107 protein-coding genes and 2 tRNA genes (2 of these 109 running past the window's edge) are annotated in these 108,579 nt (G+C 69.0%); 64 read left to right on the forward strand and 45 right to left on the reverse strand.

The window, feature by feature from the left end; genetic code table 11:
* Together AC1Q9M_RS13745 and AC1Q9M_RS13750 are read right to left on the reverse strand one after the other, a co-directional pair.
* Positions 1-106 carry the start of an MFS transporter gene (locus AC1Q9M_RS13745; protein WP_382321635.1) on the reverse strand. It extends 1,073 nt beyond the left edge of the window, so 106 of the gene's 1,179 nt are visible here — the first part of the coding sequence; its start codon is at positions 104-106; its stop codon lies off the left edge, out of view.
* Positions 103-585 carry a YqaA family protein gene (locus AC1Q9M_RS13750; RefSeq protein ID WP_492434288.1) on the reverse strand — a complete coding sequence of 161 codons (483 nt, stop codon included), beginning with the start codon at positions 583-585 and terminating at the stop codon, positions 103-105. Before AC1Q9M_RS13750 ends, AC1Q9M_RS13745 begins: the two co-directional genes overlap by 4 nt.
* Positions 586-763: 178 nt before the next feature.
* On the opposite strand from AC1Q9M_RS13750, the gene dusB reads away from it, so the two are divergent.
* The 4 genes from dusB to AC1Q9M_RS13770 all read left to right on the forward strand — a co-directional run bounded on the left by dusB (position 764) and on the right by AC1Q9M_RS13770 (position 4,284).
* Positions 764-1,801 carry a tRNA dihydrouridine synthase DusB gene (gene dusB / locus AC1Q9M_RS13755; protein WP_444687297.1) on the forward strand — a complete coding sequence of 346 codons (1,038 nt, stop codon included), beginning with the start codon at positions 764-766 and terminating at the stop codon, positions 1,799-1,801.
* Positions 1,798-2,034, forward strand: a complete 237-nt coding sequence (locus AC1Q9M_RS13760; RefSeq protein WP_291120759.1) for a helix-turn-helix domain-containing protein — start codon at positions 1,798-1,800, stop codon at positions 2,032-2,034. Before dusB ends, AC1Q9M_RS13760 begins: the two co-directional genes overlap by 4 nt.
* A gap of 37 nt (positions 2,035-2,071) precedes the next feature.
* The gene (gene purH / locus AC1Q9M_RS13765; protein WP_492434290.1) at positions 2,072-3,658 is read left to right on the forward strand and encodes a bifunctional phosphoribosylaminoimidazolecarboxamide formyltransferase/IMP cyclohydrolase; all 1,587 of its coding nucleotides are present in this window, start codon (positions 2,072-2,074) and stop codon (positions 3,656-3,658) included.
* Between the two features lie 206 nt (positions 3,659-3,864).
* Positions 3,865-4,284, forward strand: coding sequence for a hypothetical protein (locus AC1Q9M_RS13770; RefSeq protein ID WP_492434292.1), 420 nt, complete (start codon positions 3,865-3,867; stop codon positions 4,282-4,284).
* Between the two features lie 13 nt (positions 4,285-4,297).
* On the opposite strand, the gene hemL is transcribed toward AC1Q9M_RS13770, so the two are convergent.
* Complete coding sequence (gene hemL / locus AC1Q9M_RS13775) at positions 4,298-5,602, reverse strand: glutamate-1-semialdehyde 2,1-aminomutase (RefSeq protein WP_444687294.1); 1,305 nt, start codon at positions 5,600-5,602, stop codon at positions 4,298-4,300.
* A gap of 10 nt (positions 5,603-5,612) precedes the next feature.
* A complete protein-coding gene (gene thiD, locus AC1Q9M_RS13780) occupies positions 5,613-6,554 on the reverse strand; it encodes a bifunctional hydroxymethylpyrimidine kinase/phosphomethylpyrimidine kinase (RefSeq protein ID WP_382321626.1) in 942 nt (313 codons plus the stop codon).
* 155 nt (positions 6,555-6,709) lie between these two features.
* Between thiD and AC1Q9M_RS13785 the strand changes: the two genes are divergently transcribed.
* The 6 genes from AC1Q9M_RS13785 (at position 6,710) to AC1Q9M_RS13810 (ending at position 16,670) form a co-directional block, all read left to right on the forward strand.
* Entirely contained in the window at positions 6,710-6,883 is a 174-nt protein-coding gene (locus tag AC1Q9M_RS13785) for a rubredoxin (RefSeq protein ID WP_291120767.1), read from the forward strand.
* 101 nt (positions 6,884-6,984) lie between these two features.
* Entirely contained in the window at positions 6,985-7,380 is a 396-nt protein-coding gene (locus tag AC1Q9M_RS13790) for a response regulator (protein WP_291125525.1), read from the forward strand.
* Positions 7,380-7,745 (forward strand): response regulator, encoded by a 366-nt coding sequence (locus tag AC1Q9M_RS13795; RefSeq protein WP_291120771.1) that lies wholly within the window; start codon positions 7,380-7,382, stop codon positions 7,743-7,745. Before AC1Q9M_RS13790 ends, AC1Q9M_RS13795 begins: the two co-directional genes overlap by 1 nt.
* Positions 7,746-7,774: 29 nt before the next feature.
* Positions 7,775-8,314, forward strand: a complete 540-nt coding sequence (locus AC1Q9M_RS13800) for a chemotaxis protein CheW (protein ID WP_382154797.1) — start codon at positions 7,775-7,777, stop codon at positions 8,312-8,314.
* A gap of 64 nt (positions 8,315-8,378) precedes the next feature.
* Positions 8,379-10,625, forward strand: a complete 2,247-nt coding sequence (locus AC1Q9M_RS13805; RefSeq protein ID WP_382321624.1) for a methyl-accepting chemotaxis protein — start codon at positions 8,379-8,381, stop codon at positions 10,623-10,625.
* A 39-nt stretch (positions 10,626-10,664) separates the two neighbouring features.
* The gene (locus tag AC1Q9M_RS13810; RefSeq protein ID WP_492434297.1) at positions 10,665-16,670 is read left to right on the forward strand and encodes a hybrid sensor histidine kinase/response regulator; all 6,006 of its coding nucleotides are present in this window, start codon (positions 10,665-10,667) and stop codon (positions 16,668-16,670) included.
* A gap of 3 nt (positions 16,671-16,673) precedes the next feature.
* On the opposite strand, the gene AC1Q9M_RS13815 is transcribed toward AC1Q9M_RS13810, so the two are convergent.
* Positions 16,674-18,173, reverse strand: a complete 1,500-nt coding sequence (locus tag AC1Q9M_RS13815) for a cryptochrome/photolyase family protein (RefSeq protein ID WP_492434299.1) — start codon at positions 18,171-18,173, stop codon at positions 16,674-16,676.
* A 65-nt stretch (positions 18,174-18,238) separates the two neighbouring features.
* Between AC1Q9M_RS13815 and AC1Q9M_RS13820 the strand changes: the two genes are divergently transcribed.
* The 7 genes from AC1Q9M_RS13820 to AC1Q9M_RS13850 are packed head-to-tail and all read left to right on the forward strand — an operon-like array spanning position 18,239 to position 23,175.
* Positions 18,239-18,826 carry a YqgE/AlgH family protein gene (locus tag AC1Q9M_RS13820; RefSeq protein ID WP_291121624.1) on the forward strand — a complete coding sequence of 196 codons (588 nt, stop codon included), beginning with the start codon at positions 18,239-18,241 and terminating at the stop codon, positions 18,824-18,826.
* Entirely contained in the window at positions 18,823-19,251 is a 429-nt protein-coding gene (ruvX, locus tag AC1Q9M_RS13825) for a Holliday junction resolvase RuvX (protein WP_382154810.1), read from the forward strand. The genes AC1Q9M_RS13820 and ruvX overlap by 4 nt, the downstream gene beginning before the upstream one ends.
* The gene (gene pyrR / locus AC1Q9M_RS13830; RefSeq protein WP_382154813.1) at positions 19,248-19,775 is read left to right on the forward strand and encodes a bifunctional pyr operon transcriptional regulator/uracil phosphoribosyltransferase PyrR; all 528 of its coding nucleotides are present in this window, start codon (positions 19,248-19,250) and stop codon (positions 19,773-19,775) included. Before ruvX ends, pyrR begins: the two co-directional genes overlap by 4 nt.
* A gap of 2 nt (positions 19,776-19,777) precedes the next feature.
* Positions 19,778-20,737, forward strand: a complete 960-nt coding sequence (locus AC1Q9M_RS13835; protein ID WP_382154815.1) for an aspartate carbamoyltransferase catalytic subunit — start codon at positions 19,778-19,780, stop codon at positions 20,735-20,737.
* Between the two features lie 4 nt (positions 20,738-20,741).
* A complete protein-coding gene (locus AC1Q9M_RS13840) occupies positions 20,742-22,073 on the forward strand; it encodes a dihydroorotase (protein ID WP_492434302.1) in 1,332 nt (443 codons plus the stop codon).
* The gene (locus AC1Q9M_RS13845; RefSeq protein WP_444687292.1) at positions 22,070-22,807 is read left to right on the forward strand and encodes a lysophospholipid acyltransferase family protein; all 738 of its coding nucleotides are present in this window, start codon (positions 22,070-22,072) and stop codon (positions 22,805-22,807) included. Before AC1Q9M_RS13840 ends, AC1Q9M_RS13845 begins: the two co-directional genes overlap by 4 nt.
* Before the next feature lie 14 nt (positions 22,808-22,821).
* Positions 22,822-23,175 carry a VOC family protein gene (locus tag AC1Q9M_RS13850; protein WP_382321616.1) on the forward strand — a complete coding sequence of 118 codons (354 nt, stop codon included), beginning with the start codon at positions 22,822-22,824 and terminating at the stop codon, positions 23,173-23,175.
* On the opposite strand, the gene AC1Q9M_RS13855 is transcribed toward AC1Q9M_RS13850, so the two are convergent.
* Positions 23,172-24,404, reverse strand: a complete 1,233-nt coding sequence (locus AC1Q9M_RS13855) for a helix-turn-helix domain-containing protein (protein ID WP_444687290.1) — start codon at positions 24,402-24,404, stop codon at positions 23,172-23,174. The two genes, AC1Q9M_RS13850 and AC1Q9M_RS13855, sit on opposite strands and share 4 nt — an antisense overlap.
* 241 nt (positions 24,405-24,645) lie before the next feature.
* Between AC1Q9M_RS13855 and AC1Q9M_RS13860 the strand changes: the two genes are divergently transcribed.
* Positions 24,646-26,787, forward strand: coding sequence for a PQQ-dependent dehydrogenase, methanol/ethanol family (locus tag AC1Q9M_RS13860; protein ID WP_382321610.1), 2,142 nt, complete (start codon positions 24,646-24,648; stop codon positions 26,785-26,787).
* Positions 26,765-28,933 carry a TonB-dependent receptor family protein gene (locus AC1Q9M_RS13865; RefSeq protein ID WP_492434305.1) on the forward strand — a complete coding sequence of 723 codons (2,169 nt, stop codon included), beginning with the start codon at positions 26,765-26,767 and terminating at the stop codon, positions 28,931-28,933. Before AC1Q9M_RS13860 ends, AC1Q9M_RS13865 begins: the two co-directional genes overlap by 23 nt.
* 414 nt (positions 28,934-29,347) lie before the next feature.
* Here AC1Q9M_RS13865 and AC1Q9M_RS13870 read toward each other — a convergent pair whose 3' ends face one another.
* Positions 29,348-29,992, reverse strand: a complete 645-nt coding sequence (locus AC1Q9M_RS13870; RefSeq protein ID WP_382321605.1) for a glutathione S-transferase — start codon at positions 29,990-29,992, stop codon at positions 29,348-29,350.
* A gap of 97 nt (positions 29,993-30,089) precedes the next feature.
* Between AC1Q9M_RS13870 and AC1Q9M_RS13875 the strand changes: the two genes are divergently transcribed.
* The 3 genes from AC1Q9M_RS13875 (at position 30,090) to AC1Q9M_RS13885 (ending at position 32,534) form a co-directional block, all read left to right on the forward strand.
* The gene (locus AC1Q9M_RS13875) at positions 30,090-30,488 is read left to right on the forward strand and encodes a DUF2946 domain-containing protein (RefSeq protein WP_382321603.1); all 399 of its coding nucleotides are present in this window, start codon (positions 30,090-30,092) and stop codon (positions 30,486-30,488) included.
* 119 nt (positions 30,489-30,607) lie between these two features.
* A complete protein-coding gene (locus tag AC1Q9M_RS13880; protein WP_382321601.1) occupies positions 30,608-31,102 on the forward strand; it encodes a copper chaperone PCu(A)C in 495 nt (164 codons plus the stop codon).
* A 7-nt stretch (positions 31,103-31,109) separates the two neighbouring features.
* On the forward strand, positions 31,110-32,534 hold the full coding sequence (locus AC1Q9M_RS13885; RefSeq protein ID WP_382328321.1) for a PepSY-associated TM helix domain-containing protein: 1,425 nt from the start codon (positions 31,110-31,112) through the stop codon (positions 32,532-32,534).
* A 12-nt stretch (positions 32,535-32,546) separates the two neighbouring features.
* Here AC1Q9M_RS13885 and AC1Q9M_RS13890 read toward each other — a convergent pair whose 3' ends face one another.
* From AC1Q9M_RS13890 to AC1Q9M_RS13900, 3 genes are all read right to left on the reverse strand, one after another.
* The gene (locus AC1Q9M_RS13890) at positions 32,547-34,205 is read right to left on the reverse strand and encodes an ABC transporter permease (RefSeq protein WP_492434309.1); all 1,659 of its coding nucleotides are present in this window, start codon (positions 34,203-34,205) and stop codon (positions 32,547-32,549) included.
* Positions 34,202-35,221 (reverse strand): extracellular solute-binding protein, encoded by a 1,020-nt coding sequence (locus tag AC1Q9M_RS13895; RefSeq protein WP_382321595.1) that lies wholly within the window; start codon positions 35,219-35,221, stop codon positions 34,202-34,204. Before AC1Q9M_RS13895 ends, AC1Q9M_RS13890 begins: the two co-directional genes overlap by 4 nt.
* Before the next feature lie 134 nt (positions 35,222-35,355).
* Positions 35,356-36,468, reverse strand: coding sequence for an ABC transporter ATP-binding protein (locus tag AC1Q9M_RS13900; protein WP_382321593.1), 1,113 nt, complete (start codon positions 36,466-36,468; stop codon positions 35,356-35,358).
* A 77-nt stretch (positions 36,469-36,545) separates the two neighbouring features.
* On the opposite strand from AC1Q9M_RS13900, the gene AC1Q9M_RS13905 reads away from it, so the two are divergent.
* Entirely contained in the window at positions 36,546-38,153 is a 1,608-nt protein-coding gene (locus tag AC1Q9M_RS13905) for an ABC transporter permease (RefSeq protein ID WP_492434311.1), read from the forward strand.
* A 12-nt stretch (positions 38,154-38,165) separates the two neighbouring features.
* Here the strand turns inward: AC1Q9M_RS13905 and AC1Q9M_RS13910 are convergent, their stop codons facing one another.
* Both AC1Q9M_RS13910 and AC1Q9M_RS13915 read right to left on the reverse strand, forming a co-directional pair.
* A complete protein-coding gene (locus tag AC1Q9M_RS13910; protein WP_444687283.1) occupies positions 38,166-39,152 on the reverse strand; it encodes a Bug family tripartite tricarboxylate transporter substrate binding protein in 987 nt (328 codons plus the stop codon).
* A gap of 42 nt (positions 39,153-39,194) precedes the next feature.
* Positions 39,195-41,228, reverse strand: coding sequence for an acetoacetate--CoA ligase (locus AC1Q9M_RS13915; RefSeq protein WP_492434314.1), 2,034 nt, complete (start codon positions 41,226-41,228; stop codon positions 39,195-39,197).
* Between the two features lie 90 nt (positions 41,229-41,318).
* Here AC1Q9M_RS13915 and AC1Q9M_RS13920 point away from each other — a divergent pair, with 90 nt between their 5' ends.
* Positions 41,319-42,266: a LysR family transcriptional regulator gene (locus AC1Q9M_RS13920; protein WP_492434316.1), complete on the forward strand. Its 948-nt coding sequence runs from the start codon at positions 41,319-41,321 to the stop codon at positions 42,264-42,266.
* A 54-nt stretch (positions 42,267-42,320) separates the two neighbouring features.
* Positions 42,321-42,791 carry a hypothetical protein gene (locus AC1Q9M_RS13925; protein WP_444687280.1) on the forward strand — a complete coding sequence of 157 codons (471 nt, stop codon included), beginning with the start codon at positions 42,321-42,323 and terminating at the stop codon, positions 42,789-42,791.
* Positions 42,792-42,861: 70 nt separating this feature from the next.
* On the opposite strand, the gene AC1Q9M_RS13930 is transcribed toward AC1Q9M_RS13925, so the two are convergent.
* Positions 42,862-43,293, reverse strand: coding sequence for a VOC family protein (locus AC1Q9M_RS13930; protein WP_382154867.1), 432 nt, complete (start codon positions 43,291-43,293; stop codon positions 42,862-42,864).
* A gap of 106 nt (positions 43,294-43,399) precedes the next feature.
* Entirely contained in the window at positions 43,400-43,930 is a 531-nt protein-coding gene (locus tag AC1Q9M_RS13935) for a DsrE family protein (RefSeq protein ID WP_382154870.1), read from the reverse strand.
* A 34-nt stretch (positions 43,931-43,964) separates the two neighbouring features.
* Between AC1Q9M_RS13935 and AC1Q9M_RS13940 the strand changes: the two genes are divergently transcribed.
* On the forward strand, positions 43,965-45,218 hold the full coding sequence (locus AC1Q9M_RS13940) for a nucleoside recognition domain-containing protein (protein WP_382321576.1): 1,254 nt from the start codon (positions 43,965-43,967) through the stop codon (positions 45,216-45,218).
* Here AC1Q9M_RS13940 and aac(3) read toward each other — a convergent pair.
* The 3 genes from aac(3) to AC1Q9M_RS13955 form a co-directional block, all read right to left on the reverse strand.
* Positions 45,200-46,036 (reverse strand): aminoglycoside 3-N-acetyltransferase, encoded by an 837-nt coding sequence (gene aac(3) / locus AC1Q9M_RS13945; protein WP_382321574.1) that lies wholly within the window; start codon positions 46,034-46,036, stop codon positions 45,200-45,202. The two genes, AC1Q9M_RS13940 and aac(3), sit on opposite strands and share 19 nt — an antisense overlap.
* 12 nt (positions 46,037-46,048) lie before the next feature.
* Positions 46,049-46,123, reverse strand: a tRNA-Arg gene (locus tag AC1Q9M_RS13950).
* The gene (locus tag AC1Q9M_RS13955; protein WP_492434318.1) at positions 46,114-47,085 is read right to left on the reverse strand and encodes a LysR family transcriptional regulator; all 972 of its coding nucleotides are present in this window, start codon (positions 47,083-47,085) and stop codon (positions 46,114-46,116) included. The genes AC1Q9M_RS13950 and AC1Q9M_RS13955 overlap by 10 nt, the downstream gene beginning before the upstream one ends.
* A 132-nt stretch (positions 47,086-47,217) precedes the next feature.
* Between AC1Q9M_RS13955 and AC1Q9M_RS13960 the strand changes: the two genes are divergently transcribed.
* Positions 47,218-47,862, forward strand: a complete 645-nt coding sequence (locus AC1Q9M_RS13960) for an FMN-dependent NADH-azoreductase (RefSeq protein WP_382321571.1) — start codon at positions 47,218-47,220, stop codon at positions 47,860-47,862.
* Between the two features lie 110 nt (positions 47,863-47,972).
* Here AC1Q9M_RS13960 and AC1Q9M_RS13965 read toward each other — a convergent pair whose 3' ends face one another.
* The 6 genes from AC1Q9M_RS13965 to AC1Q9M_RS13990 are packed head-to-tail and all read right to left on the reverse strand — an operon-like array spanning position 47,973 to position 56,991.
* Positions 47,973-52,100, reverse strand: coding sequence for a translocation/assembly module TamB domain-containing protein (locus AC1Q9M_RS13965; RefSeq protein ID WP_444687275.1), 4,128 nt, complete (start codon positions 52,098-52,100; stop codon positions 47,973-47,975).
* Between the two features lie 7 nt (positions 52,101-52,107).
* The gene (locus tag AC1Q9M_RS13970) at positions 52,108-54,087 is read right to left on the reverse strand and encodes an autotransporter assembly complex protein TamA (RefSeq protein WP_492434321.1); all 1,980 of its coding nucleotides are present in this window, start codon (positions 54,085-54,087) and stop codon (positions 52,108-52,110) included.
* 7 nt (positions 54,088-54,094) lie between these two features.
* A complete protein-coding gene (locus AC1Q9M_RS13975; protein WP_492434322.1) occupies positions 54,095-55,282 on the reverse strand; it encodes a vWA domain-containing protein in 1,188 nt (395 codons plus the stop codon).
* A gap of 18 nt (positions 55,283-55,300) precedes the next feature.
* Positions 55,301-55,894, reverse strand: a complete 594-nt coding sequence (locus tag AC1Q9M_RS13980; protein WP_382154891.1) for a GNAT family N-acetyltransferase — start codon at positions 55,892-55,894, stop codon at positions 55,301-55,303.
* Positions 55,895-55,904: 10 nt separating this feature from the next.
* Entirely contained in the window at positions 55,905-56,141 is a 237-nt protein-coding gene (locus AC1Q9M_RS13985) for a hypothetical protein (protein WP_382154894.1), read from the reverse strand.
* Positions 56,142-56,148: 7 nt separating this feature from the next.
* A complete protein-coding gene (locus AC1Q9M_RS13990) occupies positions 56,149-56,991 on the reverse strand; it encodes an AAA family ATPase (RefSeq protein ID WP_382154897.1) in 843 nt (280 codons plus the stop codon).
* 118 nt (positions 56,992-57,109) lie between these two features.
* On the opposite strand from AC1Q9M_RS13990, the gene AC1Q9M_RS13995 reads away from it, so the two are divergent.
* The gene (locus AC1Q9M_RS13995; RefSeq protein WP_492434325.1) at positions 57,110-57,766 is read left to right on the forward strand and encodes a c-type cytochrome; all 657 of its coding nucleotides are present in this window, start codon (positions 57,110-57,112) and stop codon (positions 57,764-57,766) included.
* A 49-nt stretch (positions 57,767-57,815) separates the two neighbouring features.
* Here the strand turns inward: AC1Q9M_RS13995 and AC1Q9M_RS14000 are convergent, their stop codons facing one another.
* Positions 57,816-58,250: a DUF1841 family protein gene (locus AC1Q9M_RS14000; RefSeq protein ID WP_382154903.1), complete on the reverse strand. Its 435-nt coding sequence runs from the start codon at positions 58,248-58,250 to the stop codon at positions 57,816-57,818.
* A gap of 80 nt (positions 58,251-58,330) precedes the next feature.
* Here AC1Q9M_RS14000 and pcaF point away from each other — a divergent pair, with 80 nt between their 5' ends.
* On the forward strand, positions 58,331-59,533 hold the full coding sequence (gene pcaF, locus AC1Q9M_RS14005; protein ID WP_492434328.1) for a 3-oxoadipyl-CoA thiolase: 1,203 nt from the start codon (positions 58,331-58,333) through the stop codon (positions 59,531-59,533).
* An 85-nt stretch (positions 59,534-59,618) separates the two neighbouring features.
* Here pcaF and AC1Q9M_RS14010 read toward each other — a convergent pair whose 3' ends face one another.
* Positions 59,619-60,257 carry a trimeric intracellular cation channel family protein gene (locus AC1Q9M_RS14010; protein WP_382321561.1) on the reverse strand — a complete coding sequence of 213 codons (639 nt, stop codon included), beginning with the start codon at positions 60,255-60,257 and terminating at the stop codon, positions 59,619-59,621.
* Positions 60,258-60,315: 58 nt separating this feature from the next.
* Between AC1Q9M_RS14010 and AC1Q9M_RS14015 the strand changes: the two genes are divergently transcribed.
* From AC1Q9M_RS14015 to AC1Q9M_RS14025, 3 genes are all read left to right on the forward strand, one after another.
* A complete protein-coding gene (locus tag AC1Q9M_RS14015; protein ID WP_291121583.1) occupies positions 60,316-61,077 on the forward strand; it encodes a sulfite exporter TauE/SafE family protein in 762 nt (253 codons plus the stop codon).
* Positions 61,078-61,142: 65 nt separating this feature from the next.
* Positions 61,143-61,760: a nucleotide-binding protein gene (locus tag AC1Q9M_RS14020; protein ID WP_291121582.1), complete on the forward strand. Its 618-nt coding sequence runs from the start codon at positions 61,143-61,145 to the stop codon at positions 61,758-61,760.
* A 65-nt stretch (positions 61,761-61,825) separates the two neighbouring features.
* A complete protein-coding gene (locus AC1Q9M_RS14025) occupies positions 61,826-62,281 on the forward strand; it encodes a MaoC family dehydratase (protein WP_382321559.1) in 456 nt (151 codons plus the stop codon).
* Positions 62,282-62,299: 18 nt separating this feature from the next.
* Here AC1Q9M_RS14025 and AC1Q9M_RS14030 read toward each other — a convergent pair whose 3' ends face one another.
* The 3 genes from AC1Q9M_RS14030 to AC1Q9M_RS14040 form a co-directional block, all read right to left on the reverse strand.
* Complete coding sequence (locus tag AC1Q9M_RS14030) at positions 62,300-62,635, reverse strand: hypothetical protein (protein ID WP_382321557.1); 336 nt, start codon at positions 62,633-62,635, stop codon at positions 62,300-62,302.
* A gap of 145 nt (positions 62,636-62,780) precedes the next feature.
* The gene (trmL, locus tag AC1Q9M_RS14035) at positions 62,781-63,254 is read right to left on the reverse strand and encodes a tRNA (uridine(34)/cytosine(34)/5-carboxymethylaminomethyluridine(34)-2'-O)-methyltransferase TrmL (protein WP_382321555.1); all 474 of its coding nucleotides are present in this window, start codon (positions 63,252-63,254) and stop codon (positions 62,781-62,783) included.
* A 14-nt stretch (positions 63,255-63,268) separates the two neighbouring features.
* On the reverse strand, positions 63,269-63,994 hold the full coding sequence (locus AC1Q9M_RS14040) for a ComF family protein (RefSeq protein WP_382321553.1): 726 nt from the start codon (positions 63,992-63,994) through the stop codon (positions 63,269-63,271).
* A gap of 89 nt (positions 63,995-64,083) precedes the next feature.
* Here AC1Q9M_RS14040 and AC1Q9M_RS14045 point away from each other — a divergent pair, with 89 nt between their 5' ends.
* The 8 genes from AC1Q9M_RS14045 (at position 64,084) to AC1Q9M_RS14080 (ending at position 70,493) form a co-directional block, all read left to right on the forward strand.
* Positions 64,084-64,953, forward strand: coding sequence for a methyltransferase domain-containing protein (locus AC1Q9M_RS14045; protein WP_382325713.1), 870 nt, complete (start codon positions 64,084-64,086; stop codon positions 64,951-64,953).
* 238 nt (positions 64,954-65,191) lie between these two features.
* Positions 65,192-65,623, forward strand: coding sequence for a DUF2244 domain-containing protein (locus AC1Q9M_RS14050; RefSeq protein ID WP_382321551.1), 432 nt, complete (start codon positions 65,192-65,194; stop codon positions 65,621-65,623).
* A gap of 136 nt (positions 65,624-65,759) precedes the next feature.
* A complete protein-coding gene (gene coxB, locus AC1Q9M_RS14055; RefSeq protein ID WP_382325711.1) occupies positions 65,760-66,914 on the forward strand; it encodes a cytochrome c oxidase subunit II in 1,155 nt (384 codons plus the stop codon).
* Positions 66,915-66,954: 40 nt separating this feature from the next.
* A complete protein-coding gene (ctaD, locus tag AC1Q9M_RS14060) occupies positions 66,955-68,580 on the forward strand; it encodes a cytochrome c oxidase subunit I (RefSeq protein ID WP_291121576.1) in 1,626 nt (541 codons plus the stop codon).
* Between the two features lie 28 nt (positions 68,581-68,608).
* Positions 68,609-68,719: a cytochrome oxidase small assembly protein gene (locus AC1Q9M_RS14065; RefSeq protein WP_366834041.1), complete on the forward strand. Its 111-nt coding sequence runs from the start codon at positions 68,609-68,611 to the stop codon at positions 68,717-68,719.
* A gap of 2 nt (positions 68,720-68,721) precedes the next feature.
* Complete coding sequence (locus AC1Q9M_RS14070; protein ID WP_366834034.1) at positions 68,722-69,333, forward strand: cytochrome c oxidase assembly protein; 612 nt, start codon at positions 68,722-68,724, stop codon at positions 69,331-69,333.
* The gene (locus AC1Q9M_RS14075; protein WP_291121574.1) at positions 69,330-69,542 is read left to right on the forward strand and encodes a DUF2970 domain-containing protein; all 213 of its coding nucleotides are present in this window, start codon (positions 69,330-69,332) and stop codon (positions 69,540-69,542) included. The genes AC1Q9M_RS14070 and AC1Q9M_RS14075 overlap by 4 nt, the downstream gene beginning before the upstream one ends.
* Positions 69,543-69,611: 69 nt before the next feature.
* Entirely contained in the window at positions 69,612-70,493 is an 882-nt protein-coding gene (locus tag AC1Q9M_RS14080; RefSeq protein WP_444687273.1) for a cytochrome c oxidase subunit 3, read from the forward strand.
* A gap of 88 nt (positions 70,494-70,581) precedes the next feature.
* Here the strand turns inward: AC1Q9M_RS14080 and AC1Q9M_RS14085 are convergent, their stop codons facing one another.
* Positions 70,582-70,815 carry a twin transmembrane helix small protein gene (locus AC1Q9M_RS14085; protein WP_137922029.1) on the reverse strand — a complete coding sequence of 78 codons (234 nt, stop codon included), beginning with the start codon at positions 70,813-70,815 and terminating at the stop codon, positions 70,582-70,584.
* 39 nt (positions 70,816-70,854) lie between these two features.
* On the opposite strand from AC1Q9M_RS14085, the gene AC1Q9M_RS14090 reads away from it, so the two are divergent.
* The 11 genes from AC1Q9M_RS14090 to AC1Q9M_RS14140 all read left to right on the forward strand — a co-directional run bounded on the left by AC1Q9M_RS14090 (position 70,855) and on the right by AC1Q9M_RS14140 (position 81,618).
* Positions 70,855-71,595, forward strand: coding sequence for an SURF1 family protein (locus tag AC1Q9M_RS14090; protein WP_382321549.1), 741 nt, complete (start codon positions 70,855-70,857; stop codon positions 71,593-71,595).
* Positions 71,576-72,256, forward strand: a complete 681-nt coding sequence (locus AC1Q9M_RS14095) for an SCO family protein (RefSeq protein ID WP_382321547.1) — start codon at positions 71,576-71,578, stop codon at positions 72,254-72,256. The genes AC1Q9M_RS14090 and AC1Q9M_RS14095 overlap by 20 nt, the downstream gene beginning before the upstream one ends.
* A gap of 1 nt (position 72,257) precedes the next feature.
* Entirely contained in the window at positions 72,258-73,421 is a 1,164-nt protein-coding gene (locus AC1Q9M_RS14100; protein WP_382321544.1) for a COX15/CtaA family protein, read from the forward strand.
* Positions 73,418-74,323: a heme o synthase gene (cyoE, locus tag AC1Q9M_RS14105; RefSeq protein WP_382321542.1), complete on the forward strand. Its 906-nt coding sequence runs from the start codon at positions 73,418-73,420 to the stop codon at positions 74,321-74,323. Before AC1Q9M_RS14100 ends, cyoE begins: the two co-directional genes overlap by 4 nt.
* Positions 74,324-74,333: 10 nt before the next feature.
* Complete coding sequence (locus tag AC1Q9M_RS14110) at positions 74,334-74,930, forward strand: SCO family protein (protein WP_492434335.1); 597 nt, start codon at positions 74,334-74,336, stop codon at positions 74,928-74,930.
* 87 nt (positions 74,931-75,017) lie between these two features.
* The gene (locus AC1Q9M_RS14115) at positions 75,018-75,677 is read left to right on the forward strand and encodes a response regulator transcription factor (protein WP_291121563.1); all 660 of its coding nucleotides are present in this window, start codon (positions 75,018-75,020) and stop codon (positions 75,675-75,677) included.
* Positions 75,674-77,023, forward strand: a complete 1,350-nt coding sequence (locus tag AC1Q9M_RS14120) for an ATP-binding protein (RefSeq protein ID WP_492434337.1) — start codon at positions 75,674-75,676, stop codon at positions 77,021-77,023. Before AC1Q9M_RS14115 ends, AC1Q9M_RS14120 begins: the two co-directional genes overlap by 4 nt.
* A 56-nt stretch (positions 77,024-77,079) precedes the next feature.
* Entirely contained in the window at positions 77,080-78,555 is a 1,476-nt protein-coding gene (locus tag AC1Q9M_RS14125) for a DegQ family serine endoprotease (RefSeq protein ID WP_382321540.1), read from the forward strand.
* 152 nt (positions 78,556-78,707) lie between these two features.
* Positions 78,708-79,259, forward strand: a complete 552-nt coding sequence (locus AC1Q9M_RS14130; RefSeq protein WP_382321537.1) for a TRAP transporter small permease — start codon at positions 78,708-78,710, stop codon at positions 79,257-79,259.
* Positions 79,256-80,554 (forward strand): TRAP transporter large permease, encoded by a 1,299-nt coding sequence (locus tag AC1Q9M_RS14135; protein WP_444687268.1) that lies wholly within the window; start codon positions 79,256-79,258, stop codon positions 80,552-80,554. The genes AC1Q9M_RS14130 and AC1Q9M_RS14135 overlap by 4 nt, the downstream gene beginning before the upstream one ends.
* 29 nt (positions 80,555-80,583) lie before the next feature.
* The gene (locus AC1Q9M_RS14140) at positions 80,584-81,618 is read left to right on the forward strand and encodes a DctP family TRAP transporter solute-binding subunit (protein ID WP_444687267.1); all 1,035 of its coding nucleotides are present in this window, start codon (positions 80,584-80,586) and stop codon (positions 81,616-81,618) included.
* A gap of 67 nt (positions 81,619-81,685) precedes the next feature.
* On the opposite strand, the gene AC1Q9M_RS14145 is transcribed toward AC1Q9M_RS14140, so the two are convergent.
* A complete protein-coding gene (locus AC1Q9M_RS14145; RefSeq protein WP_382321533.1) occupies positions 81,686-82,666 on the reverse strand; it encodes a tripartite tricarboxylate transporter substrate binding protein in 981 nt (326 codons plus the stop codon).
* A 127-nt stretch (positions 82,667-82,793) separates the two neighbouring features.
* Positions 82,794-83,825: a CDP-6-deoxy-delta-3,4-glucoseen reductase gene (locus tag AC1Q9M_RS14150; RefSeq protein WP_492434340.1), complete on the reverse strand. Its 1,032-nt coding sequence runs from the start codon at positions 83,823-83,825 to the stop codon at positions 82,794-82,796.
* An 83-nt stretch (positions 83,826-83,908) separates the two neighbouring features.
* On the opposite strand from AC1Q9M_RS14150, the gene AC1Q9M_RS14155 reads away from it, so the two are divergent.
* Positions 83,909-84,826 carry an SDR family oxidoreductase gene (locus tag AC1Q9M_RS14155; RefSeq protein ID WP_492434342.1) on the forward strand — a complete coding sequence of 306 codons (918 nt, stop codon included), beginning with the start codon at positions 83,909-83,911 and terminating at the stop codon, positions 84,824-84,826.
* Between the two features lie 55 nt (positions 84,827-84,881).
* Here the strand turns inward: AC1Q9M_RS14155 and AC1Q9M_RS14160 are convergent.
* Positions 84,882-84,966, reverse strand: a tRNA-Leu gene (locus AC1Q9M_RS14160).
* Between the two features lie 39 nt (positions 84,967-85,005).
* Here AC1Q9M_RS14160 and cysM point away from each other — a divergent pair.
* From cysM to AC1Q9M_RS14180, 4 genes are all read left to right on the forward strand, one after another.
* The gene (gene cysM / locus AC1Q9M_RS14165) at positions 85,006-85,908 is read left to right on the forward strand and encodes a cysteine synthase CysM (protein ID WP_382154980.1); all 903 of its coding nucleotides are present in this window, start codon (positions 85,006-85,008) and stop codon (positions 85,906-85,908) included.
* Positions 85,909-85,926: 18 nt separating this feature from the next.
* Positions 85,927-86,487 carry an NUDIX domain-containing protein gene (locus AC1Q9M_RS14170; RefSeq protein WP_382321529.1) on the forward strand — a complete coding sequence of 187 codons (561 nt, stop codon included), beginning with the start codon at positions 85,927-85,929 and terminating at the stop codon, positions 86,485-86,487.
* 81 nt (positions 86,488-86,568) lie between these two features.
* Positions 86,569-86,796, forward strand: a complete 228-nt coding sequence (locus AC1Q9M_RS14175; RefSeq protein WP_382154986.1) for a sulfurtransferase TusA family protein — start codon at positions 86,569-86,571, stop codon at positions 86,794-86,796.
* 54 nt (positions 86,797-86,850) lie between these two features.
* Positions 86,851-87,897, forward strand: a complete 1,047-nt coding sequence (locus AC1Q9M_RS14180) for an NAD(P)-dependent oxidoreductase (protein ID WP_291121549.1) — start codon at positions 86,851-86,853, stop codon at positions 87,895-87,897.
* A 112-nt stretch (positions 87,898-88,009) separates the two neighbouring features.
* Here the strand turns inward: AC1Q9M_RS14180 and AC1Q9M_RS14185 are convergent, their stop codons facing one another.
* The 4 genes from AC1Q9M_RS14185 to AC1Q9M_RS14200 form a co-directional block, all read right to left on the reverse strand.
* On the reverse strand, positions 88,010-90,910 hold the full coding sequence (locus AC1Q9M_RS14185) for a valine--tRNA ligase (RefSeq protein WP_492434345.1): 2,901 nt from the start codon (positions 90,908-90,910) through the stop codon (positions 88,010-88,012).
* 69 nt (positions 90,911-90,979) lie between these two features.
* On the reverse strand, positions 90,980-91,168 hold the full coding sequence (locus tag AC1Q9M_RS14190; RefSeq protein WP_382321525.1) for a DUF2783 domain-containing protein: 189 nt from the start codon (positions 91,166-91,168) through the stop codon (positions 90,980-90,982).
* Entirely contained in the window at positions 91,165-92,901 is a 1,737-nt protein-coding gene (locus AC1Q9M_RS14195) for an FAD-dependent oxidoreductase (protein ID WP_492434348.1), read from the reverse strand. The genes AC1Q9M_RS14190 and AC1Q9M_RS14195 overlap by 4 nt, the downstream gene beginning before the upstream one ends.
* 333 nt (positions 92,902-93,234) lie before the next feature.
* Positions 93,235-93,849: a VOC family protein gene (locus AC1Q9M_RS14200; RefSeq protein ID WP_382154998.1), complete on the reverse strand. Its 615-nt coding sequence runs from the start codon at positions 93,847-93,849 to the stop codon at positions 93,235-93,237.
* Positions 93,850-94,155: 306 nt separating this feature from the next.
* On the opposite strand from AC1Q9M_RS14200, the gene AC1Q9M_RS14205 reads away from it, so the two are divergent.
* The 6 genes from AC1Q9M_RS14205 (at position 94,156) to queF (ending at position 99,280) form a co-directional block, all read left to right on the forward strand.
* Positions 94,156-94,578, forward strand: coding sequence for a rubrerythrin family protein (locus tag AC1Q9M_RS14205; RefSeq protein ID WP_086125420.1), 423 nt, complete (start codon positions 94,156-94,158; stop codon positions 94,576-94,578).
* Positions 94,579-94,688: 110 nt separating this feature from the next.
* Positions 94,689-96,038, forward strand: coding sequence for a (Fe-S)-binding protein (locus AC1Q9M_RS14210; protein ID WP_492434351.1), 1,350 nt, complete (start codon positions 94,689-94,691; stop codon positions 96,036-96,038).
* Positions 96,039-96,058: 20 nt separating this feature from the next.
* On the forward strand, positions 96,059-96,649 hold the full coding sequence (locus AC1Q9M_RS14215; protein WP_382155004.1) for a DUF3501 family protein: 591 nt from the start codon (positions 96,059-96,061) through the stop codon (positions 96,647-96,649).
* Positions 96,650-96,743: 94 nt separating this feature from the next.
* Positions 96,744-97,520 (forward strand): peroxide stress protein YaaA, encoded by a 777-nt coding sequence (gene yaaA / locus AC1Q9M_RS14220; protein ID WP_382325707.1) that lies wholly within the window; start codon positions 96,744-96,746, stop codon positions 97,518-97,520.
* A gap of 16 nt (positions 97,521-97,536) precedes the next feature.
* Positions 97,537-98,421: a 2OG-Fe(II) oxygenase gene (locus tag AC1Q9M_RS14225; protein ID WP_382155010.1), complete on the forward strand. Its 885-nt coding sequence runs from the start codon at positions 97,537-97,539 to the stop codon at positions 98,419-98,421.
* Between the two features lie 7 nt (positions 98,422-98,428).
* Positions 98,429-99,280: an NADPH-dependent 7-cyano-7-deazaguanine reductase QueF gene (gene queF, locus AC1Q9M_RS14230; RefSeq protein ID WP_382321517.1), complete on the forward strand. Its 852-nt coding sequence runs from the start codon at positions 98,429-98,431 to the stop codon at positions 99,278-99,280.
* Between the two features lie 10 nt (positions 99,281-99,290).
* On the opposite strand, the gene AC1Q9M_RS14235 is transcribed toward queF, so the two are convergent.
* From AC1Q9M_RS14235 to ocd, 4 genes are all read right to left on the reverse strand, one after another.
* Positions 99,291-100,067: an anti-sigma factor gene (locus AC1Q9M_RS14235; protein WP_382321515.1), complete on the reverse strand. Its 777-nt coding sequence runs from the start codon at positions 100,065-100,067 to the stop codon at positions 99,291-99,293.
* Between the two features lie 10 nt (positions 100,068-100,077).
* Positions 100,078-100,650, reverse strand: a complete 573-nt coding sequence (locus tag AC1Q9M_RS14240) for an RNA polymerase sigma factor (protein ID WP_382155019.1) — start codon at positions 100,648-100,650, stop codon at positions 100,078-100,080.
* A 176-nt stretch (positions 100,651-100,826) separates the two neighbouring features.
* Complete coding sequence (locus AC1Q9M_RS14245) at positions 100,827-101,888, reverse strand: histone deacetylase family protein (RefSeq protein WP_492434354.1); 1,062 nt, start codon at positions 101,886-101,888, stop codon at positions 100,827-100,829.
* A 47-nt stretch (positions 101,889-101,935) separates the two neighbouring features.
* Positions 101,936-103,015: an ornithine cyclodeaminase gene (gene ocd / locus AC1Q9M_RS14250; protein ID WP_444687260.1), complete on the reverse strand. Its 1,080-nt coding sequence runs from the start codon at positions 103,013-103,015 to the stop codon at positions 101,936-101,938.
* Between the two features lie 121 nt (positions 103,016-103,136).
* On the opposite strand from ocd, the gene AC1Q9M_RS14255 reads away from it, so the two are divergent.
* The gene (locus AC1Q9M_RS14255) at positions 103,137-103,562 is read left to right on the forward strand and encodes an Lrp/AsnC family transcriptional regulator (protein ID WP_382321513.1); all 426 of its coding nucleotides are present in this window, start codon (positions 103,137-103,139) and stop codon (positions 103,560-103,562) included.
* On the opposite strand, the gene AC1Q9M_RS14260 is transcribed toward AC1Q9M_RS14255, so the two are convergent.
* The 4 genes from AC1Q9M_RS14260 to AC1Q9M_RS14275 form a co-directional block, all read right to left on the reverse strand.
* Positions 103,559-104,401, reverse strand: a complete 843-nt coding sequence (locus tag AC1Q9M_RS14260) for an enoyl-CoA hydratase-related protein (RefSeq protein ID WP_492434357.1) — start codon at positions 104,399-104,401, stop codon at positions 103,559-103,561. The genes AC1Q9M_RS14255 and AC1Q9M_RS14260 overlap by 4 nt on opposite strands.
* 87 nt (positions 104,402-104,488) lie before the next feature.
* The gene (locus tag AC1Q9M_RS14265) at positions 104,489-104,767 is read right to left on the reverse strand and encodes a hypothetical protein (RefSeq protein WP_382155032.1); all 279 of its coding nucleotides are present in this window, start codon (positions 104,765-104,767) and stop codon (positions 104,489-104,491) included.
* Positions 104,768-104,853: 86 nt separating this feature from the next.
* Complete coding sequence (locus AC1Q9M_RS14270; RefSeq protein ID WP_444687259.1) at positions 104,854-106,095, reverse strand: Y-family DNA polymerase; 1,242 nt, start codon at positions 106,093-106,095, stop codon at positions 104,854-104,856.
* A gap of 25 nt (positions 106,096-106,120) precedes the next feature.
* A complete protein-coding gene (locus AC1Q9M_RS14275) occupies positions 106,121-107,272 on the reverse strand; it encodes an alpha-hydroxy acid oxidase (protein ID WP_492434359.1) in 1,152 nt (383 codons plus the stop codon).
* A gap of 162 nt (positions 107,273-107,434) precedes the next feature.
* Between AC1Q9M_RS14275 and AC1Q9M_RS14280 the strand changes: the two genes are divergently transcribed.
* A complete protein-coding gene (locus AC1Q9M_RS14280) occupies positions 107,435-107,746 on the forward strand; it encodes a DUF4124 domain-containing protein (protein ID WP_382321505.1) in 312 nt (103 codons plus the stop codon).
* Positions 107,747-107,772: 26 nt separating this feature from the next.
* Here AC1Q9M_RS14280 and AC1Q9M_RS14285 read toward each other — a convergent pair whose 3' ends face one another.
* A protein-coding gene (locus tag AC1Q9M_RS14285) for a Bug family tripartite tricarboxylate transporter substrate binding protein (RefSeq protein WP_382321503.1) crosses the window boundary here: on the reverse strand, positions 107,773-108,579 show its 3' portion. 180 nt of this gene lie beyond the right edge of the window; 807 of the gene's 987 nt are visible here — the last part of the coding sequence; its start codon lies beyond the right edge, outside the window; its stop codon occupies positions 107,773-107,775.

Raw genomic sequence — 108,579 nt, forward strand, 5'->3', positions numbered from 1 at the left:
TGTCGTTGAGCGTGCCGGGCACCACCATCACACCGGTGCCGATCACGAAGTTGCCCACCATCAGGGCCCAGAGGGCGCGTGGCAGGCGGTTGCTGGCAACGGTCATGGATGCAGGGTTCCAGGGAAGAACCACAACAGCGCGGCCGTCATGGTGAGGTAGCGGGCGAACTTGCCGATGGCCATGTAGGCCAGGCAGGGCCAGAACGGAAATTTGAGCCAGCCTGCCACGGCGCATAGCGGGTCGCCCACCACCGGCAGCCAGGACATGAGGCAGGCCTTGGGGCCGAAGCGCTCCAGCCATTGCAGCGCGCGCAGATCGACGTGGTTGCCGCGCGCCCGGTCCACCACCTTGTGCGTGCCCAGGCCCATGAGCCAGCTCACGGCGCCGCCGGCCGTGTTGCCGGCGGTGGCCACCAGGATGGCGGGCCAGAAGAGATGCGGGTTGATCTTGATCAGGCCGAACACCGCCGGCTCCGATCCCAGGGGCAGCAAGGTGGCCGATATGAAGGACACCACGAAGACCGTGCTCAGGCCGAATTCGGGCAGGGCCAGCTGCTCTATCAGGTAGGTGATCCAGTCGGGCATGGGCGGCGAAATCCGGGGGTGGGGGAGACCGGCGATCGGGAAGTCGGAGGGAGAGGGCAAAAAGGGTGCCGACATATCGCCTGCTGAAAAAACAGGCAGATACAATCGCGTTCCTTCGCCCCCCGCGTTAGCAGGGATCGCGGCAGTTCCACCGCTCGACACCGATTCTCCCACCGCCATGCAACTCGGGGCTTTCACCCTGCCCAATGCCCTGTTCGTCGCGCCCATGGCGGGGGTGACGGACCGGCCATTCCGCAAGCTGTGCAAGCGCCTGGGCGCGGGCTATGCGGTGAGCGAGATGGTGACCTCGCGCCCCGATCTGCAGGACAGCCTCAAGACCTCGCGCCGCGCCAACCACGAAGGCGAGGCCGCGCCGATCTCGGTGCAGATCGCCGGCACCGACGCGCAGATGATGGCCGACGCCGCGCGCTACAACATCGACCGGGGCGCGCAGATCATCGACATCAACATGGGCTGCCCGGCCAAGAAGGTCTGCAACAAGTGGGCCGGCTCGGCGCTGATGCAGGACGAGGCGCTGGCCATCGAGATCGTGCAGGCCGTGGTGGCCGCCTGCGAGCCGCACGGCGTGCCCGTCACCCTCAAGATGCGCACCGGCTGGTGCGCCAGCGTGCGCAACGCCCCCACGCTCGCGCTGGCCGCCGAAGCCGCGGGTGTGCAGATGCTCACCGTGCACGGCCGCACGCGCGAGCAGGGCTACAAGGGCCAGGCCGAGCACGACACCGTGGCCCACATCAAGAGCCGCGTGCGCATTCCGGTGGTGGCCAACGGCGACATCGACAGCCCCGAGCAGGCGCGCGAGGTGCTGCGCCGCACCGGGGCCGACGCCATCATGGTCGGCCGCGCCGCCCAGGGCCGGCCCTGGATCTTCCGTGAAATCGCCCACTTCCTCGCCACCGGCGAACACCTGCCGCCGCCCGACCTGGCCGACGTGCGGGTCTGGCTGCTCGACCACCTGCACGACCACTACGACCTGTACGGCGAATCCACCGGTGTGCGCAGCGCGCGCAAGCACCTGGGCTGGTACGCGCAATCGCTGCCGCTGCCCCCCGGCGCGGCCGCCCTGTTCCGTTCGCGCGTCAACGCCGTCACTACGGTGGAGGCGCAGCTGCGCTGCGTGAGCGAGAGCCTGGACGAGTGGTCGTCCGGCGAAACCACAACAACAACCCCGAGCGACAACTGGAAACTGGCCGCATGAAACAGAACAAATTGCACGACTGTGTGCGTGCCAGCATGGAAGACTTCTTCCGCGACCTCAACGGCACCGACCCCGCCAACCTGCACGACATGCTGGTCAAGGCGGTGGAAAAACCCTTGCTCGAAGTGGTGATGGAGCAGGCGCAGAACAACCAGTCGCGCGCCGCGCAATGGCTGGGGCTGAACCGCAACACGCTGCGCAAGAAGCTGCTCGAACACAAGCTCATCGACTGAGCCCACCGATTTCCCAACCTCCCAAGCCCTCTCTTCCATGCGCGCACTCATTTCCGTCTCCGACAAGACCGGCATCGTCGAACTCGCCCAGGCCCTGCACGGCCTCGGCGTGGCCCTGATCTCCACCGGCGGCACCGCCAAGCTGCTGGCCGAGAAAGGCCTGCCGGTGACCGAGGTGGCCGAGGTGACGGGCTTTCCCGAGATGCTCGACGGCCGCGTGAAGACGCTGCACCCCAAGGTGCACGGCGGCCTGCTGGCGCGCCGCGACCTGCCCGAGCACATGGCCGCGCTCAAGACCCATGGCATCGAGACCATCGACCTGCTGATCGTCAACCTCTATCCCTTCGAGTCCACCGTGGCCAAGGCCGGTTGCACGCTGGAAGACGCGATCGAGAACATCGACATCGGCGGCCCCGCCATGGTGCGCAGCGCCGCGAAGAACTGGAAGGACGTGGCGGTGCTGACCGACGCGGCCCAGTACCCGGCCGTGATCGACGAACTCAAGGCCAGCGGCAAGCTCAGCGACAAGACGCGCTTCGCGCTCTCGGTCGCCGCGTTCAACCGCATCAGCAACTACGACGCGGCCATCAGCGACTACCTCTCGTCCATCGAGTTCGAGGAAGGCGCCAGCGTGCCCCGCCGCAGCGAGTACCCGGCCCAGAGCAACGGCCGCTTCGTCAAGCTGCAGGACCTGCGCTACGGCGAGAACCCGCACCAGAGCGCCGCCTTCTACCGCGACCTGCACCCCGCGCCGGGCTCGCTGGTCACGGCCAGGCAGCTGCAGGGCAAGGAACTCAGCTACAACAACATCGCCGACGCCGACGCGGCCTGGGAATGTGTCAAGAGCTTCGAGGTGCCGGCCTGCGTGATCGTCAAGCACGCCAACCCCTGCGGCGTGGCCGTGGGCAAGGACGCGCTGGAGGCCTACGGCAAGGCTTTCCAGACCGACCCCACCAGCGCCTTCGGCGGCATCATCGCGCTCAACCGCGTGCTCGATGGCGCGGGCGCGCAGGCAATCAGCAAGCAGTTCGTCGAGGTGCTGATGGCGCCCGGCTACACGCCCGAGGCGCTGGAGGTCTTCAAGGCCAAGGCCAATGTGCGCGTGCTCGAAATCGCGCTGCCCCCGGGCGGCGCCACGGCGTGGGACAAGGGCCTGAACCTCAGCGATGTGAAGCGCGTGGGCTCGGGCCTGCTGATCCAGAGCGCCGACAACCACGTGCTGCAACGCAGCAACCTCAAGGTGGTCACCCAGCTGCAGCCGACCGAACAGCAGATCGAAGACCTGCTGTTCGCCTGGAAGGTGGCGAAGTTCGTGAAGTCCAACGCCATCGTGTTCTGCAAGGACGGCATGACCATGGGCGTGGGCGCGGGCCAGATGAGCCGCCTGGACTCGGCGCGCATCGCCAGCATCAAGGCCGGCCACGCCAAGCTCTCGCTGCAGGGCACGGCGGTGGCCAGCGACGCCTTCTTCCCGTTCCGCGACGGCCTGGACGTGGTGGTGGACGCGGGCGCGAGCTGCGTGATCCAGCCGGGTGGTTCGATGCGCGATCAGGAAGTGATCGACGCGGCGGACGAGCGCGGTGTCGTCATGGTCTACAGCGGCGTGCGCCACTTCCGCCATTGAGCGAACGGCGCCACGCGCGCCTGAATGCCCTCCGGGCCGCCGCAGAAACCTGCCGCGGCCCTTTTTCTTGCGGGGTCCCCGACCTTGAATAGTTAACTTCTATTCTTCGGATGCGGCCAATCAAATGGCTGTTTTCAAGGCGGCTCTCTATTCTCTGGGCCGGCGCGATCCAGACGGCCGACCCAGAACAACAACAGGAGACCCGCATGCTCACTCTGCAGAAGATGCCTGAAGCATCCACCGTGCGTTTTCAGCCCGAGCCCTGGATTCACCTGATCGAGCAGCTCGATGTGATCCTGGCGATGGTGCAAGCCGGTGACTCGAATCCCGTGCTCCGCCGCTTCGGTGCGCGCCGGCGTTCGGCCATGCACCGCCGCCTCATGCTGGAGCGAAGGCGCGTTGTTGCGGAGATCATGGTCTGGGGCCATGCCGACATCGCCATGGGCCCGATGCCGGATGCGCTGGCGCCGCAGCGCGATCTTGATGCCGAGTTCAGGCGCCTCGGAGACGCCTTCGAGCTGTGCGCGCAGGACCCGTCGCCGCTGACGCAGGCCGCGCTGCGGGACTGGCTGACCCTGCGTTCGCACATGCACCGGGAGCACGCCCGCTTTTTCCGGGCGTACTGACCGAAGCCCGCGCTCAGCGCGCCAGCTGCTTGAACACCTCGCGCGCCGCGGCCACCGTGTCTTCGATGTCCTGGGTCGTGTGCGCCGCGCTCACGAAGCCGGCTTCGTACAGGGCCGGCGCGATGTAGACGCCGCGGTCGAGCAGGCCGTGGAACAGGGTGTTGAAGCGCGGGCCGTCGGTCGTCATCACCTTGGCGTAGTTCTGCGGCAGTTCGTCGAACAGGAAGAAGCCGAACATGCCACCCTCGCTGTCGCCACTCAGTGCCACGCCCTCGGCGGCGGCGGCGCCCTTGAGGCCATCAACCAGCGAACGCGTGGTGGCCGCGAGTTTGTCGTAGAAACCGGGCTGGCGAATTTCCTTGAGCGTGGCCAGACCGCAGGCCGTGGCCACCGGGTTGCCCGAGAGCGTGCCGGCCTGGTACACGCCGCCCAGCGGGGCGAGCTGTTCCATCACCGCGCGCTTGGCGCCGAAGGCGGCCAGCGGCATGCCGCCGCCGATCACCTTGCCCATCACGGTCATGTCGGGCTCGAAGCCGGGGATGAGTTGGGCGTACACGCTTTGCGCGCCGCCCAGCGCCACGCGGAAGCCGGTCATGACCTCGTCGAAGGCGAGCAGGGCACCGTGCTGCGTGCACAGCTCGCGGCAGCGCTTCATGAACGGCACGCTGGCGCGCACGAAGTTCATGTTGCCCGCGATCGGCTCGATGATGAGGCAGGCCAGTTCAGGGCCGTGCTCGGCGAACGCGGCCTCGAGTTGTTCGAGGTTGTTGTATTCGAGCACGAGGGTGTGCTGCACCACCTCGGGCGGCACGCCGGAGCTGGTGGGGTTGCCGAAGGTGGCCAGGCCCGAGCCGGCCTTGACCAGCAGGGCGTCGGCATGGCCGTGGTAGCAGCCCTCGAACTTGATGATCTTCTTGCGGCCGGTCGCGCCGCGCGCCAGGCGGATGGTGCTCATGCCGGCCTCGGTGCCCGAGCTCACCAGCCGCACCATGTCGATGCTGGGCACCAGTTCGACGATGGCCTCGGCCAACTCGACCTCGCGCTCGGTCGGCGCGCCGAACGAGAAACCCTCCAGCACGGCCTTTTGCACCGCCTCGACCACCGCCGGGTGGCCATGGCCCAGGATCATCGGACCCCAGGAGCCGATGTAGTCGATGTAGCGCTGGCCGTTGGCGTCCCAGAAGTGGGCGCCCTGGGCGCGTTGCACGAAACGGGGCGTGCCGCCCACCGCGCGGAAGGCGCGCACGGGCGAGTTCACGCCGCCGGGGATCAGCGCCTTGGCGCGGTCGAACAGTTGCTGGTTGCGATCGGTGGTCATGGAGCGAAGGTCAATGTCTCGTGGTGTCGAGCGGGAAATCGTTGGCGTCGAGTGTGCTGTCGGGCGTGCCTTCGGCGGGGGCTTCTTCTTCCTCGCCCTCGTCGTCGTGGGCCCAGAACAGGCGGTCGGGCACGGCGTGGCCCATGCCGGGCTGGAAGCCCGCGTCCAGGCACTGGTCGAGGTAGGTGAGGGCTTCGGCGCAGGCCGCCTGCAGGTCGCTGCCGCCCGCGATGAGCGCGCACAGCGCGGCCGACAGGGTGTCGCCCGCACCGGTGAAGGTGGCTTCGAAGCGCTCGTAGCGCGCCGTGGCCAGCACCGTCTCGGGCGTGGCGAGGTGGCTTTCCAGGTACTGGTCGGCCGCGTTGAACCCGGTCACCAGGGTGTAGGGCACGCCGTGCACGGCGGCCGCGCGGGCCACCTCGCGGGCGGTGGGCGGGCGATCGCCTTCCCATTCGGGCAGCAGCCAGCGGCACAAGGTGCTGTGGTTGCCCACCAGCACCGTGGTCTGCGGCAGCAGCAGTTCGGCGCAGGCGTCCAGGTAGGTGTCGATCGCCATCTCGTCCCACCAGGAGAGGTCGGGCATGTAGGTGATGACCGGGACCTCGCTGTAGTCGGTCGTGATCTCCGCGATCACGCTCAGGTTTTCCGGGCTGCCCACGAAACCGACCTTGAAGGCCTGCACCGGCATGTCCTCCAGCGCGCAGCGCGCCTGGTCGGCCACCGCTTCTTCATCGAAGGCGTAGTGGTCGTGGATGTCGGAGGTGTCGCGGATGTAGGCGCCCGTGACGATGGGCAGCACGTGCGTCGACGCGCTCGACATGGCGGTGATGTCCGCGCTCAGGCCGCCCGCGCCGCTGGGATCGCTGGCGTTGAAGGTCAGCACGCACGGCAGGGAAATCTCGCCGGGCTTCTCGACCGTTTCGGGCGCGGAAGTTGCGGGTGTATCGGGCATGGGTACGGAGGGGGGGAAGGGTTGTGGCGCGGTCACCCGGGTGGGTGCGTTGCGCAGGGCGCCAAACGTGATCGACAGCCGGTCCAACTGGCTTGCGGAGCGGCTTATGTCGCTCGATACAATGCTTGCATTCTAAGACAATGCCCCCTATAACCATGACCGAAACCAAGACTTGGATGTGCCTGATCTGCGGCTGGATTTACGACGAAGCCGCAGGTGCACCCGAGCATGGCGTGGCCGCCGGCACTCCCTGGGCTGAGGTGCCGATGAACTGGACCTGTCCCGAGTGCGGCGCCCGCAAAGAAGATTTTGAAATGGTGCAGATCTGAGGTCGGGGTCTGCGCGCTTGATGGTTTCCTGGCGAACCCGGTAGGGTATTTCTCCGGTCTCGCTTTCCTCGTTCTGTCCCACCCTCTGGAGCTAGTGAAACGTGAGCACAACGCCTGCCCTCAAAGTCCTGGTGGTTGACGACAGCAACACCATCCGCCGCAGCGCCGAGATTTTCCTCAAGCAGGGCGGGCATGAAGTCCTGCTGGCCGACGACGGCTTCGACGCCCTGGCCAAGATCAACGACTACCAGCCCGATCTGGTGTTCTGCGACATCCTCATGCCGCGCCTCGACGGTTACCAGACCTGCGCCATCATCAAGCGCAACGCCCGCTTCGCCGGCATCCCCGTGGTGATGCTGTCGTCCAAGGACGGCGTGTTCGACAAGGCGCGTGGGCGCATGGTCGGCTCGCAGGACTACCTCACCAAACCCTTTACCAAAGACCAGCTGCTGCAAGCCGTGCAGCAGTTCGGCGCCAACCTGACAGGAGCAGTGTGATGCCCATTCGGAAAATCCTCGTGGTGGACGACTCGAAAACCGAGCTGATGGTCCTGTCCGATCTGCTGGGAAAAAACGGCTACACCGTGAGCACCGCTGAGAACGCGGACGAGGCCTTCCGTCGGCTTGGCGAGGAAAAGCCCGATCTGATCCTGATGGACGTGGTGATGCCCGGTCAGAATGGGTTTCAACTCACGCGTGCCATCACGCGGGACCCTCAGTATTCGAGCATTCCCATCGTCATGTGTACGAGCAAAAATCTGGAGACCGACCGCGTCTGGGGCATGCGCCAGGGCGCACGCGACTACGTGACCAAACCGGTCGACGCGGAAGAGTTGCTGTCGAAGATTCGCGCGCTGGGTTGACCGCACCACCGACCTGAACCGCACCGAGCATGGCCAAACGTCAATCACTCAAGGAACTCCAGGAACGATTGGCCCAGCGTTTGACGGCCGCCAAGACCGAAGCCGTCACCGCCACCTGGTTGGCGGTCGAAGCCGGCGACCGGCGTTACCTGCTCCCTCTGGTGCAGTCCGGTGAAATCTTCCCCTGGTCCGCGCTGCAGCGCGTGCCCTACACCAAGCCCTGGTACGCCGGGGTCGCCAGTCTGCGCGGCGGCCTGCACGGCGTGATCGACCTGGCCCGCCTGGTCGGCTCGGCGGCCTCGGCGCTGCCTTCCCCGACCAGCGAACGCGTGACCTCCGAGTCGCGCCTGGTCAGCCTGCACACCGCGCTCGGCTTCAATGCCGTGATCTGGATCGACCGCCTGCTCGGTCTGCGCAACCCCTCCATGTTCACCGCGCTCGGGGCCAATCCCGAGGGCGCGCCTTCGTATTTCACCCGCTCGCTGGTCGATGCCCAGGGTCAGTCCTGGCAGGAGCTGGATCTGCAGATGCTGGTGGCCGAGCCCGAGTTTCTGGCGATCGCCGCCTGAAGGTTGAACCCGCGGACCGCATGGGGTCCATTCGTCATTCTGTTTTCAGTTGGAAGGTTTTTACATGGCTATGCTTGATCGATTCCAGGGTCTCTTCAAGAAAAAAGCCGGCGACGAACCCGACCTTTCCAATGCCACCGACCAGGAGGTCGCCGAACTCGCGGCGGCCCGCCTGGCGCCGACGCTTGCATCGGAAGGCCTCGTCGGCAATCCGATGGTGGACGAGGATAGCCCCGACGCCAGCGGCCAGGTGACCCTGCCGCTGCTGGGCAGCAAACCGGCCGAGCAGCACCAGCGCACGCTGGCCATCCTGCTGGCGCTCGGCCTGGTCGTTCTCGGTGGCGTGACGCTGTATGCCCTGACCCAGACCGAAAAGGTGGGTCAGCAGGTGGCCGCCAGCGGCCAGGCTCTGATGCAGTCGCAGCGCCTGGCCAAGAGCGTGTCGCAGGCCCTGATCGGCAGCCCTGCCGCCTTCCCCGAGGTGCGCGACAGCTCGACCGTGATGGCCCGCACGCTGCGCGGCCTGCAAGGCGGCGACAGCGAGATGTCGCTCGACGCGCTGGGCGCCGAATATTCGGAAGACCTCGGCAAGATCCTGCCCAAGGTGGACCAGGCCGAGCGCAATGCGGCGGCGGTGCTGGCGCAGCAGAACATCCTGACGCAGGTGGGCAACGCCTTGCGCACCATCAACCGGCAGTCGTCGGACCTGCTGGAGATCGCCGAGACCGTGTCCTCGCTGAAGCTGCAGCAGAACGCGCCGGCCGCCGAGATTTCGGCCTCGGGCCAGCTGGTGATGCTGACCCAGCGCATCGGCAAGTCGGCCAACGAGTTCCTGACGATGGAGGGCGTGAGCCCGGAAGCGGTGTTCCTGCTCGGCAAGGACTTGAACACCTTCAAGGAAATCGCCGAAGGCCTGCTCAACGGCAGCGACGAACTGCGCCTGGCCGCCGCGCGCGACCCGCAGGTGCGCGAGCGCCTGGACGCCCTGCTCAAGCTGTACGAAGCCACGCGCGTCGAAGCCGGCGCGATTCTGGGCAACCTGCAGGGCCTGGTCTCGGCGCGTGAAGCGCAGGCCGGCATCATTGCCGACAGCGAGCCCTTGCGCCTGAGCCTGGAGAAGCTGCAGGGCGACCTGTCGTCGCGCTCGGGCCTCGGTGGCGGCCAGTTGGCGGCCCTGGCCCTCTCGGCCCTGTTTGCCCTGCTGTGCGCGGGCGGCCTGGCCTATGTGCAGCTGCTCGACAGCCGCCAGCGCCAGTCGGTCGCGGAATCGCAGCGGCTTGCTGCCGAATCGCTGGAGCAGGACGCCAAGCGCGTCAACGACGCCAACCAGGCGGCCATTCTTCGCCTGATGAACGAACTGCAGACGGTGGCCGAAGGCGATCTGACGCAGGAAGCCACCGTCACGGAAGACATCACCGGCGCCATCGCCGACTCGGTGAACTACACGGTAGAAGAACTGCGCTCGCTGGTGGGCAACGTGCAGGCCACGGCCACGCGCGTGGCGCAGACGACGTCGGCGGTGGAAAGCACCTCGACCGAGCTGCTGGCCGCGTCCACCGAACAGCTGCGCGAGATCCGCGAAACCGGCCAGTCGGTGCTGGATATGGCGCAGCGCATCAACCAGGTGTCGGGCCAGGCGCAGGAGTCGGCCACGGTGGCCCGCGCGTCGCTGCAAGCCGCCGAGTCGGGCCTGCAGGCCGTGCAGGACGCCATTGGCGGTATGAACGCCATCCGCGACCAGATCCAGGAAACCTCCAAGCGCATCAAGCGGCTCGGTGAGTCGTCGCAGGAGATCGGTGAAATCACCGAACTGATCTCGGACATTACCGAACAGACGAACGTGCTGGCCCTCAACGCCGCCATCCAGGCGGCGTCGGCCGGTGAAGCCGGCCGGGGCTTCTCGGTGGTGGCGGAAGAAGTGCAGCGGCTGGCCGAACGCTCCGCCGATGCCACGCGCCAGATCTCGGCGCTGGTGAAGGCGATTCAGACCGACACGCAGGACGCGGTGGCCGCCATGGAGCGTTCCACGCAGGGTGTGGTCGAAGGGGCCAAGCTGTCGGACAACGCCGGTACCGCGCTGTCGGAGATCGACCGTGTGTCGCGCCGCCTCGCCGAACTGATTGAACAGATTTCCGATGCCGCGTCCCGCGAAGCGGATTCGGCCAACGAGGTGGCCGGCAACATCCAGCACATCTTCGCGGTGACCGAACAGACCGGCGAAGGCACGCGCTCCACGGCGGCCCAGGTGCGCGAGCTCTCGGCCATGGCCGAGGAACTGCGCCAATCCGTGGCCCGATTCAAGATCGCCTGACGACCCCGCTCGGCGCCCGCGTCAACCCACTGGAAGAACATGCTCGACTCCGCCATCGACACCGACAGCCTGCCAGCGGACGCGCCGGTCGCCGACCTCGGCCCCCTGGCCTGGGTTTTCGAGGAACTGCGCAAATCGCTCGACGGCGCCAACAAGGCCATCCGGCGCTTCGTGCGCGAGACCGAACTGTCGCGCAACAACGACCTGGAGGCGGTGGACCCCGGTTCGCTGCGGCTGGCGCGCCAGCAGTTGCACCAGGCCGTGGGGGCACTGGAGATGGTGGGGCTGACCTCGCCGGCCCAGGTGCTGCGCGCGATGGAAGCCGCGGTGCAGCGTTTCGTGCAGCGCCCGAACACCTGCAACGAAGAGGCCGCGGGCAAGGTCGAGCGCGCGAGCTTCGCGCTGATCGAGTACCTGGAAGCGGTGCTCAACAACAAGCCGATCCAGCCGGTGGCGCTGTTTGCGCAGTACCGCGAGGTGCAGGAGCTGGCCGCGGCCGAGCGCGTGCACCCGGCCGATCTGTGGCCCTTCGAACACCGGGGCAAGGAGGTCGGCGCGCCGGTCGACGTCGCCGCGCTCGAATCCAGCGCGGCGGTGCGCTCGCTGTTCGACCGCCTGGTGCTGCTGGTCGTGAAGACCCAGAGCGTGGCCGCCGCGCAGCAACTGGCCAAGCTCAGTGCCGGCCTGTCCGCCGGCGCCGCCGATGCGCGCTCGCGCACGTTCTGGCGCGTGGCCGCCGGTTATTTCGAGGCGGTGGCGCAGCGCCTGCTGCCGCCCGACGTCTACGTCAAGCGCGCAACCTCGCGCATCCTGCTGCAGTTCGTCAACCTCAGCCAGGGCAAGGCCCAGGTGTCGGAGACCCTGCTGCACGACCTGCTGTTCTTCTGTGCCCAGCCCACGGCGGTTTCCGCCACCACCACGCCCCACCTGGCGGCGGTGCGCGACGCCTTCGGCCTGGGCCAATTGCCGCCGGTGGACTACCACCAGGCCACGCTGGGCCGCTACGACCCGGCGGTGCTCGCCCAGGCGCGCAAGCGCATCCACGCGGCCAAGGAAGTCTGGTCGCTGTACTCCGGCGGCGACAACAGCCGCGCCCGGCAGGTGGCCGACCAGTTCAGCCTGATCGGTGATTCGCTGCTCAAGCTGCACCCGGCCAGCACCGTGCTGGCCCAGGCCCTGGTGAAGGCGGCCGATCAGGCCGTGCAGGAAGCCGGCAACGTGCGCCCCGAGCTGGCGATGGAAGTCGCCACCACCACGCTGTACCTGGAAGCGGCCTTCGAGGATTTCGACCCCAGCGCACCCGAGCTGACCGAACGCACGCAAGCCCTCGCCGAACGCCTGGAAGGCGTGCTCGCCGGGCGGCCCGCGCAGCCGCTGGATGTGTGGATGGAGCAGCTGTACCGGCGCGTGAGCGACCGCCAGACCATGGGCAGCGTGGTCGGCGAACTCAAGGCCTCGCTGGGCGAGGCGGAAAAATCGCTCGACCAGTTCTTCCGCAACCCGCAGGAGAAGGCCGGTCTGCACGTGGCGGTGTCCCAGCTGGGGCAGATGCGCGGCGTGCTCTCCGTGCTGGGGCTGGAGCAGGCGGTGCTCACCGTGGCCCGCATGCGCAACGCGGTGGACCAGATCCTCGACACCGAGGTGGACGAGGCGCTGGCGCGCGAGGCCGGCACCTTCCAGCAGCTGGGCAACAACCTGAGCGCGATGAGCTTCCTCGTCGACATGCTCAACTACCAGCCGGCGCTGGCCAAGAAGCTTTTCGTGTTCGACGAAGAGAAGGGCGAGCTGTTGCCCCTCATGGGCCGCAGTGTGGGGGCCGATGTGGCGCACCAACCCGCCCTGGAAGAGGCGCAGGCCATCAGCGATGGCGTGCAGCGCGTGGTCGACAGCGTGCAGGGTGGCCTGAGCCTGGTCGATCTGAGCGAACAGCTCGACTCGCTGGCGGATCAGGCTTCGCTGGCCGAGCAGTCGGGCGTGGCGCGGGCCGCGCGCGAAGCGGCCGAGGCGGTGGTCGGTGACGATGCCGCCGCGGGTGCGCAGGCCCTGGTGGGCCTGTCGGCATCTTCCACGGCGGCCCAGGCGCCCGAGCCCGAAGCGCCCAGCGACGCGGACAACGACGAAGACGACCTGCTCGACATCTTCCTGGAAGAGGCCCGCGAAGTCGTGGCCAACGGCCTGGAAGCCGTGTCGCACCTGCAGGTGCAGCCCAGCGATCTGGAGCACCTGACCACGCTGCGCCGGGCGTTCCACACGCTCAAGGGCAGTTCGCGCATGGTCGGCCTGGACGAGTTCGGCGAAGCGGCCTGGGCCATGGAGCAGTTGCTCAACACGGTGCTGGCCGAACAGCGGCCCGCCAGCCCGCCCCTGCTCACGCTCTCGGGCGAGGCCATGACCGAGTTCGGGCGCTGGGTGGACGACATCTCGGCACGCCGTGCCGTGCCCTGGCGCTCGCTGCCCTTCCGCGCCAGCGCCGAGGCGCTGCGCGACCAGGGGCAGTACCTGCCGCTGGCCTCGCCGGAGGCGGCCACGTCCGCACCGGCGCCTCTGGTGGAAGCCACCGTGTTCGTGCCACCGGAAGCGGCCGAACCGGCCCCGGTGGGGGAGGCCCTGGCCGAGCCCTCGTTCGACCTCGATCTCGATGCCGTGGCGGCGGCCGCAGCCGCGGCTGCGACCGCAGAGGCGCCTGTCGATGCACTGCCCACCCAGGACTTCCCGCCGGTGGACGCCGCCGCCGAGCCGCCGGTGGTGGCCCCGCCGCTGGACGCCGAACCGCTGCTGGCCGACATCGATTTCGGCAGCCTCGCCGCGTTCTCCTCCGCCGCGCAAGCCGTGCCGGCCGAAGTGCCGGTCGAACCCGAGCCCGTCCTGGCCGAGCCCGAATGGGCCGACCCCGAGCTGGCCCAGGTGGTCGATCCCGTGGAAGAACCGCTGCCGGCGAGCGTGCCCGAGGTGGTGGACGAGGCGGTGGTGGCACCGCTGCCCGAGCCCGTCGAGGCACCCCCCGAGGACGATCACCTGGCCCTGGAAGTGGCGCAGTCGGTCGAACCTTTCGCGCTGCCCGAACCCGAGCCCGAGGCCATCCCCGACGAACAGACCAAGGTCATCGGTTCGCTGCGCATCGGCCTCAAGCTCTACAACGTCTACCTCAACGAGGCCGACGAGTGGTCCCGCCGCCTCAACACCGTGCTGACCGAGTGGGCCCTGGAGCGCCACGAGCCGGTGCCCGAGCAGGCCGAGGCGCTGGCGCATTCGCTGGCGGGCAGTTCGGCCACGGTGGGCTTCCAGTCCCTGTCCGACATCGCGCGCGCGCTGGAGCATGCGATCGAATCGGTGGGCATGCACCAGCGCTCGGGCCACCCGGCCAGCGCGGGCCAGGCCCAGCTGTTCGTCGAGGCGTCGGACGACATCCGCCGCCTGTTGCACCAGTTCGCCGCCGGCTTCCTCAAGGAGCCCAACGCCGAGCTGATGGACGCGCTGTACCGCGTGGTGCACGACCCGCAGCCCGAGCCCGAGCCCACCGTCGAGGCGCCAGCGCCCGCCGAGGTGCAGGCGCCCCAGGACGACGGCGCGCCGGTGCTGGCGCTGACCGGTTTCGAGGTGCCTGACCGCGCCGAACACACCACCGCCTTCACCGCGCCGCACGCCGACGTGAGCCGCGTGCACGAGGTGGTGCAGGACATCGACGACGACATCGACGTGGCCGACACCGTGGACGTCGACCTGTTCCCGATCTTCGCGGAAGAGGCGCAGGAGCTCATTCCTCAGCTCGACGGCGCCTTGCGCCAGTGGGTGGCGCGCCCCGACAACAGCAGCGCGCGCGCCGAGGTGCTGCGCAACCTGCACACGCTCAAGGGCAGCGCGCGCCTGGCCGGCGCCTTGCGGCTGGGCGAGATGGCGCACCGCATGGAAACCACCGCCGAGCGGTTGGGTTCCGACCTTCAGCGCGGTGCCGACCTCGAACCCCTGCAGAGCGCGTTCGACGCCATCAGCGCGCGTTTCGAGCAGTTGCGCAACGCCGACGCCCAGATCATCGACATCGCGCCGCCGGTGCCCGAGCCGGTGCCGGCCCAGCCGGTGGCAGAGGCCGCCGCACCGCCCGTGGCCGCCACCGCCGCCATCGGCGGGGAAGGGGGCCTGACCGGCATCTCGCTGCCGCAGGCGCCCACGATCCTGCAGGCCCGCGCGGGTGCCGCCGTGCGCGTGCGCCCCGAGCTGCTGGACCGCCTGGTCAACCAGACCGGCGAGGTGATGATCACTCGCTCGCGCATGGAGTCCGAACTCGTGACCCTGCGCGGCTCGCTCAAGGACCTCACGGGCAACCTGGACCGTCTGCGCGGCCAGCTGCGCGACATCGAGCTGCAGGCCGAGACCCAGATGCAGTCGCGGCTGGCCCAGGCGCGCGACGCCGACCAGTCGTTCGACCCGCTGGAGTTCGACCGCTTCACCCGCGTGCAGGAACTCACCCGCATGATGGCCGAGTCGGTGAACGACGTGGCCACCGTGCAGCGCAACCTGCAGCGCGCGGTGGAGGCCACCGAAGACAGCCTGGTCGCCCAGGCGCGCCAGACGCGCGAACTGCAGCGCGACCTGCTGCGCACGCGCATGGTGGAGTTCGAAGGCATCTCCGAGCGCCTGTACCGCGTGGTGCGCCAGGCCTCCAAGGAAACCGGCAAGCAGGTGCGGCTGGACATCACCGGCGGCAACATCGAAATGGACCGCGGCGTGCTCGACCGCATGACCGCCGCGTTCGAACACCTGCTGCGCAACAGCGTGGCCCACGGCATCGAAGCCCCCGAGCGGCGCCAACAGGCCGGCAAGCCGACCGAAGGCCAGATCGAGATCGTGCTGGGCCATGAACTCAACGACGTGTCGCTGGTCTTCACCGACGACGGCGCCGGCCTCGACCTCGCGCGGCTGCGCGAAAAGGGCCTGGCGCAAGGCATCGTGCCGGCGGGCACCGAGTTGAGCGACGAGGAAGCCGCCCAGCTCGTGTTCGAGCCCGGCATCAGCACGGCGCGCGAGGTGTCCGAGCTGGCCGGCCGTGGCATCGGCATGGACGTGGTGCGCAACGACGTGGTCGCGCTGGGCGGCCGCATCGAGACCGCCACGCAGGCCGGGCAGGGCACCAGCTTCAAGCTGGTGCTGCCGCTGACGACCGCGGTCACGCAGGTGGTGATGCTGCGCGCGGGCGGGCTCACCGTGGGCGTGCCGTCCAACCTGGTCGAGGTGGTGCGCCGCCTGAGCAACGACGACCTCACCAAGGCCTACACCAGTGGCCACCTCAATGTGGCGGGCGAGGACGTGCCCTTCTACTGGGCTGGCGCGCTGCTGCAATCCTCGGCGCACTCGACCGAGGTGCATGGCCGCACACAACCGGTGGTGATTTTCCGAAGCGCGGCGCAGCGCGTGGCCATGCACGTGGACGAAGTGCTGGGCAACCAGGAAGTCGTGGTGAAGAACCTGGGGGCGCAGCTCTCGCGGCTGCCGGGCCTGGCGGGCATGTCGGTGCTGGCGTCGGGCGCGGTGGCGCTGATCTACAACCCGGTGGCGCTGGCCACGGTGTACGGCGCCCAGGTGGCCGAGTGGGTGGCGAACCAGCGCACGACGCCGCAGGCGGCGACGTCCCTGGGCGAGGCGCTGGCGCAGAGCGCGGCGGAGGTCAACACGGTGCCGCTGGTGCTGGTGGTGGACGACTCCATCACCGTGCGCCGCGTGACGCAGCGCCTGCTGCAGCGCGAGGGCTACCGCGTGACGCTGGCGGCCGATGGCCTGCAGGCGCTGGAGAAGCTGCAGACCGAGCGCCCGACCGTGGTGCTGTCCGACATCGAGATGCCGCGCATGGACGGCTTCGACCTGGTGCGCAACATCCGCAGCGACGTGCGCCTGTCCGACCTGCCGGTGATCATGATCACCTCGCGCATCGCGGAGAAACACCGCGAGCACGCGCGCGAACTCGGGGTGGACCACTACCTCGGCAAGCCTTACTCGGAAGACGAGCTGCTGGCCCTGATCGGCCACTACGCGAAGGCGGCGGCCGAGGCCTGATGCTCAGCGGGGCGTCTTGCCTGGTTGTTTGACGACGGCGTAGCGCTCTAACGTGCGCTCGCGCGCCACCGCATGGTCCACGATCGGCTGCGGGTAGCCCTCGCCCAGCACCAGCCCGGCCGCCGCCAGCTCGATCTCGTTGGCCTTCCAGGGCGCGTGGATCGCCGCGTCCGGCAGGCCGGCAAGCTGCGGCAGGTACTTCCGGATGAACTTGCCCTGCGGGTCGAATTTCTCGCTCTGCGTCACCGGGTTGAAGATGCGGAACCAGGGCTGGGCATCGCAGCCGCTGGAGCTGGCCCACTGCCAGCCGCCGTTGTTGGCCGCGAGGTCGAAATCGATCAGGTGGTCGGCGAAGTAACGTTCGCCCCATTGCCAGTGCAGCCCCAAGTCCTTCACCAGGAAGCTGGCCACCACCATGCGCAGCCGGTTGTGCATGTAGCCGGTCTGGTTGATCTGCGCCATGGCCGCGTCGATCAGCGGGTAGCCGGTGCGGCCCTCGCACCAGGCCGCGAACTGCTCCTTGGCGTGTTTGCCGTGCTCGAACTTGATGGCGTCGTACTCGGGCTTGAAGGCCTTGTCCACCACGTGCGGAAAGTTGGCCAGCACCTGGTGGTAGAAGTCGCGCCAGACCAGTTCCGACAGCCAGGTGCTCGCGCCCGCGATGCCCTGCAGGTGCATCTGGTAGGCCACCGAGGCGAGGTGGCGGATCGAGATGGTGCCAAAGCGCAGGTGCGCGCTCAGGTAGCTCGGCCCCTTCACGGCGGGGAAATTGCGCGCCTCGGTGTAGCGGTCGATGCGGTCGACGAAGTCCTCGAACAGCGCCTGCGCCCCGCTCGTGCCCGTGGGCAGGGCGAGTTGCGCGAGGTTGGTGGGCTCGAAGCCGATGTCCGACAGGCTGGGGACCGGCACCGCGTGCTCGGCCGGCACGCCGGCCAGCGTGCCCGCGTACCGGGCGACCGGGTAGGCCTTCAGGTGAAAGGGCGTGAGCGCCTTGAGCCAGGCGTTCTTGTAGGGCGTGAACACGCCGAAGGCCTGTCCCGCCTGCGTGAGCACCTCGCGCCGCTCGAAGACCACGTGGTCCTTGTGGCTGTGCAGCAGGATGCCGGCGTGCGCGAGGTCGCCGAACACGCGCGCGTCGCGCGCCAGGGCGGCGGGTTCGTCGTCGTGGTTGGCGAACACCGCCTGCACGCCCAGCTTCTGCGCCAGCGCGGGAATCGCCTGCCGGGCCGGCGCGTGCAGCACGATCAGGCCCACGCCTTCCACGCGGTGCGCCCGCCCCAGCGCGCGCAGCCGTTCGTCGAGCTCCACCAGCGATTCGCGGATGAACTCCACGCGCCGGTCGGCGCGCAGGCCGCGTTCGATCAGGTCGTCCAGGATCTCGGTGTCGAACACGAACACGCACCACACCTGGCGGCAGACCTTGAGCGCGTGGTACAGCGCCGCGTTGTCCTCGGCGCGCAGGTCACGGCGGAACCACATCAGACCTTTGTCGTAGCTGTTCATGGGCCAGGGCGGGGGTTGCCCCTGCCGGGCAATGACCAGCAGAGTAGGCGGCTTAAAATCGCGCCATGTCCGCTGATTTTGCCCCCATCAACCTGACCAATCATTTCCTGATTGCGATGCCCGGCCTCAGCGACGAGCTTTTTGGCCGCAGCGTGGTGTTCATGTGCGAACACAGCGAGCGCGGCGCCCTGGGGCTGGTGATCAACAAGCCCAGCGACATCCTGCTGCCCCGCCTGTTCGAGAAGGTCGACCTGCCCATGGGGCGTGACGACCTAGCCGAGCTGCCGGTGTTCCAGGGCGGCCCGGTGCAGACCGAGCGCGGTTTCGTGCTGCACGAGGCGGTCTCGGGCGAGGGCGAGTCGGTCTACGCGTCCACCCTGTCCATTCCCGGCGGCCTGGAGATGACCACCTCCAAGGACGTGCTCGAAGCCATGGCCTCGGGCGCCGGCCCGCGCCGGGTGTTCGTCTCGCTGGGCTACGCCTCCTGGGGGCAGGGCCAGCTCGAATCGGAAATCACCGAGAACAGCTGGCTCACGGTGGAGGCCGACCCCAACCTCATCTTCGACGCGCCGGTGGCCGAGCGCTACGAGCGTGCCATGGCCCTGCTGGGCCTGCAGCCCTGGATGTTGTCGCCCGACGCGGGGCATGCATGACCGTGAACGCACCGGCGCCCACGACCATTGAAGTCCCGGCGCATTGCCAGGTGTTCCTGGCGTTCGACTTCGGCCTCAAGCGCACCGGCGTGGCCACCGGCAACCGCCTCACGCGCAGCGCCACCCCCCAGCCCACCATCGCCGCCGAGGGCGACGCGCGCTTCGCGCAGATCGCGCAGCGCCTTAAGGAGTGGCAGCCCGACGCCCTGGTGGTGGGCGTGCCCTACCACCCCGACGGGGCCGCGCACGAGAACACCGCGCGCGCGCTCAAGTTCGCGCGCCAGCTGCGCGGCCGCCATGGCCTGCCCGTGTTCGAGGTGGACGAGCGCTACAGCACCACCGAGGCCCACAGCCTCGGGGCCAAAGACGCCGATGCCGCATCGGCCTGCATCATCCTGGAACAGTTTTTGAGGAGCCTGCCTTGACGTCGTCGTCGTCACCTTCCCACCTGCCCGATGCCGAGGCGCTCTACGCGGAGCTGGCGCGCGGGGTGAAACAGCTGCTGGCCTCGTCGCCCGCGCCCGTGGTGCTGGCCGGCATCACCTCCGGCGGCGCCTGGCTGGCCGAGCGCCTGCAGGCCGACCTGGGCCTGAGCGGGCCGGCGGGTGTGATCTCGTCGAGCATGCACCGCGACGACTTCGCGCAGCGCGGCCTGGCTTCGAGCGCGCAAACCCGACTGCCGTTCGACGTGAACGGCGCGCACGTGCTGCTGATCGACGACGTGCTCTACACCGGCCGCACGCTGCGCGCCGTGATCAACGAACTCTTCGACTACGGCCGCCCCGCCAGCGTGCGCCTGGCGGTGCTGGTGGACCGGGGCGGGCGCGAACTGCCGATCGAGGCCAACCTGTGCGCCGCGCGCCTGGACGTGCCCGCGGGCCGTTCGCTCGAGCTCGCGCGCGACGACAGCGGCCGCCTGAGCTTCGTGCTGGAAACCAAGGAAGCCTGACCGTGCAACGCAAGAACCCCCAGCTCAACAAGAACGGTGAACTGATTCACCTGCTCTCCACCGAGGGCCTGTCGCGCGACATCCTCACGCAGATCCTGGACACCGCCGCCAACTTCACGAGCGTGAGCAACCGCGAGGTGAAGAAGGTGCCGCTGCTGCGCGGCAAGAGCGTGTTCAACCTGTTCTTCGAGAACAGCACGCGCACGCGCACCACCTTCGAGATCGCGGCCACGCGCCTCTCCGCCGACGTGATCAACCTCGACATCGCGCGCAGCTCCACCGCCAAGGGCGAGTCGCTGCTCGACACCATCGCCAACCTCAGCGCCATGGCGGCCGACATCTTCGTCGTGCGCCACAGCGAGTCGGGTGCGCCCTACCTGATCTCGCAGCATGTGGCGCCGCACGTGCACGTGGTCAACGCCGGCGACGGGCGCCATGCGCACCCCACCCAGGGGCTGCTCGACATGTACACGATCCGCCACTACAAGAAGGACTTCACCAAGCTGTCGGTGGCCATCGTCGGCGACGTGCTGCACTCGCGCGTGGCGCGTTCCGACATCCACGCGCTCACCACGCTGGGCTGCCCCGACGTGCGCGTGGTCGGCCCGCGCACGCTGGTGCCCAGCGACCTCGCCCAGATGGGCGTGCGCGTGTGCCACACGCTGGAGGAGGGCATCAAGGACTGCGACGTGGTGATCACGCTGCGGCTGCAGAACGAGCGCATGAGCGGTGCCCTGCTGCCCTCGAGCCAGGAGTACTTCAAGAGCTTCGGCCTCACGCCCGAGCGCCTGCGCTGGGCCAAGGACGACGCGATCGTGATGCACCCGGGCCCGATCAACCGGGGTGTGGAGATCGATTCGGCCGTGGTGGACGGACCGCAGAGCGTGATCCTGCCGCAGGTCACTTACGGTATCGCGGTGCGCATGGCGGTCATGGGCATCGTCGCGGGGAACGAGGCATAACGACATGAAGATCCTGATCCAGAACGGCCGGGTGATGGACCCGGCCAGCGGCCGCGACGAGATCGCCGATGTGGCGATCGCCGCCGGCCGCGTCATCGCCATCGGCAACGTGGCGCCCGACTTCCACGCCAACCGCACGCTCGACGCCAGCGGCTGCGTGGTCGCGCCCGGCCTGGTGGACCTCGCGGTGCGCCTGCGCGAGCCCGGGCAGGAGCACGCCGGCATGCTCGAGAGCGAGATGGCCGCCGCCGTGGCCGGGGGGGTGACCTCGCTGGTCTGCCCGCCCGACACCGACCCGGTGCTCGACGAGCCCGGCCTGGTGGACATGCTCAAGTTCCGCGCCGAGAAGCTGCACCTGGCGCGCGTGTTCCCGCTGGGTGCGCTCACGCGCGGCCTGCAGGGCGAGGTGCTCACGGAAATGGCCGAGCTCACCGAGTCCGGCTGCATCGGCTTCGGCCAGGCCGAGGTGCCCATCGTCAACGTGCAGGTGCTGCAACGCGCGCTGCAGTACGCCGCCACCTTCGGCTACACCGTCTGGTTGCGTCCGCAGGATTTCTGGCTTGGCAAGGGCGTGGCCGCCAGCGGCCCGCTGGCCACGCGCCTGGGCCTGGCGGGCATTCCTGCCGCCGCCGAAACCATCGCATTGCACACGCTGTTCGAGCTGATGCGCAGCGCCAAGGGCGGCGGCGCGGGCGCGCGCGTGCACCTGTGCCGCCTCAGCAGCGCGGCCGGCCTGGCCCTGGTGCGCCAGGCCAAGGCCGAGGGCCTGCCCGTCACCTGCGACGTGAGCGTGCACAACCTGCACCTCACCGACGTGGACATCGGTTACTACGACAGCCGCCTGCGCCTGCAGCCGCCGGTGCGCCAGCAGCGCGACCGCGACGCGCTGCGCGCAGGCCTGGCCGACGGCACCATCGACGCGCTGGTGTCCGACCACAACCCGGTGGACAGCGACGCCAAGACCCTGCCGTTCGCCGAGGCCGAGCCGGGCGCCACGGCGGTCGAGTTGCTGCTGGGCCTGGCCTGCACCTGGGCGCAGCAGGAAGGCCTGGGGCTGATGCAGGCGCTGGGCGTGCTCACCGTCGGGCCGCAGGCGGTGCTGGGCGCGAGCCTGGGCACGCTGCAGGCCAGCGCGGGCCGCATCGCCGTGGGTGGCGTGGCCGACCTCTGCATCTTCAACCCGGACAGCGGCTGGACCGTGCGGCCCGAGGCGCTGCGCAGCCAGGGCAAGCACACGCCCTTCGGCGGTCACGAACTGCCGGTGCGCGTGCACGCCACGCTGGTGGGTGGGCAGCTCGCCTACCAGGCCGACACCGAACGGACCGCCACCGCGTGAAACCCTTTCGCGCGCTCTGGCGTGGCCTGCGGGCCACCGCGCACGTGCTGGGTGCGCTGTGGACCATCCGCACCGAGCTCGGCCGCCTGACCCCGTCGCAGACCGAACTCGTGGTGCGCGAGTGGACGCGCCGCATGCTGCTCATCCTGGGCGTGGAGCTGGTGGTCGAGGGCACGCCGCCCGAACACGGTCCGCTGCTGCAGGTGGCCAACCACATGTCGTGGCTGGACATCCTGGTGATGAACGCCGCGCGCCCGAGCCGCTTCGTTTCCAAGGCCGACGCCGAACACTGGCCCTTGCTGGGCTCGCTCATCACCGGCGCGGGCACGCTCTACCTCGAACGCGGCAACCGGCGCGCGGCCATGCGCATGGTGCACCACATGGCCGAGCGGCTGGAGCTGGGTGACATCCTCACGGTGTTTCCCGAAGGCACCACGGGCGACGGCCGGGCCCTGCTGCCCTTCCACGCCAACCTGCTGCAGGCCGCCATCGCGGCGCGCGCGCCCGTGCTGCCCATTGCCTTGCGCTTCGTGCAGCGCGACACCGGCGAGCCGCACCCGGCGCCGGTGTTCGTGGGCGACACCACGCTGATCGGCTCGATCTGGGCCACGCTCAACGCCGACGGCCTGCGGGCCGTGGTGCGCTACGGCGAGCCGCAACACGACCAGGGACGCGACCGCCGCGCCTGGGCCAACGACCTGCGCGCGGACATCGACCGCCTGCGCGCGCTCTGAAAAAAGGACCCCCCATGGGCACCGAAGGGCGCGACCAGCGCATCGACTACATCGAGTTCAACGTGGGCGACATCGCGCGCGCCAAGGCCTTCTATGGCGCGGCGTTCGGCTGGACCTTCGTGGACTACGGCCCGGGCTACTGCGAGTTCAACGACGGGCGCATGACCGGGGGCTTCGCCACCGGCGAAGCCGTTCGCCCCGGCGGCGCCCTGATCGTGCTGTACGCGGACGACCTAGCCGCGACGCAGCAGCGCATCGAGGCCGCGGGCGGGCGGATCTCCAGGCCCGTGTTCGACTTTCCCGGTGGGCGCCGTTTCCACTTTCTCGACCCGGACGGGCACGAACTCGCCGTCTGGTCGACGCCTTAACCCGCGTCCGGCGCCTGCGCCTTCTGCAGCCGCCGGTACAGCATGCCGCGCGAGACGCCGAGCGCGCGCGCGGCTTTCGCGATGTTGCCGCCGCACGCGGCCAGCGTGGTCTCGATCAGGCGCTGCTTGTGGTCCAGCAAGGTGGCCTGAGCGTGGTCGGTTTCCGGCGGTGTGGCCAGGGCCGGTGTGTCGATGGCAGCCGGTGGGAGCGCCGTTTCGGTGACTTCGGGCGCGGGCTGTGACACGGCCACCGCGTGCTTGAAGTCGGCGCCGTTGCTCGCGGTCAGCGTGCCCGTCACCCACACGCCCAGGCCATTGGGCAGGCGCAGGGTCTGCGCCTGGTGCTGGCGCGGCAGGGCCAGCAGGCGCTCCAGCGGTACGCCGAACACCTCGTCCACCGTGTGCCGCTCTTCCATGCGGCAGCCCGTGAGCCGGCGGCCCGCGCCGTTGAGCCACAGCACCCGCCCGCCAGCGTCGATGCCGGCCAGGGCCTCCATCGGCGTGCCCAGCAGCGTGGGGCTGGCCTGGAAGTGCAGCACCAGGTGCTCGACCGACTGCAGCTGCAGCAGGCGGTTCTCGATCGTGGTGGCGTACATGCCCACCACCGACGCAGCATCGAACTGGAAGCGCCCGGCCTCGATCGACACGTCCAGCACGCCCGCGAGCTGACCGTGGATGTCGCGGATCGGCGCGGCCGCGCAGTGCAGGCTCTGCAGGCTCTGGAAGAAATGCTCGGCGCCGGTGACGGTGCAGGCCTCGCCGGTGCGCACCACGATGCCCGGCGCGTTGGTGCCGACCTGGCCTTCGGTGAGGTTCACGCCCACGCGCGAGGCGGTCTTGAGCAGCGGGTGCTGGTTGGTCGCGGGCAGCTGGGTGGCGTGGATGATCACGCCCTGCGCGTCGGTCAGCAGCACGCGGCAGTCGGTGCCGGCCAGCGCGGCTTCCATGTGGTTGAGCTCGAGGTTGCCGGCCTGCAGCAGCTGCCGGTTGCGGTTCAGGCTGGCGTGGGCCCGGCTGCGCGTGACCTGCTCGAAGCTCACGCGGTCGGTGGGCTGCTGGTGCGCCGAGGCGCAGCGCAGCCAGGACTGGATGACCGCCTCGCCCACCAGGCCGGAGGGGCGCGTGCCTTCGTCGAAGAAGCGCTGGCGCGCCAGCGCGGTGCGCTGTTCGGTGGTCTGGAAAAAGAGCTGGCGCGGCGTGCTCGCCTGCCCGTTCGTGGGGTGGGGCATGTTCTTGTCCTGCTGGGCGTCTCCTCGATCAGTATCCCGTTCATCGGCGCGCGGTGGCATGCGGGTAAGCCCTGCCCGCCGCCCGTCGGATGTTCCACGCCGGAACACATCGGCTTCAGGGAAATCCCGAAGATGAATCGGCTCCCGGAGAGGCAGAAGATGGCAAAGCTGGGCCGAGCACGACAGGCCCTGGCAGCCCCACAAACAGGCCTGCGCGCCGCAGGCAGCACAAGGAGACACGATGAATCCGTCACCACTTGCTTTGGTCAGGTGCCGCGCGGCCGCCTGCCTGTTCACCGCACTCACCACGCTCTGCGGCGCCGCGCTCGCGCAGCCGCAGGCCCCCATCAAGGGCTCGCAGGAGCACATCCGGGCCGCCGTGGGCAAGGTCAACGCCAGCTTCATGAAGGCCAACGCGAGCAAGACGCCGGACTGGCCCAGCTACGGCCTGGACTACGCCGAGACGCGCCACTCCAGGCTCAACCAGATCAGCACCGCCAACGTGAAGGACCTGGGCCTGGTCTGGTCCTACAACCTCGAATCCTCGCGCGGGGTGGAGTCCACGCCGCTGGTGGTCGACGGCATCATGTACGTCACCGCCTCCTGGAGCATCGTGCACGCGGTGGACGTGCGCACCGGCAAGCGCCTGTGGACCTTCGACCCCAAGGTCTCGCGCGAGGCGGGCTACAAGGGCTGCTGCGACGTGGTCAACCGCGGCGTGGCGCTGCACGAGGGCAAGGTCTTCGTGGCGGCCTACGACGGCCGGCTGATCGCGATCGACGCGGCCACTGGCGAACAGGTGTGGTCCAAGGACACCATCATCGACCGCAAGTTCAGCTACACCATCACCGGCGCGCCGCGCGTCTTCAAGGGCAAGGTGATCATCGGCAACGGCGGCGCGGAGTACGGCGTGCGCGGCTACATCACCGCCTACGACGCCAAGACCGGTGACCAGAAGTGGCGCTGGTTCACCGTGCCGGGCGACCCGAGCAAGCCGTTCGAGGACGAGTCCATGGCCAAGGCCGCCAAGACCTGGGACCCGGCCGGCAAGTGGTGGGAAGCCGGTGGCGGCGGCACGGCCTGGGACACCATGACGTTCGACCCCGAGCTCAACCTGATGTACATCGGTACCGGCAACGGCTCGCCCTGGGCGCGCAGCAAGCGCAGCCCGGCCGGCGGCGACAACCTCTACCTCGCGTCCATCGTCGCGCTCAACCCCGACACCGGCAAGTACGTCTGGCACTACCAGGAAACCCCGGGCGACAACTGGGACTTCACGTCCACGCAGCCCATGATCCTGGCCGACATCAAGCTCGACAACAAGCCGCGCAAGGTGATCCTGCACGCGCCCAAGAACGGCTTCTTCTTCGTGATCGACCGCACCAACGGCAAGTTCATCTCGGCCAAGAACTTCGTGGACGTGAACTGGGCCACCGGCTACGACAAGAACGGCCGCCCGATCGAGACCCCGGCCGCGCGCACCGCCGACCGGCCGCGCGAGATCATCCCCAGCGCGTTCGGCGCGCGCAACTGGCACTCCATGTCGTACAACCCGGCCACCGGCCTGGTCTACATGCCGGTGCAGGGCGTGCCGCTCACGCTGATGGACAACAAGGACTGGAAGTTCAACGCCGACCGGCCCGGTGAACCGCACGCCAACATGGGCTGGAACCTGGCCACCTTCGCCAACGTGGAGCCGCCCTCGAGCAAACCCTTTGGCCGCCTGGTGGCCTGGGACCCGGTGCAGCAGAAGGCGCGCTGGACGCAGGAGCAGATCTCGCCCTGGAACGGCGGCACGCTCACCACGGCCGGCAACCTGGTGTTCCAGGGCACGGCCGACGGCCGCTTCATCGCCTACAACGCGACCAGCGGCGAGAAGCTGTGGGAAACGCCCACCGGCACCGGCGTGATCGCCGCGCCTTCGACCTACATGGTGGATGGCAAGCAGTACGTGTCGATCGCGGTGGGCTGGGGCGGGGTCTATGGCCTGGCGCAGCGCGCCACCGACCGCCAGGGCCCGGGCACGGTCTACACCTTCGCCGTGGGCGGCAAGGCGCAGCCGCCGGCCTTCGTGAACTACCAGCTCGGCAAGCTCGTGGCCGGCGTGAAGTACGACCCGGCCCACGTGCCGGCGGGCACCGCGCTGTACGTGAGCAACTGCGTGTTCTGCCACGGCGTGCCGGGGGTGGACCGGGGCGGCAACATCCCCAACCTGGGTTACATGGATTCGGCCTTCATCGAGAATCTCGACAAGTTCGTGTTCGCCGGTCCGGCCATGGCACGCGGCATGCCGGACTTCACCGGAAAACTCAGTCAAGACGATGTCCAGAAAATCAAAGCGTTCATCCAGGGCACGGCCGATGCCATTCGGCCGAAGAACTAGCCACGCCTTTGGCGCCCTGGGGGCGGCCGCCGGTCTGGTGCTGGCGGTGCCCGGCTGGGCCCAGACCGCCACCAGCGAGCGCGACGGCGACACCGCCGGCGCGCTCGCGCCTGTGGTGATCACCGGCGGCTCGGCCTGGCAGCAACGCTGGCTGGCGCCGGGCTCGGTCGAGGTGGTGGATGGCGAGGAACTGCGCGCGGGCCAGTTGCAGATCAACCTCTCCGAAGGCCTGGGCCGCGTGCCCGGCCTGGTGGTGCGCAACCGGCAGAACTACGCGCAGGACCTGCAGATCTCCATGCGCGGCTACGGCGCGCGCGCGCCCTTCGGTGTGCGCGGCGTGCGCCTGTACGTGGACGGCATTCCGGCCAGCGCGCCCGACGGGCAGGGCCAGGCGGCGAACTTCCCCATCGGCAGCGCCGACCGCATCGAGGTCATCCGCGGTCCGTTCTCGGCGCTGTACGGCGCCTCGGCCGGTGGCGTGATCGCGCTCTACACGCTGGACGGCCAGCGCCCCACCGAGTGGCGCACCGGCGTGGCGGCCGGCTCCAACGGGCTGTGGCGCTTCTCCACCCAGCTCAGCGGGCAGACCGGCAGCGCCGAGCAGCCGGGCTGGTCGTACACCCTGGACGCGGGCAAGTTCGCCACCGACGGCGAGCGCCCGCAATCGGCCGCGTCGCGCAGCACGGGCAACCTCAAGCTCAGCCGCGCGCACGACGGCGGGCGCACGGTGCTCGTGCTCAACCGCCAGAGCAGCCAGGCGCTGGACCCGCTGGGCCTCACGCGCGCCGAGTTCGACGCCGACCCCGGCCAGACCACGGCGGCGGCCACGCAGTTCAACACGCGCAAGAGCGTCTCGCAGACGCAGGTGGGGCTGGCCTGGGAACAGGCGCTGGGGCAGGGCCACCGCATCGAACTCATGGGCTATGGCGGCCAGCGCGCCGTGCGCCAGTTCCAGGCCATTCCCACCGGCGCGCAGATTCCGGCCGGCAGCGCGGGCGGCGTGATCGACCTGGACCGCGACTACTGGGGCTGGAACGCACGCTGGCGCCTGGACCGCAGCTACGACAGCGGCCGCCTCACCGTGGCCGCCGGCATCGCCTCGGACCGGCAGACCGAGGACCGCCTGGGGTACGAGAACTTCATCGGCGCCGCGCTGGGCGTGCAGGGCCGCTTGCGGCGCGACGAGACCAACCGCGCCAGCACCTTCGACCCTTATGTGCAGGCCGAGTGGCGCACACCGGCGACCACGTTCCTGGCCGGGCTGCGGCACTCGCGCGTGCGCTTCACCTCGGCCGACCGTTACATCGTGGCGGGCAACCCGAACGACAGCGGTGCGGCGGACTACGACGGCTTCAGCCCGGTGCTGGGCATCCGCCGGGAGATCACGCCGCAGCTGCAGGCGTTCGCGAGCGTGGGGCGCGGTTTCGAGACGCCCACGCTCAACGAGGTGGCCTACCGCGCCTCGGGGCTGACGGGGCTCAACCCCTCGTTGAACGCCTCGCGCAGCCTGAGCGCCGAGACGGGTTTGCGGGGGCGCCAGGCTTGGGGCAGCTGGAGCGCCACGCTGTTCGAGACGCGCACGAAGGACGAGATCGTGGTGTTGTCGAACACGGGGGGGCGGTCCACGTTCCAGAACGCGGGGCGCACGCGCCGCCAGGGGTTTGAGTTGGCGGGGGTGATGCAGTGGGGGAAATTCACCGTGACGCCGGCGTACACGTGGATGGACGCGACCTACCGCGATGGTTTCCTGACCTGTGTGGCCACGCCGTGCGCGGTGCCGAATGTGCCGGTGGCGGCGGGCAACCGCCTGCCGGGCTTGGCGAAGCAGCAGGCGTATCTGCAGGTGGCGTGGGAGCCGGGGTGGGCCAACAGTGTGTTCACGCTGGAGGCGTTGCACACGGGGCGCATGGCGGTGAACGACCGCAACACGGATTTCACGTCCGCGAGCACGGTGTTCAACCTGGGGGTGCGGTTCGAGCAGAACCGGGGTGACTGGACCTGGCGGGAGTTCGTGCGCATCGACAACGTGAGCGACCGTTCTTATGCGGGGTCGGTGATCGTGAATGAGGGGAACAACCGGTTCTTCGAGCCTGGGGGTGGGCGGTCCCTGTACGTCGGCTTTGAGTTGGTGCGGCGGTTTCCCTGAGCTTCTTCGTTCGGGGTGTTTCCGGGGGGGACCTCGCGTCAGGCCAGTGGCGGTGCCCGCAGGCCTCCGGCCGCTCACGGGTGTCTGCGCGGGCGCACACAGATCACTTCGTCAACACCACCCTCGCACGCACGCTCTGGGGCAACCGTGAATGGGGCCTGCGCCTGCGGGCACCGCCACTGTCCTGCGAACAAACGCTGGCATGCAAAGGGGCGCGCGCCGACTTTGCTTGTAGGTGGGTGGGTAAGGGGTGTTTGGGCGCAGGCCCCATTCGCGGTTGCCCCAGAGCGAGCGTGCCAACCAAGGTGTTGACGAAGCGGTGAAGGCGAACCCGGGCAGCCACCCGCGAGCGGCCGGAGCCCAAACACCCCTTACCCACCCGCCCCGCCCACCCAGCCAGAGCGAAGAAAAGACTCAGCCCTTGGACCGCCCCAGCATCAACTCGGTGTTCGCCTTGCGATCCGCATTCACCTTCTGCACAGCAGGCCGCTCACCCAGCCGCTTCAGGTACTCCCGAGCCGGCGTATCGGCCAGGAAATCGCGGCCGTAGATGATCTTGGTCGCGCTGCTCACCAGCGGAAGGTGCACCGCCGCCGCGCAATCCGCCAACGTGAACTGCGAACCCGCGATGAACGGCGAATACTTCGTCAGCTTCGAAAACCCAGCCACGTTTTTCTCCAGCTGCTGGCCGATCTTCTCCTTCGCCGAATCGCTCACCTTGCCGCCGAAGAACGCCTCGGGATACAGATTGCGCGCCACCAGCTCCAGATGCAGCTCCAGATACCGCACCAACTCCCGCACCTTCGCCGCCTCGAACGCATCGCGCGGAAACAGCGGCACCTCGGGAAAAGCGCCCTCGATGTACTCCAGAATCACCGTCGACTCCGACAGCGACCCCTTGTCCGTCTTCAGGTACGGCACCTTGCCCAGCGGACTGCAGGCCTTGTCCGTCTCGCCGATCCAGGCCAGCTCCTCCTCGAACGCCACGCCCTTCTCGAGCAGCGCGAGCTTGACCTTGTTGTAGTAATTGCTGGCCGAAAAGCCGCAGAGTTTGAGCATGTCTGTCTCCTGTTGGGGTTGTGCGCACCATCGTAGCCCCGGGGCATCCGCCCACGCGTCCCGCAGTTGACGGGCCCGGCTGATAAACTGCCCCGCCATGCGCTTCCCCCGCACCACCCACCGATTCGCCGCCTGGCTGGCCATGCTCGCCATGCTGCTGGGCGCGCTCGCGCCCACCGTGGCGCAGGCGGTGGTCGCCGCGCAAGGCGGCCCCGGCTGGGTGCAGGTCTGCAGCGCCAGCGGCATGGTCTGGGTGCAGGCCGATGCCATCGACGGCGACAACGCCGCCATGGCCGATGTCGGCAAGTCCATGGCCGACGCCTCGCGCCACTGCCCCTGGTGCAACTTGCACGGCGCCGTCGGCCTGCCGCCCGCATCGTCCATGCCCACCCTGGTGCTCGCGCCCCGCGCCGAGCCCCCGCCCGAGCCCTTCCGCTCGGCCCTGCCCGCGCCACCCTGGCCCGCCGCGCAGTCGCGCGCCCCGCCCACGGCCTGACGCACCCCACCGGCCCGCGCCCAGGCGCGGACCGCCTCTCCGCCCAAGCCCCTGTCGCCGCCCCGCCGCGGCCCGGGCCGGGCGAACCCGATCAATGCTTTTCGATGGACGACTCCACGATGAAATCCCTGCTCATCTCCACCCTGCTGGCCGTGACGGCCAGCGCCTGGGCGCAAGCGCCCGCCACCGCTCCCGTCGAGGTGAAAGACGCCTGGGTGCGCGCCACCGTCGCGCAACAGAAATCCACTGGCGCCTTCATGCAACTCACCGCCAAGGCCGACACCCGCGTGGTGGAAGCCCGCTCGCCCATCGCGGGTGTGGCCCAGATCCACGAAATGGCCATGGACAAGGACGTGATGCGCATGCGCGAGGTCAAGGGCCTGGCGCTGCCCGCCGGCCAGGCCATCGAGCTCAAGCCTGGTGGTTACCACGTGATGCTGCTGGACCTCAAGGGCCAGGTGAAGGCCGGTGACGTGGTGCCCGTGACGCTGGTGCTCGAAGGCAAGGACGGCCAGCGCAGCACGCTGGAAGTCAAGGCCACGGCGCGCGCGCTCGGTGGCACCAGTGCGGCACCGGCCGCCGCGGCCGAAGACCACGGCAAGCACAAGCACTGAGGCGGCCATGAAAGCCGTTGCTGAACGCGCGTCCGCGCTGGCGGACGCGGGGACGAAGCCGTCCTCGCATTCCAGTTTCCATGCCGTGGCCTGGCGCTGGCACTTCTACGCCGGCCTCTACGTCGTGCCCTTTCTGCTCATGCTGGCCCTCACCGGGCTGGTCATGGTGTTCTTCACCGGTTTCCAGACCCGCCTCGGGCCGGTGGTGACGGTGAACCCGATGGACCACGCGCCGCTGCCCGTGAGCGCGCAGGCGAAGGCCGTGCTCGAACTGCGCTCGCAGGCCACGCTGCGCGAGTACATCGCGCCGGCCGCGCCCGACCGCGCGAGCTGGTTCGTCGTCGCGCGCGACGGCACCACCGAAGCGGTGGCGGTGGACCCGTACACCGCGCAGGTGCTGCAGCTGGTGGACAAGGACCAGACCTGGTTCGCCTGGGCCGAGAAGATCCACGGCACGCTGCTGCTGGGCGACGTGGGCGACCGCCTGATCGAGATCGCGGCGGGCCTGGCCATCGTGATGGTCGTCACCGGCTTCTACCTCTGGTGGCCGCGCGGCGGCACGCGCTGGGCCCAGGTGCTGCTGCCCGACCTGCGCCTGAAGGGGCGCCTGTGGTGGCGTTCGCTGCACGCCAGCCTGGGCTTCTGGCTCGGCACGGTGCTGCTGGTGTTCCTGCTCACGGGGCTGTCCTGGACGGGCGTGTGGGGCGCGAAGTTCGCGCAGCCCTGGGGCAGTTTCCCCGCCGCCAAGTGGGACGCCGTGCCGCTGTCGGACGCCACGCACGCCACGCTCAACGCCGGCGGCACGCACGAGGTGCCCTGGGGCCTGGCGCAGACGCCGCTGCCGGCCTCGGGTTCGCCGGGCGGCGCGGTGGGCGTGCCCGCCGGCCAGCCGGTGGACCTGGACAGCGTGGCCGCGCTCGCGAAGCGGCTCGGCTTCACGGGCCAGCACCACATCCAGCTGCCGCAAGGCGACACCGGCGTGTACACCCTGTCGGCCGACACCATGAGCGGCGACCTGGGCCGCCCGACGCAGGATCGCACGGTGCACGTGGACCGCTACACCGGCCGCGTGCTGGCCGAGGCCGCCTATGCCGACTACCCGCTGCTGGCCAAGGCCATGGCGGTGGGCATCGCGCTGCACCAGGGCGACCTGGGGCTGTGGAACGCCCTGCTCAACGTGCTGTTCTGCCTGGCCATCGTGTTCCTGTGCGTGAGCGGCATCGTGATGTGGTGGAAGCGCCGGCCCAAGGGCAGCTGGCGACTGGTGGCACCACCCGCGCCGCGCGACCCGTCGCTGTGGAAGGGCGGGGCGTTGGTGATGTGCGCGCTGGCGCTGGCCTTCCCGCTCAGCGGGGCGGTGCTGCTCGGCGTGCTGCTGCTCGACTGGCTGGTGGTCTCGCGCCTGCCGGCGCTGCGGACGGCGCTGGGCTGATCGATCGATGGATCAACCGCCGCCGACGCGGCGGTCGGTCTGCCGCACGATCAGCACCACCGGCAGCAGGCCCACGGCCACGATGGCCAGTGCCGGCACTGCCGCGTTGGCCCACATCGATTCGGACGTGAGCTGGAAGATGCGCACGGCCAGCGTGTCCCAGCCGAAGCTGCGCGTCATCAGCGTGATCGGCATTTCCTTCATGACATCGACCATCACCATGAGGAAGGCCGTGAGCAGGCCGCCGCGCAGCAGCGGCAGGTAGAGCCGGCGCAGCATCGCCCAGGTGCCCAGGCCCAGCGTGCGCGCGGACTCTTCCTGGCTGCGCGTGATGCGCTGCATGGCGCTGTCGATCGCGTGGTAGGCCACGGCCAGGAACCGCGCCGAGAGCGCGAGCAGCATGGTGGCCACGCTGCCCTTGAGCAATTGGAAGCCTTCGAAGCCCAGGGGCTGCAGCCAGGCGATGAGCAGGTTGTCGAGCCAGGCGATGGGGATGAAGACGCCCACGGCGAGCACGGCACCCGGCACCGCGTAGCCGATGATCGCCAGCCGCACCGTCCAGCCGGTGGCGCGGTCGGGGTGGTGGCGCCGCAGCCAGGCCAGCGCGAGCGACAGCAGCGTGGCGATGGCCGCGGTGCCCAGCGCGAGCCGCACCGTGTTCAGCGTGAAGTCCCAGTAGCGCGGCTCCAGCTCTTCGCGCCAGGTGCTCAGCGACCACATCACCAGTTGCGCGATGGGGATGGCGAACGAGGTCGTGAACACCAGCGCGCAGACCGCGAAGGCGGCCCAGCGGTGCCAGCCGTGCAGCGCCACCGGGGGGGTGTGGCGCGAGGCCACCTGGTAGCTGCGGCCCTGTTGCGAGCGCTGCTCGGCCGCCGCGAGCACCAGCACCACCAGCACGAGCAGGGCGGCGAGCTGCGCCGCGGCGTCGAGGTTGTGCAGGTCGAACCAGGCCTTGTACAGGGCGGTGGTGAAGGTGTCGTAGTTGAAGACGGCGACCGCGCCGAAGTCGGCCAGGGTTTCCATCAGGGCGAGCGCGAGGCCGCCCGCGATCCAGGGGCGCGCCATCGGCACCGAGACGCGCCAGAACGCGCGCGGCGCGCTGTGGCCGAGCGTGCGCGCGGCCTCCAGCGCGCGGCGGCCCTGCGTCATGAAGGCGTTGCGCGCGAGCAGGTAGACATAGGGGTAGAAGGCCATGGTCAGCACCATCACCGTGCCCCACAGGCTGCCCCGGATTTCGGGGAACCAGGCGCTGCTGCCGAACCACACGCGCAGCTGGCTCTGCACCGGGCCGGCGAACTCGAACAGGCCCATCTGCACGAAGGCCAGCACATAGGCCGGAAACGCCAGCGGCAGCATGAGCGCCCACGAGAAGAAGCGCTGGCCCGGGAAGGCGCACAGCGCGGTGAGCCAGGCCAGCGGCACGCCGACGCACAACACGCCGACGGACACCAGCAGCATGAGCAGCGCGGTGTTGGCCGTGACCCGGGGCAGCACGTACTGGATCAGGTGATCCCACACCTCGGGCTGCGGCGAGAGCGCCACGCCGAGCACGGTGAGCACCGGGATCAGCGTGAGCAGGGCCACGGGCAGGGCCAGCGCCCAGCCCGGCCAGCGCCGCGCCACCCGCTGGCGGGGCGCCAGCGGTGTCGCGGCGAGGGTGTCGCTCAACGGTAGCCTGCGCGGTCCAGCAGGCGGATCGCGTCGGCCTGCTTGGAGCCGATGTCGGCCGCGTTCAGCGGGCTGGGCTTGAAGCTGGTGCCCCAGGCCTTGATGATCGCGTCAGGCTCCACCTTGGGGTTCACCGGGCTTTCGAAAGTGCCGCGCGTGTAGCCGTTCTGCGCCGCTTCGGACGACAGCCATTCCAGCAGCTTCTGCGCGCCGGCCGGGTTCTTGGCGTGGCGCGTGACGCCGCCGCCCGAGAGGTTCACGTGGGCGCCGCCTTCGTTGGCGCCCTGGTTGGCCCAGAACAGGTGCACCTTGTCCTTGATGCCGGCGTTGCTGGAGACCAGGCGGCCGTAGTAGTAGGTGTTGGCGATGCCCACCTCGCACTGGCCGGCGCCGATGGCCTGCAGCAGGCTGGCGTCGTTGGTGAACACGTCGGTGGCGAGGTTGCTCACCCAGCCGCGCACGATCTGCTCGGTCCTGGCCTCACCGTGCTTGGCGATCAGCATGGCCACCAGCGATTGCGTGTAGGTCTGCTTGCCGGTGCGCAGGCAGAGCTTGCCCTTCCACTTCGGGTCGGCCAGGTCTTCGTAGGTGGAGAGCTGCGCCGGCTTGACCTTCTCGGGGTTGAAGAAGATGGTGCGTTCGCGGCGCGACAGGCCCCACCACTGGTTGCCCGGGTCGCGGAAGTTGGGCGGCACGTTGTTGTTGAGCGTGGGCGAATCGATCTTGCGCAGCAGGCCGCGCTCGGCCGCGCTCCAGAGGTTGCCCATGTCCACCGTGAGCAGGATGTCGGCCGGCGAACCCGCGCCTTCGGCGGCCAGGCGCTCGGCGATCGAGCCGCCGCGGTCGGTCAGCAGGTTGATCTTCACGCCCGTCTCGGCGGTGTAGCGGTCGAACAGCGGCTTGATCAGCTGCTCGATGCGCGAGGAATAAACCGTCACCGCCGGCGCGGTCTGGGCCTGCGCGAGGGGGGCGGCCAGCCCGGCAAAAGCGAGGGCGGTGAGGACGAGGCGTTTCATCAAAAAGTACTCCAGACAGGTTGCAAATAAGATTTATTCCGATTTGGACCTGTGACGGAGTGTGTCCGCACCGCAAGAGTTCACTGCTTTGATAAGTTTTTTTTAAGTTTCAAGGGCAAAAAAAACCGGGCCGCTCAGGCCGCGGTCTGGCGCGAGCCCGGTGCGGGCGGCGAGCTGGCGCCACCGCCGCGTTCGAACGTGACCACGTGGTCCACCTCCGCGCGGATGCCGATCCACTCGCCCACCGCGTGGTTGTGGTGCGAGGGCACGTGCGTCATCAGCACCTCGCCGCTGGCCAGGCGCAGCGTGTAGAGGAATTCGGAGCCGCGAAACGCCTTGCGCAGGATCTGCGCCTTCACCGGCGCGTCGTCGTCGTGCACGATGTCGTCGGCGCGCAGCAGCACGTCGCACAGGCCGGCCTCGTAGGCCGAGGGCAGGGGGCATTCCTCCACGTCGTGCAGCGGGCCCAGCGGCGTCTGCACCGAGACCTGGTCACCCACCATCTGGATCTGCGCCGGGGCGAACACGCCGTGGCCGATGAACTCGGCCACGAAGCGCGTGGCCGGGCGGTGGTAGAGCGCGTAGGCGTCGTCCCACTGGTGCAGGTGGCCTTCATGCATCACGCCGATCACGTCGCCGATGGCGAACGCCTCCAGCTGGTCGTGCGTGACGAAGAGGGCGGTGGCGCCGGCGGCCTTGAGGATGCCGCGCACCTCATGGGCCAGGCGCTCGCGCAGGTCCACATCGAGGTTGGAGAAGGGTTCGTCGAGCAGCAGCAGGCGCGGGCGCGGCGCCAGTGCGCGGGCCAGGGCCACGCGCTGCTGTTGGCCGCCCGAGAGCTCGTGCGGAAAGCGGGCCTGCATGCCGGCCAGGCCGACCAGGCGCAGCACCTCGTCCACGCGGGCCTCGCGCTCGGCGCGCGGCAGGCGGTCGATGCCGAAGGCGATGTTGCGGCCCACGTCGAGGTGGGGGAACAGGGCGTAGTCCTGGAACACCATGCCGATGCGGCGCTGCTCGGCCGGCATGTGGTGCTGGCTGTCGCTCACGGTCTCGCCGTCGAGCGTGATGCCGCCGCCGCTGGCGCGTTCCAGGCCGGCGACCGCGCGCAGCAGGGTGGTCTTGCCGCAGCCCGAGGGGCCGATGAGCACGCCGATGTCGCCTGCGCGCAGCCCCAGCGAGACACCATCCACCGCGGCTTGGGACTGGCCCGCGTACCGCACGCTGAGTTGAGAGACGTTCAGGAACATAGGCGGTCTATTCTAGATAACTACAATTCTCATTTGTGTTGACGCGGGTCGATGGCCCTTTCACCTGAAACCTGCCCATGCTGCGTTGGTTGGCTCCCGCCCTGTTGATCCTGCTTGCGCTGCTGCTCACGCTGCCGGTGCTGTCGCTGGGGGCGTCCTGGTTCGAGTTCGATGCCGCCGCGCGCGACGTGCTCTCGCAGATGGCGCAGACCGTGCTGCCGGAGTACGCGCTCACCACGCTGGTGTTGTGCGTGAGCGTGGCGATCGGCGTGGCGGTGGTGGGCATGGCCACGGCCAGCGCGGTCACGCTGTTCGACTTCCCCGGCCGCCGTTTCTTCGAATGGGCCCTGCTGCTGCCGCTGGCCATGCCGGCCTATGTGGTGGCCTATGCCTACACCGACTTCCTGCAGTTCAGCGGCCCCCTGCAGGTGGGGCTGCGCGAGACCTTCGGCCTGTCCGGGCGCCTGCTGCCCGAGGTGCGCAGCACGCCGGGCGCGGTCTGGGTGTTCACCTTCTCGCTCTACCCCTACGTCTACCTGCTGGCGCGCACCGCGCTGGCCGAGCGCGCGGCCCAGCTCATGGAAGCCGCGCGCCTGCTGGGCGCGCCGCTGGCGCGGCGCATCCGCGAAGTGGCGCTGCCGCTGGCGCGCCCGGCCGTGGCCGCGGGCGTGGCGCTCGCGCTCATGGAAACGCTGGCGGATTTCGGCGTGGCCAGCTACTTCGGCATCCAAACCTTCACGGCCGGTGTCTACAAGGCCTGGCTCGCGATGGACAACCGCATGGCCGCCGCCCAGCTCGCCACGATGCTGCTGGCGCTGGTGGCCCTGCTCCTGTGGCTCGAACACCGCGCCCAGCGCCGGCTGCGCTTCGCCACGCTGCGCGGCCAGCGCGCCGGCAGCGCCGAGGCCCAGCCCACGCGCCTGCAAGGCGGGCGCGCCGTGTGCGCCGTGCTGGTCTGTGTGCTGCCCATCGCCTTCGGCTTCGTGCTGCCGGTGCTGTTCATGCTGCGCCCGCTCATCGGGGGCTGGGACGACCTGCCGTGGACCTCCTTCGTGCAGTGGTCGCGCAGCAGCGTGTGGCTGGCCAGCCTGGCGGCCGCGCTGACCACCGCGATCGCGCTGGCGCTGGCGTTCGCGTTGCGCGCACGGCCGGGCCAGCTCACGCGCGGCGTGGTGCAGCTCGTGAGCCTGGGTTATGCCGTGCCCGGCGCGGTGATCGTGGTCGGCCTGTTGCTGCCGGTGGGCTGGGTGCAGTCCCTGTGGCCCGAGGCCAGCGTGGGCTATTGGGTCACCGCCACCGCGCTTGGCATCGTGTGGGCCTACCTCGTGCGCTTCACCGCCGTGGCCCTGCAGTCACTGCAGAGTGGTTACGCGCGCATCCCGGCCAGCCTCGACGACTCGGCCCGCATGCTCGGCACCACCGGCCTGGGCCTGGCCGCGCGCGTGCACTGGCCGCTGCTCAAGCGCTCCACCGCCGCGGCCGCGCTGCTGGTGTTCGTGGACGTGATGAAGGAACTGCCCGCCACCCTGGTGCTGCGGCCCTTCAACAGCGACACCCTGGCGGTGGTGACCTACCAGCTCGCGCGCGACGAACGCCTGGGCGAGGCGGCGCTGCCGGCGCTCACGCTGGTGCTGGTGGGTCTGGTGCCGGTGATCCTGCTCAGCCGCACCTTGCGGGCGAGGTGAAAGCGGCGCGCCTCAGTCGAGGCGCACACCCGAGGCCTTGACGATCTGGCCCCACTTCACGCGGTCCTGCTGCGCCAGCGTGGCCAGTGCGGCGGGCGTGCTGCCCATCGGGCGGATCGAGAGGCGCTCGAAACGGGCCTTCACTTCGTCGGTCTTGAGCGCGGCGAGTGTTTCCTTGTTGAGCTTGTCGATCACCGCGGCCGGCGTGCCGGCCGGTGCGACCAGACCGAACCAGCTCACGATCTGCAGGCCGGGCAGGCCCGCTTCGGTGGTGGTCGGCACGTCGGGCAGGCTGTCCAGGCGCTCCGGGCCGGCGATGGCGAGCGCGCGCATCTTGCCCGCGCGGATGTGCGGCAGCACGGCGGGCGGGGATTCGATGCCGCCGGTGACCTGGTTGGACAGGATGGCCGTGGCCGACTCGGCGCCGCCTTTGTAGGGCACGTGGACCAGGGTCACACCGGCTTCGCGCTTGAGCAGTTCGGTGGCCAGGTGCGGCGTGGTGCCGTTGCCCGGCGAACTCAGCAGCAGGCTGTCGGGTTTGGCCTTGGCCTGCGCCACGAGTTCAGCCACGTTCTTCACCGGCACCGAGGCGTTGACGGTGACGATCAGCGGCATGTCGCCCACCAGCGAGACCGGGGCGAAGTCCTTGCCGGGCTCGAACCCGAGGCGGGGATACAGCGCCTCGTTGATGCTCAGGATGCTGCCCGTGGCCATGAGCAGCGTGTAGCCGTCGGCGGGGGCCTTGGCCACGTGCTGGCTGCCGATGTTGCCGCCCGCGCCGGCGCGGTTGTCGATCACCACCGGCACGTTCAGCGACTTGCCCAGGGCATCGCCGAGCGTGCGCGCCATCACGTCCACCGGGCCGCCGGGCACGAAGGGCACGACGATGGTGAGCGGCTTGCTCGGGTAGGCCGGCTGGGCGAGCGCGGGCGCGGCGCCGAGGCTCAAAGTGGCGCCCAGGGCGAGGGCCAGGCGGGTGAGTTGGCGGCGTTGCATCATGCTGGTTGTCTCCTGTGTGGGTAGTGGAAAAAGCGAAGGCACTCAGGCGGGCGCGGTGCCCGGCGTGTTGAGTTCGAGGGCGAGCCGCACGAAGAAGTCCAGGCTGCGTGGGTTGACCATGGCGTCGGGGCTGGCCACCTTCTCCAGCGGGGTGCCCAGCAGCAGCTTGCGCACCGGCACTTCCATCTTCTTGCCGGTGAGGGTGCGCGGAATCTCGTCCACCAGGTAGATCTCGTTCGGCACATGGCGCGCCGAGGCCTTGGTGCGGATCTGCCCGGCGATGGCGGCCTTGAGCGCGTCGTCCAGCACAACGCCCGGCTGCAACACCACGAACAGCGGCAAAAAGGACGGTCGGCCCAGGTACTCGAGGTCGACCACCAGGCTGTCGCGCACCTGCGGCATTTCCTCGACGACGCGGTAGATCTCGGCCGTCCCCATGCGGATGCCGAAGCGGTTGATGGTGCTGTCGGAGCGGCCGTAGATGACGGCGGTGCCGCGCGGCGTGAAGCGGATCCAGTCGCCATGGCGCCAGACGCCGGGGAAGGTGTCGAAGTAGCTCTCGCGGTAGCGCTGGCCGTCGGCGTCGTTCCAGAAGAACAGCGGCATCGAGGGCATGGGTTGCGTGATCACCAGTTCGCCGACCTCGTCCTGCACCGGCTGGCCCGCCTCGTTGAAGGACTGGGCCGCCACGCCGAGCTCGGCGCACTGGATCTCGCCCGCCACCACGGGCAGGCCCGGCGCGCAGGCCACGAAGCCCGAGGCGATGTCGGTGCCGCCGCTGATCGAGGCCAGCCAGAGGTCGCTTTTCACCGCGCCGTAGACCCAGTGGTAGGCGTCGATGGACAGCGGCGAGCCGGTCGAGTTGATCGCGCGCAGCGCCGGCAGGGCGGCGAAGTCGCGTGGGCGCAGGCCTCGCTTCATGCAGTTCATGAGGAAGGCCGCGCCACAGCCGAACAGCGTGACGCCGTGCCGGTCCATGAAGCGCCAGAGCGCCTCGTCGTCGGGCCAGGCGGGGTTGCCGTCGTAGAGCACGGTGGTGGCGCCGGTGAGCAGGCCGCCGATCTGCAGGTTCCAGACGATCCAGCCGGTGCCGCCGAGGAACAGCATGCGGTCGCCTTCGCGCAGGTCGTGCTGCAGCGCGAGCGTCTTGAGGTGGGTGAGCACCACGCCGCCGTGGCCGTGCACCATGGCCTTGGGCAGGCCGGTGGTGCCGGAGGAATAGACGATCCACAGCGGGTGGTCGAAGGGCAGGCGCTCGAAGCGCAGCTCGGCGTGTGCGTGCTGTTGCATCGCGCCGTCCCATGCCAGGCGGTCGCGCCACGCCACGGCGCGTTCATTCGCCAGCGGGCCGGGCAGGTGCACCACGGTGCGCACGCTGGGCAGGCGCTCGAGCAACTGGTCCACGGTGTCGTGGCGGTCGTGCACCTTGCCGTTGTAGCGGTAGCTGTCGGTGGCCAGCAGCACCTTGGGTTCGATCTGGCTCAGGCGGTCGAACACCACCGAGGGGCCCATGTCGGGCGCGCAACTCGACCAGATGGCACCCAGGCTGGCGCAGGCCAGGAAGGCCGCCACGGTCTCGGCCTGGTTCGGCAGGTAGGACGCCACGCGGTCGCCCGGCTGCACGCCGCGATCCCGCAGGGTGGCCGCGAAGGCCGCGGTCATCTGGCGCAGCGCCGCCCAGGACACCTCGCGCGCTTCCTCGCCTTCGGTGCGCACCACCAGCGCGGGGCGCTGTGCGCTGGCCTGCCGGAAGACGTGCTCCGTGTAGTTCAGCCGCGTGTTCGGAAACCAGCGCGCGCCGGGCATCTCGCGGCTCGCGAGCACGGGTTCGAGTGAACCGTCGGCCAGCACCTCGAAGTGGTCCCAGATGCTGCGCCAGAAGGTGTCCAGGTGCTGCACCGACCATTGCCACAGCGCCGCATAGCTGTCGAAGCGCAGGCCGTGCTGCTCGGCGAGCCAGCGCTCGTAGCGCGCCAGGCGGCTGGCGCCGATGTCGTCCGCGCTCGGGGTCCACAGTGTGTCGGGGATGGCGGCGGCGTCGTCCGCGGTGGGGGCCGTCGTGGAATGCGTGCTCACGTCTTGTCTCCTGTTCGAAGCCGCCACGGTACGCAAAGAGAGCTTCGCTCGCTAGACGCATGGACGATGTAAGTGCTATACACATCACGTATGAAGACGACCTACGACCGACTCGAACTGCTCGACACCTTCCAGCACATCAGCGAGGCGCGCTCGCTGAGCAAGGCGGCGCGGCAACTGGGCACCACGCAGCCCACGGTGAGCCGGCGCCTGGTGGAGCTCGAATCCCTGCTGGGCTGCAAGCTGGTGAACCGCACCACCTCCACCTTCTCGCTGACCGACGAGGGCCAGACGCTGCTGCTGGAGGCGCGCGACCTGGGCGAGCGATGGGCCGGTCTGTCCGACCGGCTGCAGGGCCGCCAGAGCCGGCCCGAGGGCGCCCTGCGCGTGATCGGTCCGGCGGGCTACGGCGCCAGTTTCCTGACCGACGCGCTCACCGGCCTGATGGCGGCGCACCCCCGGCTGCGCGTGGAACTGGCGCTGGCCGAGCGCTACACCGACCTCTCGGCCACGGGGGCGGAGTGCTGCGTTTTCGTGGGCGAGGTGCCCGACCAGGACATCGTCTGCCGCACGCTGGGCACGATGGAGCGCGTGCTGGTGGCCACGCCCGCGCTGGTGGAGCGCATCGGCCCGGTGACGCTGGCGCGCCTGCCTCGGCTGCCCTTCATCGGGCTGGCCGCGCACGTGGTGGGCACGGTGCAGCTCGTGCGCCGCAGCGATGGCGCGGCGCGCATGGTCACGCTGAACACGCCCTTTCGCACGCCGAGCCTGCCCGCGAGTTACCGGGCCATCCTCAACGGCGCAGGCATCGGATCGGCCGCCCCCTGGATGTGCCGTGAAGACATCGCCGCTGGCCGGCTGGTGCGTGTGCTGCCGCAGTGGGCGCTCGCGCCCGTGGGCATCCACGTGGCTTTGTTGCCAGGCCGCCACCGCCCCGCGCGCGTGACGGCTTTCATCGACGCGATCCGCGCACAGCTGCTGCTGCAGGAAGGCTTCGTGGCCGCGCCGGTGGCGCCACCGGCGGCCGGCAGGCGGTAACAGCTGTTGCGATTGCTTGTGCGCCAGGCCTGCACAGGGCCGTATGCTCTCGCCATGCCGAACACCACCGACCTCACCCTGTCCTCACCGCCTTCCTTGTTGCCTGGGCGCCGCCGGATGCTGGCCGCCGCCGGCGCGGCCGGCCTGCTCGCGGCGGGTTGCTCGGTCCTGCCTTCGGGCTCCAGCCGTCCGCCGCTGGCCGACGCCAGCTACCGGCTCGCGGTGGCGAACCACATCTACCGCCGCTACCCGGACCGCATCTACCGGGGCAAGCTGCCGCCGATGCTGTACGCCATCGGGGTGATGGAGCTCGAAATCGACCGCAGCGGCGGCGTGGACGCGGTGCGCTGGTTGCGCGGACCGAGCCACGCGCCGGAGGTGATGGCGGAGATCGACCGCCTCGTGCGGCAGGCCGCGCCGTTCCCCAACCCACCGGGCTGGGGCCGCGTGCGCAGCGTCGACACCTGGCTGTGGGACCGCAGTGGCCGCTTCCAGCTCGACACCCTGAGCGAAGGCCAGCTCTGACCGGCTCTGGCCGGTTCAGCGAACCGGCCACCCCACTTGATGGTGGCCTGCAGCCCGGGCGCCGCCTCGGTCACGGCTTGGCCATTTCCCTCGGCCCGCCGTTGATGCCCCAGGGCGTGCCGAAACGGTCGGTCACCATGCCGAAGGTGTCGGCCCAGAAGGTTTCGGACAGCGGCATGGTCACCTTGCCGCCGTCCGCCAGGGCCTTGAAGACGCGCTCGGCCTCGGCCACGGTGGGGAAGGTGATGGCCATCATGCAGCCCTGGATGCCCGCGAAGGGCACGCCGGGCGGCGCGTCGCCGGCCATGAGGGCGAAGTCCGGGTGCACCAGGTAAGCGTGCATGATGAGCTTGGCGTTCTCGGGCGGCACCGGTTCGCCGCCGGGCATCTCGCCATAGGTGATGAGGGCCTCGAGCTTGGCGTTGAACAGCTTGGCATAGAACTGCATCGCCTCGGCGCAGTTGCCGTTGTAGGACAGGTAGGCACTGAGTTGCGTCGACATGGGGATCTCCTGAAGGGTGGATGAGGGGGCTTGCCACCTGACGACGTGCCAGGCGCGGCCGTTTCGACATCGGCCGGCGCCGCGCGACGAACGGCGGGTGGGCCGTTCAGCGAATCTCCTCCACCGACAGCTTTTTGTCCACCACCGTGGGTGTGACCAGCGCGTAGCCCTGGTTCTGCCAGTGCACCAGCTCGGTGATGGCCGAGGGCGTCACCTCCACGAAGGGCTGCATGTCGGCCGCGGTGTAGCCGAAGTCCTGCAGCGCCAGGCCGCAGACCTTGAACTTCACGCCCAGTTCCGTGTAGTAGCGCATGCGCTGCACCACCTCTTCGTACTTCGCCTCGTTCTTCTTCGCCAGCGCGACGAGTTCGGTGCCGTGCAGCAGCACGATCACGCTCATGTCCTCGTTGAAGAAGCTGTAGGGCGCTTCGGTGAGCGGGTTCACGAACGAGCGCAGCCAGTGCAGCGCGGCGCCCAGCTTGGCCGGGTGGTCGAGGTAGATGTCGAACAGGGCCTTGGGGTTCTTGTAGGGCGTCTGCACGAACCTGGCCTGGGCCTGCACCGAGGGGGCCGACAGGGCCCATGCCAGACCGAGGGCGCAGAAGAACGAACGGCGGGGGTGGTTGATTGATTGCATGGACAGGTCTCCGTGGGCGCTACCATCGCTCTCCATGGCGCTGAACTGGGTCTGGGTCGGTTTCTTCATCGTGGCTTTCGCCACCGCCGTCGCGCGTTGGCTGCTGGGTGAGCAGGGCATCTTACAAGCGCTGTTGACGGCCATGTTCGATGGCGCGCGCTCGGGTTTCGAGATCTCGCTCGGCCTGGCCGGTGTGATGGCGCTGTGGCTGGGGCTCATGCGCGTGGGTGAGCGCGCCGGCATGATCGAGCTGCTGGCCCGCCTCGCCGGGCCGCTGCTGCGCCGCCTCTTCCCCGCCGTGCCGCAAGGCCACCCGGCGCAGGGCGCGATGACCATGAACATCTCGGCCAACCTGCTGGGTCTGGACAACGCGGCCACACCGCTGGGCCTCAAGGCCATGCGCGAGCTGCAGACGCTCAACACCGAAGCACCCGGCACGGCGAGCAACGCGCAGATCATGTTCGTGGTGATGAACACGGCGGGCCTCACGCTGATCCCCACCTCGGTGATCGCCATCCGCCAGAGCGTCGCGCTCAAGCAGGGCCTGGGCGCGGGGTTCAACGCGGCGGACATTTTTCTGCCCACGCTGCTGGTCACCTTCACCTCGCTGCTCGCTGGGGTGCTGGCGGTGGCTGTGTGCCAGCGCCTGCCGCTGTGGCGCGCGCGGTTCCTGCTGCCGGTGCTGGCGGTGGCCGGCCTGCTCGCGGCGGCCGTGACCGCGCTGGCCCGCCTGCCGGCCGAACAGGCCGCGCGCGTGGCCGGCACCACCGGCGCGGCGGTGATCCTGAGCGTGGTGATGCTGTTCGTGCTGGCCGGGGCCTGGAAGCGCCTGAACGTGTACGACGCCTTCATCGACGGTGCCAAGGAAGGCTTTGGCGTGGCGATCCAGATCGTGCCCTACCTCATCGCGATCCTGATCGCCATCGGCGTGTTCCGCGCCGCCGGTTGCATGGACTTCCTGCTCTCGGGCATCGGCGCGATGGTGGCCGCGATGGGCTGGAACACCGACTTCCTGCCCGCGCTGCCGGTGGGCCTGATGAAGGTGCTGTCGGGCGCGGGCGCGCGCGGGCTGATGATCGACGTGATGCAGACGCACGGCGTGGACTCGTTCGCGGGCCGGCTCGCGGCCATCGTGCAGGGCTCGACCGAAACCACCTTCTACGTGCTCGCGGTGTACTTCGGCAGCGTGGGCATCCAGCACGCGCGGCATGCGCTGGCCTGTGCGCTGTTCGCCGACGCGGTGGGGCTGGCCGCCGCGATCGGCGTGGGTTACCTCATGCTGCGCTGAGCCTGCTCGCCAAAGCGCTGTTCGAGCCAGGCCTTGCCGAAGCGCACGAGGTCCCGTGCATCGAACAGATGGCAGTCGGCCTGGCCCACACGGCCCGTGCGGTGGCGGCCTTCGGCCACGTAGGCCCGCGCGATGGTCTCCACCGCGTCCAGGGCGCCGTCTTGCGCGAAGCCGTCCAGGATGCCGTTGGTGTCGAACTCCTCGGCCGCGCGCCAGACCTTGCGGCCTTGGTCGTCGAGCACCGGTTGTTCGTAGCGCACGCGGCGCTTGTTCGGGATGTCGGCCAGGGTCTCGGCGTGGTGCAGCACCGTCACCGCGTCCAGGGGCGCACCGAGCAGCAGCACCTGGCCGCCCAGTTGCACGAAGCGGTCCAGCGGTGAACCGGGTCCGTAGCCCTCCTGGAGCGAATGGGGCGCGACCAGCTCGTCCGCCTTCGCGCCCAGGGCGGCCATGTTGGCGTCGGGGTGCGCGCTGCGCCGCACGCCGGGTGTGTGGCAGATGAAGGCATTGAGCAGGCCGAAACTGCGTTCGGTGCCGGCGCTGGCCGGGTCGAATGCCGGCCAGGCCTCGCGCGCGGCGGCGCCCAGCGTGGCGCCGTTCAGGGTCTCTTCGTAGGGGGAGCGGTCCCAGGACACATAGGCCATGAGCGTGCCGCCCGGGCCGATGCTCTCCTGCAGCGCCCGCACGACCTGCGGGGCGCCGCCGGCCACCGGCCCGATGGCCTTGAGCGAGGCGTGCACCATGACCACGTCGCCCGCGGCCAGGCCCAGGCGGCGCAGCTGATGGACGAGTTCGCCGCCGGGCAGCGGTTCGGACATGGTGGCTCGAGGTGGTACCACCAACAGGAATCGAACCTGTATCTAGCGCTTAGGAGGCGCTCGTTCTATCCATTGAACTATGGCGGCGAAAAAGAGCCCGCATTGTACGGGGCGGGCTGCAGCCGGGACGCCCCCTCGCGGCGCTGCAGCTTGCCGCACACGGGCACGTATTCGGCCAGGAAATCGAGAAAGCTGCGCACCGCGGGCGAGAGGCCCCGGCGCGAGGGAAACACCGCATGCACCACACCCACCGGCGTGGACCAGTCGGGCAGCAGGCGCACCAGCTGGCCGCTGCGCAGTTCGTCCTCGCACATGTAGTCGGGCAGCCAGCACATGCCGCTGCCGCCGAGCACGGCGAGCTTGAGGGTGAGCAGGTCGTCGGCGATGTAGCGGGGGGTGAACTGCAGCACGGCCTCGCGCCCTTCGGGGCTGGTCAGGCGGATGCTGGTCTTGCCCTCGGTGGCGGACATGGCCACGCTGTCGAGCCGGCCGGCTTCCTCCAGCGTGGTGGGCGTGCCCTGGCGCGCCAGCAGCGCCGGGCTGGCCACCAGCACCGAGCGCGCGTCGTCCAGCCGCTTGACGATCAGGCTGCCGCTTTCCTCCAGCGTGAGTCGCACGCGCAGCGCCACGTCCACGCCGTCCTTCACGAGATCGACCACGCGGTTGTTGACCTCCATCTCCACGCGCACCTGCGGGTGCCGCGCGAGGTAGATCGGCATCACGCCGCCCAGCACGGTCTGCGCCAGCGTGACGGGGCAGACCACGCGGATGGTGCCGCGCGGCTCGGTTTGCGCGTGGGCCACGGCGTCGGCGGCGGCCTGGGCGGATTCGCGCAGGACCTGGCAGTGGCGCAGGTAGGTCTCGCCCACATCGGTCAGCGAGAGCTTGCGCGTGGTGCGTTGCAACAGCCGCACGCCCAACTGCGCCTCCAGCCCGGCGATGCGGCGCGACAGGCGCGACTTGGGCAGGCCCAGCGCGCGGCCGGCGGCCGCGAAACCGCCGTGTTCCGCCACCTCGGCGAACAGGATCATGTCATTCAGGTCTTGCATGGCGTTTCCCGTTGATTGTCCTGATTATGGAACGATATGTCGTAAGAATGCCGTCTTATCAAGTATTGGCATCGAAATCACAATCTATCCATGGTCACCTGGCGTGGCTTTCAACTTTTTCAGGAGATTTCCATGCAACTGCTTCACATCGATTCCGCGATCACCGGCGACCAGTCGGTTTCCCGTCAACTGACCGCCCAGACCGTGGCGACCTGGGTGGCGGCCCATCCCGGCACGCAAGTGCAGCACCTGGATCTGGCGGTCAACGCGCCGGCCCACCTGAGCGCCGACGCGCTGGGCTTTCGCACCGGCCAGGCCGCCGCCACCGAGGCGCAACGCCAGGAAAACGCCGTCTCCGAAGCGCTGGTGAGCCAGTTTCTGGCGGCCGACGTGGTGGTGATCGGTGCCCCTCTGTACAACTTCACCATCCCGACCCAGCTCAAGGCCTGGATCGACCGCGTGGCCCAGGGTGGCCGCACCTTCAAGTACACCGAGCAGGGCCCGGTGGGCCTGGCCGGTGGCAAGACGGTGATCGTGGTGCTCAGCCGCGGCGGCGTGTACTCCACCAGCGAAGGGGGCCGCGCCATGGAGCACCAGGAAACCTACCTGCAGACGGTGCTGGGCTTCTTCGGCATCACCGATGTGCGCTTCGTGCGCGCCGAAGGTGTGGCGATGGGCCCGGATGCCAAGGCCCAGGGTCTGGCGACGGCCGAGAGCGAGATCCGCGCGCACGTTGCGGAAGCCGCCAACCAGCCGGCGGTGGCCAAGGTCGCCTGAGGCCTTTCCGGCGCGAAGTGATGAAGTCCGGAACACCGCGGAGCTGGCTCTGCCAGGCCGCAGGTGTTGCCCCCTGAAAGGGGGGACGCGCCCACGGCGCGGCGCGGGGGTCAGTCAAATGTCGTCGTGAAGATCAGGTCGATGGCGTTCTCTTCACCCGCCCGCGCGCGCACCGTGACGCGCCGCGAGAGGTCGTAGAACATCGAGACCGTGCCCATGGCCCCGGCCAGGCTGGCTTCGTAGGTCAGGTAGAGCTTGTTGGACAGGCGCTTGCCCAGCGTGAGCGCGGCCGACGAGGTGGTGCCATCGGCGTTGGTGGAGCTGCCGGCAAAGGACAGCTCGTCCAGACCGAAGGCGCTGGCCAGGCCGCCGTCCAGGTTGCCACCGTTGCGCGAGAGCAGGGCCAGCGCGGCCTGCTGCAGCACGGCGGCTTCGGCCCCGGCGCCGCTGGCCGGGCGCCCCAGCACCAGCCAGGCGAGCTTCTCGCTGTCGGGCAGTTCGGGGTCGGAGAACAGGCGCACGCGCGGCAACTGCGCCGAGCCGCTGATGAGCACACCCACGCGCTGCGTGGTGTTGGGGCGCACGGCGGAGATGTCCAGCGTGGGGTTGTCGTAAGGCCCGTTGAAGCGCAACACGCCGGTTTCGATGTCGAGCCGCTGGCCGTAGGCCCGGTAGGTACCGCGCTCCGTGCGCACCTCGCCCAGCACGCGCGGCGCGGGCGAAGTGGGGGTGCTGCGCACATTGAGCTGGCCGGTCAGGCGCGTCTGCAGGCCCTGGCCGCGCACCTCGAAGTTGTTGCCCAGGTTCAGGTCCACCAGCACATCGGGTTGCACACGGAAGGCGTTCGGGTCTTCCAGCGGCCGCTCGGTGCCACGCACCACCACGTCCGCGCCGAGGCTGGGGGTGGACTCGTCGGGCAGCACGAAACGGGCCTCATCGGCCGTGAGCTGGCCGCGCAGCTGCAGCGCCGTGCCCGCCAGCTCGGCCTGCAACTGGCCCGAGAGCGTGAGCATGCGGTCGGCGCGGGTGGACACGCGCAGTTTCGTGGCGGTGGCCTGCAGGCTGATGTAGGGCTGGCGGCGCGGCTGGCCGTTCACCGTGACGGTGCGCCACTCGGTGCTGCCGGTGGCCAGCAGCGTGCCGCCGTTCTGCACGCCACCCAGGCCCTGCAGGTAAAAACGGTCGATGGTGATGCGTTCGCCCGCGAGCGTGGCGCGCAGCTGCCCGCGCGAGAAGGCGATGCCATTGACCAGCGAGCGCAGGGCCAGGTCGTCGGCGTTGAGCGAGCCGTTGAGCAGGGGTTTGTCGCGCGTGCCGCCCAGCGTGAGATCGGCGCCCAGGGAGCCGCGCACGCGCCAGCCGGGCGGCGCCAGCGCGGACCACACGCCCACCTGAGGCAGGCTGGCCTTGAGAGTGCCGCGCAAGGGCGCCTGCTCGGCCCAGTGCCAGGCGGGCTCGGCGGCGTTGGGCGGGCTCAGCGTGGTGCTCACGTCGGCGCTGGCCTGGCCCAGGCGCTCGCTGTCCCAGCGCAGGCGCGCCAGCACATTGCTGCCCTGGGTTTCCACGTCCAGCTGGGCTTCGCGGATGCCGGTCTGCAGGCGCTGGGTGGAGGCGGTGTTCTCGTCGAAGGCGCCGTCGGTCTGCACCGAGAGGTCGCCGCTGCGCCGGCGCAGCTGCGCCGCCAGGCGGGGCGGTGCGCTGGGGTCGGCCGGCAGGGTGAGGTCCCATGAGCCGTCGAACACCACGTCGCCGCCCAGGCCGGATTCGCTCAGCGGGCCGTGGCGCGCGCCCTCGGGCGTGGCGAGGGCATCCACCCAGGACAGCGGCAGGTGGCTGAGCTGGCCGCGCGTGTCGAGCGCGCCGGCCCGCCAGGTGATGCGTTCCCAGGCCAGCGTCATGGGGGTGGTGACGGTGGGCGTGGCGGCGGCCGCGGCCGCGGCAGCGGCCGACACGGCCACCGGGGACGCGGGCGCCGCGCGGCGGCGGAACACGGGCTGCAGCCGCAGCTGGCCGGCGTCGGCCTGCACCTGCAGCGTATCGCCGCGCGCGCCCTGCCATTGCACGCCCAGCGCGTTGGTGCTCTCCAGCGTCCATTCCACGGTGCGGTCGGGCCGCGCGCTGTCGGTGGCCTGCAGTTTCAGCCGGCTGAGTTCCAGGCGGCCGGTGTCGATGTCGGGCTGGCGGGCGTTGCCCAGTTGCAGCACGCCCTGGGTGTCGAGGGCGGCGCGCCAGGGGCCTTGTTCGGCCCGGCCGGCCAGGGTGAGGGCCAGGCGCTCGGGCGGGCCGTTGGCCTGCAGCTGGAGCGCGCTGAGAAGGATGTCCTGCGCCCTGGTGGGGTTGGCCGGATCGCCGGTGGCCACCTCGCGCGCGATGCGCAGGCGCGGCGCGTCCAGGCCGAGCTGCAGGCGCAGCGGGGCGGCCTGGGTGGCGCCGGCCGCCGGCGGCGGGTAGCCCAGCACGCCCAGACCACCTTGCCAGTCGGCGTTGAGCCGGGCGCTGCCTTCGGCCTGCAGGCCCGGCTGGCCGTCCAGCGCGGTGCGGATCGACGGGCCCACGATGGGCAGGGTCTGCAGGCTGCTCACCCAGGCCAGCACGCGGCTGGCGTCGTCCAGGTTGAGGTCCAGGTCGCCGCTGCTTTGGGCGTGCGCGGCCTTGCCCTTCCAGCGGGCCTGCGCACCGGGCAGCTGCAGCGCGAACTGGCCGTCGAAGCTGCGTGCCAGGGTATCGAGCGTGCCCTGGCCGTCCAGCGTGGCGTCGGCCACGCCCAGGCGGGCCTGGCGCAGGTCGAGCACGCCTTGCGTGGCGCTGTCGGCGCTGGGGCGCCAGCGGCCTTTCACATCGAGTTCGCGCAGCCGCAGGCCGGCCAGGGCGCCGCCCCGGGGTTGCGTGCCCGACGGCTGGATGCGCGCGCCCAGGTCGATGGCGGTGTCGACCGTGCGCGCCGTGACGGTGCCGTCGAGCGCGGCGGGGGCGATGCTGCTCCAGAGCTGGGCCGGGTTGATGCGGCGGGCCTGGATCTCGCCCTGCCACTGGCCCAGCGGCGAGGGCTGCGCGCCGCTGGCGGGTTCCCACTGGCCCTGGCCCTGCACACGGCCGCCGCCGAGCTGCGCGTCCAGTTGCGTCAGCGTCCAGCGCGCACCGCGCTGTTCGAGCGCGGCCTCGATCCGGTCGAGCGGCAGGCGCTGCCGGTCGGCCGGCCCGCTGGCGGCGTTGGTGAGCTTCAGCTCGGCGCGCCAGGCCTCGCCCTGGGGCTGGGCCTTCACCGTGCCGCTGAGCAGCGTCACCGGCGCCTGCGGCCAGAAGGCGGCGAGGTCGATGCGGGCCATGGTGGCGTCGGCGGTCTCGATCGGCTGCGGCCACCATGGGCGCAGGCGGGCCTGGGCATCCAGCGTGGGGGCCTGGGCCGGGTCGATGCCTCCGGTGGCCTTGACGCTGGCGCTGGCGTCGAGCGCGGCGTCGGTGGTGGCCAGCACGCCGGTGAGCTTGGCGATGACCTGCAGCGTCACGGGCTCACCGCCCGGCACGGTGGTGCGCACCTCACCGCTGGCGTCCACGCGCAGGGGCATCGGGGCTTGCGCGCCCAGCACCGCCTTGGCCTGGTAGCGGCCGCCGGCCACCTCCACGCTGTCCAGGTCGAACTGGTGCGCGTCGGTCACGCCGAGGTTCCAGGCGCGGTCGGCCGTGCGGTAGCGGTACTGGCCTTTCAGGCCGCTGAGGGTGAGCGGCGATTCGCCAGCCAGCACCAGTTCACCGATCGACCAGGGCAGGGTGACCGGCAGGGGCAGGGTAATGGGTTGCAGAGGCTCGGGTGGGGCCGATGGCGTGGGCGGGCGCTGGTCGTCGATCTGCAGGCGGCCGATGTCGAGCTGCGACAGGCGCACGCCGCGCCCGAGCACGGCGTCGGCCCAGAACCAGTTGCTCAGGCCGATGCGCGTGTCGCTGGCCTGCACGCTCAGGCCGTCGCGCGCCCATTGCAACTGCGTGATCTGGCCGCCTCGCAGCAGGCTGCCCTGCACACCGGCCACTTCCAGCGTGCCGGCCTGCGGCCCCTGCCGGGCCATGAACGATTGACCCCAGCCGATGGCCTGGGCCAGCGAGCCGGGCGAGGCGGCCCACAGGCCGACGCCGAGCAGGACCAGCAACACCAGCACCGCCAGGCCGCCGAACACCCAGCGCACCACGCGGCCGATGCGCGAGGGCGGGGGGGCGATGCGGTCGGGATCGTTGTCGCTGTTCATGCGCCGATCAGAACGTGAAGCCCACATTGAGGTGGATGCGGAAACGCCTGACCTCCAGGCCATAGGCCAGGTCCAGCTGGAGCGGGCCGACCGGGCTGTTGTAGCGGATGCCGGTGCCCACACCCCACACCGGCTTGAGGTCGCCGGCCTTGTTGGCGATGGCGCCGCCGTCGATGAAGAGCACGTTTTCCCAGTTGGAGCGTTGGTCGGCGTTGAAGATGGGGCGCTGCCACTCCAGGCTCACCACCCCTTTGTAGCGGCCGGGCCCAATGCTGCCGTCGGCGCGCGGCACACCGATGTCGCGCAGGCCGTAGCCGCGCACGGTGTTGTCGCCGCCGGTGATGAACAGCTGCGTGTCCGGAATGGGGGCCGAGTCGCGCGCCACCACCGCACCGCCTTCCACGCGCAAGGCCAGGCGGCCCAGCTGCGTGCGCCGCGACGGCGTGCTCACGTCGCGCGGCTGGCCGGGCACCGGGTCGGCGGCCCGGGCGATCGCACCGAGTGGCCAGTAGGTGAGCCAGCGCGCCTGCGTGCGGGTGAAGGGCTGGCGGCTGCTGCCCAGCGTGTAGCCCACCCCCAGTTCCACCGCGAGGCCATAGCCGCGGTTGGGAAACACCTGGTCGTCAAAGCGGCGCCGCGTCCACGCGTAGTTGGCGCTGACGGCGGACCTGGCTTCCTGCTGCGCCGCGGCGGACAGCAGGCTGCTCTTCACATGGGCGCGGTCGTACTGCAGGTAGAAGCTGCGGTCGTATTCGACGCCCAGCTGCGTCTGGCCCACGCGCAGGCGCTGGCTGCTGGTGGTGGTGAAGTCGTCGAGCTGTTTGGCCAGCTGCGCGCCGGCGATCTTGCGCCAGCCGTCGTCGTTCGGGATCGAGCTCCAGTCGGTGCTGGCGAGCTGGTCGTCGCGCTCCAGCTGCAGCTTGCTGACCGCGCGCCAGCCGATGCCGGGCACGCTGTTGTGCGTGTGTTCCAGCGACAGGCGAGCGCCGTTGTCGGTGCTGCCGCCAATGCCGATCACGACCTTCTGCCGCTTGCTCTCGCGCAGCTGCACCATCACCGGCAGGGTCTGTCCGTCGGTCGAGGTCTCGGCGTAGACGAAAACCGAGTCGTAGTAGCCGCTCTCGGCGATGCGGCGTTGCGCGTCCTGCAGTTTCTCGAGGTCGTAGTCGCTACCGGGCGTGAGGCCGGTCAGGCGCACCAGGCGCTCGGCGGTCACGGCGTCGTAGCGCTCGGCCCCTTGCACCACCACCTCGCCCATGCGCATGGGTTTGCCCGAATCGAGTTCGATGTAGAGCCGGGCCTGGTGCGCCTGGGTGTCGATGTCGGCCAGGCTGTTCTGCATCCGGCCCGAGGGGTAGCGCTGGGCGATCAGCCGCCGCAGCGCGGCGGTCTTGGCGCGGTCCCAGTCGGCCTGCGAGAAGGGCAGGCCGGTGATCAGGCCGGCCTCGCGCTCGATGTCGGCGCGCTGCGCCTCGGCCTCGGGCGCGGTGGCGATGTCGCCCACGAAGGACACCGTGACCGAGGCCACCTGCGTGACCGGGCCGGGATCGACCTTCACGGTGATGGTGCCCAGCGAGGCGGGGCTGGTGGTGCGATCACCATCGCTCGTGGCGGCGGCCACCTCGCCCAGCCCGGGGGGCGGGATCACCTCGACCTGGGGCGAGAAATGGCCGAGCGTGGCCAGCAGTTCGCGCACGTTGGCCGGTGCCTGGGCCAGCAGGCGGCTCAGTTCGTTGGCTTCGAGGCTGCGCAGTTCGCGGTAGCGCTGCACCTCCATGTGGCGCAACAGGAAGTCGCGCATGGCCTCGCTGGGCGCCTGCATGTCGATCTCGAAGCGCGCGCCGGCTGGCGTGCGCGCCTCGCGCGGCGGACGCGGCACGTCGGCATCCGTGTCGTCCTGGGCGCGGGCGGCGAGCGGCCACAGCAGGGTCGCGCACAACAGGAAAGGCCATGCCCGGCGGGCATGGCCAGGAAAGGAAAAGGTCATTCGGCCGTTATTTCGAGAGCAGGCGCATCGTGTCTTCAAGCCCCTTCAAGGTCAGCGGGTACATGCGCTGGCCCATCAGTTGCTGAATCACGCTGATGCTCTGTCGATACTGCCACACCCCTTGGGGTTCCGGGTTGATCCACGCAAACTTCGGAAACGCGTGCGTGAGGCGCTGCAGCCACTCGGCGCCGGCCTCCTCGTTGTTGTATTCCACGCTGCCGCCAGGTTGCAATATTTCGTAAGGACTCATCGTGGCATCGCCGACGAAGATGAGTTTGTAGTCCTTGTTGTACTTGCGGATGATGTCCCAGGTCGGGAACTTCTCCGCGTAGCGGCGGCGGTTGTTCTTCCACATGAAGTCGTAGACGCAGTTGTGGAAGTAGTAGAACTCCAGGTGCTTGAACTCGCTCTTGACCGCCGAGAACAGCTCCTCCACGCGCTGGATGTGTTCGTCCATGGTGCCGCCCACGTCCATGAGCAGCAGCACCTTCACGTTGTTGTGCCGCTCCGGGATCATCTTGATGTCCAGGTAGCCGGCGTTCGCGGCGGTGGCGCGGATGGTGTCGGGCAGGTCCAGCTCGAGGTCGTTGCCTTCGCGCGCGAACTTGCGCAGGCGGCGCAGCGCCACCTTGATGTTGCGCGTGCCCAGTTCCTGCGTGTCGTCGTAGTCGCGGTAGGCTCGCTGCTCCCACACCTTCACGGCGGTCTTGTTGCCGCCCTTGCCACCGATGCGGATGCCCTGCGGGTTCTGCCCGCTGTTGCCGAACGGCGAGGTGCCGCCGGTGCCGATCCACTTGCTGCCACCCTCGTGGCGTTCCTTCTGCTCTTCGAGGCGCTTGCGCAGCGTCTCCATGAGCTCGTCCCAGTCCATCTTGGGCGCGTTGGCCTTCTGCTCTTCGGAGAGGATGCGCTCCATCTCCTGGCGCAGCCAGTCGGCCGGGATCGGCTTGGTGAAGTCCGCGATCATCTCCACGCCCTTGAAGTAGGCGGCGAAGGCGCGGTCGAATTTGTCGTAGTGCTTCTCGTCCTTCACCAGCGCGGTGCGCGCCAGGAAGTAGAAGTCGTCCATGGAGCAGGCCTCGGGGTTGCGCGGTCCCACCACGTCGGCCTGCAGCGCTTCGAGCAGCGTCAGGTACTCTTTGACGGAGACCGGCAGCTTGGCCGAACGCAGGGTGTAGAAGAAATCGATCAGCATGGCGATCTCCCGGGTTCGTCAGGCGTGCATGTCCCGCAGGTACAGCAGCTGGGCCTTGGCCTCGGGCCATTCGCCCGACCGCATGCTGTACATCACCGTGTCGCGGATGGTGCCGTCGCGGCGCAGGGCGTGGCCGCGGATGACGCCGTCCTTTTTCGCGCCCAGCCGCTCGATCGCGCGCTGCGAGGCGAAGTTGTAATTGTCGGTGCGCCAGCCCACCACGTGGCAGCCCAGCGTGTCGAAGGCGTGGCCCATCATGAGCAGCTTGCACGTGGTGTTCACGTGGGTGCGCTGCACGCTCTGGGCGTACCAGGTGTAGCCGATCTCCACCCGCTTCACCGCCGGCAGGATGTCGTGGTAGCTGGTGCTGCCCAGCACCCGGCCGCTGGCCTCGTCGGTCACGGCGAAGGCAAAGCGGTGGCCCTCGGCGCGCATCTGCAGCGCGGTTTCGATGTAGGCGCGCGTCTGCCCGGGCTCGGGCACCGAGGTGATGCGCAGCTTCCAGAGCTCGCCGTCGGCGGCGGCCGCGCGCAGCCCCTGCTCGTGGTCCAGCGCGAGCGGCACCAGGGCAAGGCCGTTGGCGCGCAGGGTGAGGGGTTCGACGAAGGCCATGGCGTGGAAATCAGGGTGAGGGAGGCGGTGGCGGCGCGATCAGGCGCCGGGCCACCAGCTTGCCGACGCCGCAGCCCAGGGCGATCAGGCCCAGGCCGGCCATCTCGCGCCAGCCGAAGGCATCGGGCGCGGCGAAGAAGTCCAGGCCCAGCTGCTTGCCCAGGGCCCAGCCGGCCAGCGAGCCGATGACGAAGCCCGACGCATCGGCCAGGCCTTCCTTGAATGCATTGCGGGTCTGCTTGTCCATGGTGGGCTCAGCGGTTGCGCTGGTTCATGAAGACCAGCTTCTCGAAGAGCGTGGTGTCCTGCTCGTTCTTGAGCAGCGCGCCCACCAGCGGCGGCACGCTGACCTTGCTGTCGGCGCTCTGCAGGGCTTCGAGCGGGATGTCCTCGGCCATCAGCAGCTTGAGCCAGTCCAGCAGTTCGGAGGTGCTGGGCTTCTTCTTCAGGCCGGGCAGGTTGCGCACGTCGTAGAAGGTCTTCATGGCCGCGGCCAGCAGTTCCTTCTTGAGCTTGGGGAAGTGCACGTCCACGATGCGCTGCATGGTCTCGGCGTCGGGGAACTTGATGTAGTGGAAGAAGCAGCGGCGCAGGAAGGCGTCGGGCAGTTCCTTCTCGTTGTTGGAGGTGATGAACACCAGCGGGCGGTGCTTGGCGCGGATCATCTCGTGCGTTTCGTAGCAGTAGAACTCCATGCGGTCGAGTTCGCGCAGCAGGTCGTTGGGGAACTCGATGTCGGCCTTGTCGATTTCGTCGATCAGCAGCGCGACCGGCTCGTCCGCCGTGAAGGCCTGCCACAGCACGCCCTTGACGATGTAGTTGTGGATGTCCTTCACGCGCTCGTCGCCCAGCTGCGAATCGCGCAGGCGGCTCACCGCGTCGTACTCGTACAGGCCCTGTTGCGCCTTGGTGGTGCTCTTGATGTGCCACTGCAGCAGCGGCAGCTTGAGCGCCCCGGCCACTTCCTCGGCGAGCATGGTCTTGCCGGTGCCAGGCTCGCCCTTGACGAGCAGCGGGCGCTTGAGGGTGATGGCGGCGTTCACCGCCAGCATCAGGTCTTGCGTGGCAACGTAATTCTCGGAACCTTGGAATTTCATGAAAAAGCGCCTTGTGCGAAGGTTGGCGGGGGTGTGGCCGGGGCTGAGGACCAGTCTATATAATCAGGGGTTGATTTTCTCAGCCGGTTCCATTCATTGTGCTTGCAAAATGATTCCAATGTTGTCCACGATCGCCCGCACCCTTGTCGCCGCTGCGACCCTCTCCGTCGCTCTCGCTGCCCAGGCCCAGGGCGTCACGGGTGATGTGCAAGCCGGCCACAAGAAGGCCGAAATGTGCATCGGTTGCCACGGCATCGTGGGCTACCAGAACAGCTTCCCCGAGATCCACAAGGTCCCCAAGATCTCGGGCCAGTCGGACAAGTACATCGTGGCGGCGCTCCACGCCTACAAGAAGGGCGACCGCAAGCACCCCACCATGCGCGGCATCGCGGGCTCGCTGAGCGAGCAGGACATGGCCGATCTGGGTGCCTACTACGCGTCGCAGGCCGACAAGGCTGCCCCCGAAGCGCCTCGCACCGCCAGCACCACGGCCGCCGCGCTGATCGAGAAGGGCGCCTGCGCCTCCTGCCACGGCGCCAACTTCAGCAAGCCGATCGACCCGAGCTACCCCAAGATCGGCGGCCAGCACGCCGACTACCTGTTCTTCGCGCTCAAGGCCTACACGGTCGAAGGCAACAACATGATCGGCCGCTCCAACGGCATCATGGCCGGCATCGCCAAGCAGTACACGCCGGCCGAAATGCGCGAGATCGCCAAGTACCTGTCCACGGTCGATGGCGAACTCAAGGTCGTGCCGCAATCGCGCTTCCGCTGATCCGCGCCACCCGTCAAAAAAGCCGCTCATCGAGCGGCTTTTTTTTTGGTCAGTCCCGCGTGGCCCTGCGCCGCACCGCGTCGATGTAGGCCTGCCCGTCGGGTGGCCGGCCCGCGCGCTGGCTTTCCCAGAGCATGCTGCCCAGGCACTCCATCACCTCGTGGTGAGCCACATGCAGGTCGCCGCGCCGCGCGGCCAGCAGCTCCACCGCCTGGCGGATGCCCGGGGGCTGGTCGATGCTGCATTGCTCGCTGATGGACAGGTGCATGGACAGGTGCAGGAAGGGGTTGTCGCGGCCGCTGTCGGGCTCGCCCAGGCGCGCCAGGGCCGCGTCCACGTCGGACAGTTCGGCGTGGTACTCGCTGTGCTCGGCGATCCATTGGCCGGCCAGGGTTTCGATGGCCTCCATGGGTTGTTGCAGCAACTGTTTCTGGTGAACGGCGCAGAAGAAACGCCGCACGTCGGCTTGGGATGGGCTGAACATGGTGCGGGGATTCTCCCGCATGCCGCGCACCCCTGCGCCCGGCTTGGGTACAGTCGCAGGTTGACCTGAGGAGAACACACATGAACCAAGCCTTCATCTGCGACGCGATTCGCACCCCCTTCGGCCGCTACGGCGGCGCCCTCTCCAGCGTGCGTGCCGACGACCTCGGTGCGATCCCGCTCAAGGCGCTGATGCAGCGCAACCCCGGCGTGGACTGGGCCGCCGTGGCCGACATCCTCTTTGGCTGCGCCAACCAGGCCGGCGAAGACAACCGCAACGTCGCGCGCATGGCCGGCCTGCTCGCCGGCCTGCCGCTGGAGCTGCCCGGCGCCACCATCAACCGCCTGTGCGGCTCCGGCCTGGACGCCGTGGGCTCGGCCGCGCGCACCATCAAGGCCGGTGAAGCCGGCCTGATGATCGCCGGCGGCGTGGAGAGCATGAGCCGCGCGCCCTTCGTGATGCCCAAGGCCGAGAGCGCCTTCAGCCGCGCCAACGCGGTCTACGACACCACCATCGGCTGGCGCTTCGTCAACAAGCTCATGAAGGCCCAGTACGGCGTGGACTCCATGCCCGAGACGGCGGAGAACGTGGCCACCGATTACAAAATCGAGCGCGAGGCGCAGGACCGCATGGCGCTCTCGAGCCAGCTCAAGGCCGTGGCCGCGCAGAAGGCCGGCCACCTGGCGCGAGAGATCACGCCGGTGACCATCGCGCAGAAGAAGGGCGATCCGCTGGTGGTGGACAAGGACGAACACCCGCGCGAGACCAGCCTGGAAGCGCTGGCCAAGCTCAAGGGCGTGGTGCGCCCCGATGGCACGGTGACGGCAGGCAACGCCAGTGGCGTGAACGACGGCGCCTGCGCGCTGCTGCTGGCCGACGAGGCCACGGCGGCGAAGAACGGCCTGACGCCCAAGGCCCGCATCGTGGGCATGGCCACGGCCGGCGTGGCGCCGCGCGTGATGGGCATCGGCCCGGCGCCGGCCACACAGAAGGTGCTGGCGCTCACCGGCCTGAAGCTCGAGCAGCTGGACGTGATCGAGCTGAACGAGGCCTTTGCCGCGCAGGGCCTGGCGGTGCTGCGCATGCTGGGGCTGAAGGACGACGACGAGCGCGTGAACGCCTGGGGCGGTGCGATCGCATTGGGCCACCCGCTGGGCGCCAGCGGCGCGCGGCTGGCGACCACGGCGGTCAACCGCCTGCACGCCACCGGTGGCCGCTACGCGCTGTGCACCATGTGCATTGGCGTGGGCCAGGGCATCGCGCTCGTGATCGAAAAGGTCTGAGGGCGAGCCCGCCGCCGGGCCGCCCCAAGGCCGGGCTCAGCCCCCTCGGGGGGCAGCGACCCGCGCAGCGGCGGAGCGTGGGGGCCTACAACTTCCACGCGGGAAGCTGCCAGTTGCGCCACAGGGCCAGGCCGCGCAGGCCGGCCGTGAACACCACGCAGGCCACCAGGGCGATCCAGCCCGGGGCCTCGATCTCCCAGAGCCCGACGTAGAGCCAGCCACCGGCGAAGGCGCAGAGCGCATAGGGCCGGTGGTCCTTGAAGGCGGTGGGGATCTCGTTGCAGACCACGTCGCGCAGCACGCCGCCGAAGACGCCGGTGATCAGGCCCATGAGCACGGCCACCAGCGCCGGCATGTTCAGCAGCAAGGCCTGGTGCACGCCGGTGGCGGTGAACAGGCCCAGGCCCAGCGCATCGGGCCACTGGATGGCGCGCTCGGTGAGCTTCATGTGGCGCCCGCGCAGGAACACCATGGCGAGCACGCACAGCCCGAGCACGCCCCAGAGCAGCTCGACGTGGCGCACCCAGAAGAACGGGCGCTGATCGAGCAACAGGTCGCGCAGGGTGCCGCCGCCGAAGGCGGCCAGGAAGCCCACCACCGCCACGCCCACGGCGTCCAGCCGCATGCGCGCGCCCATGAGGATGCCGGAGAGTGCAAAGGCCACCGTGGCCGCCAGCTCGACCAGCAGGCGCAGGGTCTCGCCCCAGAACTGAATGTTGTGCATGCGCCGATTCTCGCCGGGCGGGAGGCAAGGGCATTCGCCTGCGGCGACAATCGCGCGCTTGAACTTCCCGCTCATCACCGATCCCTCGTTCTACCTCGTCGCGATTCCCGCGGTGCTCCTGCTGGGCATCAGCAAGAGCGGCTTTGGCGCCGGCTTTGGTTCCCTGGCCGTGCCCTTGATGGCGCTGGCGGTCACGGTGCCGCAGGCCGCCGCCATCCTGATGCCGGTGCTGCTGCTGATGGACCTGCTGGGCATGGCGGCCTTCCGCAAGAACTTCGACCGCCGCCTGCTGATGTTCCTCGTGCCCTGCAGCCTGGTCGGCCTCGTGGTCGGGGCCTTGCTTTTCAAATGGCTCGATTCTCGCGTGGTGGCGGGCATGGTGGGCGTGTTCACCCTGGTGTTCCTGGCGCAGCGCCTGCTGTTTCCGCCGCGCCCCGACAGCGCGCCGCCGCCGCGCTGGGTGGGTGCGCTGCTCACGGTGACCTCGGGTTTCACGAGCTTCGTGGCGCACGCCGGTGGGCCGCCGCTCAACGCCTACGTGATCCCGATGCGTCTGTCGCCAGCGGTCTTCACCGGCACGCTGGCCTACCTGTTCTTCTTCGTCAACCTCGCCAAATGGGTGCCGTACGCCTGGCTCGGTCTGCTCGATCTGCGCAACATGGCGACCTCGCTGGCGCTGCTGCCGTTCGCCCCGTTCGGGGTCTGGCTCGGGGTCTACATTGCCAAGCGCATCGAGCCTCAGCTGTTCTACCGGCTCATCTATGTGGGGATGTTCCTGACCGGTTGCAAACTGGTGTGGGACGCGGTGGCGATAACATAGCGCCCGATACCCCCCTCCCCATCACGCTGTCCGTGTGGGGCGTCCCGCACACAAAGGAGCTTTTCATGCCCATCGTGGTGGTTGCGAATCCCAAAGGAGGCGTTGGCAAGTCCACGCTGTCGACCAACGTCGCCGGCTACTTTGCCCGCCAGGGTCACTCGGTCATGCTGGGCGATGCCGATCGCCAGCAGTCGTCGGCCCTCTGGCTGCGCCTGCGCCCACCCGAGGCCCGGCCGATCCAGACCTGGGAGGTTTCGCAGGACCTGATCGCGCGGCCGCCCAAGGACGTCACCCACGTGGTGCTCGATACCCCCGCTGGTTTGCATGGCTGGCGCTTCAAGGACGTGCTCAAGATCGCCGACAAGGTGCTGGTGCCGTTGCAGCCCAGCATCTTCGACATCTACGCCACGCGCGCCTTCATCGATGAGTTGGCCGAGTCCCGCCGTGCGGGCCAGCTGCAGGTGGGCATCGTCGGCATGCGGGTGGACATGCGCACCATCGCGGCCGACAAGCTCGGCGAGTTCGTGACCGGGCTGGGCCTGCCCGTGCTGGGCGCCTTGCGCGACACGCAGAACTACGTGCACCTCGCGGCGCGCGGGCTCACGCTGTTCGACGTCACGCCCAGCCGGGTCGAGAAGGACCTCAAGCAGTGGCAGGGCATCTGCGAGTGGCTTGATCGCTGACACCCGGCGGTGCCGTGTCGCCGGCCCGACATGCGCGGCGCGGGGCCGGCGATACAGTGGCTCGCATGAAAACCTTTGAATCCCTGGCCGATCTGGCGGCTTGCGTGGGCCAGGAAGTGGCCGTCAGCGAATGGGTGGTGATCACCCAGGAGCAGGTCAACCGCTTCGCCGAGGCCACTGGCGACCACCAATGGATCCACGTGGACGTGGAACGCGCCAAGGCCGGGCCGTTCGGTGGGCCGATCGCGCACGGCTTTCTCACGCTGTCCTTGCTGCCGGTGTTCTTCGAGTCCTCTTTCGATATCCGGAACACGCGCATGGGGGTGAACTACGGCCTGAACCGCGTGCGCTTCACCGCGCCGGTGCCGGTGGGCAGCCGTTTGCGCGCGCGCCTGACGCTGCAGGCCATCGAGTCCATCGAACAGGGTGGGCAGCAGATGACCTGGGGCGTGGTGGTGGAGCGCGAGGGGGCCGACAAGCCGGTGTGCTTCGCCGAATCGCTGGTGCGCCAGTACCCCTGAGCGCGCGGGCAGGCCGGCCTACTTGATGCGGATGAGCTGCTTGGGCTCGAGCCAGCCTTCGAAGTACTGAATCAGCCGGTTGATGCGCTCGGCGGCGACCGACTGGTTGTGCCGCTGCGAGATGAGCTGGTACGCGTCGTTGCGCAGCAGCCAGAGTTCCTGCGGCGTGTGGGCCTGATCGATCTGTTTGCGCAGCCGGATCGCGGGTGTGCCGGGGCAGTCCTCGATGCTGCGCTCGAGATGGCGCCGGATGCGCGCCAACTCCTTGAGGCTGGGGCTCTTGGGCGCGCGCTGTCGAGACGCGAGGTTCACGCGGAAGATCCGGGTGAGGACAGAAATCAGGGCGGTCTCCATGCAGGCGGTCCGTGATGCGCAGAGTGGCGATCGGGCCGCCGCCCACAGGGTGTGGAGCCGCGCGGTCCCGATCAGGTTGGCAAGCCTATGTTGCGCGTTTCGCGCGCGATGTGATCTATGCCGTGCGCCACTTGCGTGACCTGCGTCACGGAACCGGCATCGCAAACTGCCGCTGGCGCCAGGCCTCGAACACGGTCACCGCCACGGCGTTCGACAGGTTGAGGCTGCGCTGGCCAGGCACCATGGGCAGCCGCAGGCGCTGCGTGGGCGCAAAGGACTCGCGCAGCGCGTCGGGCAGCCCCCGCGTCTCGGAGCCGAACACCAGCCAGTCGCCGGCCTGGAAGGTGTTGTCGAACACGCTGTGGCTGCCCCGGGTGGTGAAGGCGAACATGCGCTGCGGGTCCGGTGCTTCGGTCTGCAGGAAGCTGGCCCAGTCCGCGTGGCGGCGCAGATCGGCGTACTCGTGGTAGTCGAGCCCCGCGCGGCGCATGTGGCGGTCATCCATGGAGAAGCCCAGGGGCTCGATGAGGTGCAGGGTGCACCCGGTGTTCGCGCTGAGCCGGATCACGTTGCCGGTGTTGGGCGGGATTTCAGGTTGGACGAGGACGATGTGGAACATGGTGGCGGGCGAGCTTACCGCGCTGGCGTGCGCGCGAACACCAGCGCGCTGACCCGGACCGCCCCTGCCTGCAGCAAGGCCTGGGCCGCTGCCTGCAGCGTGGCGCCGGTGGTGGTCACGTCGTCCACCAGCAGCACGTGCCGGCCGTGCAGCCGGGGCGCGTGCAACGGGTGGGCGGCGAACACGCCTTGCAGGTTGCGCAGGCGCTGCTCACGGGGCAGGCTGTGCTGGTCGGGGGTCTCGGTCAGGCGGACCAGCGCCTCGGCCAGGGCCGGCGCCCGGGCGGCAGGCGTGCTCGCGCGCCGCAGGGCTTTCACCAGCTCCCAGGCCTGGTTGTAGCCGCGCCCGGCGAGGCGCGCCGGGGTGAGTGGCACAGGGGCGAGGAGGTTGCATGACGAGAGCAGGGCGCCGGCCTGCGGTGCCTGCAGCATCCGCCGCGCGAAAGGCCCGGCCCAGCCAGGCTCCTGGCGGAACTTGAAGCGGGCGATCAGGCCGTCCCAAGGGTAGGCATAGTCCACAGCCGCCGCGCAGGCGTGCAGCGCGGCCGGCGTGGGCCGGGTGAGACAGGCCCCACACAGCGGCACGTCCACGGGCACGCGGTCGGCACACGCCGTGCAGCGGGGCGCCTCGTCCTGGAACCGCGCCGCGCAGGCCTCGCACACCGCGCTCGATGGCCAGGCGCCGCAGACCTGGCAGGTGCCGGGCAGGGAATTCCAGAGCGTGCGCCAGGGGTTGAGCATGGGGCCAATATACTGGCGCGGCCTTGTTGTCCCGCCCGCCGGCATCCCGTTTGAACACCTCCACCCCCACTGAAACCCCCGTGCCCGACATGGACCCGGTCGCGGCCCTGCGCTGGCAGCAACGCGCCGCGACGACCAGTCCGTGGCTGCACGAAGAGGTGGCCTCGCGCATGGCCGAACGCCTGAAATGGTTCCGCGAGCCGCCCGCCAGCTGGATGCACTGGGAGCCCGTGGGCGGCGGGCTGCTCGCGCACCAGCAGCTCCGGTCTCAGTTGCCCGACGCGCCCTGCCACGTGGCCGCACAGCGCCTGCCCGAGGCCTTGCAGGCCACCCGGGAAGGGGGCGGGCCGGGCTGGAACCCCCTGAACTGGGGGCGCAGCCGAGGCCCGCAGGCGGCGAACGCCGACACCCGGGTGGGCATGCTCTGGGCCAACATGGCCTTGCACACCGAGCCACGGCCGCAAACGCTGCTCAAGCGCTGGAACGCACACATCGAGACCAACGGCTTCCTGATGTTTTCCTGCCTGGGGCCGGACAGCCTGCGCGAACTGCGCGTGGTGTACGCGGCACAAGGCTGGCCCGAGCCGGCCCACGCCTTCACCGACATGCACGACTGGGGCGACATGCTGGTGCACAGCGGGTTTGCCGAGCCGGTGATGGACATGGAGCGCATCACCCTCTCGTACAGTGGGGCGGAACCCTTGCTGGCCGAGCTGCGCAGCCTGGGCCGCAACCTTCATTCGGGCCGGTTTGCCGCCTGTCGGTCGCGGGGCTGGCGTGCGCGGCTGTGCGAGGCGATCGAAACGGGCCTGCCGCGCGCGGCCGACGGCCGGCTGCTGCTGACCTTCGAAATCATCTACGGCCACGCCTTCAAGCCCACGCCGCGAGTGCCCATGGGGCCTGCGACGACGGTGCCGATGGAAGACATGCGTGCCATGCTGCGGGGCCGCAGGGGCTGAGCCGGGCTGGCGGCGGGCCGTTTCTCGCCTGGAGATACCGCATTGTCCGAGTCGGATGGGGCGGCTTTGCAGCCGGGCGGCACCCTTCTCGCCGCTACAATTGGAGGCGATCCAAGTTTCAAGGGGATTTTCCCTGCGTCAACGCGCGCGCCTTCGGGCGCAGCGCGGCTTGAACCGGTGGTGGGTGGTGAACCTTACCTGCAACGCTCATCGTTTCGCGACCGAGTCTGAACAAGGCATGGAGTGGTCGCTGAAGCGCAACTGTTCGGTCACGCCCGCACAACTGGGATGGCTCTATGCCTCCATGTGTGTCGTGTCGTTGGGTGTGGCCGGATTCTTCTGGTCGCAAGGTGCAACGCTGGTGCTGCCTTTCGCGGTGCTGGAGTTGATCGTGGTGGCGGTGGCCTTTCTGGCCTATGCCCGCCACGCCACCGACGGCGAACGCATCCGCTTGCTGGAAGGCCGGCTGGTGGTGGAGCAGGAGATGGCGGGACGGACGAAGCGGTGCGAGTTCGCCCGTGAGTGGGTGCAGGTGGAGCCGCGGGGAGAAGACGACCAGATGGTCGAACTCCGCTGCGGCGGCCAGTCGGTGAGGGTGGGGCGCTTTCTGCGCCCCGAACTGCGGCCGGTGCTGGCGCGGGAGATACGCCAGGCCTTGCGTGGCGCGTGATGGTGGGGTTTTGGGTAGGTGTGCCCGGAAAATTTGTTCTAATCGGCATTGATATAAATCAATACTTATATTTGAGGCGCTTAAAGTGAGTACGACGAATAAAAAGGTGCATTCCCTGCGAAACCGGTGGGCCACGATCCGCGCCGTGGCAACCACGCTGGCCTTGGGCGCAGGCGCCTGGTCCACGGTCGCTGCTCAGGCGGTCAAGGACCTCGCTGGCGGCCCGGCGGTCAACCAGCTGAACTTCCACCCCCCGGTGACCCGCATCGCCGAGGAGCAGCACTGGCTGCACTGGTTCATGATGGTCCTGTGCGCCGTCATCTTCGTCATCGTCTTCGGCGTGATGTTCTATTCCATCCTGAAGCACCGCAAGGCGGCCGGGCACAAGGCCCAGGAGCTGCCGGAGCCGATCTGGGTGGAGCTGGGTTGGACCATCGTCCCGCTGCTCATCGTCATCGGCATGGCCCTGCCCGCCACCAAGGTGCTGGTGGCCCAGAAGGACACCACCAACAGCGACCTGACCATCAAGGCCACGGGCATGCAGTGGAAGTGGGGCTACGACTACATCAAGGGCGAGGGCGAGGGCATCGGTTTCCTCTCCACCCTGGACAACAACCAGCGCGTGATGTCCAACAGCGGCAAGCCCGAAGCCACGGACGACTACCTGCTCAAGGTGGACAACCCGCTCGTGGTGCCCGTGAACAAGAAGGTGCGCATCATCACGACCGCCAACGACGTGATCCACGCCTGGATGGTGCCGGCCTTCGGCGTCAAGCAGGATGCGATTCCCGGCTTCGTGCGCGACACCTGGTTCCGCGCCGAGAAGACCGGCGACTTCTACGGCCAGTGCGCCGAACTCTGCGGCAAGGAACACGCCTACATGCCGATCCACGTGAAGGTGGTGTCGGCCGAGGAATACACCGCCTGGGTGACCGAGCGCCAGAAGGCCATGGGCGCTGCCGCCGATGACCCGAGCAAGGTCTGGACGCTGGCCGACCTGGTCAAGCGCGGCGAGTCCGTCTACGCCGCCAACTGCGCGGCCTGCCACCAGGCCAACGGCAAGGGCGCCGGCCCGATCAAGCCCCTCGATGGCTCCGCGATCGTGACCGACACCGACCACGCCAAGATGATCAATGTGCTGCTGCACGGTGCGGCAGGCGGCGCCATGCCGGCCTGGAAGCAGCTGTCCGACACCGAACTGGCCGCGGTCATGACCTACGCCAAGAACAACTGGTCGAACAAGACCGAACAGATCGTGCAGCCGGCCGAAGTGCTGGCCGCCCGCAAGTGATCTGTTGACAGAAAAACATTGAGTCTCAAAGGAATCGACCATGAGTGCAGTTCTTGACCACCACGACGCACACGGCCACGACGATCACCACGACCACCATGCCCCCACGGGCTGGCGCCGCTGGGTCTACGCCACCAACCACAAGGACATCGGCACGCTGTACCTGCTGTTCGCCTTCACCATGCTGATGGTGGGCGGCGTGCTGGCCCTGCTGATCCGCGCCGAGCTGTTCCAGCCCGGCCTGCAGCTGGTGAACCCCGAACTGTTCAACCAGCTCACCACCATGCACGGCCTGATCATGGTGTTCGGCGCCATCATGCCGGCCTTCGTGGGCTTCGCGAACTGGATGATCCCGCTGCAGATCGGCGCGTCCGACATGGCCTTCGCGCGGATGAACAACTTCAGCTTCTGGCTGATGATTCCCGCGGCCATCATGCTCGTGGCCTCGTTCTTCATGCCCGGGGGCGCACCCGCCGCCGGCTGGACGCTGTACGCGCCGCTGACGCTGCAGATGGGCCCCTCGATGGACGCCGGCATCTTCGCCATGCACATCCTGGGCGCGTCCTCGATCATGGGCTCGATCAACATCATCGTGACCATCCTGAACATGCGCGCACCCGGCATGACGCTGATGAAGATGCCCATGTTCTGCTGGACCTGGCTCATCACCGCCTACCTGCTGATCGCCGTGATGCCCGTGCTGGCCGGCGCCATCACCATGACGCTGACCGACCGCCACTTCGGCACCAGCTTCTTCAACCCCGCCGGCGGCGGCGACCCGGTGATGTACCAGCACATCTTCTGGTTCTTCGGCCACCCCGAGGTCTACATCATGATCCTGCCGGCCTTCGGCATCGTGAGCCAGGTCGTGCCCGCCTTCGCGCGCAAGAAGCTGTTCGGCTACGCCTCCATGGTGTACGCCACCGGCTCCATCGCCATCCTGTCCTTCGTCGTGTGGGCCCACCACATGTTCACCACCGGCATGCCAGTGACGGGCCAGCTGTTCTTCATGTACTCCACCATGCTGATTGCCGTGCCCACGGGCGTGAAGATCTTCAACTGGATCGCCACCATGTGGAAGGGCTCGATGACCTTCGAGACCCCCATGCTGTGGGCCGTCGGCTTCATCTTCGTGTTCACCATCGGTGGCTTCACCGGCCTGATCCTGTCGGTCGCGCCGATCGACATCCAGATGCAGGACACCTACTACGTGGTGGCCCACTTCCACTACGTGCTGGTGGCCGGCTCGCTGTTCGCCATGTTCTCGGGCATCTACTACTGGCTGCCCAAGTGGACCGGCGTGATGTACAGCGAAACGCGCGGCAAGATCCACTTCTGGTGGTCGATGATCTCGTTCAACATCACCTTCTTCCCGATGCACTTCCTGGGTCTGGCCGGCATGCCCCGCCGCTACGCCGACTACCCGATGCAGTTCGCCGACTTCAACGCGATCGCCTCGGTGGGCGCGTTCGGCTTCGGTCTGGCGCAGGTGTACTTCTTCCTGGCCGTGGTCGTGCCCGCCATGCGCGGCAAGGGCGAGAAGGCCCCCCAGAACCCCTGGGAAGGCGCCGTGGGCCTGGAGTGGGAAGTGCCGTCGCCGGCACCGTTCCACACCTTCGAAAACCCGCCCAAGCTCGACGCGACCGCCACCAAGGTGATCGGCTAAGCCTTTTCACGCCATGTCTGCCAACGCCATGACACCCGAACAGAAGAAGAACAACCGCCGCCTGGGCCTGATCCTCGCGTCCGTGGCCGTGGTGTTCTTCCTCGGCTTCGTGGGCAAACGCTTCCTGCTGGGCTTCTGACCATGGCCGTTCAGCGCGAAAACCTCAAGATGGTGGGCAAGCTCTGCGTGATCGCGCTGGGCATGTTCGCGTTCGGCTACGCGCTGGTGCCGATCTACCGGCATATCTGCGAGGCCCTGGGCATCAACGTGCTGGCGGTGTCGGAACTGCGTGTGCCCGGTGCCGCGAGCCTGCCTGCGAACACGCAGGTGGACCGCACGCGCACCATCACCGTCGAATTCGACACGAACGCCCGCGGCCCCTGGCACTTCAAGCCGGCCGTGCGCTCGCTGCAGGTGCATCCGGGTGAGCTCACCACGGTGATGTACGAGTTCCAGAACATCCAGAACCGCACGATGGCGGCACAGGCGGTGCCCAGCTACGCCCCCAAACAGGCGGCCGCGCACTTCAACAAGCTCGAGTGCTTCTGCTTCACGCAGTACACCCTGCAGGCCGGAGAGAAGAAAGAATGGCCGGTGGCCTTCGTCATCGATCCCCGGCTGTCCAAGGACGTGTCCACCATCACCCTGTCGTACACCTTCTTCGAGGTGGGCGGCAAGGTGCCGGCCGCGCCGACCGATGACGCGCCGCAGGCCCAAAGCCCGGCCACGCTCAAACCCACGGGGGACGTATGACCACACCCACACCTGCTCACCAACGCAAGGGCTCTTTCATCGACACGGTCAAGGCCGTGGCCTGGGGCTTTCTCGGCGTGCGCCGCAACGCCGACTACCAGAAGGACATCGCCAAGCTCAATCCGCTGCACTTGATGGCGGTGGGCGTGGGCATGGCGATCCTGTTCGTGGCGGTGCTGATCGTGGTGGTGAACTGGGTCGTCGGCTGAGACACGGCGACCCGATACGATTTTTGATTTTTGACATTAGATACAAGCGAAAGCACAACAGGAGTGAGCATGTCAGCAGCAACCCACGGCACGACGCCCTACTACTTCGTCCCTGGACCCTCGCGCCATCCGGTGATGGCCGCCATCGGCCTTTTCTTCGTCATCCTGGGTGCCGGGCAGTGGATCAACGGCCACGGCTGGGGCGCGTATTCGCTGGCGTTCGGCCTGGTGTTCTGGCTGTTCGTGCTGTTCCAGTGGTTCAGCGAGTCGGTGCGTGAAAGCGAAAGCGGCATGTATGGCCACAAGATCGACCTGTCGTACCGCTGGAGCATGAGCTGGTTCATCTTCTCGGAGGTGATGTTCTTCGGCGCCTTCTTCACCGCCCTGTGGTGGACGCGCACGCACTCCGTGCCGGCGCTGGGCAACATCGAGAACGCGCTGATCTGGCCCGACTTCTCGGCCGTCTGGCCCAGCCTGCAGGCCGGCGCCACCGCGTCGCCCGGTGGCATCGTCGAGCCTTTCCAGACCATGGGCCCGTTCTGGCTGCCCACCATCAACACCGCGCTGCTGCTGACCTCGGGCGTGACGCTGACCATTGCCCACCACGCGCTGCAGGTCGGCAACCGTGGCAAGACCATCGCCTTCATGTGGGTGACCGTGCTGCTGGGCATCGTCTTCCTGTTCGTGCAGGGCTATGAGTACGCCCACGCCTATGCCGACCTGAACCTCAAGCTCTCCTCGGGCGTGTTCGGCTCCACCTTCTTCATGCTCACCGGTTTCCACGGCTTCCACGTGTTCGTCGGCATGCTGATGCTCTTGTTCATCACCCTGCGCCTGCAGAAGGGTCACTTCACGGCCCAGCGCCACTTCGGCTTCGAAGGCGCGGCCTGGTACTGGCACTTCGTGGACGTGGTGTGGCTGGGCCTGTACATCCTCGTCTACTGGATGTGATTGGGTCGGGTGGTGCGTCCACCTTCCTCGGGCAACTGCCACAAAAAAGCGCCTTCCGGCGCTTTTTTGCTGAAGGGGCCCGACGGTTCTAGCCGCGCAGCGGCAGGCCGGTGGGCTGGATCCAGCCCATCAGGTAGCTGATGAGCACCACGACGAAGAGCAGGATGGAAAAACCGACCCGAAACGCCAGCGCGCGCGCCATGTGGTTCTTGCGCGGCGTGCCGTCCTCCTCGGTGTCGCTGCCGCCGCGCATCATGTACACCAGGGCGGCGGCGAGACTTCCAATGATGGCAACGAATGCCGCGATGACCAGGTACTTCATGCGCTCCATTATCCGTGCCCGGGCCAGGGTGGCTTGACCATGCGGCGCTCCACCTGGCGTTTCTGGATTGTGACCGCCGCGACCGCGCTCACCATGGCGGCCACGGCCTCGCTGGGCCTGTGGCAGCTCGATCGCGCGGCGCAGAAACTGGCCTTGCAGGCGCAGATCAACGAGCGCGGCGGGTTGGCCGCCTGGGACACGCAAGAACTTCTGGATTCCGCCGATGCCACGGCTGGCGTGCACCGCCCCGTGCGCCTGAGCGGCACCTGGGTGCCCGGGCGCACCGTGTTCCTGGACAACCGGCAGATGAACACGCGGGTGGGCTTCTTCGTGGTGACGCCGCTGCGGCTCGAGGGCAGCGAGCGCGTGGTGCTGGTGCAGCGCGGCTGGGTGCCGCGCGATTTCACCGACCGCAACCGCGTGCCCGAGGTCCCCACCCCGGCGGGCCTGGTGCGGCTGGAAGGCCGATTGGCCCCCCCGCCCGGCAAGCTATACGAGCTCGGCGCGGCGGGCACGGGGGTGATCCGGCAAAATATCGACCTTGCGGCGTTCGCGCAGGAAACCGGGCTGCCCTTGCTGGCGGTGTCCGTGCTGCAGACCGATGCCGCCGCCGATGGCCTGCTGCGCGAGTGGCCGCGCGTCGCGATCGACGTGCAGAAGCACCACGGCTATGCCTTCCAGTGGTTCGCCCTGTGTGCCCTCGCGGGCTTCCTCTATCTCTGGTTCCAAATCCTCTCCCCCCGCCGAAAGCGCAGATCCCATGGCACAGACGCCCGATGAACCCCTGACCCTGACCGTGCACAGCCTGCCGCAACTGGACCAGGCCAGCGCGGACGCGGCGGCCAGCACGCGCAAGGGCCGCTGGAAGATGCTGGGCCTGATGCTGGTGTGCGCCGCGCCGGTCATCGCGTCGTACTTCATGTACTACGTGGTGCGCCCCGAAGGCCGGCAGAACTACGGCGAGCTGATCGATCCCCAGCGCCCGCTGCCGGCCTGGACCGGCACCGACGCACAAGGCCGCGCCGTCCCCATGAGCAGCCTCAAGGACCAGTGGCTGCTCGTGAGCGTGGCCGACAGCGCCTGCAACGACGCCTGCGTGGAGCATCTGTACCTGCAGCGCCAGCTGCGCGAAACCCTGGGCCGCGAAAAGGACCGGCTGGACTGGGTCTGGCTGCGCACCGGGGACGCCGCGCTGCCCGAGCCACTGCAGAAGGCCACGGCCCCCGCCGTCGTGCTGCAGGTGGACCCGCAGGCCGTGGCCGGCTGGCTTCAGCCCGCGCCCGGTCAGAAGATCGAGGACCACCTGTACGTCGTCGATCCGCTGGGCAACTGGATGATGCGTTTCCCCGCCAAGCTCGACCCCAAGCAGGCCAAGCGCGACCTGGACCGCCTGCTGCGCGCCTCCTCGTCCTGGGACAAGGAAGGTCGCCCCGCGAACTGACATGGACGCCCAACCCCTGTACGACCTCGCGCCGGTGGCGCGCCTGATGCTTCTGGGCGTGGTGATCGCGCTCGGGCCGCTGGCCTGGGTGTGGCTGCGCAACCGCCATGCGCCGCCCGCGCACCGCTTGCGGGTGCTCACGCTCATCACGCTGTTCCTCACCTTCGACCTCGTGCTGTTCGGTGCCTTCACGCGCCTCACCGACTCCGGCCTGGGCTGTCCCGATTGGCCAGGTTGCTACGGCAGCGTAAGCCCGGTGGGCGCGAGCACCTCGATCGCGGCCGCGCAGGAAGCCATGCCGCACGGCCCGGTCACCTTCTCCAAGGCCTGGATCGAGATGATCCACCGCTACCTCGCCACCGCCGTGGGCGTGCTGATCCTGGTGCTCTCCATGGTCAGCTGGGTCGAGCGCAGGCGCCTGAGCGTGTCCTACGTGTGGCCGCTGGTCACGCTGGTGTGGGTCTGCCTGCAGGGCGCGTTCGGCGCGTTGACCGTGACCATGAAGCTGTTCCCCGCCATCGTCACGCTGCACCTGCTCGGCGGCCTCGGTCTGCTCGCGCTGTTGCGCGCGCAGTCGGTGGGCTACGCGCTGGCCGAGCCGGGCCACGCCGGGCCCGTGCCGCTGCCGGGCCGCCTGCGCTGGGCGCTGGGCGCGGTGTTCGTGTTGCTGTGGCTGCAGATCGCCCTCGGTGGCTGGGTCAGCACCAATTACGCCGTGCTGGTGTGCGGCGAGTTCCCCACCTGCCAGGGCAGCTGGTGGCCGGCGATGAACTTCCGCGAGGGCTTCACGCTCTGGCGCGAGCTGGGCCAGAACCACACCGGCGAACTCATCACTTTTCCCGCGCTGACCGCCATCCACTACGTGCACCGCCTCATGGCCTACCTCGTGCTGGCCGCCATGCTCTGGCTGGGCTGGCGCCTGTGGTCGGTGGACGGCATGCGACCCGCCGCGCGCGCGCTGCTCCTGCTGGCCGCCTGGCAGTTCGCCAGCGGCCTGACCAACGTGGTGCTCGACTGGCCGCTGCTGGCCGCCGTGGGCCACACCGGCGGCGCGGCCGCGCTGGTGATCGTGCTCACCGGCGCGCTCTGCGGCACGCGCCGCGCCAGCCAGCGCGATGCCGCTTCGTCCGCCACTTCCCTGCACCTGTCCACACCGATCCGATGAGCACCGCGCCCACCCCTCCTATTGCCGCCGCGCTGCCCTCGGTCTGGCGCCAGTACCACGCGCTGACCAAGCCGCGCGTGATCCAGCTCATCGTGTTCTGCGCCCTCATCGGCATGGTGCTGGCCGTTCCCGGCGCGCCCACTTGGGCCCAGGTGCGGCTCGCGGCCATCGCCTGCTTCGGCATCTGGCTGGTGGCAGGTGCCGCCGCGGCCTTCAACTGCGTGGTCGAGCAGCACATCGACGCGAAGATGAAGCGCACCGCCTGGCGCCCCACCGCCAAGGGCCAGCTCACCAACGGCAAGACACTCACCTTCTCGGCCGTGTTGTGCGTCGCCGGTTCGGCCGTGCTCTACCTCTGGGTCAACCCGCTGACCATGTGGCTCACCTTCGCCACCTTCGTGGGTTACGCGGTGGTCTACACCGTGATCCTCAAGCCGCTCACGCCGCAGAACATCGTGATCGGTGGCGCCTCGGGCGCCATGCCGCCGGTGCTGGGCTGGGCCGCGATGACCGGCGTGGTGTCGCCCGAGGCGCTGATCCTGTTCCTCATCATCTTCCTCTGGACACCGCCGCACTTCTGGGCGCTGGCCCTGTACCGGGTGGAGGACTACCGCAAGTCCGGCCTGCCCATGCTGCCGGTCACGCACGGCTCCGAGTTCACGCGCCTGCAGATCCTGCTCTACACCTTCGTGCTGTTCGCCGCCTGCCTCATGCCTTTCGTGATGCGCATGAGCGGCTGGATCTACCTCGTGGTCGCAGTGGTGCTGAGCATCGGTTTCTGCGGCTATGCCTTCGCGCTCTGGCGCAACTACTCCGATGCGCTCGCGCGCAAAACCTTCCGTTTCTCCCTCATTCATCTCGCGGTGCTCTTCGCCGCGCTGCTGATCGATCACTATGTCTGAGTCCCGAGCCATGAACCGTCGACAACTTCTCGCCCTGAGCCTGGGCACCGTGGCCCTCACCGCCTGCAGCGACAAGGCCGACGCGCCGGCCGCGTTCACCGGCATCGACATCACCGGCGCCGACTACGCCACCGGTTTCTCGCTCACCGACCACAACGGCCAGCCGCGCACCCTCGCCGATTTCAAGGGCAAGGCGGTCGTGATCTTCTTCGGCTTCACCCAGTGCCCCGACGTCTGCCCCACCTCCATGACCGAGCTGGCCGAGGCCAGGCGCCTGCTCGGCGCCGACGGTGAGCGCCTGCAAGGCCTGTTCGTCAGCGTGGACCCGGAGCGCGACACGCCCGAGGTCATGAAGCAGTACGTGGCCAGCTTCGACCCGAGCTTCCTCGCCCTCTACGCGGCCCCCGGCGAACTGCCCGCGCTGGCCAAGAGCTACAAGATCTACTACAAGAAAGTCGAAGGCCCCACGCCCACGAGCTACACCATGGACCACTCGGCCGGCAGCTACGTGTACGACCCGCAGGGCCGCATCCGCCTGTACAACCGCTACGGCAGCGGCGCGGCCGCGCTGGCGGGCGATCTGAAGAAGCTGCTCGCGGGCGCCTAAGATCGGCCTAAGCCAAGCCCCGCACCATGGACGCGGGGCGCCCCGCCGGGGTGTTCGACAACCCACGGACCTGGAGAGTGCATTGCCATGAGGCTGTTGCTGGTCGAAGACGACACCATGATTGGCGAAGCGGTGCTGGACCTGCTGCGGGCGGAGCACTACGCGGTCGACTGGGTGCGCGACGGCGAGATGGCCGCCACGGCGGCGCAGGCCGAGAGCTACGACCTCATCCTGCTCGACCTCGGCCTGCCGCGCCGCGACGGCCTGGAGGTGCTGCGCGAACTGCGGGCCCGCAAGAACCGCGTGCCGGTGCTCATCGCCACCGCGCGCGACTCGGTGCAGCAGCGCGTGCAGGGCCTGGACGCCGGTGCCGACGACTACATCCTCAAGCCCTACGACCTCGACGAGCTGCTCGCGCGCATCCGCGCGCTGCTGCGCCGCGCCTCGGGGCGGGCCGAGCCGGTCTACGAGCACCTGGGCGTGAGCATCAACACCGCCACGCGCGAGGTGACGGCGCAGGGCGAGCCGGTGGTGCTCTCGGCGCGCGAATGGGCCGTGCTCGAACCGCTGATCGCGCGGCCCGGCCGCGTGCTCTCGCGCGCGCAGCTGGAGGAAAAGCTCTATGGCTGGAAGGACGACGTGAGCAGCAACGCGGTCGAGGTCTACATCCACGGCGTGCGCAAGAAGCTCGGCGCCGGCCTGATCCAGAACGTGCGCGGCGTGGGCTACATGGTGCCCAAGGCATGAACCTTCAGCGCCTGGCCACGCATTCGCTGCGCGCGCGCCTGATCGGCCTGCTGCTGCTGGCCATCGTGCTCGCGGCGGGCCTGCAGGTGGCGGTGGTGTACCGCCAGGCGCGCGCCGAGGCCGACGGCATCTTCGACTACCACATGGAGCAGATGGCGCAGGCCCTGCGCGCCGGTGTGATGCCCCCGGGTCTGCCCGCGCCGCCGGGCGACGACCCACCGCTGCCGGCCGAGGCGTTCGACTTCTTCGTGCAGGTCTGGACGCAGGAAGGTCTGCGCGTGTTCCAGTCCGGCACGGGCGCGGCGCTGCCGCAGCGCGCGGTGCTGGGCTTCTCCAACATCGAGGTCGACGGCAAGCCCTACCGTGTCTACTCCATGCAGTCGCGCACGCAGGTGATCCAGGTGGCGCAGGACCTGCGGCCGCGCCAGACCATGGCGCGCGCGCTGGCCTGGCGCACCGTGCTGCCCATCGCCTGGATGGCACCGCTGCTGATGCTGGTGGCCTGGGCGGTGGTGAGCGCCTCGCTCGCGCCCGTGGCCCGGGTGCGGCGCCAGGTGGCCGCGCGCGAGGCCGATGAGCTGGCCGAGGTGAGCGAAGCCGGCCTGCCCGACGAGATCCGCCCGCTGGTGCACGAGCTCAACCTGCTGTTCGGCCGCGTGCGCCAGGCCTTCGACGCGCAGAAGAACTTCGTGGCCGAGGCCGCGCACGAGCTGCGTTCACCACTGGCCGCGCTGCGCCTGCAGGTGCAGGGCCTGCAGCGCGCGCCCGACGACGCCACGCGCCAACTGGCGACGGAGCGCCTGCTGGCCGGCATCGACCGCGCCACGCGGCTGGTGGAGCAGCTGCTGGTGCTCGCGCGCCAGCAGGCCCAGCCCTCCAGCGGTGAGCCGGCGCAGCCCGTGTCGCTGGCCGAACTCGCGGCCCAGGTGGTGGCCGACGCGGCGCCGCTGGCGGCCACGCGCCGCATCGACCTCGGCCTGGGCGAGGCCGACAAAGGGCCGGTGAACGGCCACGCCGAGCCCCTGCGCATCCTGCTCGGCAACCTGGTGGACAACGCGCTGAAGTACACGCCCGAAGGCGGCACGGTGGACGTGGCGGTGCGGCGCGACCAAGACCAGCTGGTGCTGCTGGTGGAAGACAGCGGCCCCGGCATCCCCGAGGCCGACCGTGCGCGCGTGCTCGACCGCTTCTACCGCGTGCCGGGCTCGACCGCCACCGGCAGCGGGTTGGGTCTGGCGATCGCGAACGCCATCGCGCAACTGCACGGCACCGCGCTGGCGCTGGACCGCTCGCCCCGCCTCGGCGGCCTGCGCATCGCGGTGCGGCTGCCTTTAAGAACCGTCTAACTCTGAGGGCCCATATTCAAGGACATGTTCAACCTGTCCTTGCTGAAGGAGCTCTCATGAAAACCTTGTCTCTCACCGCGACGCGCCTGGTGCTGTCCCTGGCGGCCGCGGGCATCGTCGGCGGCGCCAGCGTGGGGCTGGTCTCCGGTACCCATGCCACGGCGGCCACACCGGTCGTCACCCAGTCCGCGCCCCTGGTGACGGCCGCCGCCGTGCCCGACTTCTCGCAGATCGCGCAGCGCCACGGCGCGGCCGTGGTCAACATCAGCGTGATCGGCAAGGCCGGCGCGGAAGACGGCCAGCAGGCGCAGAACCGCCTGCCGCCCGGTATCGACCCCAACGACCCCTTCTTCGAATTCTTCAAGCGCTTCCAGGGCCCCGGCCAGGGTGGTGCGCCCGAAGCGCCCTCGCGCGGCCAGGGCTCGGGCTTCATCATCAGCGCCGATGGCCTGGTGCTGACCAACGCCCACGTGGTGCGCAACGCGCAGCGCGTCACCGTCAAGCTCACCGACCGCCGCGAGTTCGTGGCCAAGGTGCTGGGCTCGGACCCCAAGACCGACGTGGCGGTGCTGCGCATCGACGCCAAGGACCTGCCCGTGGTGCCCCTGGGCAGCACCAAGGACCTGAAGGTGGGCGAGTGGGTGCTGGCCATCGGCGCGCCGTTCGGCTTCGAGAACAGCGTGACCGCCGGCGTGGTCAGCGCCAAGGGCCGCTCGCTGCCCGACGACAGCTTCGTGCCCTTCATCCAGACCGACGTGGCGGTGAACCCGGGCAACTCGGGCGGCCCGCTGTTCAATGCGCGCGGCGAGGTGGTGGGCATCAACTCGCAGATCTACAGCCACACCGGCGGTTACCAAGGCCTGTCGTTCGCGATCCCCATGGAGACCGCGCTCAAGGTCAAAGACCAGATCGTGGCCCACGGCAAGGCCAGCCACGCGCGCCTGGGCGTCTCGGTGCAGGAGGTGAACCAGACCCTGGCCGAGTCCTTCCAGCTCGACAAGCCCGAAGGCGCGCTGGTCTCCAGCGTGGAGCCGGGCAGCCCGGCCGCCAAGGCCGGCCTGCAGGTGGGCGACGTGATCCGCCAGATGGAAGGCCAGCCCATCGTGAGTTCGGGCGACCTGCCGGCCCTGATTGGCCAGGCCCTGCCCGGCGAAAAGGTGAAGCTGGACGTGTGGCGCCAGGGCAAGCCGGTGAGCTTGACGGCGCAACTGGGCGACGCCGCGGCCAAGGCCGTGAAGACGGCCGGCGATGAAAAGGCGGCCGACCAGGGCCGCCTGGGCTTGGCGCTGCGCCCGCTGGCGCCGCAGGAGAAGCGCGAAGTCGGGGTGGACGGTGGCCTCGTGGTCGAAGACGCCCAGGGTCCGGCGGCGCTGGCCGGCGTGCAGCCCGGCGACGTGCTGCTCGCGGTCAACGGCGCCAAGGTGCAGAGCGTGGAGCAGGTGCGCGCCATGCTGGGCAAGTCCACCAAGTCGCTGGCGCTGCTGATCCAGCGCGACGGCAGCCAGATCTTCGTGCCGGTTCCACTGGGCTGAGCGCTTCAACTTTGATGGCAACGGCACCTTCGGGTGCCGTTTTTCATGGGGAGGTGGCACCCGCAGGACAGGGGTCAAAAGGGGAAAACGTCTATGATCCCTGGCTCTTTCGCCGTGGCCGCCGGGCCGCCGGCCTGCCGTTCCCACATCCCATGTCCGCACCTACCGACCCCCCACGCGACGCGCGCGCCGACGACGCCGATGCCGCCACGCCCGCCAACCCGGACGATGAAAACACCCGGGTGCCGCTGCGCATCGAAGACTGGCTGACCGTCATCTCGATGGCGCTGCTGGCCCTGATCACCTTCGGCAACGTGATCGCGCGCTACTTCACCGACCAGTCCTTCGCCTGGACCGAAGAGTTCTCGATCTTCCTCATGATCGTGCTCACGCTGGTGGCGAGTTCGGCCGCGGTGGCGCGGCACCGCCACATCCGCATCGAGTTCTTCGCCGACGCCGGCTCCCCGCGCCGGCGCCACCTGCTGGCGCTGTGGGGCGCGATGGCCATGGTGCTGCTGTTCCTGCTGATGGCGGGCCTGAGCGTGCGCATGGTCTGGGACCACTACATCTACGAGGAAGTCTCGCCGGGCCTGGGCCTGCCGCAGTGGTGGTACTCGATGTGGCTGCCCATCCTCTCGCTGGCGATCGCGCTGCGCGCGCTGGGCCGCTTCAACCGCCTGCGCCGCGCCGGAGAACAGCCATGATCGCCGCGCTGCTCTTCCTGCTCTTCCTCGGCGCCATGTTCGCCGGCGTGCCCATCGCTGCGGCCCTGGGCCTGGCCGGCGCCGCCGCCATCGCCATGGCCGACTTCAACACCCAGTGGTTCGGCCTGCTGGCCGTGCCGCAGAACTTCTACGCCGGCCTGGGCAAGTACCCGCTGCTGGCCATTCCCATGTTCGTGCTGGTCGGCTCCATCTTCGACCGCTCGGGCGTGGCGCTGCGGCTGGTGAACTTCGCGGTCGCGATCGTCGGGCGCGGCCCGGGCATGCTGCCGCTGGTGGCCATCGTGGTGGCCATGTTCCTCGGCGGCATCTCGGGCTCGGGTCCGGCCAACGCGGCGGCGGTGGGTGGCGTGATGATCGCGGCCATGGCGCGCGCGGGGTACCCGGGTTCGTTCTCGGCCAGCGTGGTCGGCGCGGCCGCCGCCACCGACATCCTGATCCCGCCCTCGGTGGCCTTCATCATCTACTCGGTGCTGGTGCCTGGCGCCTCGGTGCCCGCGCTGTTCGCCGCCGGCATGGTGCCCGGCGTGCTGGCCGGCATCGCGCTGATCGTGCCGGCCGTGTGGCTGGCGCGCAAACACAAGATGGGCGCGCTCGAAGCCGCCATGCCACGCCCGCCGTTCTGGAAGAGCCTGCGCGAAGCCCTGTGGGGCCTGGCCGCGCCGGTGCTGATCCTGGGCGGCATGCGCGCGGGCTGGTTCACGCCGACCGAAGCGGCCGTGGTCGCGGTGTTCTACGGCCTGTTCGTGGGCATGGTGATCCACCGCACGATCCAGGTGCGCGACCTGTTCCCCATCCTGCGCGAAGCGGGTGAGCTCTCCGGCATCATCCTGCTGGTGGTCTCGCTGGCGGGCATCTTCGCGTTCTCGCTGTCCACGCTGGGCGTGATCGACCCGGTGGCCAACGCCATCGTGAACTCGGGCCTGGGCGAGTACGGTGTGCTCTCGCTGCTGATCCTGCTGCTCATCACCGTGGGCATGTTCCTCGACGGCATCTCGATCTTCCTGATCTTCGTGCCGCTGCTCATGCCCATCATGGAGCACTACCAATGGGATCCGGTGTGGTTCGGCGTGATCCTCACGCTCAAGGTCGCGCTGGGCCAGTTCACGCCGCCGCTGGCCGTGAACCTCATGGTCTCGTGCCGCATCGCCGGGGTGCGCATGGAGTCCACCATCCGCTGGGTCGGGCCCATGCTGCTGGCCATGTTCCTCGTCATGGTGCTGGTGATCGCCTTCCCGCAGCTCGCGCTGTGGCTGCCTGCCCGACTGGGCTATTGATTTTCCATTTCAACCAAGGAGACAAACTCATGAAACTGCGCACCTTCCTGACCACCACGCTGGCCGCCGCCGCGCTGGCCGTGACCACGCAGGGCTTTGCCCAGAGCACCAGCGCCTACAAGGCCGAGTACCGCATGTCGCTGGTGCTGGGCACGGCCTTCCCCTGGGGCAAGAGCGGTGAGATCTGGTCCAACCTCGTGCGCGAGCGCACCCAGGGCCGCATCAACATCAAGCTGTACCCCGGCGTGTCGCTGCTGCAAGGCGACCAGACGCGCGAGTTCAGTGGCCTGCGCCAGGGCGTGATCGACCTCGCCGTGGGTTCGACCATCAACTGGTCGCCCCAGGTGCGCCAGCTCAACCTGTTCTCCATGCCCTTCCTGATGCCCGACTTCGCGGCCATCGACGCGCTCACCACCGGTGACGTGGGCGCGCAGCTGTTCAAGGACATCGAGCGCGCCGGCGCCGTGCCGCTGGCCTGGGGCGAGAACGGTTACCGCGAGATCTCCAACTCCAAACACGCCATCAAGACCCCGGCCGACCTCAAGGGCCTGAAGATCCGCGTGGTGGGTTCGCCGCTGTTCCTGGACACCTTCACCGCGCTGGGCGCCAACCCCACGCAGATGAGCTGGGCCGATGCCCAGCCCGCCATGGCCAGCCGCGCCGTGGACGGCCAGGAGAACCCGCTGTCGGTGTTCCTCGCCGCCAAGCTGCCCACCGTGGAGCAGAAGCACCTCACGCTGTGGGGCTACGTGGCCGATCCGCTGATCTTCGTGGTGAACAAGGACATCTGGGCCAGCTGGACCGAGGCCGACCGCGCCATCGTCAAGCAGGCCGCCATCGACGCCGGCAAGGAAGGCAAGGCGCTGGCCCGCAAGGGCCTGGTCGAGCCGGGCAAGCCGCTGATCAAGCAGCTCAGCGACATGGGCGTGACCGTGACCGAGCTGACGCCGGAGCAGCGCGCCGAGTTCGTCAAGGTGACGCGCCCGGTCTACGACAAGTGGAAGAACCAGATCGGTGCCGACCTGGTGACCAAGGCCGAGAAGGCTGTCGCCGCGCGCAAGTAAGGGCGCCGCGCGTCCAACGAAAAAGCCCCGCTTCGGCGGGGCTTTTTCGTTGTGAACGTGATGGGGGTCAGTCCACGGTCGCGCCCGAGATCTTCACCATGCGCTGGTACTTCGCGCGCTCGTTCTTCATGAACTCGTCGAACTGCTCGGGCGTGCTGGGTGCGGGCTCGGCCAGCAGCTGGGCGAAGCGCGTCTTCACCTCGGCCGAGTTCAGCGCGGCGTTGAAGGCGGTGTTGAGCTTGCGCACCGTCTCGGCCGGCGTGCCGGCCGGGGCGATCAGGCCCCACCAGGTGTCGATCTCGAAGCCGGGCAGGGTGGCGGCCACGGTGGGCACATCGGGCATCACGCTGCTGCGCTGAGCCGTGGTCACGGCCAGGGCCTTGAGCTTGCCCGAGCGGATGTTGGCCGCGGCGGTGGCGAGGTTGTCGATGTTGAAGTCGACCTGGCCCGACAGCAGGCCCAGCTGCGCCGGGTTGCCGCCGTTGTAGGGGATGTGCACGGCGTAGATGCCGGCCTGGTTCTTCAGCAGCTCGCCCGCGAGGTGGCCGGCGCTGCCGTTGCCGCCCGAGCCGTAGTTGAGCTTGCCGGGGTTGGCCTTGCCGTAGGCGATCAGGTCGGCGACCGAGTGGATGTTCAGGCGCGTGGCGGTCTCGGCGTTCATCACCAGCACGTTGGGCACGCGCAGCATCTGCGTGATGGCGGCGAAGTCCTTGGCCGGGTCGTAGGGCAGCTGCTTGAACAGCCAGGGGTTGATGCCGTGCGAGGCCGTGGTGGCGATGCCCAGCGTGAGGCCGTCGGCCGGCGCCTTGGCCACCGCGCTCACGCCGATGTTGCCGCCCGCGCCGGGCCGGTTCTCCACGATCACCGTGCCCAGCGTTCCCTTGACCGCTTCGGCCACGATGCGCGCCGTCACGTCGATCGGGCCGCCCGCCGCGAAGGGCACCACGATGCGCGTGGTGTTGGCGGCCTGCGCCGAGGCGAACCCCGGCAGGGCGAGGCTGGCCGAAGCCAGGGCGGAGCGGGTGATCAGTTGGCGGCGGTTCAGCATGGTTGTCTCCTATGAGTGAACGGGTGCACAGTCAGAAGCGCCGCGGAACCGGCTCTGCCGGGCCGCTGGCGCTGCCCCCTAGAGGGGGGGATGCGGCTACACGCAGTGAGCAAGCGACGGGGGTGGGTCACAGTTTGTCGGCGGCGCTCGTGAACGAGTCGGCGAAGAAGGCCTCGTCGGGCAGGCCGGCCTGGGCGACGTAGTCGCGGTGGGCCGACTCGACCACGATGGGCGCGCCGCAGGCGTACACCTCGTGGCCCGAGAGGTCGGGGAAGTCCTGCAGCACGGCCTGGTGCACGAAGCCGGTGCGGCCGGTCCAGGCATCCTCGGGCAGGGCGTCGGACACCACGGGCACGTAGCGCAGGTTGGGCATCTCGGCCAGGCGCGCCTCGATCCAGGCGCTCTGGTACAGGTCGGCCGGGCGGCGGCCGCCCCAGTACAGCGTGGCGGGGCGGGTGATGCCCTTGAACTGCATGTGCTCGATCACCGCCTTGATCGGCGCGAAGCCCGTGCCCGAGGCGAGGAACACGAGAGGCTTGTCGCTGTCCTCGCGCAGGAAGAAGCTGCCGTAGGGCCCTTCGATGCGCAGGATGTCCTTTTCCTTCATGGCGCCGAACACGTGGTCGGTGAACTTGCCGCCGGGCATGTGGCGCAGGTGCAGTTCCAGCGCGGGCGCCGTGGCCTGCGTGTGCGGTGCGTTGGCCATGGAGTAGCTGCGGCGGTCGCCGTCGCGCAGCAGGAACTCGACGTACTGGCCCGCGTGGTACTGGAAGGCGTCGCTCGCCGGCAGCTGCAGGCGCAGCACGATCACGTCGTGCGAGGCGCGCTCCAGGGTGCTCACGCGCACCGGCATCTTCTTGATCGGGAAGGCGCCCGCCTCGGTGACCTGGCGCGATTCGAGCACCACGTCGCTGTGGGCCACGCCGCAGCAGGTGAGCACGTAGCCGGCGGCTTCCTCGTCGGCGCTCAGCGCCTTGGGCTGGTGGTGGCCATGCGTCACGCTGCCCGAGACCAGCTTGCACTTGCAGGAACCGCAGGCGCCGTCCTTGCAGCCGTAGGGCAGGCCGATGCCCTGGCGGATGCCGGCGGCGAGCATGGACTCGTCGGGCTCGGCGGTGAAGGTGCGCCCACTGGGCTCGACGGTGATGGTGAATGTCATACTGGCACGTGTTGGAACGGGAAAGGCCGACGGGGGCGACCCCCCGTGTGGCAACCCGCCATTGTCTCAAATCCGGATTTCGCATGAGCCTTCTCGGCGCTTTGCCCGCACGCTTCCGGCGTGAACGGGTTCTCATCGTGGGTTGTGGCGACGTGGGCCAGCGCGCAGCGCGCGTGCTGGGCGGCGGTGCCCGCGCGCGCCTGCTGGCCCTCACCTCCAGCGCCGCGCGCGGCCCCGAGCTGCGGGCCCTGGGCATCACCCCGCTGCAGGGCAACCTGGACGACCCGCGCAGCCTGCGCCGCCTGGCCGGCCTGGCCACGCGCGTGCTGCACCTGGCGCCGCCACCCTCGGAAGAGCTGGCCGACTGGCGGCTGGACCCGCGCACCCGCGCGCTCACCCGGGTCCTGGCGCAGCGTTCGCTGCCCGCCTCGGTGGTCTACGGGTCGACCACCGGCGTCTACGGCGACGGCCAGGGCCGCTGGATGGACGAAGCCTCGCCCGCGAACCCCAAGACGCCGCGCGCCTGGCGCCGGGTGGACGCCGAGGCCGCCGTGCACTGGCTGGGCCGCGCCACCGGCGTGCGCACCACGGTGCTGCGCATTCCCGGCATCTACGCGCCTGACCGGGCCGGTGGCACGCCGCGCGAGCGCCTGCTGCGCGGCACGCCGGTGCTGCGCGCCGAGGACGACGTGTACACCAACCACATCCACGCCGACGACCTGGCGCGCGCCTGCGTGCTCGCGCTCTGGCGCGGTCGGCCGCAGCGCAACCTGAACGTGGTGGACGACACCGAACTCAAGATGGGCGACTACTTCGACCTCGCGGCCGATCTGTACGGCCTGCCCCGGCCGCCGCGCCTGGCGCGCGAGGGCGCGGGCGACCAGCTGCCACTGGTGCTGCTGAGTTTCATGAGCGAGTCGCGCCGGCTGCGCAACCAGCGCCTCAAGGGCGAGCTGGGCCTGCGCCTGCGCTACCCCACGGTGGCGCAGGGCCTGGCCTGAGCGGCGGGCAACAAAAAAGCCGTGCGGCTTGCCTGCACGGCTTGGGATTGTGTCGTGGTGCCCGGGGTCGGAATCGAACCGACACTCCTTTCGGAACCGGATTTTGAGTCCGGCGCGTCTACCAATTTCACCACCCGGGCTGCCAGAAGGGAGACTCGAAATTATGGCACAGTGGTGGGATGAACTACCCGACGATTGAAGACGCCATCGGCAACACGCCGCTGGTGGCGCTGCAGCGCATTGGCGCGGCGGCCAACCAGGCGCGAGGCAACGTGATCCTGGGCAAGCTGGAGGGCAACAACCCCGCCGGTTCCGTGAAAGACCGGCCCGCCGTTTCGATGATCAAGCGCGCCGAGGAACGGGGCGACATCAAGCCCGGCGACACCCTGATCGAAGCCACGTCGGGCAACACCGGCATCGCCCTGGCCATGGCCGCGGCCATCAAGGGTTACCGCATGGTGCTGATCATGCCGGAGGACCTGTCCATCGAGCGCGCCCAGACCATGAAGGCCTTCGGCGCCGAGCTGATCCTCACCTCCAAGAGCGGCGGCATGGAATCCGCGCGCGACCTGGCCGAGAAGATGCAGGCCGATGGCAAGGGCCGCGTGCTCGACCAGTTCGCCAACGCCGACAACCCGCGCATCCACTACGAAACCACCGGCCCCGAGATCTGGGCCCAGACCGGCGGGCGCATCACCCATTTCGTGAGCGCGATGGGCACCACCGGCACCATCACCGGCGTGTCGCGTTTTCTGAAGGAAAAGAACCCGGCCGTGCGCATCATCGGCGCCCAGCCCAGCGAGGGCTCGCGCATCCCGGGCATCCGCAAGTGGCCCACCGAGTACCTGCCCAAGATCTACGACCCGAGCACGGTGGACGAGCTGGTGTACGTGGGCCAGGGCGACGCCGAGGCCATGTGCCGCCAGCTGGCGCGCGAAGAGGGCATCTTCGGCGGCATCTCGGCGGCGGGCGCCTGCTGGGTGGCGCAGCAGATCGCCAGCCAGGTCGAGAACGCCACCATCGTCTTCGTGGTCTGCGACCGGGGCGACCGCTACCTCTCCACCGGCGTTTTTCCGGCCTGAGCGCCAGAGCGGCCGACCATGAGCACCGAATTCCGGTTCTGCCCCGTGTGCGCCACGCCGCTGGCGCTGATCGGCATGGAGGAAGACGGCGGCTTCACCCAGCGGCTGCGCTGTCCGGCCTGCGGCTTCACCCACTGGAACAACCCGACGCCGGTGCTCGCGGCCATCGTGGAGATGGACGGGCTCATCCTGCTGGCGCGCAACGCGGCCTGGCCGGGCAAGATGTTCGGCCTCATCACCGGCTTCATGGAGGCCGGTGAGACGCCCGAAGAGGGCATCCGGCGTGAGATCGCCGAGGAAACCTCGCTGGAGGTGGATGCGCTGGAGCTGGTGGGCGTGCACGATTTCCAGCGCATGAACCAGGTCATCATCACCTACCACGCGCGCGCGCACGGCGAGGTGCGGCTCTCGCCCGAGCTGGTCGACTACAAGCTGATGCGGCCCGAACAGGTGCGCTGCTGGCGGGCCGGCACCGGGCTGGCCCTGGCGCAATGGCTGCGCCAACAGGGGCACGAGCCCGTCTTCATGGAAGATTTGTCACAGAAACCCGCCGCGGGTCCGGCCGACGGCGCCGGCTAGCGTGCTTTGGGCCCCGCACGGGGGCCGCCGCGCGCTGTGGGCCGCTTAGAATGTTGACAACCCAGGAATACCCCCCACCCCATGACTGCCGACAAAGAACTCGATGCCCGCGGCTTGAACTGCCCCTTGCCCATCCTCAAAGCGAAGAAGGCATTGGCCGACATGCTCAGCGGCCAGACGCTCAAGGTGATCTCCACCGACGCGGGTTCGGTGCGCGATTTCCAGGCCTTTGCCAAACAGACGGGCAACCTGCTGATGCAGCAGGAGACGGTGGGCGGCGACCACATCACCCTGCTCAAGCGCCGCTGAGCACAGGCAGGCGCGATCAGGTTTCTTCATCCTCCACACCGCCCTGCCCACACCATGGAAGTTCTGCTGCTTGATCCGCTCGTGCCCGAGGCGCTGGCCTGGTTGCAGGAACGCCATGAGGTGAGTTTCCGGCCCGAGCTGGCCGACGATCCCGCCGAGCTGCGCAAGAGCACCTACAAGACCCGCGCCATCGTGCTGCCGCCGCACGTGGTGGTCTCCAGCGAATTCCTGGATTTCGCGCCCAAGCTCGAGATCGTGGCGCGCATGCAGATCTCCAGCGACAACACCGATCTCAACGCCTGCGCGCGGCGCAACGTGCGCGTGCTGCAGGCGCGCAGCGCCACGGTGCGCTCGAACGCCGAGTACCTGCTGTACGGCCTGCTGATGCTGTACCGCCGGGGCATGGTCAGCGCGTTGCTGGGGCGCAAGATCGCCCAGGTGCGCATGGGCCGCGAACTCTCGGGCAGCACCGTCGGACTGCTGGGCCTGGCACCGGTGGCGCACACGCTGGCGCCCATGCTGCGCAGCCTGGGCGTGCGCCTGCTGGGCTACGACCCGGCCGTGCACCACGCCGCCGACATCTGGGACAAGCTCAAGGTCGAACCCGTGTCGCTGCAGGAACTGCTGGCCCACTCGGACGCGATCTCGCTGCAGATGGTCTACGCCTCGCGTTTCCGGGGCTGGATCAACGAGCGCATGCTCAACCACTGCAAGCCCGGCCAGCTCTGGGTGGGCGTGAGCCGCAGCTCGCTGTTCGATGCCGAGGCCCTGGCCCTGGCGCTGTGCGACGGCCGCATCGACGCCTGTCTGCTCGATGGCGCCAACCCGCAGTTCGCGGCCGAAGGCACGCCGCTGCACGGCATTCCCAATCTGCACCTCACGCCGCGCCTGGGTTCGCACACCCGTGAGGCCAAGCTGCGCGCCAGCTGGTACGTGGCGCACCGTATGCACGAGACCCTGTCGCCGGAGTCCGCGCAGCACAACGAGAACCGGGTGAGCGACTTCTCGGCGCTCGACAACGTCGACTACCAGGACACGACGAGCGATCCGCAGGCGGTGTCACCGTCGCAGTGGAGTTCGATCGCGATGCATCGGGGTTGATCCCCCCCGCGCCGCACCTGCGGTGCGTCACCCCCCCCAGGGGGCAATGCCTGCGGTCTGGCAGAGCCAGTCCCGCGGCATTCTGGAATGACTCCCCCTCGTTGGTCGGGACTCAGGCGCTTAGGCGGGCCAGTTGCTCGCGCACCTTGTCCAGCGTGGCGCTGAAGTCGGCCACCCGCTTCTTTTCCTGATCGATCACGGCCGGTGGTGCCTTGGCCACGAAGGCTTCGTTCGAGAGCTTGGCAGTGGCCTTGGTGATCTCGCCTTCCAGGCGGGCCGCTTCCTTGCCCAGGCGGGCCTTCTCGGCGGCGACGTCGATCTCCATGAACAGGCACATGCGCGCCTCGCCCACCACGGCCACGGGCGCGGCCTGGGCGGCGGCGGCCCAGGCGGCCTCGTCTTCGAACACCCGCACTTCGTTGAGCTTGGCCAGGGCCTGCAGCACCGGGCCGGCGGCCTGCATGAAGGCGGTGTCGCCCAGCACGTAGAGCGGCAGGCGCGTGGCGGGTGACACGTTCATCTCGCCGCGCAGCGTGCGGCAGGCGTCGACCAGGGCCTTGAGCTTGACCACGTGGGCGATGGCGGCCTCGTCGATCTTGGCCGGCTGGCTCTCGGGGTAGCGCGCGATGCTCACCGACGCGCCGGGCAGGCCGGCCACCGGCGCGACCTTCTGCCAGAGTTCCTCGGTGATGAAGGGGATGATGGGGTGCGCCAGCCGCAGGATGGCTTCGAGCGTGCGGATCAGCGTTCGCCGCGTGGCGCGCTGCTGCGAGGCGTCGCCGGTCTGGATCTGCACTTTGGCGATCTCCAGGTACCAGTCGCAGAACTCGTTCCAGACGAAGTCGTAGATCGCGTTGGCCACGTTGTCCAGCCGGTACTCGGCGAAGCCCTTGGCCACCTCGGCCTCGACCTTCTGCAGCACCGAGCTGATCCAGCGGTCGGCCTGGCTGAAGCTCAGGTAGCCGTGAAAGGGCTGGCCCACGGCGCACTCGGCCTTGGTGTGTTCCTGCAGGCCGCAGTCGTGGCCTTCGCAGTTCATCAGCGTGAAGCGCGTGGCGTTCCAGAGCTTGTTGCAGAAGTTGCGGTAGCCCTCGCAGCGCTTGCTGTCGAAGTTGATGCTGCGGCCCAGCGAGGCCAGTGCGGCGAAGGTGAAGCGCAGCGCGTCTGCGCCGTAGGCAGGAATGCCTTCGGGGAATTCCTTCTCGGTCTGCTTGCGCACCTTGGGCGCGGTCTCGGGCTTGCGCAGGCCGGTGGTGCGCTTCTCCAGCAGCGGTGCGAGCGCGACGCCGTCGATCAGGTCCACCGGGTCGAGCACGTTGCCTTCGCTCTTGCTCATCTTCTGGCCCTGCGCGTCGCGCACCAGACCGTGGATGTAGACGTGCTTGAACGGCACGCGGCCGGTGAAGTGCGTGGTCATCATGATCATCCGGGCGACCCAGAAGAAGATGATGTCGTAGCCGGTGACCAGCACGGTGCTGGGCAGGTAGAGGTTGAAGTCCTCGGTTGCGCCGTCCTTCTGGTTTGGCCAGCCCATGGTGCTGAAGGGCACCAGGGCGGACGAGTACCAGGTGTCGAGCACGTCGGGGTCGCGCGTGAGCGTCTGGCCCGGTGCCTTGGCCTGGGCCTCGGCTTCGTTGCGCGCCACGATCACGTTGCCGGCTTCGTCGTACCAGGCGGGAATCTGATGGCCCCACCAGAGCTGGCGGCTGATGCACCAGTCCTGGATGTTGTTCATCCACTGGTTGTAGGTGTTGACCCAGTTCTCCGGCACGAAGCTGACCTCGCCCGAGGCGACGGCGTCGATCGCCTTCTGCGCGATGCTCTTGCCGGTTGGATCGGATTCGCTCACCTTGGACATGGCGACGAACCACTGGTCCGTCAGCATGGGCTCGATCACCTGGCCGGTGCGCGCGCAGCGCGGCACCATGAGCTTGTGCTTCTTGGTTTCCACCAGCAGGCCGGCGGCTTCCAGGTCGGCCACCACGGCCTTGCGGGCCACGAAGCGGTCCATGCCACGGTACTTGGCCGGGGCGTTCTCGTTGATGGCCGCGTCCAGCGTGAGCACGCCGATCAGGGGCAGGCCGTGGCGCTGGCCGACGGCGTAGTCGTTGTTGTCGTGCGCGGGCGTGACCTTGACCACGCCGGTGCCGAACTCGCGGTCCACGTAGGCGTCGGCGATCACCGGGATCTCGCGGTCGCACAGCGGCAGCTTCACCGTCTTGCCGATCAGGGCGGTGTAGCGCTCGTCCTCCGGGTGCACCATCACGGCCACGTCGCCCAGCATGGTCTCGGGGCGGGTGGTGGCCACGGTGAGCGAACCGCTGCCGTCGGCCAGCGGGTAGGCGATGTGCCAGAGGAAGCCGTCCTCCTCCTCGCTCTCCACCTCCAGGTCGGAGACGGCGGTCTTGAGCACCGGGTCCCAGTTCACCAGGCGCTTGCCGCGGTAGATCAGGCCCTGTTCGTACAGGCGCACGAAGGTCTCGGTAACGACCGTGCTGAGCTTGTCGTCCATGGTGAAGTACTCGCGGCCCCAGTCCACGCTGTCGCCCATGCGGCGCATCTGGGTGGTGATGGTGTTGCCGCTGTGCTCCTTCCACTCCCAGACCTTGGCGACGAAGTTCTTGCGCGCCTCGGCCGGGGTCGGGCCCATGTCGTGGCGGCTGATGCCCTGGGCCTGCAGCTGGCGCTCCACCACGATCTGGGTGGCGATGCCGGCGTGGTCGGTGCCGGGCAGCCAGACCGTGTTCGCGCCCGCCATGCGGTGGTAGCGCGTGAGGCTGTCCATGATGGTCTGGTTGAACGCGTGGCCCATGTGCAGGGTGCCGGTCACGTTCGGCGGCGGCAGCTGGATCGCGAACGAAGGCGCGCCGGCCTCCGGTACTCCCGTGCCCCGGAAGCCGGCGGCGCCGTAGCCGCGCTGTTCCCACTCGGGGCCCCAGCGGGCTTCGAGCGGAGCGGGTTCGAACGATTTGGCCAGGGATTGCAGGCCAGGCTGGTTCAGGGTGTCGGTCATGGGCGCGCCAAAAATGGAAACGGCATCCCGCAGGATGCCGTCTGGGAGAGCAGGGGGAAGACCCTGATTTTAGCTAGGCGTTCTCTTCGCTGCTTCGATGCAGGCTTTCAGCACCTTCGCATCGCCGATCTGGTTGGCCAGCAGCAGGATCAGGCGGGCGTTGAGCAGTTCGGCGTCTTCGCGGCTGAGGCCGGCGTGGGCGTCCAGCAGCTGTTCGTAGAACGCGTCGGCGTCCTGGAAATGCAGGTCTTGTCTCATGGGGTTTTGTTTCCGCGCAGGCCGAGGGAACGCTCGATGGCCGTGACCAGCCGGGCGTTGATGGTTTCGCCGGTGGCGGCGAGGTAGCCGTCGGGGCGCACCAGCGCCCAGGCGTGGCCGAACACATGGCAGGCACCCTGCAGGTGGCCCTTGGGGTCGCGCACGTGTTCCAGGGCTTGGGCGGGCGCGCCGTCGGAGCCGAGCACCTGCACACTGCGCACCGGCGCGTCCAGGCAGAGCCGGCGCAGGCGCTGCAGCGCGGCGGGCGCGAGGTCGCCGAACACCAGCACCAGCAGATCGCCCTGGGCCCAGTTCAGCAGGTCGTTGACCTGTCCGGCCGTGCCGTCGGCCCATTGGAAGGGCACGTTCTGCACCGACTGGCCGGCGGCGCTGCCGGTTGCGTAGGTGCACGCGCTGGACTGGCTGTAGGGGTTGGCCACGGCCATGCGCCCGGTGTTGATGAGGCTGCGCGCGAACGGGTACTGCTTGGCCAGGCTGATGGCGGCCTGGCGGAACAGGCGCTCGCTGCCGTCGGCCGGGCGCAGGAAGCGCGCGGTGCGGTTGGTCACGCACACGTTCTGCTGCGCGGCTTCCAGGCGCTCGTCCTGGTAGCTCTGCAGCAGGGCCGCGTCGGCCTTGCCGCGCAGCACGGCGGCGAGTTTCCAGGCCAGGTTGTCGGCGTCGGCCACGCCGGTGTTGCCGCCGCGCGCGCCGAAGGGGCTGACCACCTTGGCCGAGTCGCCCATGAGGAAGACGCGCCCATGGCGCATGGCGTGCACGCACTCGCTGCGGTAGGCGTAGGGGCCGACCCAGACGATCTCCACGCCCACGTCGGGCCCGAACTGGCGCGCCAGGCGCTCGCGCACCACGTCTTCGCGGCTCACGTAGGCGGGGTCGGCGTTGGGGGCCATCTGGTAGTCGATGCGCCAGACGTCGTCGGCCATGAGGTGTTGCCAGACGGCGCGGTTCTCGTTGAACGGTGCTTCGATCCAGGTGTGGCGTTCGGCCGGCGGGTGGGTGGTGAAGCGCACGTCGGCGATGCACCAGCGGTCGTCGCCCCGGCGCGAGTCGAAGGGGACGTTGAGCCATTTGCGCAGCGGGCTGTTGGAGCCGGTGGCGTCGATGACGTGGTCGGCTTCGATGCGGTAGCTGCCGGCGGGCGTTTCCACGGTGAGGGTGGCGGCGTCGGCGGTTTGCTCGAAGGCGGTGAGGCGGTTCTGCCAGCGCAGTTCGACGGCGCCGAGTTCCTGCACGCGGTCGACGAGGAAGGCTTCGATGTAGAACTGCTGGATGTTGATGAAGGGCGGCTGGCTGGAGAGGTGGAAGTTGCCTTGTTGGCGCAGGTCGAAGTTGTAGACCTCGTCGTCGCCGGCGAAGGTGCGGCCGACGCTCCACTGGGTGCCTTTGGCGGCGATGCGTTCGAAGATGCCCAGGCGCTGGAAGATTTCGAGCGATTTCTGGGTGTAGCAGATGCCGCGCGAGGAGGCGCCTTTGACGCCGACGGTGTTGTCTTCGTCGATGAGCACGGCTTTCACGCCCAGGCGGGCGAGGGAGCAGGCGAGGGTGAGGCCGGTGATGCCGCCGCCCACGATGACGATGGGGTGGCGGACCCGGGCTTCGCTGTTCAGTTCGGGTGGGGGCACGAATTCGTATTCGGGCAGCACGTAGCCCGCACCGCTGGTGAATTCGTAGTTGTTGGTGTGGGCTGTCTCGCGGTATGTCGTCAGTGACATGTATCGCTCCTTGTTTGGGTTGTCTTCATGTCTTCTTGTCTCTTTCGATGACCTCGCGGGCCCGGCGACGCCCGACACTCTGCTCCGCGGGTGTCCCCCGGCGGCTGGTGCCGCCTCCTCCTTTACCCCGCTGCGCAGAGCACCGGGCATCACCGCGCCAGAGTGACCGTTGAGTGCCCGCAGTTGTTGGTGCGCACGGAGGTCGGCGAAGGGTGGGTGAGGGGCGCAGCGAAGTAAAGGAGGAGAACCGGCGAAGCCGGTTCGGGGGACATGAGCGGAGCCCCTCGCCCACCCTTCGCCGACCGGACCCGGCCAACGCCAAAGCCAAAACCCTCAGGCCTTGACGCGCGCAACCACCTCCGGCCGATCGTTCTGCTGCGGCTTCAGCGGCGCGGCGGATTTGCCCTCGGCGCGTTCCTTGCGCCACTGCTCCTTGCGCGCCGTCCACTCGGCCAGGCGCGCATGCGCGGTCTTGCTCTCCTTGAGCATCTCGAACTCGTCGGCCAGCTGCGCCGTGAGTTCCAGGCGGATGCCGTTCGGGTCGAAGAAGTAGATGCTCTTGAAGATGTGGTGGTCCGTCACCCCCAGCACCTCGATGCCGCCCGCTTCCAGCCGCGCCTTGGTGTTCTCCAGCTCCTCCACCGTGTCCACGCGGAAACTGATGTGGTTCACCCACTTCGGCGTGTTCGGGCTCGGCAGCGCGGCCTCGTCGTCGCCCAGGTCGAAGAACGCGATGAAGGAACCGTCCTGCAGCCGGAAGAAGAAGTGCGTGTACGGGCAGTACTCGCCCGTGCTCGGCACATGGTCGCTCTGGATGATGTGGTACAGCGGCAGGCCCAGAATGTCCTCGTAGAACCGGCGCGTTTCCTCGGCGTCCTTCGCACGGTACGCATAGTGGTGCAGCTGCTGGATCGGCGCGGGCGGGGGCAGGGTGGCGGTGGTCGGCATGTCGGTCTCCTGGATGGGCGAAAGCGGGGCCTGTGATTCACCATTATGCAACGCATTTCTCTTATCGTAATTCAATAGGCCTGCGGCGCACTCCAGTTTGATGCTTTCGACCGAGGGTGTCGATCCTGTTGAGCGCCGATATCAACGCCCGTTCACGGATAGGCGAGGGCAATTCCCCGCATAGCCCAGAACTATTGGACGCTGGCTGACCGGCGGGCGTATGTTGCGGAGGTCCTGTCAGGTTCGGCGCCTGTTGTCCGGGCCTCATGGGCGTTTCTTCCACCCACGCAAGCAAGGAGATACCACATGCCCGCATTGAAAGGCTCGAAAACCGAGCAGTGCCTGAAAGACGCCTTCGCCGGCGAATCCCAGGCCAATCGCCGCTACCTGTACTTCGCGAACAAGGCCGACGTGGAAGGCCAGAACGACGTGGCGGCCCTGTTCCGCTCGACCGCCGAAGGTGAAACCGGCCACGCGCACGGCCACCTGGAGTTCCTGGAGCAATCGGGCGACCCGGCCACCGGCCTGCCGATCGGCTCCACCCGCAACAACCTCGCCTCCGCCGTGGCCGGCGAAACCCACGAGTACACCGACATGTACCCGGGCATGGCCAAGACCGCGCGCGAGGAAGGCTTCGACGAAGTGGCCGACTGGTTCGAGACCCTGGCCAAGGCCGAGCGCTCGCACGCCAACCGCTATCAAAAGGCCCTGAACGAACTCGTGGACTGAGCAAGCCCCCATTCCCTCGCTGTGCCACCGGCACAGCGTTTTTGAAAGGGCTTGGCCGAGCCCTTTCAAAAACCCACGAAACGACTCGCACCAGACGAGGAGACATCCCCATGGCCACAGAAGGCAATCTGCAGGCACCGACGCGGCACGCGCTCGACTGGAAGAACCCCGACTTCCACGACGAGGACAAGTGCCTGCACGAGATGGAGCGCATCTTCGACATCTGCCACGGCTGCCGGCGCTGCGTGAGCCTGTGCGGCTCCTTCCCCACGCTGTTCGACCTGGTCGACGAGAGCAGCACCATGGAGGTGGATGGCGTGGCCAAGGCGGACTACTGGAAGGTGGTCGACCAGTGCTACATGTGCGACCTCTGCTACATGACCAAGTGCCCCTACACACCGCCGCACGAATGGAACCTGGATTTTCCGCACACCATGCTGCGCGCCAAGGCGATCCAGTTCAAGAAGGGCGAGGTGGGCCTGGCCGAGCGTTTCCTCGCCTCCACCGACGTGCACGGCCAGTTCGCCGGCATTCCGATCGTGGTGCAGGTGGCCAACGCGGTGAACCGCACCAGGACCGCGCGCGGCCTGATGGAGCGCGTGGCCGGCGTCGACCAGGACGCCTGGCTGCCCGAACTCGCGACGAAGAAGTTCCGCTCGGGCGCGCCCGAAGCCAACGCCTCGAAGGTGGTCGATGGGGAGAAGACACCGGGCAAGGTCGCGATCTTCGCCACCTGCTACATCAACTACAACGAGCCCGGCATCGGCTTGGACCTGCTCAAGATCCTCGACCACAACGGCATTCCCTACACCCTGGTCGAGAAGGAAAAATGCTGCGGCATGCCCAAGCTGGAGCTGGGCGACCTGGACTCGGTGCAGCGAAGCAAGGAGGCCAACATCCCGGTGCTCGCGAAGTACGCGAAGGACGGCTACGCGATCCTCGCGGCCGTGCCCAGCTGCGCGCTGATGTTCAAGCAGGAAATCCCGCTGATGTTCCCCGACGATGCCGACACCCAGCTCGTGAAGGAGAGCGTGTGGGACCCGTTCGAGTACCTGATGGCGCGCAAGCGCGACGGCCTGCTCAAGACCGAGTTCCCGCAAGCGCTGGGCAACGTGAGCTACCAGATCCCCTGCCACGGCCGGGTGCAGAACATCGGCCGCAAGACCGAGGAGATGCTGAAGATGGTGCCCGGGACCACGGTGAACACCATCGAGCGCTGCTCCGGCCACGCCGGTACCTTCGGCGTGAAGAAGGCGCACCACCAGCAGGCCATGAAGATCGGCAAACCGGTGTTCAAGGCCATGGCCACCATGAAGGACGGCGCGAAGCCCGACGTCATCAGCTCGGACTGCCCGCTCGGTGGTCACCACATCGCGCAGGGCTTCGAGGTCAACGGCCTGGGTGCGCCGGAACTGCTGCACCCGCTGAGCCTGGTGGCCCGGGCCTATGGCCTGAAGTAAGAAAGCAAGGAGCACCCACCATGCAACTCACCGGCCGCATCACCGCCGACTCCCTCATGAGCCTGGAGGCCTACACCAAGTGGCGCAAGGTGCACAAGCCCGAGATCATGGCGCACCGCCGGCTGCGCAGCGTGCAGCTGGGCGAACACCTGCACCTGCAGTTCGAGAGCGAGACCACCATGCGCTACCAGATCCAGGAGATGCTGCGCATCGAGAAGATCTTCGAGGAGGAGGGCATCCAGCAGGAGATCGATGCCTACGCGCCGCTGGTGCCCGATGGCACGAACTGGAAGGCCACGATGATGATCGAGTACATCGACATCAACGAGCGCAAGCGCGAACTCGCGCGGCTCATCGGGGTGGAAGACCGCATGTTCGTCGAGGTCGAGGGCCATGCCCGTGTGTACGCCATCGCCGACGAGGACCTGGACCGCGAGAACGACGAAAAGACCTCGGCCGTGCACTTCGTGCGCTTCGAGCTCACGGCCCCGATGCGCGCGGCGGTGCTGGCCGGCGCGGCCGTCAAGCTGGGTTGCGACCACACCCACTACCCGGCGCACCTGCAAGTGCCCCCGGAAACGCTGGCGTCTCTCGCCGGTGACCTGAAGTAACACGGCCCGTTGGGGATAATCAGGGCTTCCCCCGGGAAGCCTTGCCGCTTCCGTGTTCGCCTCCCTCTGCGGCCCTGCCCGCCTCCAGCCCGACATGCTCTTCCTGATCTCGCCCGCCAAGGCGCTCGACTACGAGACGCCCCCGCACGTGCCCACCCACACCCAGCCGCTGTTCGTGAAACACTCGACCGAACTCATCGAGGTGCTGCGCGAAAAAACGCCGTTGCAGATCGGCGAGCTCATGGACCTGTCGGACGCGCTCTCGGGCCTGAACGTCGCGCGCTACCAGGCCTGGCGCCCGAAATTCACCGCGAAGAACGCCAAGCAGGCCGTGCTCGCCTTCGACGGCGACGTGTACGGCGGGCTGGACGCGAAGACCCTGGGCGAGGCCGAACTCGACTGGCTGCAGCAGCACCTGTGCATCCTCAGCGGCCTGTACGGCGTGCTGCGCCCGCTCGACTGGATGCAGCCCTACCGGCTGGAGATGGGCACGCGCCTGAAGACGGCCCGGGGCAAGAACCTCTACGAGTTCTGGGGCCGCCAGATCGCCGAGTACCTCAACCAGCGCGCCAAGGCCGACCTGAGCCCGGTGGTGATCAACCTCGCCAGCGAGGAGTACTTCAAGGCCGTGGACCGCAAGGCCCTGCTGCCGCGTGTGGTCACCTGCGCCTTCGAGGAGCGCAAGGCCGATGGCTATAAGGTCATCAGCTTCATGGCCAAACGCGCGCGCGGCCTGATGGTGCGGTACGCTGTGACGCACCGGGCCACCACGCCCGAACAGCTCAAGGGCTTCGACCTTGAGGGTTACCGTTTCGTGCCCGCCGCGTCCTTGCCCGACCGGCTGGTGTTCCGCCGCGAACAGAAGGCCTGACCGCCTCGACACACACATGAGCCAGACCATCACCCCCGAATTGCGCCGCTGGATCATCGAGCAGGCGTCCGCCGGCTTCACCCCCGAGGTGGTGCTGGCCTCCATGGTGTCCTCCGGCTGGCAGGAGTCGGTGGCCGTGGCGGCGCTGGAGAGCACGCTGCGCGAGCACCTGCGCGCCCAGGCCGCCAAGCCCCCGGTGGTCGCGCCTGCGGCCCAGCCCGATGCGGCTTCCACCGCGGCGGGCGTGCCGGTGCCCGACTTCGCTCTGAGCCAGTCCCCGCGCCAGATCGACGCGGGCGACCGTTTGGTGGACGTGATCGCCACGCTGAACCACCCGCGCGTGGTGGTGCTGGGCAACCTGCTGAGCGCCGAAGAGTGCGAGGCGCTGATCGCATCCGCGCGCCCGCACCTGGCGCGCTCGCTCACGGTGGAAACCAAGACCGGCGGCGAAGAGCTCAACCCCGACCGCACCAGCAGCGGCATGTTCTTCACCCGGGGCCAGACGCCCGAGGTGGCCGCCGTGGAGGCGCGCATCGCGCGGCTGCTGAACTGGCCGCTGGAGAACGGCGAGGGCTTCCAGGTGCTCAACTACAAGCCCGGCGCCGAGTACAAGCCGCACTACGACTACTTCGATCCCGCCGAGCCGGGCACGCCCACCATCCTGCGGCGCGGCGGCCAGCGCGTGGCCACGCTGGTGATGTACCTCAACGAGCCCGCGCGCGGCGGCGGCACCACCTTCCCCGACGTGGGCTTCGAGGTGGCGCCGGTGCGCGGCAACGCCGTCTTCTTCAGCTACGACCGGCCCCACCCCTCCACCCGCACGCTGCACGGCGGCGCGCCCGTGATCGAGGGCGAAAAATGGGTCGCCACCAAGTGGCTGCGCGAACGCGAATTCATCTGACACTCTCATGTCCCAGAACACCCCCGAACAGTCCCAGCTCGGCCGCGCCTCGGCCTACGTCGACCAGTACGACGCCTCGCTGCTGTTTCCGCTGCCGCGCGAAACCAAGCGGCGCGAGATCGGCATCACCGGCAGCGTGCCCTTTCTGGGCGCCGACCTCTGGACCGCCTTCGAGCTGAGCTGGCTCAACCCGCGCGGCAAGCCCATGGTCGCGCTGGCTCACATCACCGTGCCCTGCGAGAGCACGCACATCGTGGAGAGCAAGTCGTTCAAGCTCTACCTCAACAGCTTCAACAACACGCCGTTTCCGAGCGCCGACGCGGTGCGCGACCGCATCCGCGCCGACGTGAGCGCCGCGATCTGGCACGGCGGCCCGATCCAGGCCAGCGCCGGCGTGAAGCTGCTGCTGCCCGAGCACTTCGACCGCGAGCCGGTGCACGAACTCAGCGGCCTGTCCATCGACCGGCTCGACGTGGAGTGCACGCGGTACCAGCCCGCGCCCGAGCTGCTCTCGGCCGCGCTCGATGAGCAGCCCGTGACCGAGACCCTGGTGAGCCACCTGCTCAAGAGCAACTGCCTGGTGACCGGCCAGCCCGACTGGGGCAGCGTGCAGATCAGCTACAGCGGCCCGCAGATCGACCAGGCCGGCCTGCTGCAGTACATCGTGAGCTTTCGCAACCACAACGAATTCCACGAGCAGTGCGTCGAGCGCATCTACATGGATGTCTGGCAGCGCTGCAAGCCGGCCAAGCTCACGGTTTACGCGCGCTACACGCGCCGGGGCGGGCTGGACATCAACCCCTGGCGCAGCAGCCACCCGCAATCGCCGCCGGCCAACGTGCGCACCGCGCGGCAGTGAGCCGGCTGGTTCAGAGCATCTTCTGGATCAGCGCGCCCTTGAACAGCACCGGCCCGGTGGGGCCGCGCTCGCTCGGCACGCCGCCCTTGGGCTCCAGGCTGATCGCCAGGGTCGGCACCTCGCGCACATCGCCCTCGCCAGCGGCGAGCTGCAGCAGGCGCTCCTGACCCAGCACGCCGAGCGAGCGCGGGCCGCCGGACGGCGGCAGCGCCCAGAGCTGCAGCGACTTGTCGCTCGCTTCCTGGAAGCCGCTCACGCGCTGCAGCGTGAGCTTCCTGCTCTTGGGATCGAAGGTGACCAGCATGGACGCGCTGGCCTGGTCGTCGTGCAGCACGGCCACGTACTCCACCTGCGGCGTTGCTTCGAGTTGGGCTTGCAGCTCGCTGATTCGCGTGCCCAGGTTGTCGCGCAGGCCGACGGCCGTGACCACGGCCAGCACGGTGGCCAGGGCGCCGGCCGCGGTGGCGCCGCGCCACAGCGCCAGGCTGCGCAGCCAGCCGCCCCGGCCGTTGGGTGGGGTGGCACGCGCGGCGGCCATGGCCTGCTGGTCGTTGTCGGCGCGCACCAGGTTCTCGATGCGCGTCCAGACCGCCGGGGCCGGCTCGCTCGGGGCCTGCAGTTCGTTCATGCTGGCCACGCGGCTCTGCCACACCAGGGCGGCGGCGCGCACCGGCGCCTGTTCGCGCGCCATGGCTTCGAAGCGGCGGCGCGCGCCGCCGCGCAGCGTGCCCAGCGCGTGGGCCGCGGCCAGTTGGTCCAGCAGTTCGGGGTGTTTCATGAGGTTCATGGCGAGGTCCTCACGCGAAGCGCGCCATGCAGGTGCGCAGCTGGTCCAGCCCCCGGCGGATCCAGGTCTTGACCGTGCCCAGCGGCAGCTTGAGCTGCTCGGCCAGCTCGCTGTGGCTCAGGTCGCGCAGGTAGGCCAGGCTGACCACCTCGCGCTGGCGGCTTTCCAGCTGGCCCAGGCACTGGTGCAGCGCCCAGGCCTGCTGGCTCGCCAGGCTCACGTCCATGGGGTTGGGAGACGTGCCCTCCATCGTGTCGGCCATCACGTCGTCGATTTCGTCGGTGAGGTGGGCGCGCTCGGCGCTGCGCCGGCGCAGGGCATCGAGTGAGCGGCTGCGCACGATCAGGCCGAGCCAGGCCATGGGCGGGCTCAGGCTGGCGCGGTAGTCGCCGGCCGAGCGCCAGATCTGCAGGAAGGTTTCCTGCAGCACGTCCTCGGCCCATTCGTGCTTGTTCACCACGCGCAGTGACAACCCGTAGAGCTTGGACGACACCAGGTCGTAGAGGCCCTTGAGCGCGGCCTCGTCGCGCTGGGCGATGCGGTCGAGCAGGGCGATGAGGGTGTCGTCGGGTTGGTCGCTCATGCGCGCATTGTGGGGCTGCGGGGGCTCCTGCGGGGCATTGCCGGGCCGGCTCCACACCAGCACGGGGCGGGAACCGCGCGCGGTGGGGCGGGGAATGTCGGGGCGTTGAGGGGGTGGTGAGGGCTTCATGGCCCTCTGGATACGCACCCGGGGCGCGCCTGGATTCAGCCGGGTGCTCAGGCCGCCCGCTGGAAGCCTTCGAGCAGGTTGACGGCGTTGGTGCCGACCTCGTCCACCGCGTAACCGCCCTCGAAGGTGAACACCGTGGGCAGGCCCGCGCTGGCCAGCGCCGCGCCGACGGCGGCGTAGTCGCCGGTCTGGAGCGTGAAGCCGGAGATCGGATCGCCCTCGAAGGTGTCCAGGCCCAGGGGCGCCACCAGCGCATCCGCACCGAAATCGCTCACCGCGCGCAGGGCGGTGTCGAGTGCCGCGCGCCAGGCCTGCACGCCGGTGCCGCGCGGCAGCGGCAGGTTGAGGTTGAAACCGGTGCCCGCGCCCGCGCCGCGCTCGTCCGCGTGGCCGAGGAAGAAGGGGTACTCGGTCGCCGGGTCGCCGTGGAGGGAGACCGTGAGCACGTCGGCGCGTTCGTAGAAGATGGTCTGCGTGCCGTTGCCGTGGTGGTAGTCCACGTCCAGCACCGCCACCTTGGCGTGGCCGGCGTCGCGCAGCGCCTGCGCGGCGATCGCGGCGTTGTTCAGGAAGCAGTAGCCGCCCAGAAAATCAGGCCCCGCGTGGTGGCCGGGCGGGCGCGAGAGCGCGAAGGCGCTGCGATCACCGCCCGCCACGGCCTGCGCCGCCGCGAGCGCGCAGGCCGCGCCGCCGCGCGCGGCGGCCCAGGTGCCGGCGGTCAGGGGTGAGCCGGAGTCGAAGGAGAACAGGCCCAGGCGCGCCGCGAAGTTGTGCGGCAGCACGTCGTTGCGAAAGCCGTGCCGGTTGGCCAGCGGCCACACCGAGGGCAGGGCGTCGCGCTGCGCGTTGGCCGGGTCCATGGCCACCCAGTCGTCCCAGGCGGTGGCCAGGAAAGCCAGGTAGCGCGCGTCGTGCACGCGGGCGATGGCGGCGTCCAGCGCGGCGGCGTCCACGGCCGGCGGGGTGAGGGTCCCCAGCGGGCGGCGCTGCAGTTCGGCGAGCACGAAGTCCAGCCGCGCGGGCACCTCATGGCAGGGCACCATGCGGCCGCGAAACATTTCCTGCTGGCCGGCGTGGCCGGCGTGGTGGGGGTTGTGAAAGGTTTTCATGCGCTGGCGAACGATGGGGGACGCCCATCGTAGCGAAAGCGGCCGCCTCAGGCCGCCAGCGCCAGCTCCACCTGCCGGGGCTCGGACCGGCGCAGCAGGCCGAACAGGTCCTTCGGGTCGGCCAGCGCGGGGATCAGCGGCAGCGCCTGGCCCAGGCCGAGCTCGCCCGCGACCTCGCGCAGGAAGCGCAGGGCCGAATAGTCTTCCAGCGCGAAGCCGACCGAGTCGAACAGCGTGACCTGCGCCGCGCTGGCGCGGCCGGGGGCGTTGCCCTCGAGCACGTGCCAGAGTTCGGTCACGGCGAAGTCGGCGGGCAGGTGCTGCAGGTCGCCTTCGATGCGGGTCTGCGGCTCGTACTCGACGAAGACCGAGGCCATGCGCAGCACGTCGGGGTGCAGCTCGGTCTTGCCCGGGCAGTCGCCGCCCACGCCGTTGATGTGCATGCCGGGCTCGATCAGGTCGGGCGTGAGGATGGTGGCGTTGGTCTTGTCGGCGGTGACGGTGGTCACGATGTCGGCGCCGCGCACCGCCTGGGCGATGCTGTCGCAGGCGAGCAGCCTCAGGCCGGGCTGGCCCGCGAGGTTGTCCATCAGCTTGCGCGTGGCGGCGGGGTCGGTGTCGTACAGACGGATCTCGTCGATGCCCATGAGGTGGTGGAAGGCCAGGGCCTGGAACTCGCTCTGCGCGCCGTTGCCGATCAGCGCCATGCGGCGGCTGTTGGGGCGGGCCAGCGCGCGCGCGGCCACCACCGACATGGCGGCGGTGCGCAGCGCGGTGGTGAGCGTGAGTTCGCTCAGCAGCACGGGCACGCCGGTGGCCACCTCGGCCAGCACGCCGAAGGCCATCACCGTGGGCAGGCCGCTCTGGGTGTTCTTGGGGTGGCCGTTGACGTACTTGAAGGCGTAGGTGGTGTCGTCGGCGATCGGCATCAGCTCGATCACGCCGTCGGTGGAGTGGCTGGCCACGCGCGCCGACTTGTCGAACGAGGGCCAGCGCAGGTAGTCGGCGTGCAGGGTGCCGGCCAGGCGGTCCAGCGCGGCGGGCAGGCCCAGGCGGTGGACGAGGGTGGCCACATCCTGGGCGCTGAGGAACAGGGTGGGCAGGGAGGACGAGGTGGCGGCTTTCATGGGGAATCCTTGGGTGATGTCCTCAGTGTCGCCAAGCGCTCGCTCAATGTAAATCGTCAACTGTGCTTGAATTTCGACAGAAAATTGTCAAAAAGTCAGCCTCGGATCGCATAATGCCCGAATGGACGCCCTGGACCAGCAACTGATCGGCCTTTTGCGCAAGGACGCGCGCACCAACGTGGCCGCGCTGGCCAAGAAGCTGGGCGTGTCGCGCGGCACGGTCACCAACCGCATCGCGCGGCTGGAGGACAGCGGGGTCATCGTGGGCTACACGGTGCGCCTGCGGCCCGATGCCAAGCCCGACGAGATCAGCGCCTGGATGAGCGTGGCGGTGGAAGGCAACCAGACGCGCGCGGTGATCGCCAGCCTGCTGGGCGAGCCCGGCGTGGCCGAGCTGCACGACACCAATGGCCGCTGGGACCTGCTCGCCGAGCTGCGCGCGAGCAGCCTGGCGGAGCTGTCCCAGGTGCTGGAGCGCATCCGCCTCATCCGCGGCATCAGCAGCACCGAGACCAGCCTGCACCTGGCGACGTACCGTCTGTCCTAGCCCAGGGCCTTGAACGATGGCAGCTCGGCCAACGGCGAGAACTGGCCGGCGCGCTTGTCCTTCATCGCGCTGATGGCCTCGCGCACGTGGGCGTTGCTCCACACCGTGCCCTGCAGCCAGCCCATCTGGCGCAGGCTGTCTTCCACCGAGTGGTCGCGCGCGTAGGTCACGGCCTGTTTGGTGCCCCAGATCGCCACCGGGGGCTTGGCGGCGATTTCCTTCGCGCACTGCAGCGCGGCGGCCACCGTGGCTTCGGCGGTGTCGAACACCTCGTTGACCAGGCCGTGGCCCAGCGCCTTGCCCGCGGGCAGGCGGCGGCCGGTGTAAGCCAGCTCCTTCACGACGCCGAAGGGGATCAGCTTGGGCAGGCGCTGCAGCGTGCCCACGTCGGCCACCATGCCGATGTTGATCTCCTGGATGCAGAAGAAGGCGTCGGCGCTCGCGTAGCGGATGCAGGCCGCCGTGACCATGTCCACCGCGCCACCGATGCATCCGCCCTGGATGGCGCAGATCACCGGGATGCGCAGGTTTTCGATCTTGGTGAAGGTGGCCTGCATGTCGGTGAGCAGGTCGTAGATGGCCGCGCGGCCTTCGGGGCTCTGGTCGTCCATCTGGATCGCGCCGCCGAAGGTCTCCAGCGCCATGCCGGCGCTGAAGTGCTTGCCCGTGCTGCTGATGACCAGCGCGCGCGCCTGGCCCTCGTGGTGGATCCGCGTGAGCAACTCGTCGAGCTCGCGCCAGAAGGTCGGGTGCATGGTGTTGAGCTCGGCGGGCCGGTTCAGCACCAGGTGGGCAATGTGGTCGGTCGTGCTGAGGGTGAAGCAGGTCGGTGCGGTCATGGCGGGCTGGTCTCGGTGGTGGTGGGCAACGGACCACTGTAGTCCGCGCGCGCCACGGGGACTGTCCCGGCCCGGACGGCCCGCCGCTCAGTTGTACGGCCCCAGCCAGTCGCAGCGCAGGCGGTGCGACCGGTGCACCTTGCGGCGCCAGCGCACGTACAGCCCGGGCGCCCAGATGCCCATCACGCAGAAGGGCAGCAGCCACAGGGCCTCCGAGAAAAAGGCCGGCACGCAACCCACCCAGCCCATCACCCAGAACGTGAGCATGCCGTCCCACAGCTGGTATTCCAGCGGGTGGTCCCGGCGGTGCGCCACGTGCCAGCGTTTGATGCGCTCCAACTCGTCAAGCCTGAGACAGAGATTCATGGCAGACCCCTCGGGAATGCGGCTGACATCCAGTCTCTGACACTGTAAGTTTGGCGTCAGCTTCCGTCAATGGCGGCCGCGCGGCCTCAGAACAATTGGGCCGGCTCCGGGGGGCGCTCGGGCTCGGGCGGCACCTCGCCGAGCTTGGCCAGCGAGCCCACGCGCACGCCCAGCAGGCGGATGCGGCGCGTGAGGTCCACCCGCTTGAGGCACAGGCCGGCATGGCGGCGGATGCTGCTCGCGTCGCTGGTGAAATGGGCGATCGTGCTGTCGCGCGTGACGATCTGGAAGTTGTCGTAGCGCAGCTTCACGCCGATGGTCTTGCCCACGTAGCCCTTGCGCTGCAGGTCGTCGGCCACCTGCTCGCACAGCTGGGTGAAGATGGCGCCGAGCTCGGCGCGGTCGCGCACGGCGTGCAGGTCGCGGTCGAAGGTGGTCTCGCGGCTCATGCTCACGGGCTCGCTCTCGGTCTGCACCACGCGCTCGTCGCGGCCCCAGGACACCTCGTGCAGCCAGGCGCCATAGCTCTTGCCGAAGTGCTCGACCAGCCAGGGCCGTTCGCGCTGCGCGAGGTCGCCGATGGTGTGGATGCCGTGGCCCTGCAGCCTGGCATCGGCCTTGGGGCCCACGCCGTTGATCTTGCGGCAGGGCAGGGGCCAGATCAGCGTCTGCAGGTCGTCCATGTGCACGATGCTGATGCCATTGGGCTTCTGGAATTCGCTCGCCATCTTGGCGATCAGCTTGTTGGGCGCCACGCCGAGGGAGCAGGTCAGGCCGGTGGCCTGGAAGATGCTCTTCTGGATCAGGCGCGCCAGCACGCGCCCGCCCTCGCGCTGGCCACCGGGCACGTCGGTGAAGTCGATGTAGACCTCGTCCACGCCCCGGTCTTCCATCACCGGCGCGATCTCGCGGATGGTGTGCTTGAACAGGCGCGAGATGCGGCGCACCTCGTCGAAGTCCACCGGCAGCAGGATGGCCTGCGGGCAGAGCTTGGCCGCTTTCATCAGGCCCATGGCCGAGCCCACGCCGAACTGGCGCGCCGCGTAGGTGGCGGTGGTGGCCACGCCGCGGCCGACGTAGTGTTCCAGCAGGGGAAAGAACTCGATCGGGATGTGGGCCAGGTCCTCGCCGGTCCATTCGCGCTCGGGGTAGGTCTCGCGCAGCCGCGCGAACATGTCGTCCTCGCGCCGCCGCCCGCCGCCGATCACCACCGGCAGGCCCTTGAGCTGCGGGTAGCGCAACAGCTCGACGGACGCGAAGAAAGCGTCCATGTCGAGGTGCGCGATGCGCCGGATGCGGGCCGTGGGAGAGGTCACGGCGGTGAGCATAGCGGCAGTGGTGCCGCCCTCACGGTCAGGTCGGGTACGTGCCCGGCAGCAGGATGCCTTTATCGACCTTCTCGATCTGCGTGTGGCCGCAGAAGGCCATGGTGAGGTCGAGCTCCTTGTGCAGGATCTCCAGGCACTTGCTCACGCCGGCCTCGCCCATGGCCCCCAGGCCGTACAGCATGGGCCGGCCGATGTAGACGCCCCGGGCACCGAGCGCGCGCGCCTTGAGCACGTCCTGCCCGCTGCGGATGCCGCCGTCCATGTGCACCTCGATCTGGCTGCCCACCGCATCCACGATCGCCGGCAGCGCCTCGATGCTGCTTTGCGCGCCGTCGAGCTGGCGGCCGCCGTGGTTGCTCACGATCAGCGCGTCCGCGCCCGAGGCCACGCACAGCTTGGCGTCCTCCACGTCCTGGATGCCCTTGAGGATCAGCTTGCCGCCCCAGCGCTTCTTGATCCATTCCACATCGCCCCAGTTGAGCGAGGGGTCGAACTGTTTGGCGGTCCACTCGCCCAGGCTGCCCATGTTCTCCACGCCGCTCACGTGTCCGACGATGTTGCCGAACTGCTTGCGCTTGGTGCCCAGCATCCCCAGCGCCCAGCGCGGCTTGCAGGCGATGTCGAGGATGTTGGCCAGGGTCATCTTGGGCGGCGCGGTCAGGCCGTTCTTCAGGTCCTTGTGGCGCTGGCCGATGATCTGCAGGTCCAGCGTCAGCACCAGCGCGCTGCACTTCGCGGCCTTGGCGCGGTCGATCAGGCGCTCGATGAAAGCGCGGTCGCGCATCACGTAGAGCTGGAACCAGAAGCCTTCGCCCGCGTGCTGCGCCACGTCCTCGATCGAGCAGATGCTCATGGTGGAGAGCGTGAACGGGATGCCGAACTTGCGCGCGGCGCGCGCGGCCAGGATCTCGCCGTCGGCATGCTGCATGCCGGTGAGGCCGGTGGGCGCGATCGCCACCGGCATCGCCACCTCCTGGCCCACCATGGTGCTGCGCGTGCTGCGGTTCTCCATGTTCACCGCCACGCGCTGGCGCAGCTTGATCTTCTGGAAGTCGGCGTTGTTGGCGCGGTAGGTGCCCTCGGTCCACGAGCCGCTGTCGGCGTAGTCGTAGAACATGCGGGGCACACGCCGCTGGGCCAGGACGCGCAGGTCCTCCACGTTGGTGATCACGGTCATCTCGAAAGTCTCCGGTGTTTTGGGTGTCGTGGCATGTTAGCCGCGCGCCCCGGCCCTCGCTTGTGAAAGCGGGTGGCGCGGCTTTGAAATTTTTGCTGCGGTGCCGCAGCGCTGGGGGGACGGACGGCGGAACCGCCCCCGGGTCGCGGGAGTCCCACCGCCATGAAGCTGAACGCCCTGACCCTTGTCGTCGCCCTGGCGCTGCCCGGCGCGGCCCTGGCCGCCGATGTCTTCCGCTGGGTGGACGAGCGCGGCCAGACCGTCTACGGCACCCAGGTGCCGCCGCAGCACCGGGCCCGGGCCGTGCCGGCCGATGCGCCGCTGCCGCCCGGCACCAGCGCGTGCGAGGCGCGCTGGCACCGCTACCTGGCCAGCGCCGCGTGCTTCGACCAGTACCGCGTGGTCGGCGGCGGCCTCAAACCCGAGGCCTACCGGCGCTGCACCGAGGTGCCCCAGCCCGATCCCTGCACCTGAGCGCGAGCCCGAGTCGGGCCACGGGTTCACTGCGCGGTGATCTTCTGCTCGCGGATGACCTTGCCCCACTCGGCGGACTCGCGCACGATGTCGGCGGCCAGGGGTCCGGCCGGCATGTAGGCCGGCACGGCGCCCTGCTGCGCGGCGATCTGCGCGATGTCCGGCGCTTCCATCACGGTGCGCAGCGAGTCGCTCAGGCGCTCCACGATGGCGGCCGGCGTGCCGGCCGGTGCCAGCACGTACAGGCGCGGCACGGCGGAGAAGCCGGGCAGGGCGTCGGAAAGCGGCGCGATGTCTTCGGCGCCGGCCAGCTTCACCGGGTTCATCACGGCCACGGCGCGCAGCTTGCCTGCCTTGGCCTGGGCGATGGCCGAGGTCGCGCTCACCACACCGAAGGGCACCTGGCCGCTCATCACGTCGGGCACGATCTGCGACGCGCCCCGGTAAGGGATGTGCACGACGAACGTGCGCGCCTGGCCCTTGAGCATCTCGAAACCCAGGTGGTGCACCGTGCCCACGCCCGAGGTGGCGTAGGAGTAGCGGCCGGGGTTGTCCTTGAGCAGCTTCACGAACTCGGCCGGCGTCTTGGCGGGCACCTCGTTGTTCGCCACGATCACCAGCGGCAGGGTGAACACACCCGCCACCGGCGTGAAGGCCTTGATGGGGTCGAAGCTCATGCGCGGCTGCAGGTGCTGCGCGATCAGCAGCGAGCTGTCGCCCAGCATCAGGGTGTAGCCATCCGGCGCGGCGCGCGCCACCGCGTCGCCCGCAATCAGGCCGGCCGCGCCGGTGCGGTTGTCCACCACCACCTGCTGGCCGAGCAGCGTGGACAG

The sequence above is a fragment of the Hydrogenophaga sp. GW823-FHT04C09 genome, from assembly GCF_058796355.1.

Bases quoted from the DNA above. Each gene is read 5' to 3' on its own strand.
- AC1Q9M_RS13750 (WP_492434288.1), bottom strand. From the start codon at position 585: ATGCCCGACTGGATCACCTACCTGATAGAGCAGCTGGCCCTGCCCGAA.
- dusB (WP_444687297.1), top strand. From the start codon at position 764: ATGCAACTCGGGGCTTTCACCCTGCCCAATGCCCTGTTCGTCGCGCCC.
- AC1Q9M_RS13760 (WP_291120759.1), top strand. From the start codon at position 1,798: ATGAAACAGAACAAATTGCACGACTGTGTGCGTGCCAGCATGGAAGAC.
- purH (WP_492434290.1), top strand. From the start codon at position 2,072: ATGCGCGCACTCATTTCCGTCTCCGACAAGACCGGCATCGTCGAACTC.
- AC1Q9M_RS13770 (WP_492434292.1), top strand. From the start codon at position 3,865: ATGCTCACTCTGCAGAAGATGCCTGAAGCATCCACCGTGCGTTTTCAG.
- hemL (WP_444687294.1), bottom strand. From the start codon at position 5,602: ATGACCACCGATCGCAACCAGCAACTGTTCGACCGCGCCAAGGCGCTG.
- thiD (WP_382321626.1), bottom strand. From the start codon at position 6,554: ATGCCCGATACACCCGCAACTTCCGCGCCCGAAACGGTCGAGAAGCCC.
- AC1Q9M_RS13785 (WP_291120767.1), top strand. From the start codon at position 6,710: ATGACCGAAACCAAGACTTGGATGTGCCTGATCTGCGGCTGGATTTAC.
- AC1Q9M_RS13795 (WP_291120771.1), top strand. From the start codon at position 7,380: ATGCCCATTCGGAAAATCCTCGTGGTGGACGACTCGAAAACCGAGCTG.
- AC1Q9M_RS13800 (WP_382154797.1), top strand. From the start codon at position 7,775: ATGGCCAAACGTCAATCACTCAAGGAACTCCAGGAACGATTGGCCCAG.
- AC1Q9M_RS13805 (WP_382321624.1), top strand. From the start codon at position 8,379: ATGGCTATGCTTGATCGATTCCAGGGTCTCTTCAAGAAAAAAGCCGGC.
- AC1Q9M_RS13810 (WP_492434297.1), top strand. From the start codon at position 10,665: ATGCTCGACTCCGCCATCGACACCGACAGCCTGCCAGCGGACGCGCCG.
- AC1Q9M_RS13815 (WP_492434299.1), bottom strand. From the start codon at position 18,173: ATGAACAGCTACGACAAAGGTCTGATGTGGTTCCGCCGTGACCTGCGC.
- AC1Q9M_RS13820 (WP_291121624.1), top strand. From the start codon at position 18,239: ATGTCCGCTGATTTTGCCCCCATCAACCTGACCAATCATTTCCTGATT.
- ruvX (WP_382154810.1), top strand. From the start codon at position 18,823: ATGACCGTGAACGCACCGGCGCCCACGACCATTGAAGTCCCGGCGCAT.
- AC1Q9M_RS13840 (WP_492434302.1), top strand. From the start codon at position 20,742: ATGAAGATCCTGATCCAGAACGGCCGGGTGATGGACCCGGCCAGCGGC.
- AC1Q9M_RS13850 (WP_382321616.1), top strand. From the start codon at position 22,822: ATGGGCACCGAAGGGCGCGACCAGCGCATCGACTACATCGAGTTCAAC.
- AC1Q9M_RS13855 (WP_444687290.1), bottom strand. From the start codon at position 24,404: ATGCCCCACCCCACGAACGGGCAGGCGAGCACGCCGCGCCAGCTCTTT.
- AC1Q9M_RS13860 (WP_382321610.1), top strand. From the start codon at position 24,646: ATGAATCCGTCACCACTTGCTTTGGTCAGGTGCCGCGCGGCCGCCTGC.
- AC1Q9M_RS13865 (WP_492434305.1), top strand. From the start codon at position 26,765: ATGCCATTCGGCCGAAGAACTAGCCACGCCTTTGGCGCCCTGGGGGCG.
- AC1Q9M_RS13870 (WP_382321605.1), bottom strand. From the start codon at position 29,992: ATGCTCAAACTCTGCGGCTTTTCGGCCAGCAATTACTACAACAAGGTC.
- AC1Q9M_RS13875 (WP_382321603.1), top strand. From the start codon at position 30,090: ATGCGCTTCCCCCGCACCACCCACCGATTCGCCGCCTGGCTGGCCATG.
- AC1Q9M_RS13880 (WP_382321601.1), top strand. From the start codon at position 30,608: ATGAAATCCCTGCTCATCTCCACCCTGCTGGCCGTGACGGCCAGCGCC.
- AC1Q9M_RS13885 (WP_382328321.1), top strand. From the start codon at position 31,110: ATGAAAGCCGTTGCTGAACGCGCGTCCGCGCTGGCGGACGCGGGGACG.
- AC1Q9M_RS13895 (WP_382321595.1), bottom strand. From the start codon at position 35,221: ATGAAACGCCTCGTCCTCACCGCCCTCGCTTTTGCCGGGCTGGCCGCC.
- AC1Q9M_RS13900 (WP_382321593.1), bottom strand. From the start codon at position 36,468: ATGTTCCTGAACGTCTCTCAACTCAGCGTGCGGTACGCGGGCCAGTCC.
- AC1Q9M_RS13905 (WP_492434311.1), top strand. From the start codon at position 36,546: ATGCTGCGTTGGTTGGCTCCCGCCCTGTTGATCCTGCTTGCGCTGCTG.
- AC1Q9M_RS13910 (WP_444687283.1), bottom strand. From the start codon at position 39,152: ATGATGCAACGCCGCCAACTCACCCGCCTGGCCCTCGCCCTGGGCGCC.
- AC1Q9M_RS13920 (WP_492434316.1), top strand. From the start codon at position 41,319: ATGAAGACGACCTACGACCGACTCGAACTGCTCGACACCTTCCAGCAC.
- AC1Q9M_RS13925 (WP_444687280.1), top strand. From the start codon at position 42,321: ATGCCGAACACCACCGACCTCACCCTGTCCTCACCGCCTTCCTTGTTG.
- AC1Q9M_RS13930 (WP_382154867.1), bottom strand. From the start codon at position 43,293: ATGTCGACGCAACTCAGTGCCTACCTGTCCTACAACGGCAACTGCGCC.
- AC1Q9M_RS13935 (WP_382154870.1), bottom strand. From the start codon at position 43,930: ATGCAATCAATCAACCACCCCCGCCGTTCGTTCTTCTGCGCCCTCGGT.
- AC1Q9M_RS13940 (WP_382321576.1), top strand. From the start codon at position 43,965: ATGGCGCTGAACTGGGTCTGGGTCGGTTTCTTCATCGTGGCTTTCGCC.
- AC1Q9M_RS13955 (WP_492434318.1), bottom strand. From the start codon at position 47,085: ATGCAAGACCTGAATGACATGATCCTGTTCGCCGAGGTGGCGGAACAC.
- AC1Q9M_RS13960 (WP_382321571.1), top strand. From the start codon at position 47,218: ATGCAACTGCTTCACATCGATTCCGCGATCACCGGCGACCAGTCGGTT.
- AC1Q9M_RS13965 (WP_444687275.1), bottom strand. From the start codon at position 52,100: ATGAACAGCGACAACGATCCCGACCGCATCGCCCCCCCGCCCTCGCGC.
- AC1Q9M_RS13970 (WP_492434321.1), bottom strand. From the start codon at position 54,087: ATGACCTTTTCCTTTCCTGGCCATGCCCGCCGGGCATGGCCTTTCCTG.
- AC1Q9M_RS13975 (WP_492434322.1), bottom strand. From the start codon at position 55,282: ATGCTGATCGATTTCTTCTACACCCTGCGTTCGGCCAAGCTGCCGGTC.
- AC1Q9M_RS13980 (WP_382154891.1), bottom strand. From the start codon at position 55,894: ATGGCCTTCGTCGAACCCCTCACCCTGCGCGCCAACGGCCTTGCCCTG.
- AC1Q9M_RS13985 (WP_382154894.1), bottom strand. From the start codon at position 56,141: ATGGACAAGCAGACCCGCAATGCATTCAAGGAAGGCCTGGCCGATGCG.
- AC1Q9M_RS13990 (WP_382154897.1), bottom strand. From the start codon at position 56,991: ATGAAATTCCAAGGTTCCGAGAATTACGTTGCCACGCAAGACCTGATG.
- AC1Q9M_RS13995 (WP_492434325.1), top strand. From the start codon at position 57,110: ATGTTGTCCACGATCGCCCGCACCCTTGTCGCCGCTGCGACCCTCTCC.
- AC1Q9M_RS14000 (WP_382154903.1), bottom strand. From the start codon at position 58,250: ATGTTCAGCCCATCCCAAGCCGACGTGCGGCGTTTCTTCTGCGCCGTT.
- pcaF (WP_492434328.1), top strand. From the start codon at position 58,331: ATGAACCAAGCCTTCATCTGCGACGCGATTCGCACCCCCTTCGGCCGC.
- AC1Q9M_RS14010 (WP_382321561.1), bottom strand. From the start codon at position 60,257: ATGCACAACATTCAGTTCTGGGGCGAGACCCTGCGCCTGCTGGTCGAG.
- AC1Q9M_RS14020 (WP_291121582.1), top strand. From the start codon at position 61,143: ATGCCCATCGTGGTGGTTGCGAATCCCAAAGGAGGCGTTGGCAAGTCC.
- AC1Q9M_RS14025 (WP_382321559.1), top strand. From the start codon at position 61,826: ATGAAAACCTTTGAATCCCTGGCCGATCTGGCGGCTTGCGTGGGCCAG.
- AC1Q9M_RS14030 (WP_382321557.1), bottom strand. From the start codon at position 62,635: ATGGAGACCGCCCTGATTTCTGTCCTCACCCGGATCTTCCGCGTGAAC.
- trmL (WP_382321555.1), bottom strand. From the start codon at position 63,254: ATGTTCCACATCGTCCTCGTCCAACCTGAAATCCCGCCCAACACCGGC.
- AC1Q9M_RS14040 (WP_382321553.1), bottom strand. From the start codon at position 63,994: ATGCTCAACCCCTGGCGCACGCTCTGGAATTCCCTGCCCGGCACCTGC.
- AC1Q9M_RS14045 (WP_382325713.1), top strand. From the start codon at position 64,084: ATGGACCCGGTCGCGGCCCTGCGCTGGCAGCAACGCGCCGCGACGACC.
- AC1Q9M_RS14050 (WP_382321551.1), top strand. From the start codon at position 65,192: ATGGAGTGGTCGCTGAAGCGCAACTGTTCGGTCACGCCCGCACAACTG.
- ctaD (WP_291121576.1), top strand. From the start codon at position 66,955: ATGAGTGCAGTTCTTGACCACCACGACGCACACGGCCACGACGATCAC.
- AC1Q9M_RS14065 (WP_366834041.1), top strand. From the start codon at position 68,609: ATGACACCCGAACAGAAGAAGAACAACCGCCGCCTGGGCCTGATCCTC.
- AC1Q9M_RS14070 (WP_366834034.1), top strand. From the start codon at position 68,722: ATGGCCGTTCAGCGCGAAAACCTCAAGATGGTGGGCAAGCTCTGCGTG.
- AC1Q9M_RS14075 (WP_291121574.1), top strand. From the start codon at position 69,330: ATGACCACACCCACACCTGCTCACCAACGCAAGGGCTCTTTCATCGAC.
- AC1Q9M_RS14080 (WP_444687273.1), top strand. From the start codon at position 69,612: ATGTCAGCAGCAACCCACGGCACGACGCCCTACTACTTCGTCCCTGGA.
- AC1Q9M_RS14085 (WP_137922029.1), bottom strand. From the start codon at position 70,815: ATGAAGTACCTGGTCATCGCGGCATTCGTTGCCATCATTGGAAGTCTC.
- AC1Q9M_RS14090 (WP_382321549.1), top strand. From the start codon at position 70,855: ATGCGGCGCTCCACCTGGCGTTTCTGGATTGTGACCGCCGCGACCGCG.
- AC1Q9M_RS14095 (WP_382321547.1), top strand. From the start codon at position 71,576: ATGGCACAGACGCCCGATGAACCCCTGACCCTGACCGTGCACAGCCTG.
- AC1Q9M_RS14100 (WP_382321544.1), top strand. From the start codon at position 72,258: ATGGACGCCCAACCCCTGTACGACCTCGCGCCGGTGGCGCGCCTGATG.
- cyoE (WP_382321542.1), top strand. From the start codon at position 73,418: ATGAGCACCGCGCCCACCCCTCCTATTGCCGCCGCGCTGCCCTCGGTC.
- AC1Q9M_RS14110 (WP_492434335.1), top strand. From the start codon at position 74,334: ATGAACCGTCGACAACTTCTCGCCCTGAGCCTGGGCACCGTGGCCCTC.
- AC1Q9M_RS14115 (WP_291121563.1), top strand. From the start codon at position 75,018: ATGAGGCTGTTGCTGGTCGAAGACGACACCATGATTGGCGAAGCGGTG.
- AC1Q9M_RS14120 (WP_492434337.1), top strand. From the start codon at position 75,674: ATGAACCTTCAGCGCCTGGCCACGCATTCGCTGCGCGCGCGCCTGATC.
- AC1Q9M_RS14125 (WP_382321540.1), top strand. From the start codon at position 77,080: ATGAAAACCTTGTCTCTCACCGCGACGCGCCTGGTGCTGTCCCTGGCG.
- AC1Q9M_RS14130 (WP_382321537.1), top strand. From the start codon at position 78,708: ATGTCCGCACCTACCGACCCCCCACGCGACGCGCGCGCCGACGACGCC.
- AC1Q9M_RS14135 (WP_444687268.1), top strand. From the start codon at position 79,256: ATGATCGCCGCGCTGCTCTTCCTGCTCTTCCTCGGCGCCATGTTCGCC.
- AC1Q9M_RS14140 (WP_444687267.1), top strand. From the start codon at position 80,584: ATGAAACTGCGCACCTTCCTGACCACCACGCTGGCCGCCGCCGCGCTG.
- AC1Q9M_RS14145 (WP_382321533.1), bottom strand. From the start codon at position 82,666: ATGCTGAACCGCCGCCAACTGATCACCCGCTCCGCCCTGGCTTCGGCC.
- AC1Q9M_RS14150 (WP_492434340.1), bottom strand. From the start codon at position 83,825: ATGACATTCACCATCACCGTCGAGCCCAGTGGGCGCACCTTCACCGCC.
- AC1Q9M_RS14155 (WP_492434342.1), top strand. From the start codon at position 83,909: ATGAGCCTTCTCGGCGCTTTGCCCGCACGCTTCCGGCGTGAACGGGTT.
- cysM (WP_382154980.1), top strand. From the start codon at position 85,006: ATGAACTACCCGACGATTGAAGACGCCATCGGCAACACGCCGCTGGTG.
- AC1Q9M_RS14170 (WP_382321529.1), top strand. From the start codon at position 85,927: ATGAGCACCGAATTCCGGTTCTGCCCCGTGTGCGCCACGCCGCTGGCG.
- AC1Q9M_RS14175 (WP_382154986.1), top strand. From the start codon at position 86,569: ATGACTGCCGACAAAGAACTCGATGCCCGCGGCTTGAACTGCCCCTTG.
- AC1Q9M_RS14180 (WP_291121549.1), top strand. From the start codon at position 86,851: ATGGAAGTTCTGCTGCTTGATCCGCTCGTGCCCGAGGCGCTGGCCTGG.
- AC1Q9M_RS14185 (WP_492434345.1), bottom strand. From the start codon at position 90,910: ATGACCGACACCCTGAACCAGCCTGGCCTGCAATCCCTGGCCAAATCG.
- AC1Q9M_RS14190 (WP_382321525.1), bottom strand. From the start codon at position 91,168: ATGAGACAAGACCTGCATTTCCAGGACGCCGACGCGTTCTACGAACAG.
- AC1Q9M_RS14195 (WP_492434348.1), bottom strand. From the start codon at position 92,901: ATGTCACTGACGACATACCGCGAGACAGCCCACACCAACAACTACGAA.
- AC1Q9M_RS14200 (WP_382154998.1), bottom strand. From the start codon at position 93,849: ATGCCGACCACCGCCACCCTGCCCCCGCCCGCGCCGATCCAGCAGCTG.
- AC1Q9M_RS14205 (WP_086125420.1), top strand. From the start codon at position 94,156: ATGCCCGCATTGAAAGGCTCGAAAACCGAGCAGTGCCTGAAAGACGCC.
- AC1Q9M_RS14210 (WP_492434351.1), top strand. From the start codon at position 94,689: ATGGCCACAGAAGGCAATCTGCAGGCACCGACGCGGCACGCGCTCGAC.
- AC1Q9M_RS14215 (WP_382155004.1), top strand. From the start codon at position 96,059: ATGCAACTCACCGGCCGCATCACCGCCGACTCCCTCATGAGCCTGGAG.
- yaaA (WP_382325707.1), top strand. From the start codon at position 96,744: ATGCTCTTCCTGATCTCGCCCGCCAAGGCGCTCGACTACGAGACGCCC.
- AC1Q9M_RS14225 (WP_382155010.1), top strand. From the start codon at position 97,537: ATGAGCCAGACCATCACCCCCGAATTGCGCCGCTGGATCATCGAGCAG.
- queF (WP_382321517.1), top strand. From the start codon at position 98,429: ATGTCCCAGAACACCCCCGAACAGTCCCAGCTCGGCCGCGCCTCGGCC.
- AC1Q9M_RS14235 (WP_382321515.1), bottom strand. From the start codon at position 100,067: ATGAACCTCATGAAACACCCCGAACTGCTGGACCAACTGGCCGCGGCC.
- AC1Q9M_RS14240 (WP_382155019.1), bottom strand. From the start codon at position 100,650: ATGAGCGACCAACCCGACGACACCCTCATCGCCCTGCTCGACCGCATC.
- AC1Q9M_RS14245 (WP_492434354.1), bottom strand. From the start codon at position 101,888: ATGAAAACCTTTCACAACCCCCACCACGCCGGCCACGCCGGCCAGCAG.
- ocd (WP_444687260.1), bottom strand. From the start codon at position 103,015: ATGAAAGCCGCCACCTCGTCCTCCCTGCCCACCCTGTTCCTCAGCGCC.
- AC1Q9M_RS14255 (WP_382321513.1), top strand. From the start codon at position 103,137: ATGGACGCCCTGGACCAGCAACTGATCGGCCTTTTGCGCAAGGACGCG.
- AC1Q9M_RS14260 (WP_492434357.1), bottom strand. From the start codon at position 104,401: ATGACCGCACCGACCTGCTTCACCCTCAGCACGACCGACCACATTGCC.
- AC1Q9M_RS14265 (WP_382155032.1), bottom strand. From the start codon at position 104,767: ATGAATCTCTGTCTCAGGCTTGACGAGTTGGAGCGCATCAAACGCTGG.
- AC1Q9M_RS14270 (WP_444687259.1), bottom strand. From the start codon at position 106,095: ATGCTCACCGCCGTGACCTCTCCCACGGCCCGCATCCGGCGCATCGCG.
- AC1Q9M_RS14275 (WP_492434359.1), bottom strand. From the start codon at position 107,272: ATGACCGTGATCACCAACGTGGAGGACCTGCGCGTCCTGGCCCAGCGG.
- AC1Q9M_RS14280 (WP_382321505.1), top strand. From the start codon at position 107,435: ATGAAGCTGAACGCCCTGACCCTTGTCGTCGCCCTGGCGCTGCCCGGC.